The organism is candidate division KSB1 bacterium (genome assembly GCA_034506395.1).
Classification (GTDB): Bacteria; Zhuqueibacterota; Zhuqueibacteria; order Thermofontimicrobiales; family Thermofontimicrobiaceae; genus Thermofontimicrobium.
Genome location: JAPDPQ010000005.1, coordinates 1 through 115,343 on the forward strand (window position 1 = coordinate 1; position 115,343 = coordinate 115,343).

Consider the following 115,343-nt stretch of genomic DNA (forward strand, 5'->3'; position numbering starts at 1 on the left):
CATAAACAAAACCATTCTTCGTGCCAAAGAACACCGCACCATCTTTTTCCATTGGCATCGAAGGGGCAATATCATAGCCATAGTTACATGATGTTGCCCAAATCAACCGCGGAACTTCGGAGTGCGATGAAAAAGCCAGCAATGTATCCTCCATGCAACGGGCATAAATCCTTTCACCATCTTGCGAGATGCCAATGGACTCACGTACCTTATGCATGCCAGTTCGCCAGATCGTCTCTCCGGAGTTGACATTTATTGCCGTAATAAATCGATCTGGGGCAACGATAAAGACTTTCCCCTCGGCAGCCACAGGCCAGCAGGCGGCTGGCGAATATAATCGTCCTGGATTGCCATTGCACCACTTCCATGCCAGTGAACCATCGCGGCGATTCAAAGCGTACAAGTAAGTGTCCCAAGCACCAAAAATCACTTTATCCTGATAAATTAGCGGCCGCGTTTCAACAAACCCAATCACGCCAGAGAATTCCCAAAGGAGCCCTCCATTATCCAAATCAATGGCGCGAAAGTGACCATCGCTCGACCCAATGTAAACCATATCATTATAGATTTGCGGCGCCGCGACAATTGGTGCTCCAGTAGGAAATTGCCACAGCAATCGACCATTTTTTGCATTCAAACAATAGATAGCTCCGTCTGTGCCTGCAAAAATTACCCGTTCTTGGTCTGCCGCTGGTGAAGATAATATACTCCCTTTTACCCGAAGATCCCACAACTTTTTTCCATTTCGGATCGATAATCCATAAATCATGCCCGCACGGTTACCGACAATTACTTTGTCTTCCCAGACGCATGGGGAAGCAGTGATACTATATCCCGTGTCGACCAACCATCTGATTTTAACTATTGGATAATTTTGATTGATTGAGAAATCTGGACGATTGAATTTATCTGGATTGGAATCCATTTTGGATCGCTGAAGGGATAATTTATGCCAAGGATCAATTACGAAGCATGGCACATTGGGCATGGAGTTATTTGGAGGCTGATTCTCATTTGAGATCAAATTTGGCGCGGCGAATCGCTCGCAAAAAAACATACTGTCATTTCTCACGGTAACGATGTTGTATCCTCCAAAAGGACGATTGCCTTGCAGAGCCGAACGGCCCATGACGCCAGAGATACCTTCCAAATCATAAATTTTATTTCGATGACCATGTCCAAAAAGAATAGCTTTAGTTTGATAATTTCGCACCCGATCGAGGAATTCATACCAGTTATCCACAGATGTGTCAATCGGATAATGGGTAACAAAAATAAGTGGCTGCCATGGATTCGGCAAATTGACCAATAGCGAATCCAGCCAGCGCAGGTCTTCTGGCGAAAAATGACCATCGCCCATGCGCATCAGTGGTCCCTGATGCATGCCAATGAAACGGTAGCCCTTATACTCAAACTGAAATTTATCGTCTCCCCAAATTTCACTGAACTTCGTGCATCCCGATTCTGACCATTTCGTGTCGTGATTGCCTGGAATGATGTAATAAGGCTTATTGAGACTGTCCAAAATGGTTTTAGCTAATTCTAGCTCGCGATTGCTACCCATCTCCGTAATATCGCCGGACAAAATAACGAATTCGATGTCATCGATGCCGTTCATGTCCCGAACCGCTGCGCGCAAATCTTCAGCGCCAGTTGATGATCCCACATGCGTATCGCTTAACCAAGCAAAACAAATTGAGCTATTCTGCGGCAATAAAGCAGAAGGGTAGCAAAAGAGGAAGACAAGACAAAGGAAAATCACGCTACAATATTTCATTTTGATTTTTTAATAGGTTTCTGTAAGGCGCTAATGGGCGGAAACAACCCAACGGATTTTTCCTCACGGATGATAAAACCACCTCAGATCTCCCCATCTGTGGTCGTCCTATCATCCGTGGGGAATTTCATCAAAATCACAAAAACAATTCTGTGACCTTTCACTTCTCTGACCAAAATTCATCATCCGCGGGAACTTCTCCCTTGAACCCCAATTGATTCTACCCCACAGATTATAAAACCACCGCAGATTTCCTATCCGTGGTAGTCCTATCATCCGCGGGGAATTTCATCAAAATCACAAAAACAATTCTGTGACCTTTCACTTCTCTGACCAAAATTCATCATCCGCGAGAACATCTCCCTTGAACCCCAATTGATTCTACCCCACAGATCAAAAAACCACCACGGATCGTCTTATCCGCGGCTGTCCTATCATCCGCGGGGAATTTCATCAAAATCACAAAAGCAATTCTACGACCTTCTATTTCTGTATCCAACAGATTAAAACTGCCCCACAGAAGATAAAACCACCTCAGATATTTCTATCTGTGGTCGTTTTATCATCCGCGCGGAATTTGCGGTCAGCTTGAAGTATTCGAGCGACCAGTGGAGCAAAAACATCAGCGCAACAGTAGCATTCGCTTCGTTTCATTAAAAGATCCAGCGATAATTTTATAGAGATAAATTCCGCTGGCTACATCTTTGCCTCGATCGTCCTTACCATCCCAAATAACCCGATAGGATCCGACTAACTGTTTTGAATCAACGAGCAACCGAACGCGCTGGCCGAGTAGATCAAAAATCTCAAGCCGCACTGGTTGGGCTTCTCCTGAAATTTGATATTCGATGGTCGTTTCCGAATTGAAGGGATTGGGGTAATTCTGCAACAGGGTAAATTGTCGCGGCAATTGGATGTATGGTTCGTCAACTGAAACCGCGACTTTTTTCACGATTCTCAAATCATCAAAATAGAGCGTGCCAACAGTTGGACTGCCGGGATTATAAGTGAATTGAAGGCTTTCCAATCGCAACGTTCCATCCAGATTGCCATCTCCCAGCCATGTTCCTGTGCCGTCCTTGCTCATATCCCAGGAGACCAACTTCCAGCCAAGCCAGTCTATGGTGATCCACGGACTCACTTCGTGATTGGCCGCTGCCAGATTGGGATATTTATCATCCACGCAGAATCGGAATTGATTGCCACTGCCATCACCAAACACATAAGCTTGCAAAATATAGTCGCTATTGAACAACACGGTTTTAGCTGGAGCGCTATCGGCAATATAAAGTCGAATGAGCCACGAGCTGACATTCACATCCCAGCCATAGTTAACTTGCAGCGAAGTGGTGCTCTGGGTTAATAGATTGACAATGACCTTATTCTCTCCGCGACTGGTCTTTTCCGTTAAAATGCCAGCAGTACTTCCACTCTGCTGCGGAGCCCACCAATTCACCATCAGGTTCGACTCAAAATTATCGATAGACGTGACGCTAAAATCGGCATCGATTGTCCTGAAGCTATAGGATTTAGCCGAGGTAACTGTATTTCCCCAGGCGTCAGAGAAACCAGGAGCAATCCGAGTAACATACACTTCGTTAGGAAATAACTTTTGCGCTGGGAAAAAGCAGAACACACTTTGATTATTGATCACATAATGCTGAAGCTGGCCAGACACGTACGTATGGTCCTGAAAGCGCTCCAGCCGAATCTTATCGGAAGAAATCGAGGACGAATCGATCACTTCATCATAGGTGATATTGACAATCGGCCAGCGCTCCACGTTATTTGAGCTCGAAGGAGGATAAATTGAAACGATCTTAGGCGGCGACATATCTGGAGGGCCGGTTCGAAATTGCAACACAAAATCATCTCCGCCAATGCCATCTTTATTGCCATCAAATAAATGACCATAAAAATCCGTCGCATTCCCAGAGATGGTGATTGAGTAATCGAAAAGAAATCGAAGGCTATCTGGTCGAAAGATCAGCTTTCGATCGTCATTTTGCCAAATGAATTTTCCAGTGGCTGGAGGGTCGATCAAGAAGCTTGCTTCCACCTTAGCGCGATTCATCTTGCGACTGAAATTGAAAATGATGTCGTTCCAAGCTGGGACATTGATCGCGCCATTAGCCGGTGTGGTCGAGACCAGGTAAGGCGGCTTTTTGGAAATCAATTTCACATCCTTGAATGTGAAAAACGTGTCGACAGGCGTCACGGTCAGCGTATCGCTGTAATAGCCCTCCGCCTCGATGATCATCTCCAATGCACCAGCAGATAAATCCTCCAAATAATAAAATCCATTATGAAGCTGATCCGGATCATTGCTATATTTGTAAAAAAGCGATTGGTATGAATCGGTCACATACGTTTTTCCATCAATTGTAACCCGAGCGCCGTTGATTGGGACGCCAGTTTCATTGTCCGTTATGATACCTGTGACAATCCGCTCCGCTGGCCTAGGGATGTCATGAAATTTGAGGATCGACCAATAGAAAGTTTTCGCTTCGAGCTTTTTCCATTCGGCATTCATATTCAACTGATTCTGCCGCGGATTGGTATGAAAACCAGCTTCGCTCAACTCAGAGGGCATATTGCTCATGCGATTCACATGCAAATAGGGTCCAGGCCAACTCGGAGAGCAAGCGCCAGTATAAGCATAAAAGGTACAATCTCCTATTGAACCGCGGGTATTGGTGCGCATGCCTTGGGTTAAGAGAACCACCATAATATCAGCCATGGCCTTGCCGCCATTCGGGACTTTCTCGGCTTTGTTGTAATATTGGCCCCACAATAGCAAGGTGCTGTTGTACTCTGGGCTACCTGCATCGCTGTGGATGGAATGAAACCAAGCTGCACCCACGCTGTTGGCATAATCGGTTCGCTGGCTTAACGACACAATCTGCTGATCATTTGTACGAGAAATATAAACAGTATCGATATCAGTGGTCTCCAGTAGCATCTCGCGCAATGCCAGCCCAACCCCCAAGTTCTTTTCCGCCTCAGAATAATTATAAATTCCCATGTTCTCTTTCTGGCTATGACCAGGATCGAGAAAAATATTCCAGCCCGCCAAACCAGTTACCTGGCTAAAGCATGGACCACTCAAAAACAAAATGACTAATACAGCTTTTATAAAAAATCTCATATTTTTTCCTTTCGAAATTAGCTCATTACCCGCGCTCCAGCTTCCTCATCCTCACAAAGCTGCTCCATTGATCATTGATAACTGGTTACTGCTCACAAATCGCTTTTTATTGATCAATCCTTAGTCAGTTCTACCACATAAATCGCCCCCTCATTCAGCACATCGAAAACGATCTTTTTTCCATCAGGGGACCAATGCGGATTCATCTCCAATTTGTCTTCTGGAAATACCAATCTACTTTTACCAGTTCCATCTGTTTTTATGATATAAAGATCAGAGGAGAGGTAACGGTATCCGTCGTCATTGGTGACCATGTAAATCAGATGTTGGCTATCAGGCGACCATTGAGGACGATGCCCACGGCCGAGATCGTTGAGGTCGGTTCCATCGATCCTCATGACATACATATTCCCCCCCATGATTTCGAATGCCACGCGGGACCGATCGGGGGAGAGGGACAGGTTAATGCAACGCTCCCCTTTGATCGGCTCATAAACTTGGTAATCCTTGGCAGCAGGATTGCCGATCGCGATTTGATCATCCTTTAAAAATGCAGAAACTGCCGGGATAGCGCTTTTTTGTAGTGCTGTTGCTCGCTTGCCCGAATCATACACTTCTAACTTGCCTCGCCCATACATATAAATCTTTTCATCCCCAGCGCCCCAGTGCGGTAAACCAGGCATTAGCGTGCGAAAATTGGTGATAAAGCGCGATTCACCACGCTCCAGATCAAACACCTTAACGGCATTGAATCGATACCACTTCTCAAATTTTGCCACCCGGGTGACGATGGCCTTCGAGTCCGAAGACCACTCAAATCCAAAGCCAGCAGCGGGTTCATCTGATATTTCTTTTGCCCCACTGCCATCGGCATTCATGATCCATAACCCTTGATAGTTGGAAGTAGTAAAGGCAATTTTTGTCCCATCAGGGGAAAACACTGGATGCATGAAATAGAGCCCATCTCCCCCAATAAGTTTGATAGGATTTCCAGCCTTCCACGGCTGAGCTGAGGCTGGCAAATTAAGAATGATGCTCAAAATTAGCAGCAATAGTATTTGTCGCATAAATTAGCTCCATTGATTGAATGAATAGAGTCATCAAGTTGACTTAATGACGTTTGGTTGAGCAACGGATTAATCCCAACGGATGATAAAACCACCATACATCTCTCTATCCGCGGCTGTTCTATCATCCGGGGGAATTCCATCAAAATCTCAAAAGCAATTTTGTGACCCTTAACTTCTGTGACCAGATATCATCATCTGCAGGTACATCTCTCTTGCCCCCAATGAATCAAAACAACCCCTCGGATGATAAAACCATCACGGATTTTCTTATCCCCGGCGGTTTTATTATCCGAAGATAAAGCAAGCTAAAATTCATCAAAATTCCATGATCTTTTATCCTTATAGGCAGATCACTAACAACTGGAAACTCGGTGAACAAAAAAAATCATTAACCACAAAAATCGAACAACCATTGAAATATGAATTCAATTAATTATTCAAAGAAACCTGTTTCTTAATCTCAATGGTTGCTTCCCACTCGGATGATAAAACCATCACCGATCTTTCTATCCGCGATCGTCCTATCATCCGCGAGGAATCTCATCAAAATCCCAAAAGCAATTCTGTAACTCTTCATTTCTGTCACCAAAATCATCATCCGCGATTGTCCTATCATCCGTGGGGAATTCCATCAAAATCTCAAAAGCAATTCTGTAACCCTTCATTTCTGTCACCAAAATCATCATCCGCGATTGTCCTATCATCCGTGGGGAATTCCATCAAAATCTCAAAAGCAATTCTGTAACCCTTCATTTCTGTGACCAAAAATTATTTCTCTACAAAAGCAGATCAATCGCCTATTTGACGACCATCAATTTTTTCACCGAGGAAAATTCCCCGGTGCTCAATTGATAAAGATAAATCCCCGATGCCAGATTATTCGCATCCCAGTTTACGGAATAGATTCCAGGCGGAAGGCTTTCATCTACCAGTTTAGCGATCTCTTGGCCCAATACATTCAAAATCCGCAATTGCACTTTTGTCTCCTTTGGTATGGCATAACGGATCGTAGTATTGGCATTGAACGGATTGGGATAATTTTGCTCCAAACAAAACGAGTTTGGCTTTTGAAATCCACCATCTGAAATAGAGGAAGTTGGAGTCGCCAATGAAAACTTGATCGCATCTGCACGCAGCACCGCATTAGGATTGGTATTTTTCCCAGTGTCTATCACCCTGACTTCGATTTTATAATTTGCAGGAAGATGATATCTCCCTAATAGCACCCAAGATCCGCTGCCCTGGTTCTGGTTAATGATGATGGAATCGACAATCACATTCTGGATTCTCAACACATAAGCTGCATGATTGGACGCGTTGACCGTGGTCGGGACAATCTCAAAAATATCATAATAGCCTGACCTGCTCACCTGAGTTTGAAACGACGCCCAGGCGAGCGGAGTCTGATTGAGCCAGGCATAGCGACTCGACGGTCCATACGCTTGAGCCACACTGGTAGCCCATTTGCCAAATTCACGATAACTCGACGAGTCATCATTATCAACGACTATAAAAAAGGATTCTACTTTGGCCGTCACCACTACAGACAAAAAGGGTTGATGCGGATCATCACTATGAATGACCAGCGTATCGATCACTTTGCCAGTATTTCTTGAATAAAATCGCAACGGCAGAGAGACAGAACTCATCCTAGCCACTTCAACAGGAAATGTTGCGCTTGTTGTCACGAAGTGATGTTTCGAAATACAATCTAAAATGGTCAAACTTTGATAGCCACGATTGGTGATCTTTAGATTCCAGTTGAATGGGACATCTTGGCTCAAAGCTCCCAAATTGATAAAATTTTGATCAACTGCCAGGTCCCGTTCCCGAACCAGGGCTGAAAATTTCGCCACATCGGCGGCCACGACTTTGCCCGGCTGTTGGCTGCCAACTGCCACCAACTCCAGATAATTATGTACACCCTCCTCAAGATAAGCTGTAGCCACATAAACCCAGTCCATATAGGTCAGCGGCTGATTGAACAAAATAGTATCGACTGGTTGATCATTGGCGTAGATTCGATATATCAGACGATTGGCGGGATTTTCAATTTTGGGAACCTGAACGAAAATGTTATAGAAGCCAGATTGAGGGATATCGGGAATCCATTGGACGCGAACCGTGTCATTTGCTGTCACCGTGACAATTTGCGCATCCGAACCCCACGCGCAATTCGATGACGGGCCCCAATTGCCAGATGCCATCACAAAGCCGCGATCCCGATTGTCCACAAAAATATCATCGGGCAAATATTGGATAAATTTCATCGACTGGTTTCCAACCGTATCGCACACTGCCACGCCCACTTTGGCCAGCAGATTCTTCGCTACTGGCTCGATGGTCTGCCACTGATTCTGCCCAATCCTCTGGCAAGGCATGATGAAATAGCGTTCATAAATATCCTTGGCAGCGACAAACGGCTGCTGCTGAAAAATCGGTTCATCAGTGGTAATAACGAACGCAACATCGTTCCCAAGCGGTCGTTCCTCAATTGTTAGCTTTGGGGCTTCCTGATCAGCGGTCTTCAGCCAACGCTGCATCGCTTCGATGGCTGTGCAATAATAAAATTTGACATCAGGATAAATGCCGGCCAAATGGTGAGCGACGCTATCGATCTTTTGGATATTGGTCAGGAAATCGGTCTCTGGCAGATGGCCCCAGATACAAGCTACTTGATCGATACCCGCATGGGCCTGTTTGAAAATCTCATGCAGATATCCCCGAGAGCGCGTAGTGCTCAAATGCGCTGAACGAACATTCCAGCCGCGACAGCTTCCCGGTCGCTGATAGTTTTCAGGAGACGGATGAAACGGGATCCACTCCGCTGGCGCCTGGGACCAATCGTAATTATTATCCAGCGGCTCAGTGACATCGACGCCATGCACGGGATAATCATTGTGCATACTGTATGGCAGCAACTGATCGAGATAATTCTGCCAATCGTTATCCATAAAATGCCAGCCACTCCGGAAGGAGACCGGGAACACCTTTTCTTCCAGCAGCAACTGGCAAAGGGTACAATCAAAATCATCTTTGCATTCGACAAACGTCCGCGTCTGGTTCCAGTACCAGATGCCATCGTTATTGTAATCGGTCCAACCAAAGGTATGATAGTGCAGTGACAGCTCGTCCCCGAGCTGGTGCACGGCATGGCCATGATACTTTTGCATCAGATACATGGTCATGATATTAGGGATTGGGACATTGCGATTGGTAGCATATCGAAAAATATTGCCGGCCATCATCCACCAGGTCATTTTGAGCGGCTTGCCATCAGAATCGACCATGCGCGCCCGGAAGGATGGATCCATCACCTGATAGGCATTTCGCGCTGGATTGGTATACAGGTCGAGGCTATAAGTGCAATGATAGTTCGAGACGCTCATCCCGTCCCAGATGGCAGTATCGGAGCCAAGGACGAGATAGACTTTGCCAGCAGCCCAACAAAGTTCAGAGAGCAACAATAACACAGCCAAGCCAAAAAAAACGAATGGAATAACGATTTTTTTCATGATAAGACGATAGCTCTTGAATTTAAGCTTGATGATCGATCAAGTGAATTACCATTTTCGGTGTCAATCGGCAACACATAAGTAGTGGTTTGTGCTTGACTCTCTTTCATGAGGATTGAAAGTTCACAGGAGCCGGCAATTGCACCATAATCAAAAGCCGTTGGGAAAACCTCCTCCCAACGGCTTTTTCTTTTGGAAACGATGCTGCAAAACAACTACTTCACAAGTGTCATTGATTTTGTCATCAACTGGCCATCGACCTTTAATCGATAGAAATAGGTACCAGTTGGTAGCCCAGTGGCATCAAAGGGAATATCGTATCGACCTTCTTCCATATTCTGGCTGACCAGCGTCTTGACCTCGCGGCCATTAATATCATATATCTTAAGTTCAACAAAGCCTCGCTTAGCCAGCGTGAACGGAATGGTTGTAGTCGGATTGAATGGGTTAGGATAGTTCTGCAACAGACTGTAATTTCGAACTACTTCACCGTTTTCAACCCTAATAACGCCAGTGTAAGGATTAGCGTTCTTCCATTTCTTTACTAAGCCACCATCGAAGTCATTGGTTAGTGCATACCAGACACCACCTTCTTCCCAGAAAATGACGCCGCGTGGTGAATAAAAAGTCCCACCATCTGCTGGAACATTTGCATCAAATTTACCTTTGCTCTTTCCGATGCTATCGACAATGGCCCAGCCTTTTTTCGGATCTAAGGCGTACCAGCCGGTAAAATCATTCGCACCGACATCCCAATAGGTTCCAACCCACATCATGCCCCAGGGATCCCAATCCAGGCACTGGCCCCACATGACCTTGTCAGGAGTTGTGCCAAAGGTATCCACTGGTGCGTACGTGCCATCAGGACCATCATCGCTGTGCCAATGGACAACGCCATTTCGGCCAGAGTATATCTTGCCAAAATAAACATCTTTGCCATCCTTGCTGACAAGCACGCTTCGCTGCAATCCCAGGTTGGTATCAGCCACAAAAGAATATAGCTGCAGATCCTTATCGAAGATGTAGGCAGGGTTGCCACTCGCAACATGAGCAAGATATACATAGCCATTTTCATCGGCTGCGCCTTCAGTAAGAGAGGCAGCTGGTTTTGGTTTCACCTTGCCAGTGACCTCAGCACTAAAAGTAGCTGGATCGAGCGTCTGGTAATTGATCCGCCACATTTCATCATAGGCCGAATGAAATATATTGCCCTCATTGTCAAGCGCATCCCCTCGACAGCCATTATACAACGTATCAATCTGCCCAGTGGCATGCTTTAAAAAGCGAACTTTGGCATACACAGAGCCATCTTGATTATAAACCCAAATCGGTTTAATTCGTATAGGAGTACCATCTGGTTTAAAAATGGTATCGGTATAAGCATATGATCCAACCCAAATCTTGCCATCGCCTGTTTTTACAATCCCATGAGGTTGTGCGATTGTTGCAAAATCGCCAACGTATTCCCATTGCGCCAGCGCTAAGCTTGAGACCATTAATAGCGCTACAACTGTGTAGAAAACTTTTTTCATTTCATTCCTCCAAAATTTGTGTTGATAAAAAAACTCAATCCATCCAATTAATAAAACCATTTAAAACCGGAGATTTTTGGTTTCTCCGTGCTGACAATACATCTCGGTATCTGCATGACTTTTGGTTCTCATTTTTGACAGACCGATTCAAATTGACCAATGGGATTCATGAAAATCCGAACGGAGCAAAGACGGCTTGTCAAAAATGATTGAGCCATCAAGTTGCAGATCTCGAAATCATGTTTGCTACGCTATTTTGTTGCTATCACCTCCTTCATCTCTTAACTCCGCACACCATTATTATCATGGTCGCCCGTAATACGGCGCTCCTTCTTTAAGCATATTGATTTTGATCACTCTTCGTTTCTTGGCATCATCGCTGCGCCTCGCGACATACAGGAACTGCTTGGAACCCCAGGAGAGCGAATTGCTGCTCGGCTCCAATACGCCGGGGTAAAGCGGCTCGAATTTACCATCAGGATAAATTGCGACAATGGCGGCTGCCGCATTGGTGCCCACATACATCACCCCATCTGCACCAAAAGTAATAGATAAGATTTCAGCATTTGCTTCAAAATGGCTCGACCAATCGAAATAGAGCTCATTCGGCCCCAGTTTATTGTCAGCCAATAACCGGTTGCGCCAGATCATTTGCTTGTTCGCAACCTTGTCCAGCCCGCCGACATAGACATAACCATTGAACACGCGGACCGCTTTGATGTAGGTGCTTGGATAAAGCGCTGCGCTGAAGCTGGTGCCATTGGTTTGAATGGCAAACAGGCTGTCGCCATTGCCCCCGGCATAGATCACGCCATTGGGAGAGAAATCGAGATCATAAATGGCGCCTTTGGCTGTGAGCCATTGGGCGGCATTCCCTCCCCCAGCAGGGACTTTATAAAGGTTTCGCGTGTTTCGGGCAATGTAGAGCGCACCGTCTGGGCCAAACTTCATCCCCGAAAACAGCGGAAAAGTGGCGGAACCATAATCCACTTTGGTTTCATCAGGCGCTATTTTCACGATCTTCCGAGAAGCCAGCGCCACATATACGTTTTCATTTTTGTCGCATTCCACCAACAATGGCTCATCAAAATCCCCAAAGCCGCCGTACTCGCCAACACCACGGACTAATTTGTAAGGCACTTGATTACTGAATGAAATGGCACCCATCACAGCGACCTTGATGGTTGTGGCATCAGCCACAAAGTTGGGGCTTTGAACAACCAGTTGCGTCTCGCTCGCTTCAAGTACTGGCGTCTTGGTCTTGCCAAAATAGACAAAATTATGCTCCTTCACCGGTGAAAAATGCTGCCCGAGAATCTTGATCGTCACAATTCCTGCTAAGGCGCTATCAGCAGGTTCCACCGCCGTGATCACCGGATCCGGATTATAGCTACTATTGGGATTATAGAGACTGGCGGGCTTCTCTATATCACATCCCAGGGCAATCAACCCGACCAGCAACAGCAATCCCATTCCCTTCAATTTATCCATTTATGACTCCTCACGCTTGATAATTCTATTAACTGCTTCAAATCGTAAAATCCAAGCTCTTCACGGAACGGAACAAGGAAGCAATTTCAGTTTTTATGAATTAAAAGATTCCTCGCTGCGCTCGGAATGACTATTTTCTTTCATTTCACAATTGTCATCAGGTATAGACCACTGATAACTGATCACTGATAACTGATTACTGATTGCTGAAAACTGATCATAGACTAACGGATAATTACAAACTTCCGAAACGCACTCTCACCCTTTTTGTACAACAACTGTTTAGTTTCAGGGTCATAATAATCTTCAGTCACTTCAAAATGGGCAATATAAACGCCACTGACGACAACCTGACGGGACGAGGTCACCGAATTCCATGTTTCATCACCGCTGCCATTGGTGTGCTCGATGGTTTGGATCAGATCGCCGCGCTCGGTAAAGATGCGAATGATGCATCGGGCGGGAATGTCCAAAAATGTGATCTTATCAGGCTCGCCCAGATATTGCAGCCCTCGTGCCTTGATGTTGTAAGGGTTCGGCACTACGCGGATATCTTTCAGCGAGGTACCAGCTTTTCTGCGCAAATAGGCTGGTTCAGTCGTTCGAGTATAGAAGCGACCGCTGTGAAGCTTACCTGGGGGGTTGGCCTCCCCGGTGGTGTTGTTTCGCCCATCATTGACCGCGACCAGATAATAATAATAAGAGAATCCACGGGCTGCCTGGGTATCGTCGTATTGATTGGTTCCTGGCGGCAAACTGGCAATTTTCTCAAACACCGTATCCGGCCGGCTGACGGCGCGATATACCTCGTATCCCGCAAATCCAGGCTCGGACTCAGATTCGCTCAATGTCCATGATAAACGAATGCGATCGCCACCTGATTCCACGTTGAACACCGCAGGTGGCAATGGTGGCTGAGGAATATTATAATTGAGATCGAAATTCCGTTTGGCCCGGCCAAAGGTCAACATGATAGAATCTTTTCCTGTGTAGACCCAGGCATTTTTATACACATTGCGATCCGTCGTGGTACTGCCATCGGGCAAAGTATAAGGCGCATTCTGCTGCAACCAGTTGCGCCCGACCAGTTCGCACATGGGACGACTGAGCCCGTTGATGCCCTCGGCCTCCACAATGCGGACGCTCTGGCCCGGCTCCAGATCAAAGGGACCATAACAGATCCAAACGTTCGTGCCACCACCATCATTATGCACGGTAAACGGATCTGGATTGGTGGCCATATAGGCTTCGTCCATGCGATTGGTGCCGCCCAGTCCATTATAAGGCTTGCCGCTGAGCATCTCATAAAGCTGAATCATCTTGGGCATATCCGAGGGTTGCAAATTGCCCAGGCTGGGATAGGTGTCCCCCGCATGCCAGCCAAGCACAGCCGGCTGATTAGGATCGTCGCTCTTATCAGTCGCGCTTTTGTCCACATGCAAAATAGCCGTCCCAGCAAACTGAGGAGCGGTTAATCGCCCCGGAGCTGTTAACATTGGCGCACCGATATTGTCATAAGTATTTACTGCAGATTGTCCAGCCCAGCTAAAACCGCAGCGGATCCATTGTACAATTGGGTTCGCCTCCGTGATCTTTTCGCCGACATGCAGCGGATAATCCTCACCGCGCTTGGTAACCCAGCTATGCTTGCCCCATACCTGGCCGTCGCCGATCCGCTCCCCTCCTTCACGACAGACACTATAACGCTGTCCCCAGCCGATCCGGACGCCTTTCAACGGTCGGTTCAATTCGATCTCGTCATCGTAATCAGTATTGCCAGTGTTGGTCAATGTGTATTCGCAGATGAAATAGTTATCGTGATACTGCTGGCTGAAGAACATGATCTTTCTCGTGAACGTGAGTCCGAGAGATGTGTTGATCACATTCAAAATGACCCGATCCGCCACGATGTTGGGATCTATTTCATCCACATCACCAAGATACGGGGCAGTGAGATTGTTCCCGTCCACATAAACCAGCGGAGGTGGAAACTTGGCGATCTGCTTCAGCACCATTGGGAACAACGACAAATCCACGTGGTCAAGAATGATCGTGATGCCATAAGCTTCCCAAAATTGGCCCTTTTCATCCGTGAAATCCTTGGCCGCGATCCAAGCGCGTTTGATTACGGCGTTGTCCTGCTTCGGGTAATCGGCTGGCCAAATCAGGCCTTCGTAATAGACGTTGTTCCAGGCTCGCTCGCGACCATAGGCAGAAAAATAATTTTGCAGCGAGCCAATCCGCACATACCTTCGCTCTGTGCCAGCCACCTGGCCCGCAGCATCGGGCAACTCGATGGCAATCTGAGAGATCAACACTACCAAAATAATCGTTAGCCATTTGATGTTCATTTTCATCTCTTATTCCTATTTTTCAATGATAAATTTCTTGAGTCCACATCTAAAATGCCGAGAGCCCCTTCAATTGTCTTCAGTGTTCGGATAATGGCTCTTTACCACATTGCTGCTGTTGGAACCCTTCAATCGCAATGCCATAGGATGTCGATTGAAGCTAAAAACTGAATTTTAACCCAAATTTGATGTCCCGGGGATTCAGGAACGTGAAATAGGTCAAATTCGGCATGTCGATATACGCCTTGGTGTCCAAAATTCGCTTCAAATCGGCTTCGGTTTTGGTTGGATCACTGGGATCATACCGTTCATATTTCACCCCAGGTTTCCGATATTCGCCAATACGATCGTGCCCATGTTCTGGCCCCTCTTCCCAGGAGAAATGCAGCGATTCCATATAATCGAGATAATCGTAATTGTTGGCAAAGCCAGCATAATTGAGGAATTTGAAATTGAATAGATTGGTCACATCCAGATAGAGCTGAAATTCATAGCGATCGATTCGAACCGATTTGGTGAGCCGCATGTCGACATTATAGGTGTCTTTCCATCGGACATTATCAACGACCCCAGGAATATTATGGGGATTATAGGTGGCGTATGCCCCTGCGCGCCAATTCGCCAGCAGGTTTAGGTTCCAGTTGCCCAGCCATTTGTGGCCTAACCAAACTGGACCGAAATCACTAGGCGTGTGAATATCGATGTTAAATCGCGCATACGGCTGGGGCCGGGGTTTAGATTGATATGGGTTATTGCGCAGATAATCCCGCTGTTTATTCGGGTCCTCATAGTATCGCTGCAGCCCGAAATAGCCCGATGTCGCCACATCATAAGTGTAGTTGACAAAGCCAGTGAGCCAGCGGCCAGCGGTTTTGCTGAGCGTCAGCTCGAAGCCACGGATATCTTCGTAATTGTTATTGGTCGCCTTGCTGTATTGAACCGAAGCATTGATATTTTCATAATAAACCCAGCCAGGCTGATTAGTGATGTCTTTATAATATGCCGCCAGATTGAGCAGGAACAGGTCGAACAAATTTTGGCTGTAGCCCAGTTCGTAGGCCACGGTTTTCTCGAGCACCATATCGGGATTGCCGATCGTAGTGACCAGACCGTTATATTCGCGCTGCAACCTGAAACGATACGTGGACGACGGCTCTTGAGTGAAATGGCCATAGTTGAAATAGAGCTTGGAATTCACTGTGATGGGATGAGATATGCCCAGTCTGGGGCTGAGATGCCAGGTGGCCTTCGCTTTCGTGGTCGGGATATCGGTCTCAATTCGCTTTCCGAAACCTTCTTTGAAATACTTGTCATAATCGGACAATTGATATACAACACCATTGGGATCAGAATAGTCCAGTCGTAATCCCAGATTGGCGATGAATCCCTCAAACTCCAATTTGTCCTGCACGAAAGCACCAATGCGATACGGGAACCGATGATATACCTGAGTGCGATTCCATGTGGTCATCCCAGGATTCTCGGTATAGGATTTGATATTGAGATCATCGTAGACGATCTCGAAGCCGGTCTTGAGCTGGTTCACGCGATTCAATTGGCTGGTGAAACTGGCCTGAAGTTTGGTAGTGGTATTAATGCTTTTATCGCGGCCTAGGTTCATCCAGCCACCCATGATCATGCCGTCAATTCCCGTAACGCCATAGCCCCAATAGCCATAGGGCGCCTCATCCACAAAATAGCCGGGAACTGGTTCGTATTTTTTAGTCGTATCCCGGAGCGCCATTTGAAAGGTTTTGTAGCGATTGATATTGTGCTGAAAGTTGATCTCATAGAAAGTTTTTGGGCTAAGCGTATGGGTCAGCTTAAAGCCGAACATACTGCGATAAATGTCGCTGGGACTGTAGTATCCGGGCATATATAGTTTGGCGTCGCCGCTGCTGCTTTCAATGAGATCGGCGATTTCGCTGTTGTACCGAAGTACCCGACCTGTTGGGGTTGTCGTCCAGTCATACGGTGAAACGGAGAACACCTCGCTGTACACCCCGGTCAAAATGAGCTTGAGCGTTGGGTTGATATCCGAGGTGAGCTTGAGCTGGGTTGAATTATCGATATAGCTGTCCCTGGACAGCGGATAGATGAACATTTCCCGCTCCTGGAAATGGGACATGAAAAAGCGAAGATCGCCCAGCCTTTTGCCAATGATCGGCACTGGACCACCAAGGCTGCCATCGATGACGTAATCGGGCTTCACAATATCGCCGCGCCGACGATGCTGCCATTCCCATAATTTTTTAGCGCCTTCTGGAGTGAGATCGTTTTTGGGATCGTTATCGCGCACTGTGGCATCGGATACAGCGATCCAACCCTCGAAAATCGGATATTGTCGCTGAGTATAAGCGTCCCAGGCGCCATTGGTGGTCCCAGTCCAGCAAACTTCAGGATCCATATATGGCCGGGTGAAATAGGTGTATGGATCGTAAATGGAAGGGCCGAAGTGTTTCTTTGCTGGTGGTCGATATTGCGCCGTGATCGCCCCATTATAGCGAACCCGGTCCCCTTCTTTCGTGACCACATTGATCACCCCAGAGCGGATGTTGCCGTATTCAGCATTGAAACCGCCGGTCTGGATTTTCATCTCCTGAATCGCATTGAGGCTGAAAGCGGTGACGGGCACATTGGCGCGCTCATCGTTGAGCGAGAGCCCATCGACCAAAAAGCCGGTCTGTCGCGCCGCGCCGCCCCGAATGATCGGTCCCTCGCTCCCTTGCTCGATACCCGCTTGAAGCACCAACACCCCATCCACATGCTTGACCGGCAGGGTCTCAATTTTCTTGAAATCGATGTGAATTTCGCTGGCCGAAACATCCTTCACCACCATGGGGCGTTCTGCTACCACCACGACTTCGCCCATTTCCAAAGCCTGGGGCCGCATGCTGAAATTCACCGTCGTCGTCAAATCGATCTTCACGATCACGTTCTGTGTGGTCACAGTAGCATAGCCTATCATCGCGGCCTTTAAAGTGTATGTCCCTGGTGGCACATTCAAAATCACATAATTGCCCTTGAGATCGGTGGCCGAGCCCATTGTGGTGCCTTCGATGACAACATTTACTCCAGGCAATCCACCCCCGGTCTCCGCATCGATAATCTGCCCCGCGATTTTACCGGTAATGCCAGCGAACGCCACCGAGCTCATCATGATCATATATAAGCTGATAACGATTAGTGCTTTTTTCACGGTATCTGCTCCCAAATTTGTAATGATAAATTCCGTTCCCCCTGCCGCATATCCCCCTTTCGAACTCTCAGCCGATGATGCTCGCCCCTTCATCTGTATCTTGCTATGCCATATCGCTCACCAAATCACTTTGGTCATCCCTGGCTGAGTTGTCTTTTTATTAAGCTCTATTCGCTGCACCTAATTTCATAAGAATCTTAATCTGTCCCAGATCGCCGTTTTTGTATATTGCCTGAATGGACCTTCCTTCGCTGTTTTGAGCCGCAAAAAGGAAAATTCTAATTAGCAAACCAATTTCCGTTTTTCAGAACATGCAATAAACTGGCTTCACAAAATTTCTTTACCCAAAACAATCATCACCCGGATTATCATCTTATTTTGGCGAATTGGTCGATCAGTCTTACCCAAATTACAAATTACAGCTGCCATGCTTAATGAAAATTTTGATGATTGATCCATGCCCTTTCCATTCAGCCCAGTGGACAGATCCAATCAGATGCCGGCGAATGGGATGATATCTCATTAAGGCGCACCATATTTCTGCATGAACAGCTTGATGATCCGCTTGCGGGCGGGATTAAGCTCATCCCGTCGGTTGACATAAAGATACTGTTTTGATCCCCAGGCCATCGCATAACTGGATGGTTCGATCACCCCTGGATATAATGGTTCAAAGCTGCCATCGGGATGAACCACCAGAATGGCCAGAGCGGCATTGGTGCCAATGTAAAGGTCACCATCGGCAGCAAAGACCAGGGATTGGACCTCTGAAACGGGGTCGACTTTGGTGCTCCAATCGAAGTAGACCTCGCGCTCACCCAATTGATCGTCAGAGATGATCCTATTGCGCCACACGTATTGTTTATTGGTGGTTTTATCTACGCCACCGCAATAGACATAGCCATTGAAAACCTGAATCGCCTTAATATAGATCGATGGATAAGAGGCAACCGCAGCACCAGAGCCATCCGGCTTGATCCGATAGAGATCGTTGTTGTCGCCCCCGGCGTACATCATACCGCTGGGTGAAAAATCGAAATCCCAAATTTTCCCTGGTGCATCGATCCATTTCACCGATGTGCCGCCAGTGGCCAATGGGATCCGATAGAGCGCAGTGGTTAACCGAGATAAATATAGATAACCATCTGGTCCGACCCGCATGGCTTGAGCCTTGAGAAAGCTTGTGGTACCAAAATCATTGCGGACACCATCCGGGGTGATTTTCACCACTTTTCGAGTGGTCAACGATACGTAAAGATTTTCATTTTGATCGCAGGCGATCCCATAGGCATCATCATATTGACCAATGTCACTGTATTCCCATACAGCCTGTTTCAATTTGTATTTCATCACATTGCTGAACAGAAACGCCCCGCGCACAGCGATTTTAATCTTGATGGAATCTGAAGGAGTGTTGGGACTCTTCAATACCAGTTTCGTCTCACTGGCCGAGGTGATCGGCACCTTAGTCTTGTTAAAGAACACCAGATTCTCATCGATAACTGGAGAGAAATTGGCACCGAGGATCTGAATATCACCAATCCCAGCCAATGCACTATCTGCTGGGACGATAGCGGTGATGACTGGAGCAGGGTTTCCCGTTACATTTGGATCGAACAGGCTCGGCGGAACATCTGCCTCGCATCCAATCATCACCAGCATCAATGTGAGCGTGATTCCTATTAGGGAAGCTGAGCTTAATTTATTCATCGGTTCGCTCCTTTGCAAATATATTTTCGAATATTCTCAGTTTTCTATTAAAGTGACAATCGGAATGAGACCCGTTGGACATTATCGAACACGCCGAACGGAGTATATGAATAATCCAGGGCGATCATCCGATCGCCGAATTTTTTCTGCACGCCAAAGCCAGCGCTAAGATCCTCTTCGTCGCGATTGTACATATAACCAAGTCGCAGCGCCAGCATGTTCATCATCATATATTCAGCCCCGAAGTTCAACTGCTCGGAATAGTCGCGAGGATGAATCGCGTCGATAGAGACAAGCAGCGAATGTGGTGCGTTTGGCTCCATGAACAGGTCGAACACATTCATCGAGATGCCCATTTTGAAAGTCAGCGGCAACTGGAACCCTTCAGATTCAAATTTCACTTCCTGGGAGAAGTTGCGCACCGTCATGCCAAACACCAGGCTTTTGAACCCAGTTCGATAAATGGTACCGAAATCGATGGAGAAAGTGCTCAAATCATTATTGACGGTTTTCGTGATCCCTTCACTCACCTCTCCCACTGGCACCACGCTGCTGCCCAGCTTTTGGCTGACGTAACGGATGTGGCCGCCAACCGAGAAACGATCGGTCAACGCCTTACCATAGCCGATGCCAAAAGCGAAAGCAGAAGGGCTGAACGTTCCGGTATCGATGAAACCTTTTTCTGTAGTCGGATCCACCCGAGTGCCCAGGAACTCGCCGTAATCGACCGACATCACGGTGAACCCGAAGGTGCCATATTTACCATAAGCTGGATTCAAGGCAATGCTGGCCGAATAATGGACCATATCAGCGAACCATTTATTCTGATTCACGGAGAGATCTAAAAACGTGTTCATCAATGGGAGATTGGCTGGATTATGGAACAGCGAGAGCGAGTTGCCTGGCACCGTGGTGAACGCTTCGCCCATGGCGGCGGCACGAGCTTCAGTTGCCACACTGAGAAATTGAAAACCGGTTTGAGCCAATTTTTTATCCGCGCTGAAGCTCTGGGTTTGATATAATCCCACCGCCAGCATAACGATCAAGCAAATGAGCAAGTTTTGTTTCATTGTATCATGTCTCCTAAAATGTTTTAACATTCTTCTGGTTATCGAATGATCACAAATTTGCGAATGGCACTATCACCCTTTTTGAACAACAATTCGCCAGTCTGCGAATCATAGTAATCCTCGGTCACTTCGAAGTGGGCGATGTAAACTCCACTGACGACCACCTGCCGGGAAGAGGTTATCGAGTTCCATTCCGCGTCGCCGCTACCGTCGGTATGCTCGATCGTGTAGATCAGGTCGCCTCGTTCGGTGAAAATCTTAATCGTGCAGAACGGCGGAATGTCCAGAAACATGATTCGATCCGGGCCGCTGATCCCATATTGCAGATCCCGAGCTTTGATGTTGTATGGATTTGGAACGACACGGATCGCTTCCAGATTTTGTCCAGATTGTCGTTTCAATTTTGCTGGGGTATTAGTTCTGGTGTAGAACATGCTGCTTTGAAGTGGGCCGCCCGGATTCGCTGGGGTATTATTGGTAGTACCATCGCTAAATGAAACGATGTAATAGTAATAATCGAAGCCCCGCTGGGCGGTCTTGTCAGCAAATTCATTCACAATCTGCGGATGATCGGTGCCTTTCCCACAAGCAAAAATCTCCTGATAAGTCGTATCTGCTTTATGAATGGCGCGATAGATGCGATACCCGGCAAAACCTGGGAACGATTCGGCATTATTCGACCACGATAGCATAATGCGATCGCCACCAGAATTCACTTCGAATAGATCTGGCGGTGGCGGCGGCAATGGGATCTGGTAATTCAAATTATAGTTCATTATAGCCCGCTGGAATGTCTTGTATAATGAATCTCTGCCAGTGTAAACCCAGGCGTTCTTGTATTCATCTTTATTGTTTGTCGTTGAACCATTCGGCAGCTTGAATGGGCCCTGTCCTGCCAGCCATCTGGCACCGATGGTGTAGCAGGAATCGCGACATAAGCCCGAGATTCCCTCCGCGATCACCAGATGGATGCTATCACCAGGTTCCAGAGTATATGGGCCGAATCCAAGGCAATGCGAGAATCCGCCTGGTGTATTGCCCCAAACATCGGCAAAACCATCGCCGACAGCGTCAGCGTGCATGATCGGAGGATGCCCAGCCGTCATCGCCGCATATTCCTCCGCCATCTTTGCAGGATTGAACTGGTCATTGCCAGAGGTGATGGGAACATCTGAACCAAGGAACTGCGTGGTAGTGGGCTGATTTGGATCGTGAGATTTATCTTTTGCGGATTTATCAGCATGAAGCACCAGGTTGCCCACATACTGGGCGGCACCTAAATGACCATCGCCGCCAGCCTTCCCATTGGGTCCACCCACACAATCGAACGATGCCTTGGAATGCCGGCCAGTCCATGAGAATTCACTCAAATAAGGCGTACCAGAGAGCGGATCATAGACCAGCATGGTATCGTTCATGGTACAATGGCCCCAAGCAGAGGATTGCGGCAAATAGTAATAGCCATAAGGCCCGGTCTCCCGAGCTGCGGTATAGCGATACTGAAAGAAGAACACGACGTCATTGAGCGTCTGCTGATAAACGGTACCCTTGTTGTCGATAATCCCTGTGTTCTTGAATACGTAATCGGTGATAAAGTAATTGTCATGATATTGCTGGCTAAAGGCATAGACTTTCCGATATTCCGTAATCCCGATCGAAAAATTAACCACATTATAAAGAATTCGATCAGTTACAAGATTGGGATCCACTTCATCGACAAAATCCATATAATCCAAGAAGCCAGCAGGAATGCCGTCCACATAAACTCGAGGCCGATCGTAACGGCCAAGCAATTTGAAAATAACGGGAATCGATTCATTCTTTTCGTCGCTCACGCGAGGCCCAACATGGACGACCTTATAGTCGAAGGTTTTATTGACCAGAGGATCGTAATAATTTTTAGCTCCGATCCAAAGCGCCTTGGCAGCCTTGCAATCCTGCCAATTGAATTGAGCTGGCCAACGCAGTCCGTCCTGCTGGTCGGAGACCAGATGTCGACGTCCCACCTCAACTTCGCAGCCCATGCTGGAGAACCAATCATGCAACATGCCTACTGCCAGCCATTTGGTTTCATCGGCAAACACCATGGTGCTGATGCAACATATCACAAGCAGCAGGATCGAAATTCGGGTGAATTTATTCCTTTGCGTCATACTGCTTCCTCTAATTTAATTGTTTGACTGAACCCATCGATTGAGCGACCTGGTCGGCAAACATCACCGACCAGGTCTTTTCAAATTTAAAAATTGAAATTCACATTAATACCGAAGAAAACACTTCTCGGATTGAGAAAGGTGAACGAGGTTTGGTTCGGCATATCGATGTAAGCTTTGTCTTCCAGAATTTTATTCAACCGCTTTTTCTCAACCTCTTGCCAACTGTCGTTCTGATACTGCACATAGGTTTTGGTTGCCGCATCATAGTAGATCACCCGCGGATTGGGATTGCGTAACTGCGTGTAATCGGCCACCCATTCCATCGGTTGGTATTCCACCCCAGTTTTTCGATAATCGCCAGGCCGATCGTTGCCAGGGATGTTGCCATATCCCAACCTATCGGCAATTTTTGCTGGGAGATGCAGCGATTGCATATAGTAGTTTCGATCATAAACATTCACAAACGACAACCGCGAGAAATGCTTCAGGTTGAAAACATTATAGACATCCATAAACAACTTCACTTCAAAGCGATTGAATAGGAAACTCTTGGACAATTTGAGGTCAACATTATAGGTGGAGGTCCAGCGAACGTTATATTGAATTCCTGGCACACTATTGGGATTCCACGTATCCCACAGCCCGCCGGTCCAGTTACCTAACAATAGCAGATGCCAGTCGCTCCATGGCCGAATTCCCATGACCTCTCCGCCAAGATCGGTCGGGGTATGGAAATCCAGATAGGCTTTGAACCGCGGTCGCGGACGCGGCTTGGATTGCTGCGGGTTCTTTCTTAAATAATCTCGCTGATCAGCTGGGTTCTCGTAGTTCTCCCTGACACCAAAATACCCAGATGTCCCAACCCGATATTCATAATTGAGATCTCCATAGAACCATCGGCCCGTGGATTTGTAAATGTCCACCTCAAAGCCGCGAATATCTTCGTAATTGTTGTTGGTGAGCTTATAGTAATTGACTTTGCCATCGAAGCTAATGTAACGAACCCAGGCCTCCTGATCCGTGATGTCCTTATAATAGGCGGATAAATGGAACAGGTAGTCTTTTAAAATGGCATGATCGTATCCTAATTCATAGGAGACGGTCTTGGCCAAAGGAATCGTGGGGTCGCCGAAATAATCGATTTGGCCAGTGAGCGCGCGTTGGTTGCGATAGTAGAGCTCCGAGGTCGGCATTTGACGATAGTGGCCATAGTTAAAATATAATTTTGAATTCACCGTAATCGGGTGCGAAATGGCCAAGCGCGGGCTCACCGTAAAACGACCCTTAACGTTTTTGGTCTTATAGCGCGCTTCGTCTTCTGGCACGAATTTGCTGGAGAAATAACCGCGCTCGTACGGTGTCACATCATACCACTTGCCATTCGGGTTGCTATATTCCATGATCAATCCCAACGAGGAGATGAAGCCTCCCACTTCGATTTTGTCCTGAACATAAAACGATCCACGATACGGATTCTGCTTGATAATTGTCCAGGTATTTCCTTCAGGCAAATACTTATTGATCTGCCCAAAACTCATATCAAATTGGTCATAGACGAACTCAATTCCAGTCTTCAACTGGTTCTTGCTATCGATCTGGCTCACCAGGTCGGCTCGGCCGGTCCAGGTAGCAAATTTACTGGAGTCCCGAGACACGCTGATAGGGCCACCCATGATAAAAATTCCATCCATTCCGAAAATCGGAACCTCGCTGAACCCATACGGTCGCTCATCCTCAAAGTAACCTGGGAAGACCTCGTATTTCTTGGTGAGATCGCGATAGCGTCCCGGACCAGTATGATACCTCTTGCCGATGCGCTTCATCTGCACCTCGTAAAACGTATTTGGGCTGAGCGTATGGGTGAACTTGGCGGAAACTGTATTATAGAAACGAGAAGTTGGCGACCAATAGATATTGGTATAGATTCGGGTTGGTGTTGTAAAACTTCCAGTGATCATCTGTTCAGCGATATCCTCAGGAGTTTCCATGTAACTGGTCCCACCGGAGAACGAAGAAGAAACTGCATACGTCTCGCCATACAAACCCAGTAGTGACAATTTCATGTCTGGCCGCAGGTCCGAATTCAATTTCAGCATCCAGCTCTTATTGGTCAGCGCTTTGCGCGACAATTCGATCATATACATGTTCTGCTCTTGTCGGAACGATGTATAGAACCGCAAGTTGCCCAACGCTTTGCCGATGAATGGCACGGGCCCACCAAACCCTCCATCAACGTTATAATCCGGGTCTTTAATATCCCCCTGCTTACGATGTTCATATATGAAAATGCGCTGAGCTGCTTCAGGAGTCAGGTCATTGGTGGGATCATCATCCTGAAGCGTTCGTTCGGCCACCGCATTCCAGCCACTGAACTCAGGATATTGTCGCTGGGTGTAGAGATCCCAGTTGCCATTTTTCGTGCCGGTCCAACATACATCCGGGTCCAAATAAGGCCGTAGCCAGTAGAAATTAGGATCGTACGGCGACATGCCAAAATATTTTGGTGATGGTGGATGATATTTGTAGGTAATGGTTCCGCTATAGCGGTCACTGCTCCCCTCTCGAGTGACCACGTTGACGACACCTGAACGGACATTTTGATACTCGGCGTTAAAACCACCAGTCTGCACCGAGATCTCTTGAACAGCGCTCAGCGGTACTGCCGTCATTGGCCTGCTGTCACGTTCATCGCGAAGCACGATGCCATCGACCATAAAGATCGCTTGAGTGGCCCCGCTCCCTCGAATGCTTAAATCCTTCGTAATACCAGCTTGAAGTCCCATCACTTCATTGACGCTGGTCACTGGCAAAGCGGCGATTTGATCGGTACTGATATTTTTCTTGCTGGCAGCCACGTCCTTCTCAACCACAGGACGTTCCGCTACCACCGTAACCACCTCTCCCATCAGCACTTCAGATTTCATTGGAAAATCAACCGTGGTGGTTTGATCAATAAACACGCGCACGTCGGTCTTGTTCAGTGCGGCATAACCGATCATGGTGGCTGTGAGCGTGTAGGTACCAGGGGGCACATTTAAGATAACATATTTCCCAGCAGCATCAGATGCCGCACCCATAGTAGTACCTTTTACCACAATGTTGACGCCTGGCAACGGCAAATTGGTATCAGCGTCAATGACAACGCCAGCAATCTTGCCGGTCACGCCAGCCAGCCCAATTTGAGCTGAGAGCAACATCGTCATCATTAAAAAGACAAACAGTCGCTTCATAACTGGTTCTCCCATGCAAAATCTCCTAAATAGTTGATGATGATTTTCGGTTAGAGAATTGAAATGCATTCCATTGCATCGATAGCCAATTATCGCATGCAATGCAGAGAAATGAGGGTTAGAAACAAAGCTTGTAAGAGATTTTTTGTAGTTACGAATGAACATATTTAAACTTCAGGTTGCCATCCACCAGATTCATGCCGCTAAAATATAAACCATTTTTAAATTCATGTCAAGCGATTTTTGATGGATTTTAATTTGACACTCGTTGTTGATATTGTCCATGCTCCGAAGACCAATCTCTACTTGCCCGCAATATCCGTTTCATCAATCACTCAAATTGCAGAAGATCAAATGATACAGGGACTGATCGAATCCGAATCAGTACTCTAGTCTGTGATTGCTTTTCTTGACTGATGATCGATTCATCCCATTTTTGTCTTTCATCGGCGTTTTCATCGCGCGGCCAGCGATGGCTCGATCGCGCTCTCGTTATGCCAGATTTCAATCGAGCCTCAAACCCATTGCGACAAGCGATTATTATGAATGCAGGCGTTTAGCTGAACAACGCCCAGCACGCTTATAAAGAGAAATGGGCGGACAGGCGATGGACCGCATTGAAAGCGCCGAACGGCGTGTATGCATAATCCACAGCTAAGCGATAATTTTTGAGCGCCTGTTGAAACCCAATTCCAGTGGTGAACCCATATTCATCATTCGGAGCGGAATAGCCAGCACGGATCGAAAATGTCTTGAACACCAGATACTCCAATCCCACATTGATCTGTTCTGGATAATCTCTCGGATGCGTGGCATCGACGCTAAACAACAAGGAACTATACTCCTTGCTCATGAACGGATAAATATCCAGCAGATCCATGGCTGCGCCGATTCGGAAAATTAGGGGCAATTGAAAGCTTTCATCCTCATATCGGACCTCTTTAGAGAAATTTCGGATACACATGCCGATATTCAAACTACGAAAGCCGGTTTTATAAAGCACCCCGAAGTCGAAAGCCGCCACTGAAGCGGAATAGCTTTTTCGAGTATAATTTGCATCTGAAGCAGCACCAACCAGGCCCACGATGCTGCTCCCCATATTCTGGAACACATATTTGACATTGCCGCCCACAGAAAATTTGCTGGAGAGGGCCTTAGAATAGCCGATGCCAAACGCCAGGGCTGTTGGACTGAAACTTCCAGTTTCAACGTACCCCAATTCATTGGCCGCGTTATCATCACGAATGGTTCCAATCATATCCCCATAATCTACGGATAAAATCGTGAACCCAATGACGCCATAGCGACCGCTCCAAGGACTAAACGCCGCGCTGCCATAAAAATACTTGATGTCCGCAATCCAGTCGACTTTGCCAAAAGAGATATCGGCGAAATGGGGCATCTCTGCCATAGCCGATGGGTTCAAGAACATCGCTGTCGAATATCCTTCTACCGCGGTCACTGCATCTGCCATCCCGCTAATCCTGGCATCTGTCGTAACATTAAGGAACTTCATGCCAGTCTGCGCTAACTTTTGAACTTTTTGACCATGCCCTGGCACAGTCAGCCAGATCACCATGGCCCAAATCATCGCTATGCAAATGCTGATTTTTTTCATAATCGTACCCATTTGGCTTCTTCATTATTCATTTTTTATCGGATGATTAAAAACTTCACAATCTGGCTTTTGCCAGTTTTGTGATCGGTCACCACGGCAATGTAGACACCACTGACCACAATCTGCTGGTAATCGGTCGTGCAGAACCAATAAGCATCCCCACTACCATCAGTATGCTCGATGGTCTTGATCAATTCACCAGTTTCAGTGTATATTTTTATCGTGCATTCCCCAGGGATATTATAAAATGCGAGCTTGTCCCCTTCTCCTGGGAATAGCAACCGGTTGGGATCTGCTGAGATATTATACGGATTCGGCACCACGCGAATTTGGCTCAGTGCTTCGCCAGGTGGACGTTTCAAATTAGTTGGATCATAGGTCTGCGTGTAATAGCGGCTGCTGCGCAGGACGCTCTTTGGGATGTTCAATGCTGGATCTGCTGGGATCTCATCCCCCACTGTCACAATGTAATAGAAATAAGACACCCCGCGCTCCAGATTGGTATCGTTGAAACTGCGTTCATTAGGGCCAGCTTGATAGATCAACTGATAAGTGCTGTCATATTGACCCTTGGCGCGATAGATCTCGAACCCTTTGCGACCGGGTTCATTCTCTTCATACACTTCCCACGATAACATAATTCGATCGCCGCCACCATTGACCATGAATGTCTTGGGCGGTTTTGGCGGTTGCTGAATATTGTAGCCAGACTGATAATTGGCGATCGCACGCCGAAAAGTTTGGAACAGCGAATCCCGACCACTGAGCACCCATTCATTCTTGGTTTTTGCACTGATCTTTCCTTGCTTAAATTGCTTGCCAATCTCGATGCACATCTCGCGGCTCAGCCCAGCAGCAGCCTCGGCCCATACGATGTGGATGCTCTCGCCCGGACGCAATGTATAGGGACCATAGCCATTGCAGGCCGAAAATCCCCCTGGTGTACCCAAAGCCGGATCTCCCTTCGGCTCAGCAAAATTGCCCGATGGTTCCACTTTCCATGCATGCCGGGGCGACATGTGTCCCTTGGACATCCAGCCATATTCTGATTCCATTCGAGCAATATTATATGGATCATTCTGAGAAGTGTTGGGCGCATCAGACGACTCGTAGGTGGTCGTGGATGGCTGATTGAAATCATCGGTGGGATCAGTGGCCGAACGATCGGCGTGGAGCGTCACGACGCCGATGAACTGCGCTGCACCCAGCCGACCCACGGTATCGGCGGCGCTGATGTAGCCAGCCGAACCGGCTGGATTCCAAATCGGTGCTCCGATGTTATCATATAGCGTAAACGGCGGATATTTGCCGTGCCAACCGAACTGGGCGCGAAAATTTTCATTGGGAGGATCTGGCATCACGCCGTCCCCACGCGCATCCAGCATCAAGTTGATCCCCCACCCCGTGGCGTTGCCGATCAAATAGCGGGTCTCGCGACACACTGCCCAACGAAATTGAAAGAAGAAATAAACATCCTCCAGCGTTTGATTGGGCAGTTCGATCTCAGGATCTCCATCCACATTCCCAGTATTAGTAAACACATAGTCGCAAATAATATAATTGTCGTGGTAGGGATGGCTGAATTGCATGATCTTTCGGGTCATGGTGATGCCAAGCTGACAATTGGTGACATTGATGATCATCCGATCGGGTTTCATGGTTTCGTCGATGCCATCATTCTCGACGCGCTTCTCGTAACTCGTCACCAAATCAACCATTACTTTGGGCGGTTCAAACCGGCTGTACATTTCAAATTTAATAGGGAAAAATTCATTGGCACCAGTCACTCTCGGCCCAACGTGAACCACCTTATAAGGATAAAACACGCCTTTCTCATCCGTGAAATTCTTAGCACCAATCCACAACGCCTTAGCAGCCTGCATATCCTGATACCGATAGATCGCCTCCCATTGCATCCCACATTGTTGAACCTTGAGATTGCCATGCTCTATTTCAGAGCCAATCTCAGAGTACCAGTTGTGAAGCGAGCCGACCGACATCCACTTCACAGCGAATTGGGCCAGCGAGGCGCTCGTTATGAGCAGCGTTATTAACAAACCAACAATAAGGCCCAAACTGGCAATTTTGATCTTGAAGTTAGTTCTTCTCATAGCTTCCTCAATTTTGATGATTGATCCGATCTCGTTAAAACTCACTCAATCTCCAATGACAGGAACGGTTCGAATGCGAGAATATATTCGTCTTCCGATTCTCATAATTGAGATTAACCGCTCCGCCATTTGCATGATAAAAATTACCCATGAAATAAGGAGAATCTTATTTCACTCGCTCTGTGCTCCTGTCCAAGCTGTATCAAAAACAATTGGTCACGACAATGAAACATCACTTTTCGATAATGCCCAAGTTGATGAACTTTGCTCGGCGAATCGCACGCTCCCCTTTCAACTACTTGATATCGAACGAAACGCGAATCCCCCAGAAAATATCTCGAGGATCTAAAAATGTGAAAAATTGCTGGTTCGGCATGTCGATATAGGCCTTGGTCTTAAGGATGCGTTTTTGCCGTTCCTTATCAGGATCGTTTGGATCATAAGGTTCATAAGGAACTGTTCGATAATCACCGGGACGATCGTTTCCTGGGATATTCCCATAACCCAATTCGTCGCCGATCTTAGCTGGCAGATGAAGCGATTTCATGTAGGCGATATAATCTTGTGAATCGACAAAACCGTAATTGGTCATGTATTTTAGATTGAATACATTGGACACATCGACGAATAATTGAATGTCAGCGCTCCCGATGCGGAAATTACGGCTGAATTTCATATTCACATTATAATAATCGCGCCATTGCACATTGTTTTCGATACCTGGAATAGACCCTCCTCCAGTCCAGGTAAAATGACGCCCAGCTCGCCAGGTAGCCAAGATATTGAGTCGCCAATCAGCCAGCGGGTAAAAGCCCATGAATTTCGGACCGAACTCTTGCGGCATGAAGAGATCCAGATCTGCACGCGCATAGGGCTGAGGCACTGGTTTCTCTTGATAACTGCGCCACGTCTCGGATTCGATCCGTCTCATCTCAGCAGGGTTATTAGAGTAAATAGCGAACCCAAAATTGCCGCTGGTGATAACTTCGTAAGTATAATTGATAAATCCTTGCACCCAATCGCCGCGGTTCTTGCGCAGCGTTAACTCAAATCCTCGGGTATCCTGATAGTTGAAAGGCTTGCTCACGGAGTAGTTCACCGTGCCATCATCCCGCTGATATGTCACGGCGCGGGGCTGAAGCGATGAATCTCGATAATACCCAGCTAACCGCAACAGGAATTGCTTGAACAAATTATGTTCATATCCCAGCTCATAAGCAACCGTTTTGGGCAGTGGATTATTGGGGTTAGCGATCCGCATCACATATTTCGTAGCCGTTTCTCTTCTTAACAAGTAGAGATTTTCTGGAGTGGGAAGCTGCCGAAAATGCCCGTAATTGAAATAAAGTTTGCTATCGATGGTGATCGGAAAGGCAATTCCCAATCGGGGACTCAGGTTCACGATCCGCTTGGTAGGTTTTTTATCCAATAACGTGTCGATGCCCATTGAATATTTGGCAGAAAATGCTCGATCCCAAGGATCGTCGTAAGCATACCATTCGCCTCCAGCATGAGAATAATCCATTCGCAAACCGACATTGGCAATCATCCCCTCGAACTCTAATTTGTCTTGCACATATAGCGCAGCACGAACTGGGAAGGTGTGCCATTTGGATTGCGACCGCCCGCTGGGAAGGAAAATATCAACTGAGGCATAATTGACATAATTATCTGTATACACGAACTCAAATCCACCCTTAATGTTGTTGTAACGATTCACCTGGCTGGTGATATCAAAACGAGTGGAATAGACCGTGACGCGGCTGCTATCGCGTGAATTGCTCATGCCAACGCCCATGCGCAATCCCACGATCCCAGTGCTAGGTGCCGGTTGATAGCCGAATGGCGCTTCATCGACATAATAATTATCGCCAAATTTATAGATTCGAGAAGTATCCCGCGGCGTCCCAGGATTGGTATCGTATCTCGATTGAAAGCGCTGCATGGTCAACTCGTAAAAGGTATTCGGGGACAGGACATGAGTCAGTTTCGCGCCGATACTGTTGCGCGTCACAGTTGAAGGACACCAGTAATCAGTCCCGTACATACGACCATCGATATATTTTGGCCCATTGCTCAGCGCACTTGCGATGCTCCAAGAATCGCTAAAAATCCCTGGCTCACCGGAATTGTTGTCATTAGTACCGGACTGTTGCCCAAGCAGACCATCAATCGTCAATTTCATGCCATGTCGAATATCGGAAGTGATTTTCAACTGGCCACTATAATCGCGATAGGCATCACGCGAAAGCGGGACGATATACATATTTTGGGAATTGCGATATGAAGCAAAGAACCTTAAATTACCCAATTGATCGGAAATAAATGGAACTGGTCCTCCAAAACTCATGTCGATGTCATAATCTGGTTTCGTAATATCCAGTTTCCTGCGATGCTCCCAGAGGAATACTTGCTGAGCGGCTGAGGGCGTCAGGTCATTGTTCGGATCGTCATCTTTCAGCGTCTTCTCAGAGACTGCATTCCAGCCCTCGAATTCCACATACTGTTTCTGAGTATATTCGTCCCATGCGCCGTTTTTCGTACCAGTCCAACACACCGCATCATCGACATAAGGTCGGATCCAATAGGATTCTCTGGAGGAGGGGGAGTGACCGAAATGCTTTTTCGCTGGCGGGCTGTAACGGGTGATCATCCCAAAATGGTAGCGATCTTTTTTTCCTTCTTTCGTCACCACATTAATCAGACCAGCGCGGATGTTCCCGTATTCCGCATTGAAACCGCCGGTCTGGATCTGAATTTCATCGATGGCGGTATAGCTTACTGCAGTATAAGGTTGATTATTACGTTCATCCCGCAAGGTGAATCCGTTCACCATGAAAGCCGTTTGATCAATACTTCCGCCGCGAATTTCTAACCCACGAACACCAGCTTCCAGTGCCACGACGCTGGCAACACTGACAACTGGCAGCGACTGAATCTCTCGGGCGTTGAGGTTGGCCTGGCTAGCCGAAACATCTTTTTGCACCACTGGGCGCTCAGCTACCACCTGAATCTCTTCGCCCATTATCACCTGAGGTTTCATTTTGAAATCCACTGTAGTCGTCAAATCGATATTCACCCGAACTTGCGCAACCGTGACACTGCTATACCCCATCATGCTGGCTTTGAGCGTATAGATCCCAGGAGGAATATTGAGGATCACATAGTACCCATTTACACCTGACGCAGCTCCCATTGTCGTGCCTTCGATAACCACATTGGCACCAGGTAACGGCGCTCCGTTCTCTGCATCACTGACGACTCCAGCTATTTTGCCCGTGGTTCCAGCATAAATTGCTGTCACGCCAAAAACAAAAACAAGGGCAACAACAAGAATTGATCTTCTCATACTTGCGTTCTCCCTGATTGATTGTGGTGAAAAATAATGAAGCAATTATTCTTTGGCTGAAAAGTAGCAAAAACTTTGAAGTGATTAAGGCAAATATCAAGAAAGTTAGAAAGGAAAGTATAATAATTCATGCGCTGAAGCATTTCGATATCTGATTTTATGAGGTCATTAATATCATTTTTTTTCAGCCAAATGAATATATAAAATTAAATCCAAAATGTCAATTAAAAAATTTTAATTTTGCGTTGAGTTAGGACAGGGCCTGAACAAATCTAAATCGCGGTGCATTCCCGAAATTCAATTCATATTTTGACCTGACACTTATTCATTTTCCCTTCTCAATTTGCTCAAGCCCAATGGGATGGATTGTTCCCATGTTCCCAAGATAAAAAATTGAAAAATTGGTCGTCATCTCGATTGCCAAATCATGCTTCGATGAGCTGGATGCTTTGAACTGCTTAACTTGGAGGAGTCAATTTTTAAATTTGAAATAGTGAAAGTTAATAGATCCTATTCAATGACCTTTCTCCGCGACTTGTTTGGATAAAAATCGCTTGCAATTGAAGCGGAAAATCGCTATATTGATTTTGATAATAGTTATCATTATCGAAAACAAAGTGGAGTTTTGCTATGCGCACCGAATTAGCGATGCGATATCAGCAATTTATTCAGACGAACCGCCTAAAATCGTCCCGAAGACGTGATCTGATCTTCGAAAATATCCTTCAAACCAGCGATCATTTCACGGTGGATCAGATTTATCAGCAAATGCTTGCCATCGACCCAGGGATCGGTATCGCAACAGTCTACCGAACCATCAGACTGTTGGTTGATTGCGGTATTCTCATGGAGCATACTTTTGGCGAAAAGCGCGGGTTCTTTGAGGTAGTGGTTTCAGATCGCGAACATCATGATCATTTGATCTGCACGCACTGCGGTCGCATTTTCGAGTTCCAAAGTGCCACCATCGAAATGGATCAACAACGAGTTGCTCAGCAATATCAATTCAAAATTGAAAGCCATAAATTAGAAATATATGGGATCTGCCACCAATGTCAGCAACAACTGATCAGCAAAAATCGAATGCAAACCGATCATTGAATTCGACCAAAGCTATGCGGGTCGATTACCATAAAAACGTTATCCTTTTAATTGGGAATCCAAATGTCGGAAAAACTTCGATCTTCAATCAATTGGCACGCAAGTATGCTATCACGGCGAACTATCCATTTACGACCGTTGATCTGAATATCGATGCCATAAAACTCTCTGGCAAGGAGTTTGAGCTAATCGATGGTGCCGGCATTTATCGGCTCGATCATCCCTCTGAAGAAGGACAGCTTACGCGCGATGTGATTTTCAATTATCATCCAGAAATTTTGCTCCAGGTAATTGAAGCCGCCAAATTAGAATCATCATTGCTTTTAACTGCTCAACTGATAGAATTGGATATCCCCCTGGTCATTATTTTGAACATGATTGATGAAACAGCAAAACAGCGGATCCGAATCCAAACGCGCGTGCTTTCGGAATTGTTGGGGGTACCAGTGATTGAAACGATCGCAATTGAGGGCAAAGGAATTGATGCGATCAAAAAAGCTATTACAACATTAGGGTCTCGGCCGCATCGGCCCAGTTACCCGCAGTTAGTTCAACAATTTTACCAAGAGATTTCATCGCTGTTTCCGGCTAAACACAAGCCACCTCGAGCCATCATGATGCTGCTGGCACTGGAAGATCCCTTCGCTCTAAAGTGGATCGAAGAAAACTATGGTGCTGAACTGGCAACAAAAGTCAAAGCGCAGCACGCTCGATTTCTCGATCAGCACATGGTGAATCTATCCATCATCATCCTTAATGCTCAGCACCTCTGGATCCAAAACATCATCCAGCGAACCGTCTCTCACAAAAAGCAATTGACACAATTTGGCATTCAAAAATTTGGCGAGATTTCCAGGCACCCACTCTATGGGTGGTTGATTGTTGCCCTGGCCATCGCGTTGATCTATTTTATCGTAGGGAAATTCGGCGCAGTTTTTTTGGTCGATATATTGGATTATTATTTATTCGCCCCACTTGTATCCTGGTTAGAAACGGTTATCCCCTCCGGGATCATTGCCAGATTTTTCATCGGCAACTATGGGATCCTGACCACGGGGTTGTTCAATGCCATTGGCACGGTTTTGCCGATTATTACCTTGTTCTTCTTGCTGCTCAATTTATTAGAAGACGTAGGCTATCTCACAAATCTGGTTATTCTGACAAATCGGCTTTTTAAGAAATTTGGCCTGAGCGGCAAATCAATTTTGCCCATTGTCTTGGGTTTTGGATGTAAAACCATGGCGACGCTCTCCACTCGCATTTTGGATTCAAAAAAAGAGAAATATATCGCCATTTTCTTAATCGGTCTGGCGATCCCTTGTTCCAGCCAAATGAGCGTCAATATCGCAGTTCTTGCGACACAGCCCATCTTCGCCTTCATTATCGTCATGCTGGTTCTTTTATTTGTGGAAATCTTTGCAGGCCTGGTGCTCAATCGCATTGTACCGGAGCAGCAACCGCAGGATTTTTTATTGGAGATCCCGCCAATTCGCCTTCCAGACCTCAGACAGTTGCTGCGCAAAACCTATTACCGAACCAGTTGGTTTGTCAAAGAAGCGGTTCCACTTTTTATGTTCGGCGCATTGATCCTATTTGTACTGCACGAGACTGGGGGAATCAACTTATTGGAGTGGGGATTGCGCCCCGTTGTCGTCAACTGGCTAAATTTGCCCATTCAGTTTTCGGAAGCTCTGGTCATGAGCCTTGCTCGATCCGAGGCGGGCGCCGTGTTGATCTTGAACATGGTTCAGCGCGGCGAGCTCACTACCATTCAAATTATCGTCGCTGTGATCGTCATTACGCTCTTTGTGCCCTGCATTTCCAATGTCATGGCGATGATCAAAGAATTGAGATGGAAGCCTGCCCTGTTCATGGTCATGATCATTACCATCGCTGCTTTCGTGATTGGGGGGATGGTCAATCTCGTGCTGAGATGGTGATTCCAAAACGGAAATCAATTAATGCAAAGAGAGCAATTCTTTCAAACAGAGATTCGGCATGCGCAAAATTAGCTGACGACAAATATATCGATCCAATTCAAGCCGTATTTATTCATTATCGTTCACTGGCTCTATTAAAAATTCAGGAGTCCATAAAATGGGAGCAAAACGAAGACATCAGCATTACCCGGGTCGCTGGCGACGACAACACCGCCGTAAAACATTGGATGAATATCTTGAAATCCTCTGGTACATGCAGGAGCGCCACGGCACCAATCTCAAGAAATTTATGATCCATGAGGAATTTGACTGGCAACCAGGGGTAGCGGAAGAATTACAATCGATGGGATATATTGAACAAAGCGAAACGGAATTGAAATTCACTCCAGCAGGGTATGAAAAAGCCAGGCAATTGGTCCGTTCTCATCGATTGGCTGAACGATTGCTCACCGACGTGTTGAATATGAAATTGGATCATGCTGAGACCAGTGCCTGCGAGTTTGAGCATATCATCGTCCCCGAGATTGTCGATGGGATTTGCACATTATTAGGCCACCCGAAGATTTGTCCCCATGGGCTACCCATTCCAGAAGGCAATTGCTGTCGCGAAGCAAAGCGCTCTATTGAGTCAGCGACCAAAAATCTAAACCAGCTCCAGGTGGGTCAGCAGGCTCGGATCGCCTACATTAACACGCGATCGAATTCCCGCATGCATCAATTGACGCAACTGGGCATTCGACCTGGTGCTATCATCTGGATCCATCAAAAATATCCAGCACTGGTGATACGAACCGATCACACTCAGATCGCTTTGGATGAAGAGATCGCTAATGACATTCTCGTTTGGGAGCTCCAATCAGGATCAGTCGCAACAAAGGATCCAGCGTCTGAAGGCTAATTGTGATTTGATGTTACCAGCCATGAAAGCAAATTAGGGCGCTCACGATAGTTCACTCATCACTGGAAGATGATTTTACAAATTGATGACAAAAGCGGAATTTTTTCGAACGAATGATTCGGATGGCGTTCCAGGTCGGATCACGAAGCGTGAAAATTACTTTGGCTTTCTGCTGATATTTAATTGGATACAACTCTAACTACCAAATTCAGATCGATCATTGCTACTTCAAATAGGGCGGCAATTTCTTTAAAATGGTTTCTGTGTGAATCAAACTTGAAGATGGCTGAATTCGCAGGCATGAGAGCAATTCTGTGGCAAGGACTCGAATAAACGGCTGTCAGTAGATTTGGATATCCGAACCAGATCCCCATCTGGAATGCCGTTGCTCATTCAGGGACAAACAAAAAAGGCAACCTTTTGGGTTGCCCTAATCTGTCTATTTTTGACTTGCAACTATTCTTCGGCTTCCACTTCTTCTTTCGTTTCGGCTTTTTTCTCAGTAGCGGACTCCTTTTCAGCTTTTTTCTTTTCCTTCTTTTCTTTACGAACCGACTCAAAATCGACGAGCTCGACGTAAGCGAGCTCGGCGCCATCGCCCGAGCGTCGTCCCAGTTTGACAATGCGGGTATAGCCTCCATTTCGGGTGGCATATACTGGAGCGATGTCGGTAAATAGCTCTTTGACCACATGTTGGTCGCGGACAATTCTCAGGACTAACCGGCGAGCATGCAGCGTACCTTTTTTGGCAAAACCAATGAGCCGTTCGGCCAAAGGACGTAGCGCTTTGGCTTTCGCTGTGGTTGTGCGAATCTTCTTATGCGTAAAGAGTTGGGTTACCAGGTTCGCTAACATCGCCCGTCGATGGCTGGCCGGTCGGCCCAATTGGCTAAACGATTTTCGATGTCTCATGATCTCGTTATCCTCGATTGCATCAATAATTTTCGGTTTTCAAATACTTATCCACATCCATTCCAAAATGCAGGCCCTTCTCTTCCAGAATCTTAGTCAATTCTGATAACGACTTTCTTCCAAAATTTCGGAACTTCAACATTTCCTGCTCATCGCGTCTTACCAGGTCACCAATGGTCTTGATATTTGCCGCTAAAAGACAATTGTGCGATCGGACCGACAGTTCTAATTCATCAACACTCATCTTCAGCAACTTCCGAATGCGCAGCACTTCCTCATCGATCTCTGGGCTTTCTTCCTGCTCTGGTTCGATATCGAAATTAATAAATAGTTGGATATGATCTTTTAATATCTTGCCAGCATAGGTCAGCGCATCGTCCGGAGTGATACTGCCATCGGTTTCAATTTCGAGGATCAACCGCTCATAATCGACCTTCTGGCCAACGCGGGTATTTTCCACTTTGTAACCCACTTTCTTTACTGGAGAGAAAATGGCATCGATCGGGATAGTGCCAATGGGCTGATCGGGCAATTTGTTTTCTTCAGCGGAAACATATCCCTTCCCTCTGCCAATTTTCAATTCGACCCGAAAATGCGCGTCCTCGTTCAATGTGGCTAGATGAAGATCTGGATTCAAAATCTCAAAATCTGTGGTGCCGTTCATGATGTCTCGCGCTTTGAACTCCATTGGCCCCTTCAAATCGAGCGTCACTTTGTCCGGTCGTTTATTGAGCAGCTTAATTCGAACCTGTTTCAGGTTTAAAATGATCTCTGCCACATCCTCCACTACCCCAGGGATGGTGGAGAACTCATGCAGCACATTCTCAAACCGAACCGATGTGATTGCTGCCCCTGGCAATGATGACAGCAACACCCGCCGCAGGGCATTACCAATGGTTACACCAAACCCTCGTTCTAACGGCTGCACTGTAAATTTGCCGTAGGTATTGGTGTACGTTGCTTCATCTAACTCAATGCTCTCTGGCATTTTTAAAGTTGGCAAATTCATCAATCAAACTCCTCATGGATTGATGGTTTATCATATTACTTGGAATACAATTCAACAATTAAGGATTCGTTGATCGGCTCGGGTAGCTCAGCTCGAGCCGGAACGTTTACGAAAGTGCCGGTGAGATTAGCCTTGTCCAGGAGCAACCAGGGATATTGGCGATCATCTTTGATTTTGCGCAATGAGCTATGAATGAGCGCCATCTTCTTGCTTTTGTCCCGAACTTTGACCACGTCACCAGCTTTCAATAAATATGAGGGGGTATCGACAATTTGATCGTTCACTAAAAAATGTCTATGTCTGACCAGCAATCGTGCGCTCTTCCGCGATGGTGCAAATCCAAGACGAAATATCACATTATCCAGACGCCGCTCTAAGAATTGCAATAGCGTTTCGCCAGTAATTCCTTTCATCCGTTCTGCGGCCTCAAAGTAGTTTTTGAACTGGCGTTCCAGGATACCGTAAATGCGACGCACTTTCTGTTTTTCGCGAAGCTGTAAGCCATATTCACTTTGTTTGAACCGGCGTGTGCGCCCATGCTGACCTGGTGCATACCCTTTGCGCTCGAATGGGCATTTATTGGTATTACATTTAATCCCCTTCAAAAACAACTTTTGGCCTTCTCGGCGGCACAATTTGCAGTCAGGACCACTATATCTTGCCATTTATATAAAACCTCCATATCGCATTTCATTCAAATCTGATTGTTAAACCCGACGTCGTTTCGGCGGACGGCAGCCATTATGAGGGATCGGTGTCACATCTTTGATCGCAGTGATCTGCAATCCAGCCGCTTGAATGGAGCGCACCGCTGCCTCTCGTCCAGCTCCGGGTCCCTTCACGAGAACTTCCACTTTTCGTAATCCCAGTTCTAATGCTTCCTTTGCCGCCGTCTCGGCTGCTAATTGAGCCGCAAAGGGCGTGCTTTTTCTGGAACCTTTGTATCCGACACGACCAGCAGATGCCCATGAAATCACATTACCATAATTATCGGTTAGCGATACAATTGTATTGTTGAATGTCGATTTGATATGGGCTACGCCTGTCGCTTCAACTTTTTCGCGCTTCTTGGTCCGTTTCGGTTTTGATTTCGCCAAAGTTTGCCTCCTCAATCATTATCTGCTTCACACCGAATCTTGGTGGTTCGTTAGCTGCTTTTTGCTTTTGCTTTCTTCGCACCGATCACGGTTCTGCGCCTTCCCGTCCGGGTCCGCGCGTTGGTATGCGTCCTCTGTCCACGAACCGGCAAGCCGCGTCGATGCCGAATGCCTCGATAGCAGCCAATATCCATCAATCGCTTAATATTCATGGCGATCTCAGTGCGCAATGCGCCCTCAACTTTGTAATCGCCTAACACATTTCGGATTCTACCGATCTCCTCATTGGTCAAATCCTTCACTCGCGTATCAGGATTCACCTGAGCTTTCTCAATGACCTCACGGGACAACGTTCGACCAATGCCGAAAATATAAGTCAATGCGGTTTCCAACCGCTTCTCTTTGGGAAGATCGACCCCTGCGATTCGAGCCAAAATTACCTCCTACAAATATAAGTTTGATCCTTATCCCTGTCGCTGCTTATGACGTGGATTCTTGCAAATGACTCTGAGTCTGCCCTTGCGCTTGATAATCTTGCACCCCTCACATATTTTTTTCACTGAAGATCGTACTTTCATGGCCTCTCCAAGCTAATTTATCATTTATAACGATAGGTAATGCGCCCCCGCGTCAGATCATAAGGCGACAGCTCTACCGTCACTTTATCGCCAGGCAAGATCTTGATGAAATGCATTCGCATCTTGCCTGAAATATGTGCTAATACTTGATGTCCATTTTCCAATTCAACCTTGAATGATGCATTGGGAAGAGTTTCAATAATCGTTCCGTCAACTTTTATTGGTTCTTCCTTTGGCATAACAATGCTCCGCTTTGGTTACAACAGGCCATCAGTTAGAACATCCGCCCCATTTTCTGTAATTGCAATCGTATGTTCAAAATGGGCTGATGGCAAACCGTCCACAGTGCGAACGGTCCATTTATCATGCTCATCAAATTCGACCTCATAGCCACCCATATTCACCATTGGTTCGATAGCCAAGGTCATCCCTGGCTTTAACCGCGGCCCTCGATTCGGAGGACCATAATTCGGAATTTGGGGGTCTTCATGGAGCTTTCTTCCAACCCCATGACCCACCAGATCACGCACCACGGAAAATCCCGCTTGTTCCACATGCGATTGGATTGTGTGCGATATATCAGATAGACGCCGTCCGCTTTGAGCAACCTCGATCCCTTTGTACAACGCTTCGCGCGTGACTCGCAGCAATCGTTGGGTCTTTTCTGGGACCTCTCCGATTACGAACGTCTTCGCCCCATCTCCGAAATAATTTTGATATTCTACCCCGATGTCGATGCTGACAATTTGACCTGGCTTCAACTTTCGCTGCTTTGGCACCCCATGAACCACTTCAGCATCAATTGAGATACAAACGCTAGCTGGAAATCCGCGATACCCCTTGAATGCTGGGCGCGCTCCGCGCGATCGAATATATTGCTCGACCAGACGATCAATCTCAAGCGTGGTGATTTCTGGGCGAATAAATTGTTCAATATAATGAAATGTATCGACAACGATGCGACAGCTATTTCTGATCAGCTCTATTTCTCTGGGACTCTTAATAATAATCATCGAAACTTGACATCCAGGAACGATCGAATCCGATTTTGAATTTGCTCCACACTCCCATTGGCTGGAAATATTTTCAGCCGATCGCTCTTTTGATAATATTCTTTCAGTGGTTTTGTCTTTTGTTGATATACCGCCAACCGAGTTTTCACTGTTTCAGGGGTATCATCTGGCCGTTGGATAATTGCCCCTCCACAGATCGGACATTTATTGTCAGCGGGCGGCGGATTACTGATCAAATTAAAATCTTTTCCGCATCCCTGGCAAATCCGTCGACTTGACAACCGCTTCACAATCTCAGCTTCCGCCAATTCTAATTCGATCACCGCATCAATCGGTTTTTTAATCTGGGCGAGATAATGATCGAGCGCTTCGGCTTGCGGCACGGTTCTCGGATAACCATCGAGAATAAAGCCTCGAGCACAATCCGAGCTTCCCAGCCGCTCTTTGATTAATCCAATCATCACCTCATCGGGCACCAATTGTCCCTGATCCATATAACCCTTAGCGCTTAAGCCCAGTGGCGTCCCTTGGGATACAGCTTCGCGCAACATATCCCCGGTGGAGATATTAGGAATCTGATAATATGAACTTAATAATTTTCCCTGAGTTCCTTTGCCAACGCCAGGAGCACCTAACATCACCAACTGCATGATTGTCCTTTCAAAAGCACCCCTTCATGAGCCGATCTGTCATCCGATCGTTATCAACCAATTGATACGCAAGTATCTCAAAAACTATTCCGATCTCATCCCTTTGAGCCTTAAAATCGCCTTCGGCCTCTGATTCTTCCGCCTTTCAAAAAGCCATCATAGTGCCGCATCAGCAAATGAGATTCGATCTGTTGCAAGGTGTCCAGGGCGACGCCTACGATAATCAATAACGAAGTCCCCCCAAAGAACGATGCGAAATAATATGAGACATTAATGAATTTGGTGATGAAATATGGGAAAATCGCCACCAAAGCCAAAAAGATCGATCCTGGTAACGTGATCCGAGTCAGGATATTATCAATGAATTCGGCTGTTTTTTTCCCAGGTCGAACTCCGGGGATGAAACCGCCGGACTTTTTCATGTTATCAGCGACATCCACTGGATTGAAGGCAATCGCCGTATAAAAATATGTGAAGAACACGATCAGCGCACCATAGATGATCCAGTAAAGCACTGAGGTATAATCGAAATAGCCAGCTAACGTCTCGATGAATTCATTCTGACGAAATAACGTTTTGATCGTTCCTGGGATAAACATGATCGATTGGGCAAAGATGATCGGCATCACTCCCGCCGTATTGACTCGCAAAGGAATATGGGTGCTCTGGCCCCCATATACCTTTCTGCCGATGACGCGCTTGGCATATTGGACTGGGATTTTGCGGGTGCCCTGTGTGAGCAGCACGACAGCCGCTACAGTTGCGATCATCAGCGCCCATAAAAAGATTTCAGTGATGGGGCTGCGGATCTTTTCAAATACTTGCTGCAGTTCTGTGATGATCGCATTAGGAAACCGCGCCACAATTCCCACAAAAATGATCAAAGATATACCATTGCCAATGCCGCGTTCGGTGATCTGCTCGCCCAGCCACATAATCAGCACACAACCGCTAGCCATGGTGATCATGGTGAAGATCCGAAACATCATGCCTGGGTTCGGCACGATGGGGGTCGCCATTGCCGGATTGCTAATACTCTCAAGGAACACCGCCAAACCGTACGCCTGAAGCGAAGCGATGAGCACCGTCCCGTAGCGTGTGTATTGGGTGATCTTTTTCCGCCCCTCCTCACCCTCTTTCTGCAATTTCTGAAAATAAGGGATTACCGCCCCCAACAATTGCAGGATAATTGACGATGAAATATAGGGCATAATACCCAATGCAAACACGGTGGCCTGCAACAGCGCTCCTCCAGCAAACATATCGTAGAGGTTGAAAATGCTGCTCTCCTGAGAAAAATAATCGAACAAAGCTTTACCGTTGATTCCTGGGACTGGAATATGACCACCAATGCGATAAACGATCAAAATCAGAATAGTAAAAATAATTCGCTTTTTCAGATCTGGGATTTTGAATATGCTTTGGACAGTTTTCAACATAATAGGTCAACCCTTCCTTGAGCCGCTGTGATCTTATCCCTGGCTGATTGGCTGAATGCATGAGCGCTAACTTCCAGTTGTCGCGTCACCTCACCGTCTCCCAGGATTTTCACCGGCACATGCCGCTTGCTGATCAATCCCCGCTCATAAAGCACTTGGGGGTTGATAACGGTTACCTCACTCAACCGTTCCAGGTCCTTCAAATTCACGATCTGAAATTCTTTTTTAAAACGATTATGGAAACCTCGTTTTGGTAGCCGGCGCTGAAGCGGAGTCTGCCCACCTTCAAAGCCTAATTTGCTTTTGAAACCAGACCTCGAACGCGCACCTTTTTCACCACGGCCAGAGGTACTGCCATGTCCCGAACCTTCACCTCGCCCCACACGCTTCCGCTTCTTGCGAGAGCCAGGTGCATAAGTTAAACTCCCTAAATTCATATCATCCTCAACAGCTTTATCTTCAGTCCCCCAAAAATTGACTTGCTGATTATTCGATCTCTTCCACCTCAACTAGATGACTTACTTTTTTAATCATCCCGCGAATTTGTGGCGTATCTCGATGCTCGACCGTTTGATGCATTCGGCGCAATCCTAACGTTCGCACCGTGATCTTCTGCTTCTCGCTATAATCAATAGGACTGCGTTTCAAAGTGATTCTCAATTTTTTGATCTTTTCGCTGCTCATTTCGTTTCTCAATTTTGCTGCTGGTTATCATCCCAAATTTTCACGATAATGGTTTAGTGAACACCTCTTTGTAGCTCACACCCTTTTTCTTAGCCACCTGTTGAACATCCAGCAATTCATTCAGTGCTTTCATTGTCGCTTTTACGACATTATGCGGATTGGACGAGCCAAGGGATTTGGTAAGGATGTTTTTGATGCCCGCCGCGTCCAGTACCGCTCGAACCGCTCCACCAGCGATCACACCAGTTCCTGGGGACGCCGGCTTCAGAAATACTTTAGCGGCACCGAATTTGGCTGTAATGGCATGAGGAATCGTCCCATTGATCACTGGAACTCGAACCAGATTTTTCTTCGCGTTATCGGTTCCTTTGGTGATTGCGTCAGTTACTTCGTTCGCCTTGCCAAGACCAATCCCCACGTGGCCATTACCGTCACCAACCACAACAATGGCATTAAAACTAAACCGTCGCCCCCCTTTGACCACTTTGGCAACCCGATTCACTTGAACCACGCGTTCTTTGAGATCCAGTTCTCCAGGACTGATGCGTTCTACTCTTTTCACAATTGCTCTCTCCACGTTTTTCGTTAGAACTTCAAACCACCTTTGCGGGCAGCATCGGCCACTGCCTTCACTCGACCATGATAGATATAGCCATTGCGATCAAACACCACCTTATCCACATTGAGCGCCAATGCCTTTTTCGCAATACCAGCTCCCACTACTTCTGCTTGCTTTAATTTGGTCTTGGCCTGCTCGACCTCTGGCAACAGCTCTTTGGTTAAGGTTGAAACCCCTGTTAGCGTGCGCTGATTCACATCATCCACTAATTGCGCATAGGTATGCTTCAGACTCTTATAGACCACCAGTCGCGGCCGTTCTGGAGTGCCGAACACCCGCTTTCTAATATGCTGCTTCTTGCGCAATCGAGCATAGTCGTGTTGTTTTCTGCTTAATCTCATAATTTCATCGTATGGTTTAATTAGGTCCAATCAACTAATATTTATGCGTACGAATCTTTAGCCTGCGGTCTTGCCCGCTTTGCGAGCAATATATTCATTCTCGTATTTGATCCCTTTGCCCTTATAAGGCTCTGGTGGCCGGAACGATCGTATTTTGGCCGCCACCTGCCCCACCAATTGCTTATCGATCCCACTCACGATAATTGCCGTGGGGCTCTCCAATTTGATGGTTATCCCCTCTGGAGGCTTGAACAAAATCGGATGCGAATATCCCAGATAGAGCATCAATGCTTTATTTTTAAGCTCCGCTCGATAGCCAACGCCAACAATCTCCAGCTTCCGAGAAAATCCCTTTTCCAATCCCATCACCATGTTCTGGATCAATGAACGGTAAAGACCGTGCAGCGCTCGGTGAAATTTGCTATCGCTTGGTCGTTGCACTCGGATCAGTTTCTCCTCTGGCTGATATTCCACGGTGATCGCCGGATGAATTGTCTGTTGCAGCGATTGATTTCCCTTAGAAATCGTAATGACCTGATCAGCTATCGTTATGCCGATGCCGGGAGGAACCGCTATCGGCTTTCTACCAACTCGTGACAATTTTTAAACTCCTTCGCTTTATAGTCCTACCAGATATAACACAACACCTCTCCGCCAACACCAAATTGGCGTGCTTCTCGATCGGTAACCACGCCCTTTGACGTAGAAAGAATCGCTATTCCCAAATTATTCATAACTCGAGGAATCTCTGTCGCCCCAACATATTGACGTAGGCCTGGCTTGCTCACCCGCTGCAATTTGGTGATCGCGCTCGTCTCAGCTTCATCGTATTTCAAATATATCCGAATGATGCCCTGCTTCCCATCATCGATCTTGATGTAGTTTTGAATATAGCGGTATTCCAGCAAGATTCGAGTGATCTCCTCTTTGATGCGCGAATAAGGAATATCCACCTTCGCATGTTTAGCTTTAATTGCATTTCGAATTCGCGTCAAATAATCCGCAATCGGATCAGTCATCGACATGAGTTGTCTCTCCATTACCTAAAATTTCATCTAATTGCATTTACCAACTTGCTTTCACCACGCCAGGGATCTGCCCTTGTAGGGCTAATTCTCGAAAACAAATGCGACACAGGCCAAACTTTCGATAGTAGCCACGAGGTCGCCCGCAGCGTGAGCAGCGATTATGTTGTCTCACTTTGAATTTCGGTTGCTTCTTGGCTTTAACGATCAGTGCTTTTCGTGCCAAAGTTGTTATCTCCTCAATTTATCCAAATTATAGGCGATTGACCAATTCACTTCTACGCTTTGCCCTTTTTAGCGAAAGGCACCCCCAGGGCAGATAGTAACTCATATCCCTCTTCATCTGTCTTCGCAGTTGTAACAATTGTGATATTCATGCCGCGAATTTTATCGATCTTGTCGTAATTGATCTCTGGAAACACGATCTGTTCTTTCAATCCTAATGAAAAATTTCCCCTGCCATCCATGGAACGATCGGAAAAACCGCGGAAATCGCGCACGCGCGGAACCGCAATGTTGAGAAGTCGATCAAGAAACTCGTACATTCGCCAACCGCGCAATGTCACAAAACAGCCAATGGGCACCCCAGCACGAAGCTTAAAATTCGAAATGGACTTCTTCGCTTTCGAAATCACAGGTCGCTGCCCTGCAATTTGCATCAGTTCTTCCACTGCAGTGTCCAACAGCTTGCTGTTTTCAATCGCCTCCCCTACCCCCATGTTAATGACAATCTTTTCTAGCTTCGGCACCTGCATCACATTTTTGTAGTTGAACTTTTTTTGCAGCGCCGGGACAATCTCTTCTCGATATTTTTTTAGCAATCTTGGAAAATAATCCATCTTTTTCCCTATTCAGCTTTAATATTCTTTATTTGGATACCTTGGTGACAATCATCTCACCACACTTCTTGCAATAGCGCACACGGCTCGTGCGGCCTTTGGTGGTATCGACCACCGGCTTCATCCCTGTCGTGGTTAACTTATTGCACTTCGGGCAGATCACCATCGCGTTGGAAGCATGGATCGGTGCTTCCCGTTCCACAATTCCTCCCTGGGGCAATTTCTGACTCGGTCGCATATGACGCTTAATAAAGTTGACCCCTTCCACAATGATGCGATTCTTATCTGGGAATACCTTCAGCACCCGTCCTTGCTTACCGCGATCATCGCCGGTGATTATTTGTACCATGTCATCTTTTTTAATATGCATGACTTATCCAACCCTAATTTTGATTATAACACTTCTGGTGCTAACGAAATTATCTTCATGAATTGCTGATCTCGCAACTCTCTGGCAACCGGCCCAAAGATACGCGTACCCTTCGGCTCACTTTGCTCATTGATTAAAACCGCCGCATTCTCATCGAAGCGAATATAGCTGCCATCCTTTCGCCCAACTTCCTTTTTGGTACGAACTACAACAGCTTTGCTGATATCTCCCTTCTTTACAGAGCCTCCCGGGATGGCAGATTTTACCGTTACTACGATCACATCGCCAACACTGGCATATTTCCGTTTGCTTCCACCCAGTATCCGAATGCACATCACCTTTTTTGCGCCAGTATTATCCGCCACATTCAATCTTGTATATTCCTGTATCATCGCTACCTATTGCTCCTCCGCTAAACTAAATCGCTTCTGGATCATTCACTATTTTGCGCGTTCAATAATTTCAACTAGCCGCCACCGTTTGCGACGGCTTAGCGGACGAGTCTCCATTATTTTGACCAGATCGCCCACGTGGCTTTCATTGTTCTCATCATGGGCCATAAACTTGCTGCTTTTTTTAATAAATTTGCCATAGATGGGTTGACGAACATTCCGTTCGACAATGATCACGCGACTTTTGTTCATTTTATCGCTCAGAACTCGTCCGATCTTTATTTTGCGCTGGTTCCGCACTGTTGTCATAGCTAATTATACTCCACATTATTCATTACTTTGTGCCACCGGGGTCCTGATCCCCAATTCGATCTCGCGCAACACCGTCTTCAGCCGCGCAATATCACGCCGCACCGTGCGAATCCGCAACGGATTATCAAGCTGATGGGTAGCGTGTTGAAATTTCAAGTTCTGCAGTTCTTCCTGAGCATCTTCCAAGCGCTGTCGGATCTCTGCCTCAGGCAATTGGGCAATCTCATCTATCTTCATCGTTTACACTCCAAAATCAGATCGTGACACAAATTTGGTCTTAATCGGCAATTTATGAGCTGCCAGTCGAATGGCTTCTTGCGCCACATCGCGACTGACGCCTTCAATTTCAAATAGAATCCGGCCTGGCTTTACCACGGCTACCCAGAACTCGGGAGCACCCTTGCCCTTTCCCATTCGGGTTTCCGCTGGTTTTTTGGTCACTGGTTTGTCCGGGAAAATGCGAATCCATACCCGACCGCCTCGTTTGATATGACGGGTAATTGCAATACGAGCGGCCTCGATCTGGCGACTCGTGATCCAAGCCGGTTCCAATGCTTTTAAGCCATATTCTCCGAATTCGACTGTGGCGCCACGATAGGCCTTGCCCCGTCGTCTTCCGCGTTGTTGTTTTCGATATTTCGTCCGCTTTGGCATTAACATGACTGGTATTCTCCACAAAAAAGCTGCTTTCTATTCATTGCGCCTCATGGCGCCAGCAGACCTCACCGATTGATCCTTCACCATCCTTTGATCGCTATTAGCCTTCTGGGGTGAATTTCTCCCCTTTGCAAATCCATACCTTCACACCGATGACACCATAGGTGGTTTTTGCAATCGTCGATGCATAATCGATATCCGATCGAAGCGTGTGCAATGGGATCCGGCCCTCTTTATATTGCTCCGTCCTGGCCATTTCAGCACCTCCAAGCCGTCCAGCACAGCGGATTTTCACCCCCTCAGCTCCCATCCGGCGCGCCGACATGATCGCCTTTTTCATAGCGCGCCGAAAGCCGATCTTGGATTCAATTTGATTCGCCACATTGCGAGCCACCAGATACGCATCCAGTTCTGGTCGCTTGATCTCTTCGATATTGAGCTGGATCTCTTTTCCAGTGACTTTCTGCAATTCCACTTTCAATTTGTCGACTTCAGCCCCCTTGCGGCCAATCACGATCCCAGGACGCGCCGTGTGGATCGTCAATGTGATCTTTTTGGCAGTCCGCTCAATCTCGATCCGTGACACACCGGCATGTTCCAAGCGCGCACGAACATATTTTCGAATGGTTAGATCTTCTGTCAGCTTTTCATCGAAATTGCGCTCATCGAACCAGTTGGACTCCCAGGTCCGATTGATCCCCAATCTCAAACCGATCGGATTAACTTTCTGTCCCAAACGTTCCTCCTCATTCAAACTTACTTTTCCACTTCGGCCACTTTAACAGTGATGTGGCTGGTGCGTTTGCGAATTCTCACTGCTCGCCCCATCGAGGCAGCCCGGAACCGTCTTAAAGTAATTCCCTCATCAACACGCAATTCTTTGATATATAATGTATCGGGATCCACTTTCGAACTGCCTTCCACATTCAGCATGTTAGCAACCGCCGAGCGTAATGCTTTCTCGAGCGGTTCGGTGGCCGCTTTCCGCGTAAAATGCAAAATGTTAATGGCTTCCCCTACATTCTTGCCCCGAATCAGCTCAGCGACCCGCCGAATCTTTCGAGGGGACATCCTCACAAATCTCGCCACTGCTTTCGCTTCCATTCCATTACTCCATTTGCGCCATTAAGGCCCTTTAGCTTCCTTTGCTTTCGTTTGCTCTATTTTACCTTTGTTTTCTTATCCGATTTGCCTGCGTGCCCGCGAAACGTCCGTGTCAATGCAAATTCGCCCAACCGATGCCCCACCATATTCTCGGTGATAAATATCGGGATAAATTTGTTCCCATTGTGGACCGCGATGGTATGGCCGACAAAATCTGGGGTAATCGTACTCGCGCGAGCCCAGGTTTTGATCACACGTTTCTGGTTGGACTGGTTCAGCAATTGGATCTTTTTCAGCAGTTTGACGTCCACATACGGACCTTTTTTGACTGATCTTGCCATAATTCTGCAACCTATTTTCTTCGCTTAATGATTAAGGAATCTGAATTCTTTCGTTTGCGTGTCTTTTTCCCTTTGGATAGCAGTCCCCATGGTGAACAAGGATGTCGACCACCTGATGACTTCCCCTCACCGCCTCCCATCGGATGATCCACCGGATTCATTGCCACGCCGCGAACCTTGGGCCGAAAACCCAACCAACGCGTCCTACCAGCTTTGCCAATTGAAATGTTCTCATGCTCGACATTGCTCACTTGTCCAAGGGTTGCTCGACAGTCTAATAACACCATCCGAACCTCGCCCGACGGCAATTTGATCTGAGCGTATCGTTGCTCTTTGGCGATGAGTTGGGCATAGCTACCTGCACTTCGAGCCAACTGGCCCCCCTTACCGATTTTCATTTCAATATTATGGATCAGCGAGCCCAGCGGAATATTCCGCAACGGTAAATGATTTCCAACATGAATCTCCGCCCGGTCCGAGGCGATGACCGTGTCATTCACGTTCAAACCTACGGGACATAGAATATAACGTTTTTCCCCATCTGCATAGGTCAACAGAGCAATCCGAGCTGTGCGATTGGGATCATATTCAATGGCCGTAACTCTGGCTGGAATGTCTATCTTATCCCGCTTAAAATCAATGATCCGATATGCCCGTTTGTGACCACCACCTCTATGGCGACAGGTAATCCGGCCCATATTGTTGCGGCCCCCAGTCTTCTTCAATGGCACCAAAAGCGCGCGTTCCGGCTCGGTCTTCGTGATCTCTTCAAAAGTCGATACGGTCTTGAACCGCAATGTCGGGGTTATTGGTTTAAACGATTTAATACCCATGTTCTCTCTCCACTACCATGCCATCTCACCATCTCGTGCTACGCGGCTTCAAAGAAATTAATTGAATCCCCTTCTCGAAGCGTGACTATCGCTTTTTTCCAATCGGAACGCTTGCCACGAGTAATGCCGCGTCGCGTATTCATCTGCTTTGCCTTACCTTTGACATTGATGATGCGAACATTTTCCACAGTCACATCAAAACGGCGCTGCACCGCTTGTTTTACCATGATCTTGTTTGCATTCCGAGCCACTTTAAAGGCATATTTGCGATCCGTCTCCTGAAGCTTCAGGATCTTTTCTGTCAGGATCGGTTTAATCAGTATCTCGCTAGTTTTCATCATGCGGCACAAACCTCTGCAATTTTTTCAAGCGCGTTCTGCTGAATTAACAAAATCTCGCAATTTAAAATATCATACGTTGATGCATCCGTGGCTGGTCGAATGAATAAATTAGGAATATTGCGACCTGCTCGAACCAGCATGGGATCATACTCAGTAGTCAATAACAGCACCTTTTTATCCGCAATGTTCAGACTCTTGAGAATCTGATACATTTCTTTAGTCTTCGGCTGAGTTAGCTTGAAATCCTCAACCACCATCACTGCATTGCTTTTAGCCTTATAAGTATAGGCAGAACCCCGTGCCAAACGCTTCATCTCTTTAGTGATCTTCATCTTGGGCTCGCGAGGTTGCGGACCAAACACCCGACCGCCGCCAACCCACAATGGCGACCGGATCGTACCAGCGCGGGCTGTTCCTCTCCCTTTCTGCCGCCAGGGTTTGCGTCCTCCGCCTCGTACCAGCGCTCGGTTGCGACTTGCGGCTGTCCCTTGATGTCGATTCGTCATCTGCGTCCGAACCGCTTGATAGATCAAATGATCGTTCGGCTCAACATCAAAGACTTCATCTGGAAGTTCCACTGGCTTTCCCGTGGATGCACCATCTGTTTTAAATACTTCTAATTCCATATCCATTCCATTTAGCTCATCATCTTTTCACTAGGCTTGCTGCTTCTTGATAAACACAAAATTTTGATTGCGACCTGGGACGGCACCTTTCACCATTAGCAAATTCTTTTCAACATCCACCTTAATCACCTTAAGGTTTCGAACGGTCACTTGCTCATTGCCCATGCGTCCCGCCATTCGCAACCCCTTATACACGCGAGAAGGATACGATGACTGGCCTAATGAGCCCGGCGCGCGATGTCGATCGCTTTGACCATGGGTTTTGGGGCCTCCGCGGAAATGATGCCGTTTCACTGCGCCCATAAACCCCTTGCCTTTCGAGATCCCAGTAACCGAGACCAGATCTCCAACGGAAAAGAGACTAACCCTCAGCTCGTCACCCAACTTCAAATTGTTCATTCCATCAAAATTACGAAACTCCTTCAAAATTCGAAGCGGTCTAACGTTGGCCCGCTTAAAGTGTCCCATAAGCGGACGCGTAATCAACTTCTCGCGCACTGGTTCGAAACCTAATTGCACCGCATCATAACCGTGCTTTTCGCGCGTGCGCAGGTCGGTAACATAACAGGGACCAGCCTCCAGCACCGTGACGACCACATTCTGTCCACTGTCATCAAAATACCGTGTCATTCCGATTTTTTTGCCGATTAGACTACTCATGATTGTTCTTCATTTCATTAAATGGGTTATCATTTTGCTCATTGTTGCTATCTAACAAAACCATAATGGAGCGATATTGGCTTCGCTCTAGCGTTGTGAGGCTGGCATCATACTTTGATCTCAACATCCACTCCTGCCGGTAGTTCTAATTTCATCAATGCATCCACCGTTTTGGGATTTGAGTTTAAAATATCAATCAACCGCTTATGAATCCTCGTCTCAAATTGCTCGCGGGACTTTTTATCTACATGGGGCGAGCGCAATACCGTGTAAACTGTGCGTTTTGTCGGTAAAGGGATCGGTCCCGAGATATGAGCCCCAGTTTGTTTGGCCGTCTTGATGATTTTATCGGCCGATTTGTCAATCAGACGATGGTCATAAGCTTTCAATTTGATTCGTATTTTTTGTCCAGCCATGTTATGCTCCACTACTCACGTTGCATTTTAAAATGTCAGCCGCCATGCTTAATGACTATTCGATAATTTTGGTTACGACGCCAGCGCCGACGGTGCGACCACCCTCGCGAATCGCAAACCGCAAACCCTCTTCCATCGCGATCGGTGTGATCAACTCCACATCCATGTTCACATTATCCCCAGGCATCACCATCTCCACCCCCTCGGGCAACCGAATCGTCCCCGTCACATCCGTCGTCCGAAAATAAAACTGCGGCCGATACCCATTGAAAAACGGCGTGTGCCGACCCCCCTCCTCCTTGCTCAACACATACACCTCCCCCTTGAACTTCGTATGCGGCGTGATACTCCCAGGCGCCGCAATCACCTGCCCCCGCTGCAACTCATCCTTATCCACTCCCCGCAACAACACCCCTATGTTATCTCCCGCCTGTCCCTCATCCAATAACTTCCGAAACATCTCCACCCCCGTGCACACCGTCTTCCGCCTCACTCCCAATCCCACGATCTCCACCTCATCCCCTACCTTGATCCGTCCTCGCTCCACTCGACCTGTCCCTACCGTCCCTCGCCCCGTAATACTAAACACATCCTCCACCGGCATCAAAAACGGCTTGTCCACCGCCCGCACCGGCGTCGGAATATAATTGTCCACCGCCTCCATCAACTCCAATATCGGCTTCACCTTCTCCGGATCATCCGGATGCTCCAACGCCTGCAACGCACTCCCCTTGATCACTGGAATCTCATCCCCTGGAAACTCATACTGACTCAGTAACTCCCGAACCTCTAACTCCACCAACTCCAATAACTCCGGATCATCCACCTGGTCCACCTTGTTCAAAAATACCACCAAATACGGCACATTCACCTGCCGCGCCAACAACACATGCTCCCGCGTCTGCGGCATCGGCCCATCCGCCGCCGATACCACCAATATCGCCCCATCCATCTGCGCCGCCCCAGTAATCATGTTCTTCACATAATCCGCATGACCCGGACAATCCACATGCGCATAATGCCGCTTCGCCGTCTCATACTCCGCATGATGCACATTGATCGTCAAACCCCGCGCCTTCTCCTCCGGCGCATTGTCGATCTCCTCATACGTCTTCGCCTTCGCTAAACCCTGTCGCGCTAACGTGTGCGTAATCGCCGCCACCAACGTCGTCTTCCCATGATCCACATGCCCTATCGTCCCTATATTCACATGCGGCTTCGTCCGCTGAAACTTCTCCTTCGCCATGACTCAATCCTCCGCGAAAAGTTCTTAGATTCTAATTCGATTCTAATTTATCTATTTGGAGCCCACGATCAGGATTGAACTGATGACCTCATCCTTACCAAGGATGTGCTCTACCAACTGAGCTACGTGGGCTTAAGTTTCATAAATTCTCAAAACTCACCTTCATCCAGAATCACCCAAGGGATCGCGATTCTTTCCCAAGAAAAAATCATTTTAAAAGTTGTGTAGAAATGCACTTTAGCCGTTTGAGTGGTGAATGGAGGAGGCTGTTCCGCAATATTTGCTTCGGTTCATCTCAGACGCTTTAAACCCCTCATCATTAGCTTTATGACATGGTCGATCATCTAACACAAAATGACTGATAATATTCATTAATGCGATAGATTTTTTCGCTCCGATTATCTCTGAAACGAAGTTCTTCCCCTTCTAAACCAGCCACACCACACTTACTCCCCCTTCTTTCCATCAAGTTGTAAAAAAAAACAACTGAAGCCTTAAGCTAATAATGAGGGGTTTATCATACGGAGCGGGAAACGGGATTCGAACCCGCGACCCTCAGCTTGGAAGGCTGATGCTCTAGCCAACTGAGCTATTCCCGCAATACAACTTGTGTTGACTTTCTTTGGGTTTGCTATCCTTAGCTTCTGTCAAACTAACAAAACAAAAATAAAAACCAAAAAGTGGTGGGAAGGGGAGGATTCGAACCTCCGAAGGCAGAGCCGACAGATTTACAGTCTGTTCCCTTTGACCGCTCGGGAACCTTCCCAGTTGATTTTAATTCCTCGTGCAGAGGAATTTTATTCTGAAAAACATTAATTCTGAGTGTAGAAACAGTGATCGATCAAATTCCTAGTGCCTAAATCTCGTATCGTTTCAACAATAATTCGATTGCGATCTTCAATTAATAAACTAACAACCAGCAATGAATTGATCACTCAGAGCCACCAGCAGGAATCGAACCCGCGACATCCTCATTACAAGTGAGGTGCTCTACCTACTGAGCTATGGTGGCAATAAAATATTGTCATACCCAAAATGGGCATAATTCCCGAAACTAAAATCCCTAATATAATATTTTATTCTTAAAAGTCAAGATTTTTTTTTAAAATTTTTCTCTAGTTTTTTATGTGTGTTATAAGCAATCTTAACACAATGTGCACTCTCTTGTTATGTCAGCCTTGAACTCCGTCTAATAAATTGTTCTTGATTATCATATTTTAATTGATTAAATTTATAAATAAATTGAATCGTTCAAAATTACGTAACATATAACAATTTTCATGTAAACAATGTTCCCCTTTCTACTATTTTTTAGTCCAAGGAGAACTCCCATGCCTGAACCGATCGAAAAAGTCATCCAATTTCTCGTTTGTCCTCAAAATGATTTTATCGGTAAAATAGCAAAAGCGGCAAAACGACCAAATAAGTTGCATATCGGTTATAAGGGTGCATTGAAATTGAGAGGCGATGCTACCCGAGGAGAGCCAGATTTTTTCATTGAAACTGTAAAACGGTTTTTTGATGATGAGATCGATGGCAATGAGAAAATTTACATCGTCATCGATGAAGACTGGCATCCATTTAGTTGTCCTGAGTTTAAAACGTTCGATAGCCATTGCGTAAAGGGATCAGAAGGGGCGAAACTCCCTGGTGAATTGGAACAATTTCGGCGTCATCCACGCACCCGCGTGATTCGCGCCAATTCAATTAATGTGGCTAGCGCTCCACAATATGGGAAAATTATCAACGAAATCTGCGGGGACACAAGGCCCTCAAACATCCGCATCGGCGTATTCGGTGTATGGACGCATATTAAGGTTGAATATCTCCTGTTCAACCTTCATACTGTTCCCCCAAAATTCTATTTCAGCCAGATGGCAGTCTGCGAACCGCTCTGCGCTAGCCCCAATCGCGACTCCCATAATACGGCAATTAAGAAATTCAAAAACGACTTCAAGATCCAGGTTTTTGAAAATATTGATCAATATTGCGCGGAATGGTTAGGCCTGAATCCTGAAAAATTTGCGATCAAGCTGGATAGACATCAGGAACCAGATGACGAGAGTAAAACTGAACAGTGATCTGCTTCAGTAAAAATTGAAACAGGTGTCGAATAACTCAACTGGCAATTCTAGTTCTTCGCTAAATTGACGGAGAATATTATGAGCCATACACTGTTAGATAGCCAAGATGCTAAAGCTATGCTGCTTCGAGGCGAGCCGTTGCAGCATTTCATTATTCCATCATTAGATATTTCGAGACAAACTTTCGATCAAAACATTACTATCATCGATTGTATCATCGATCAATTCGATGCCAGCCATTGTATCTTCAGAGGTAAAGTTGACTGCACCAAGACTCAGTTTGGGAAACGAAGTGCTCAGCATTCGGAATCCAATCTCTCAAATGCAACCCCAGTTGGCGAAGATATCAAATTTTGTCACAGTTTTTTTGATCAGGATGCTATTTTTGATTGTTGCGAATTTTATTTTCCAGCAGATTTCTCTCAAGTTAATTTTAGCCATGGAGCTCAATTCAACGGCACACAATTCCACCAAGAGGTAAACTTTTTTGCTGCAACTTTAGAAAACCTTCCATCTTTCGAAGCAGCGCGGTTTCATCAAGAAGCTAATTTTTCTAGTGTGCATTTCGGCCAGGAGGCAATTTTTCGATCGTCCACTTTCTTTGATCAGAGTGACTTCATAAATGCCCAATTTCAGAACGCTGAATTCGAAAATGCAACATTTAGAAACCAAGCCAATTTTGAAAATGCCAATTTCAATGGCTGGGCGGATTTTTCTGAGGGAAATTTTGCTGGCGAAGCCAATTTCATTTATGCTAATTTTGAAAACGGGGCTGATTTCAGTAATGCTAAATTCGAACATACGGCTAAATTTGAAAAAGCCAATTTTAAAGAAGACTGCTATTTCAATGAAACTGAATTTCAAAGCTTGGCCGATTTTGACACCGCAGTCTTCCACAAAGGCGCTGATTTCAGAAGATGCCATTTCCTCGATCATGCAGAATTCCGAAGTGCCCAGATCAATGACGGATGTTTCGCTGATCTTCTTTGTGAAAAACCGATAAACCTGGCGAAGATTTCCGCCACTAAGATCGACTTTCAAGGCGCCCAGTTTAGAAATGATGTCACTTTTTCTGATAGCACAGTGCAACAATCTGCCAATTTCAGCGGTGCAAGATGTGAAAAATTGGTCTGTTTCGATCATGCCGCGCTCACAAAATCGTCTTTTACTCAGGTCCAATTCAGTGACCACTGCTCGTTTCAAGAGGCTAAATTTGCTGTCGATGCAAAATTCCACAACGCCACATTCAACACCGCGGATTTTTCGAGGGCGGTCTTTCTTGGACCGGTCCACTTTGATGAAACCAAATTTGGTCATACGGTGCTTTTTCGTCATGCGAAATTTGATCAAGGTGAAATCTGTTTCAAATGTGTGACCTTTTTGGAGCGGGCGGATTTCACTGGTGCCGAGTTCAATGACGTGATTTGCCTTCAGGATGTGATCGCAGAATCCATCGTAATAACATGGGAACAGGTCGCTGGCAAAATGGTCACGCATCGGCTGAAAAAATACGATGAGGCTACCAGGGTCTATGGACTCCTAAAAAATATTTTTGAGCGACAAAATCGTTATGAAGATATGGATCAGGCTTATCGATTGTTCAAAAGGATGGAACGCAAGGCCAGGGCGAAGCGAGGCGGTCATATATGGGAACAGATCAAACGGTTTTTTAATTTTTTGATTCTCGATCTCGGTTCTGGCTATGGCACTCGTCCCATGAATATTGCAATCACCACATTGATCATTATTCTCCTTTTTGGAGGTATCTACTATCTTGGAAGTGATCAAATTATGGTTGCAGGAAATCCGCTTTCGTTATCCAGTCCCATAGAACGACTGGTCTTCTGCCTTTATTTTAGTGCGGTTTCGTTTGTTACATTGGGCGCTGAGAATTTGTCTCCCAATTACTACTCTTGGCTCAAATATGTCGTAACGTTCCAGGCGTTTCTTGGGTTCTTTTTGATGACGTTGTTTGTGGCCACTTTCACGCGCAAAGTCATCCGATAACAAAATCGCCTCCTCAGTGGTACTGAAGAGGCGATTGGCATAAAATATCTTTATTAATTTTCAACTCAAGATAGCCTTCTGCTCCAGATCGTTTTATCAGGTTGGTCTTTTAGTTCAATGCCGAGCTTGGCCAGCTCATCACGGATGTGATCGGCCAATTTCCAGATTTTTTCAGCCCGCAATTTGTTTCTCACTTGAATCAATAATTCAATCAACTGATCCTCCTTCATCGAGATTTTCTTGGCCTCTCGAAATGAAAGGATCCCTAAAAAGCTATCGAACTCAATAAAGATATTCCTGATCTTTTTCAGCGCGAGAAGATCTGCTGGGTTGGGTGAAAAATTTGATAAGATCAGATTCGCTTCTCGAACCAGGTCGAAAAGCTTTGCCATAGCACCAGCGGTATTAAAATCGTCATCCATTTCATTGATGAAACCGGTTTTAATTTCATCAATGGCCTGAGCTAAGAACGCAGTTGTGGAGCTTTCATCAAGAACTTGATCAGCCAGCGCAGCATCGATCCGATCTAAAGTGGAAACGATCCGATCCAGCGCATTTTGCGCCTCTCGGATCCGTTCTTCGCTGAAATTAATGGGACTCCGGTAATGTTTCAGCAAGAAGAACATCCGAATCACTGCTGGGTGATAGCGCTCGAGAATTTCGCGAGCAGTAAAAAAATTGCCCAGCGACTTGGACATCTTTTCTCCTTCGATATTGAGAAAGCCATTATGCATCCAATATTTCACCCATGGCTTACCAGTGGCCCCTTCACTCTGGGCAATTTCGTTTTCGTGATGAGGGAACACGAGATCTACGCCTCCAGCATGGATATCGAATGATTCTCCAAGATATTTGGTGGACATAACGGAACATTCGATATGCCAGCCAGGACGGCCCTTTCCCCAGGGACTCTCCCAATACGGCTCTCCTGGCTTAGCCGCCTTCCACAATGCGAAATCCAATGGATTTTTCTTGCGCGGATCCACCTCGATTCGCGCGCCAGATTCTAATTCTTCGATCTTTTTGCCCGATAGTTTTCCATAGCCAGCAAATTTTTCAACCGAATAATAGACATCTCCATTGACCTGGTACGCCATGCCGTTTTGGATCAATTTTTCTATCAGGGCAATGATGTCTGGAATATGCTCTGTCGCTCGCGGATAGGCGTCGGCTGGTTGGATGCCCAATCGCCTCGCGTCCTCAAAAAAGGCAGCCGCATATTTTTCTGCCACCTCCATGGCTGATATTTTTTCTTCATTCGCTCGTTTGATGATTTTGTCGTCAATGTCAGTCAAATTGGTGACAAAGGTCACCTCGAATCCTCGAAACTTCAAATAGCGCCGAAATACATCAAACAGGATGAACGGCCGCGCATTGCCGATATGAAAATAATCGTATACGGTCGGACCGCACATGTACATGCGCACTTTGCCGGGCTCAAGTGGCTCAAGCAGTTCTTTCTGTCGGGAGAGCGTATTATAAATTTTTATCGCCATAGTTAATCCAAGAATTTTTGGGTCATGTGTTTGGTCATTTTACCTGATTCGTCGAATTGCCCCGCTCATCCAGTTGATCTTGAAACTAAAACAGCTTTCTTTCGAATCGGTGTAATTTAAAAGCGTGGTCTCTTTGGCTGCTATTTCAGTTAACGATGATATTTTTTAACACGCTTGTCTGAATCAAGGTTCTAATCGCATCAAGATGATGCTTTCGCAAACCGTTTTCTCGCGTTTGGGAGTCCATCAAACAAGATTCAGCATTCTCTTGCAACCTATGGAAAATTTCACCATCGATGGATATTTAACAGCGCACTACATCGTCTGCTGGTTTTTAGCAATTTTCGCCCAGGTATCGCGCAGCGTAACGGTTCGATTAAATACCAATTTGTCATTGGTCGAATCTGGATCGACGCAGAAATAGCCGAGCCGCTCGAATTGGAACCGTTCCCCTGGTTTAGCGCTCGCCAAGCTTGGTTCTAAGTAGCAAGAGGTGAGACGCTCAAGCGATCTTGGGTTCAAATTGGCAGTGAAATCCTGACCATCTTCGACCTCCTCGGGATCCTCCTTGATGAAGAGATGATCGTACAGGCGAACCTCGGCTGGAATCGCATGTTTCGCAGAAACCCAATGGAGCGTAGCTTTCACCTTGCGCTGATCTGGAGTCCAACCGCCACGGCTTTCTGGGTCATAGCTACAATGCAATTCGACGATCTCCCCAGTCTGGGGATGCTTCACGACGTCGGTGCATTTGATATAATAAGCATAGCGCAAGCGTACCTCTCGCCCTGGGGAAAGTCGGAAAAATTGTTTGGGCGGATTTTCCATAAAATCGTCTTGCTCGATATAGAGCACTTTCGAAAACGGCACCTTCCTCATTCCCATATCTGGGTCTTCGGGATTGTTCATAGCATCGAGCAATTCGACTTTGTCCTCTGGATAGTTGTCAATAATCACTTTAAGCGGACGCAAAACAGCCATAACGCGGGGTGCGCGCTTGTTCAAATCTTCGCGCAGACAATGCTCCAGCAAATTGATGTCCACCACACTATTGGCTTTAGCGACGCCGATCCGCTCGGCAAAATCGCGGATCGCTTCTGGTGTATAACCGCGTCGCCGTAATCCAGAAATTGTAGGCATACGCGGATCGTCCCATCCTGAAACATGGCCTTCTTGGACCAATCGAAGCAGTTTCCGCTTGCTCATCACGGTATAGTTGAGATTGAGCCGGGCAAATTCGATCTGCTGAGGACGATAAATGCCCAATTCGATCAGAAACCAATCGTACAAAGGACGATGATCCTCGAACTCCAGCGTGCAAATGGAATGCGTGATCCCTTCGATGGAATCTTCGATGCCATGAGCCCAGTCATACGTCGGATAGATACACCATTTGTCGCCGGTGCGATGATGTGAAGCATGAATGATGCGATACATTACTGGGTCGCGCATATTGAGATTTGGGGAAGCCATATCGATTTTCGCTCGAAGGGTGCGGGAACCGTCTGGGAACTCCCCTGCGCGCATCCGTTGGAACAGATCGAGATTCTCCTCGACAGAGCGATTGCGATAGGGACTCTCGATTCCTGGCTGGGTTAAAGTGCCTCGATATTCACGGATCTGGTCCGGGGTCAAATCACAGACATAGGCCTTGCCTTTCTTGATCAATTGAATGGCATACTCGTACATCTGTTCGAAGTAATCGGATGCGTAATATAACCGATCCTGCCAATCGAACCCCAGCCAGCGCACATCTCGAATGATGGCTTCGATATATTCGACATCCTCCTTGCTGGGATTGGTATCATCGAAGCGCAAATTGCATAACCCCCCAAATTTTTCTGCCAAGCCAAAATTCAAACAAATCGATTTTGCGTGTCCAATATGAAGATACCCGTTCGGCTCTGGGGGAAAACGCGTGTGCACTCGTCCGCCGTATTTATTGGTCTCTAAGTCTTGTTGAATAATTTGTTCAATGAAATTCGTCACAGTTGGTCTTTTTTTCGGTTCGGTCATAGCATGACATCCTTCTTACATTTTAGGTGAAACCGGGTAGTTTACAGTTTAATCATCTATATTCATCTCAGGGTAACTCATGGAACATAAGAGATGAGACGATTTGAGCATTGATGATGTCAGAGGATTTTGATCGCCGCTGAGCGAGAAATCAATTCGCGAGGGCATTTTTAATAAATCGGAGACATTTTTCCTTGCCAAGGATCTCGGCAATATGCGGCAATTCTGGCCCATGCATTTTGCCGGTCAATGCAATGCGAATCGGGACCCAGAGGTCTCTTCCCATAATGCCCGTCTCATTTTGAACCGTCTTCATCATTTTGCGAAAGATATTGGCATCCAATTCCTCAATGGTATCCAATTCCCGCAGGAACGACCAAAAAATCTTTCTGGCACTGTCCTTTCGAATTACCGCCCGCGCCTCTGAGTCATCGATCACCACAGCATTTTGATAGAATATCGCTGCCTGCTGAATCACTTGCTCCATATAATCCAAGTAATTTTGCAGTACCGCCATCATTTTTTTGGTCGACTCAAAATCGCCAATCGGATATTTCGCCCGTTTTAGGAAAGGAATCGCCAGTTCGGTCAGTCGGTCGAGGTCGAGCTGCCGAATGTAATATCCATTCATCCAGTTCAACTTTTCGATATTAAATACCGCCGCAGCTTTGGAGATGCGCTTAAAATCGAACTCGTCGATCAATTGCTGGATCGAGAGAATTTCCTCGCCAGAAACGGATGACCAGCTTAACAAGCTCAGGAAATTGATGATGACCTCTGGCAAATAGCCTTTGCTGCGATAATAATCGATCGAGGTCGCACCATGGCGTTTCGAAAGGCGCGTTTTGTCTGGACCGAGGATCATCGGAATGTGCGCCAGCTTCGGAACGGTAAATCCCAGCGCATCATAAATGACAAGCTGTTTGGGCGTATTCGAGACATGATCATCGCCGCGAATAATATGAGTTATTTCCATCAAGCCATCGTCAACCACAGCAGCAAAGTTGTAAGTTGGAATCCCCTCACTGCGCATAATCACGAAATCGCCGATGTTGCTGCCATCGAACGATAAATGTCCTTTGATCAGATCATCGAACTCGATGGGTCCAGGAGGAACAATAAATCGAATGGCTGGTTTTCGGCCTTCGGCCAGATAGGCACGACGTTGCTCTTCGGTCAGATGCAGGCATTTTTGGTTGTATTTGATGGTCTCGCCTCGGGCCAAACTTTCTTTTCGCATCTCCTCAAGTTCTTCGGGAGTGCAAAAACAGTAATAGGCCTTGCCTGCGGCGATCAGCTTCTGAGCGTATTCCTGATAGATTGGCAGACGCTGCGATTGTCGATAATAGTGATGCGGACCTCCGACCTCTGGCCCTTCATCCCAGTGCAATCCAAGCCAACGTAAATCCTCGCAAATCTGCTGGGTATATTTATCGGCCGATCGTTCCAGATCGGTATCTTCAATCCTCAAAATGAATTTGCCATGCGTATTTTTAGCGAATAACCAGTTGAGAATGGCAGTTCGAACATTGCCAATATGAAGATGTCCTGTCGGACTTGGTGCAAATCTCACTCTTGTTTCCATACAACAATCGGTTTCTGTTCTGGATTCTAATTTTTCAGGATTAAACAGACCGCATGAGCAGCGATTCCCTCTTCTCGTCCGATCGCGCCGAGACCTTCGGCCGTGGTAGCCTTGATCGAAATTTGGTCCAGCCCAATCTGTAACACGTGCGCAAGATTGGCCTTCATGGTCGGCGCGATGGGGCTGATCGCGGGATGCTCTGCTATAACGGTCACATCGATATTGATAATTTCATAATGAGCGTCTCGCAACAGTTCGTCAATCCGTTGCAATAATTGCAAACTTGAGCTATCGCGAAAACGATCATCCGTAGGGGGAAAATAATGCCCGATATCCATCAACCCCGCAGCTCCCAACAATGCATCCCCAATAGCATGACATACCACATCCGCGTCAGAATGACCGATTAACCCCTTGGGATATGGAATATGAACGCCCCCGAGGATCAGTTTTCTCCCAGGGATGAGACGATGGACATCGTAGCCAGTTCCAATTTTCATCTGCGATGGCCGGATTTGATCCTTTAATAACAGTCCTGCTATTTCAAGATCCTCTGGAGTTGTAATTTTAAAGTTCTTGCGACTTCCCATGACAACAAAAATGGGCCTGCCCAGCAATTCCACCAATGCCGAATCATCAGTCGAAATAATCCCTCGCTGATAAGCATGATAATAGGCAGCGACGATGACATCCCGGTGAAATACCTGTGGAGTCTGAATCAGCCACGCAGACTCGCGGGATATGGTCTGTTGGATTTGAAAGTCAGAGACTATTTTAATGCTGTCATAGGCGGGAACTGCCACCACAGCCGCGCCAGTCTCCCGTCCTTTGGCAATCACTTCCTCAAGAAGGTCTAATGAGAGCAGCGGACGAACGGCATCATGAATGACCACGATTTCATCACGGTCGTCAATCGATTGCAATGCTTGATGTATAGAATCCTGTCGCGTGATGCCGCCAGAGAGAACTTGAAGGCTCTTGCTGATCGGCCAGCGATTCAGAATATTGTCTTGAACCAACGAAGTCCAGCGTTCTGGAACTACGAGAATAATACGATCAATAAATTGACAATGGCAAAATTTTTCTAAGGTATAAACTAGGATTGGTTTGCCATTGATTTCAGAGAACTGCTTTGGTACCGAGCCGCCCATCCTGATTCCCGATCCTGCGGCTGCAATGATCGCACAAACACCCACCACTATTCACCTAAAGAATCAACATTGCGTCGCCGTAACTATAAAAACGCCATTTTTCCTGAATCGCTTTTTGATAAGCTTTGAAAATAAAATCGCGACCGGCAAAGGCTGAGACCAACATCAATAACGTTGAACATGGCAGATGAAAATTGGTGACCAATCGATCAACAATCTTAATCTCATAGGGCGGATAGATAAATTTATCGGTCCAGCCTTTAGCTGGTTTGACCAGATTTTCTGAAGTTACAACTGACTCCAACACCCGTACGGTGCTGGTACCAACAGCAACCACATACTTGCCCTGCTTAATTGTCTGATTAATGGTATTCGCGGCTTCCTCTGAAATTTCATAATATTCCGAATCCATTTTATGACGGCTCAAATCTTCTACTACGACGGGTCGAAAGCTTCCCAAGCCCAGATGCAGCACAACGAACACCAATTTCACACCTTTTTTCTGGATTTTCTCGAGCAATTTTTCAGTAAAATGCAACCCCGCTGTCGGCGCCGCTACTGCGCCGCGCACCTTCGCATAAACCGTTTGATATCGTTCCTTATCAATTTCTTCCGAGTCGCGCTTGATATATGGAGGCAATGGTGATTTCCCCAACCGTTCGACATGATCATAAAAATCGCCCCGATAATTGAATCGGACTACCCTGCCACCAGATACCGTATTATCGATCACATCACAATAAAAATCCTTAGCAATGGTGAGCCGATTCCCAACACGAACTTTCCGAGCAGGTTTCACCAATACTTCCCAGAGGTTGTTTTCCAATTCTCGGAGCAGGAAAATTTCTACTTGGGCATCGGTCTTGTCCTTTGTGGCCATGAGTCGCGCTGGGAATACCTTGGTCTCGTTCAATACAAGACAATCCCCCGGATTTAAGTAATCGATGATATCAGAGAACACTTTCGTTTCAATTGTCTCAGTTTTTCGATCTAAAACCATCAAGCGAGATTGATCTCGTTTTTCAGCAGGATATTGGGCGATCAGTTCCTCAGGCAAATCGTACTTGAAATCAGAAAGCTTCATGTTTTGGCTCCTCATAATAGTTTTTGTTGGCGGGGTGATTTTAAAGCCAAATTGAAATGCCGATAGGCTTGTTCTGTCGCCACGCGGCCTCTCGGCGTCCGATGCAAAAAGCCCTGTTGAACCAAAAAAGGCTCATAAACTTCCTCAAGCGTGTCACTTTCTTCTCCAACAGCCAATGCTAAGGTATTGATCCCTACCGGCCCCCCATTAAATTTCTCAATAATGGTCATCAGAATCCGCTTGTCCATTTCATCGAGCCCCCTGGCGTCCACATCCAATTGATGCAGCGATTCGATGGCCAACTGGAGCGTAATTTTGCCATCCCCGGTCACCTGGGCGAAATCACGAATGCGCCGCAATAAGCGATTCGCAATCCGGGGCGTTCCCCGAGAGCGACGGGCGATCTCCATCGCAGCCTCCGGGTCTATTTCAATCCCCAATATGCGCGCAGAACGATGAATGATCAAAGTCAATTCATCAGGGGTATAATAATCCAGGCGACTGACCACTCCGAACCTGGCGCGCAAAGGCGAGGTCAACAGCCCGGCACGGGTCGTCGCGCCGACCAACGTGAACCGCGGCAGAGTCAATTGGATGGTCCGCGCATTAGGCCCTTTATCAATGATGATATCTAATTTAAAATCCTCCAACGCAGGATAGAGATATTCTTCGATTGTATGGTTCAGCCGATGAATCTCGTCAATAAACAAGACATCTCGATCTTCAAGATTGGTCAAAATCCCGGCCAAATCCCCAGGCTTTTCTAGCGCTGGACCTGAAGTCATAGTCAAATGGGATTTTAATTCATTGGCAATGATATAAGCCAAAGTCGTTTTACCCAGCCCGGGCGGTCCATAAAACAGGACATGATCCAGCGCCTCCCCACGACCTTTGGCGGCCTCAATGAACACGCGTAAATTCCTCTTCAGCTTCTCCTGTCCAATAAAATCCTTAAATGCCAGCGGGCGAATGGTTCGATCGAACTCATATTCGTCATCCAATCGATTGGGAGTGGTAGGACTTGTTCGTCGGTTGCGAATCATATTTTTCAATTAACTCGTATTGAAGATCGCCAAAGGTGTCTGATCCAAGATCTCATACCAGATTCAATGGAGGACTGAATCAAAAGCGGCGTTAAAGTGCCGTCTTCCAAAAAAATGGATGAAAGTCGATTTTGATTTTTGATTTGTCGCAACATAGCGCACTGCAATTCCAATGATTAGATCGACCGCAGCGCCCGCTTGATCAGGTCTTCCAGAGTGATCTCCGATGAACTTTCAGCCATTGCCTTCTGGATCGCTAATTGCACCTGATTCTTGGTAAATCCGAGCGACAATAATGCTGCTGCTGCCTGGTCCATCTTGCGCGATTGTTCATCCTCAACAGAGCTCGACGGCCTTAGCGCTTGAACCCCGCTGGTTGGCCGAGCAATTTTATCCTTTAAATCTAAAATCAATCGCTGTGCCGTCTTTCTGCCCACACCAGACAGCGATGTCAGAGCCTCAAGGTTCTCTTCCACGATATACTGCTGCAAATGATCGACTGAAACGCCAGAGAGAATTGCCTGGGCCTTGCGCGGCCCGATGCCTGGCGTGGAAATAAGCTGAAGAAACAGCTCACGCTCTTCCATCGAGCTGAACCCATACAATTGCAACATATCTTCGCGAACATGCAAATACGTCAACACCTTCGCTCGATCTCCCACAGCGCCGAGTCGTTCATAACAGGAGAGGGTAATGTTCACTAAATAGCCGACCCCGTTTATCGCTATCGTCAATTTTGTGGGCGTTTTTGTGACGATTATCCCTTCTAAAAAATCAATCATCAATGTTCAAAATTGAACTTTTATCTTGCTCAAAACCTATCACTGCGAACTTTGGTCATGTCAGATCATTTACATCAAATTCGAACTCCTTCGCTCCGCTTTTATCGAATGATCGAACATAAAGTTCCTCTTTTCATTTTCAGCAGTAGCTGAAGATTGAGATCTGAATTTGAACTTGCTGGAATTGAGAACCTTTTATTGAGGTAGCGACCCTATTTTTTCTCTATGCAACTATCTCCAGATCGATTCTCTCGAACGCGGTCATAAGAAGCGGCAATTTGAGATCAAAATCGAATTCTCATCATCCTTCTCTCTTGCCCCTAGTCATTCCAAAAGATTACGACATCGTTGGCTGTGACAATAGGCTACGGCCATCGCATCTGTGACATCGAAAATTTTCGGCGTCACTGCCAGATTCAGCAATCGAACCATCATTTGTTGAACCTGATATTTTGATGCATTGCCATTGCCGGTCACAGCTTGCTTAATCTCGCGCGGGGAATATTCAGCTGTTGGGAGATGATGATTCGCGGCTGCTAACAATACCACACCACGAACATGGCTCATTTTCAGGGCGACTTTGACATTCTGCCCATAAAAAATTTGTTCCAGCGCCATGACATCGATCGAATGACGTCCAATCACCTGGCAAAGTTCATCGTAAATGCTTTTTAAGCGCAACTCGAACGTGGCTGAGCGAGAAGTTTCAATTCGTCCGTACTGCAAAATTGTGATTGATCGCGATTCGGCTTGCAAAACGGCATAGCCAGTAGTTTGTAGCGCTGGATCAACACCCAAAATGATCATTCTGGTGCATAAGATTTAATTTTCCTCAAGCTGACGCATCACTTCCGTATCAATGTCAAAGTTGGAATAAATATTATTGACATCATCATGTTCTTCCAATTCGTCCATCAGTTTCAACAATTGTTCTGCGTCTTTGCCGTCCACTTTCACGGTGTTTTTGGGATGCATGGTTAGTTCGGCTGAGTCATATTCGATATTGTGAGCCTTAAGAGCCGCCTTGACACTTTCAAACGCGCTCGGCTGAGTGACAATCTCAAAGACGTCGTCATCGCGCTTCATATCATCGGCACCGGACTCCAAAACCAATTCCAAAAGCTCGTCCTCGGAAACTTTACTGGCATCAACTTGAATGACTCCCTTTTTCTCGAATAGCCATGACACGCAGCCAGTTTCTCCCAAATTGCCGTTATGTCGCGATAAGATGTGCCGAATATCTGCTACGGTCCGGTTTTTATTGTCGGTTAACACTTCAATCATCAATGCCGTCCCGCCAGGGCCATAGCCCTCATAGGTCACTGGCTCATATACCACGCCAGGCAACTCTCCAGTTCCCCGCTTGATCGCCCGTTCAATGTTAGCAGCTGGCATGTTAGCAGCTTTGGCAGCCAAAATCGCTGTGCGAAGCGCCGGATTGGCCGATTCATCACCACCGCCAGTCCGAGCCGCGATCGTGATGTCTTTGATCAATCGTGTAAAAATGCGTCCCTTTTGAGCATCCGTCTTCGCTTTCTTGCGCTTGATGGTGCTCCACTTTGAATGTCCTGACATCGAATCTCTCCTAATCTATTTTTTTAACCCGCAAATTTAATAAATTTTTTACTCAAATCCAAATAAAAAATTATTGATGCGCCGCAGTCTCACTCGGTTTGACCCATTATTCGGTCGATTTCGGTTTGATTTTCGTCCGAACTACCCACGCATCATCAAACCCCTTCTCTACCGCCAATTGCTGCAATCGATCGGCTTCCTGACGCGTGGGACAATTCCCGACTCGAACCTTGTAATACGGACTGTCATAAATCAAGTAAACCTCCTCATTGGGAAACTTGAGAAGGGCCGATCGATAGATCTCTTTTGCTCGCTCCTCATCAGATAACGCACAGATTTGCACCCGATAACCCGTTACACTTTCACCTCTAAGCGGCTCTGCATCACTTTTTAACAGCTCTTCCTGAATTTTGTCCGATTTCGATTCGATCGAGATCGTCTTTGTGGTCTGCAAATCTTCATCATCTAAGATCAGCGGATCAAAAAATTCATTGACAATTCCGATGCTCTTATCTTCCTCTGAGGTCGGTTGTGCGCTTTGGGTTAGACTTCTTGGACCGCTGCAGGCCATCACGATTATGAGCATACTCCCCACGACAAATAAGCCGATCGACTGTTTCATTTTAGTTCACTCCTCTTTTGAAAAATCACTCATGTTTGATCTCTATGTCAATCGTTCGCTGATTTCTTGCATAGCTGACTGCCACTGATTCTACTTATTAATTTTGTTAACAGATCTTTCAAATTAGTCCAATTTTTGATATCAAATATATTGAAATCTCTATTGATTGTCAATAGAAATTATTCTCCTTACGCCTCTTATCAGATGGATTTGGAGGCATCGTGAACAATTGTTGTTTAATAACCACGAGGAACGCTCTTGCTGGACATCTGGCTTCGATCGGTTGATTTCGAACATCCTAGGTTTCAAATTGAAATCCGCTTTCAAATTTGAAATGTTTTCTCCATTTTTGTATCAAGCTGATCAAAAACAGCATAGTTCCAGCTTGTTATTCAAAAGTGAACTCCAGCACTATTCATTTTTTTAGAGCGGAATTTCATCGCTTATTGTGCCTTAAAATTGATAGCTTTACCTTTGCTCATTTTTTCTCTTTACAACGATTTCATCAATGATCTCTCGCCATCATGGAATAATAATTGCAAAACTTGGCTCATTAATTCGGATAACTCAATAAGAAACTCCTAATCGAGGTTCAATTGGGATACTTGAATGCAATTGTACTGGAATATGCTATTCATCCAAGAAAATTCATTTTGTTCCAACGAGTTTCAATGAATTTCAAATCATGATGATGAACTGGCAATTTTGAGTCGTGAGCAAAAAAATTCGCGGGTGTGCAATGTTTTGAAATTGCACTATTGTCTCAATCTCGTGTTCTTCAGAGTTCTCAGATTGAATTTGAGTTGACTTGACCGGATATTGTTTTATCATCAACCAGCGTTGGGGGCGCAAATGTTCACAGCGGAGATGCGACGAAAAGTTAGAATGATTGCTCTTTTTCTAGGGATCTTTTGGTTTCAATCCCTAATGCTTCCATCTAAAAATTTTGGACAGGCCAAAACACCGAACCAAGCATCAATCGATGAGAAAACACATTACCAACAAATACTTGAGCAGTTGAAAAAAGTGGATTATGCTGCGCGGTGTGCACAAAATGCCGTGAGTACTTTCGGTGATTCCGCTTTTTTGCCAGAGCTTTTGTTCCAGTTGTCTGAATGGGAAATTCAGCGCGAGCGGTTGACCTATGAACTGGCCATGATCAAGTACAATATCCAACTGGCCCGATTCGATAGTGGCAAGACGAAAATAGAACCGGTCGAGCCGCAGCTCCGATTTAGCAAGCCACTGGCGATCAACCGACAGATCATCGAAAATTATCCTGATAGTCCGGTAATCAATCGCGTCCTCTATCGCACGGGTTTGTGCCTATTTGAAATCGGCAAGAAGGATAGCGCCAAGGCGATCTTCCTCCAATTGATTCAAAACAATCCTGATTCAACTTATTTGAGTGATGTATTATTTCGTCTGGGTGAATGTTATTTTGATGAAGGCCAGTATGAGCAAGCCATAACGATGTACCAGCAAATCCTTAAGGACTGGAAAAGCCAATTTTATCCGTTAGCCATGTACAAGATCGGCTGGTGTCACTATCGATTAAATCGCTACTCGGATGCTATCTCTACCTTTTATTATTTACTAAGCGACATCAAGATTCTTGAAGAAATCAACTCTGAACTGCTGGGGAAAACGCCAGCCCAGTTGAAGGATGAAGTGATGGAATATATCACCATCAGCTTTAGCGATTTCGGTGGTGCGCAGTCCTTACTGGATTTTATTGAAAGCATGGGCGGTTCGGCCTATACGCCATATTTGTTACATAAGCTCAGCGATATTTATATCAAGCGAGATTTTTTTGAAGAAGCTATTACAGCGATCAAACTGTTGCAGCTTAAATTTCCCAGCTACGAAAAATTACCAGAGACCTTTCTATCGCTTTTTCAATGCTATGAATCTCTGAAAGAGATGGATCGCGCTTATTATTTGCATGATGAACTCATTCAAAAATGTGGCCCAAAGAGCAAATGGGCACAAGCACACGCAACAGAAGGAGACAAAAAGCTGTTCCAATCGGTATTAACCGAAATTGATTTTAAAATTGCCACCCCGCTTATCACCGCTGCGGATAGCCTATTGGCACTCAAGAATTATAAGCAAGGTGCCGAGAAATATGCCTACTTTCTAAAACGTTTTAAAACCGACCAACGCGCCGATCATGCCGCTTATTGTTTGGCTGAATGTTATTATCATATGTCCCAATTTGTGCCAGCAGCAAATTTCTACAAGGCGGTCGTGCTAAATTTTCCAAAGAGTGAACTTCGAGAAGATGCTGCCTACAATCATATTGTCTGCTACGATCAGCTTCTGGAATTGAACCATGTAGCTTTAGATGACAGCTCTATCAATTTGAAAACCAATAAGCCGCTCCAGAATTTGGTATTGGCCTGCAATAATTTTCTCAAATGGGTCCCCAACTCGAATAAGGTACCTGAAATTTGTTTGAAATTGGCAGAGATCTTTTATCGTCAAAAAGCCTATCCAGTGGCCGAGAAATATGCCACCCAGGCCTTTGCCACAATTACCAAAAAAAAGGTCGGGTTAGAACATAGGACTAAAGCCATAAATCTGCTCGCTCAGATTAATTTTAAGCAGGGTAAGTTTAAAAATACTGAGTTACTCACCAAGCTTCTGATTAAAGAGAATCCCGATTCGACAGATTTGATAGATCGCTGCAATAAGATGTTAGCCTCGGTTTCTTTCAAAATTGGTGAAAAATTGAAATCAACCGGCAAAAGCGATCTAGCGGCCATACAGTTTGAACGCGCAGCATTGCGATCCACAGATCCAAACATTGCGCAGGCATCTTTATTTGAAGCCGCGATTCAATTTGAGCAAGCAAATCAACTGAATAAAGCCGTGCTGAAATTTGAAGACTTTTATCAAAGATATCCGAAGTCAGAATATGCCAAACAAGCGTTATATCGGGCCGCCTTATTGCGGGATAAATTGGGCCAATATCAGCTCAGTGCCAGAAATTATCTCAATTTGCATGAACTGACACCAGGAACACCAGAGGGAATTGCTGCGCTATTCAATGCAGGCTTGGCTTACGAGAAAGCCAAGGATTGGACTTCCATGGCAGAGACTTTCAAAAAATTTGTCGCGCTTTATCCGAACAACAACGACAATATTCTTGAAGCGATTTTCAAGACGGCCTTCGCCTATGAACAAAAGAATATGATCCAATTAGCCAATTCAGAATATCAGCGACTGATCAATAAATTTAATGCGATGAAAGAGGCTGGGCAACCAGCAGATGACCAACTCGCAGCCCAGGCCACCTTCCGCTTAGCAGAAATGAAACATGACCAATTCGCTGCCATCAAGTTAACACCCCCTTTTCAATCCAGCTTAAAGCGAAAGCAGACTGCCTTTGCTGAACTCATGAAAGCCTATGTCGAAGTTGCAAAATTTAACATAGCAGAGTGGACCACTGCCGCTTTTTATAAGCTCGGTTTGTCGTATGAGGAATTCTGTCAAGACATCCTTGAATCCCCCGCTCCTCCAGAACTTAAGGGCCCAGATTTGGCAGCTTACCAAGAGTCGCTTCACCAGCAACTGGTGGTTCCCCTACAACAGGAGGCGCTACGATATTACGAGACGAACCAGAAATTGGCCTCTGAAAATAATATTCGTAACGAATGGATCGACAAGACCCGCGCCAGAATTCTTTTTTTAACCAAAAAACTGGCAAGTAACAGCAGCGCGTTGTCTCTGACCCAACCGGTAAAAGACACTGCCGCAGAACTTAAACCACGAGCTGAGCAGGCACAGAAAAAATTATAGCTAAATGTGGGTGTGGTAAGCCAGTTTTAATTGACCGATAAGGTTTAAAACCGATTCTAAAAGCGAATTATCAATTGATTCTTCTTTGCGCTGTATCTCGAGCTACTAATCGCATCGATCTGCCGTTCACCATGCTTCAGCAAGAATAAACTCGAGCATTTCCTTTGGATCAAGAAACATCAATTGTCTCGTTTTCCAATCAAATTTCGAAATTCTGTTTTCTGCAGATAATCAAACAAATTTTGTGCTTGGCAAACCGAGCTTTCCTTGAGCATCATCGCTCACCATCTTGGACTCATTTTTTCCATTGGCCCAAGCAAGATGGAAATATCCGCTTGTTGAGACTCCCGTGGATGCAGCGGCAGTCTCGTGGAATTCTCCCAACTGGAAACTAAAAATTAGTTAGTCGACGAGCGACGACTGCAGTTATAGCGAATTGATAGAGGAGAGAAGCTTAAACCATAGTGCGCTCTACGATTTCAATGATGTCCAATGCATTGATCTTCTCGGTCATCCCTTTATCTTTTAAGCCGTCAGTAAACATGGTAAGGCAATAAGGACATGCGGTGGCAACGATTTCAGCCTCGGACTGCAATATTTCATCGGTGCGAATATTATTGATCCTTTGGCCAATTGATTCTTCCAGCCACATTCTCCCGCCGCCAGCGCCACAGCAAAAACTGCGCTGATGATTGCGCTTTAATTCAATAATGGGGGCATTCGTTGTCGCCGCCAGTACTGATCTTGGGCCACGATAGATGTCGGAATATCGGCCAAGATAACAAGAATCATGATATGTAATTTTAGCTCCATCCCTTGGCTGGAGCTGAAGCTGACCTGACTGGATTAATTGTTCTAAAAATTCAGTTGCATGAAAAACTTCATACCTCCCGTTAAATTGTGGGTATTCATATTTCAGCGTATTATAACCATGCGGGCAGAATGTGATAATTTTTTTCACTCCAAACCGATTAAAGGTTTCGATATTCATTTGCATCAAGGTTTGCGCCAGATATTCATTGCCCAGCCGGCGAGCGGTTTCCCCGCAACATCTCTCTTCTACTCCTAAGATCCCTACATCTACTTTTGCTTTTGCAAGGATTTTGGCGAATGATACGGACACTTTCTTGATGCGATCATCATACGATCCAGCACAGCCCACAAACCACAGATATTCGGCCTGTTCCCCCTGATCGATTCTTTTCACAGGCAAGCCAGCCGCCCAATCGGCTCGCGACGCAAAGCCAATATTCCAGGGATTAAAATTATTCTCCATCCCTTTGAACGTCGCAGTGAGTTCGGTTGGAAAGTCGCTCTCCATGAGCACCCGATCGCGACGAAGCTCGACAATTTTATCAACATGTTCGATAAAAACTGGACAGGCCTCTATACACGCGCGACAGGTGGTGCAGGCCCAAATTTCATCAGCCGCAACCGCAGAACCTACCAGCGGAGGATTATTTTCCAAAGTTTGACCAGAAAGCAGTTTTCTCCCATCTTCGTTTAGCTTTGCCAGCAGGTCGAGAACGATCTTTTTGGGAGAGAGTGGCTTGCCGCTCAAATATGCTGGGCATTGATCCTGACATCTTCCGCACCGAGTGCACGCGTCCAGGTCCAATAAATGCTTCCAACTGAAGTCGGTAATCTTACCCGCTCCAAAGCTCTCTGCCTTGTCAAGATCCATAAATGGCAACGCCCCTTTGGGAGTCAATGACCGAAAATAAATATTTGCCGCAGAAGTAAAAATATGGATGAGCTTCGAGAATGGAATGTAGGCAATAAAGGCGAACGCAGTGACGAGATGAACCCACCAAAGCAAGCGATGCCAGGCTGTGGCGTTTTCTGGGGAAAATAATTTTGCAGCTCTCCATCCCACAACTGACCAAACTTCCCATTCGGGATTGGTTGCGGCAATTCGAGCGCCCTCCACAAGAAAGCCGACGACCAAAATAAATAATAGCCCGACCAAAATGACGGCATCGTCACGCAAATTATTCAACCGTTTGGGGCGCTGAATGTATCGCCGAACCAATGCCAGCAGTACTCCGATGATTGCCACCAGCCCAGCAATATCTAACACCAGCGAAAAAATCTTATAGAAATTTCCCTTCAAAAAAGATGATTGCCGAAGAATCAGGCCCCAGATATCATAATCGAAACTCACCACGACAGTTCCGATAAAGAGAAGAACGAAGCCGATGAAAATACATACGTGGATCAATCCTGGGTATTTTTCTTTAACGATCCGCCATTGCAACATTGCAAATAAGAGGGCGTCTTTGATGCGCTGACCGTTGTTCCCGAAGCGTTCGTTATCTGGCTTGCCCAATCGCCAATAGCGGATTCGACGATAAAACCCATATCCGAAAAGAGCGAGCGCTATTATCATCAACGGATAGATGAGCCAGTGAGCCGCAACATTCCAAAAAACCTCACGAGTAGCGACATCCGTAGCGGGCATAGTATTCTCCTTTCGCTTGGTTTCAAGTACATTTCAACGAAAGTGGACAGTCCACCGCATGATCCACTCTGGGCACTGATCATCGAGGCAAGGCAAAAAGCTTCAGATCCATCCAAAAATCGAATCATGGATGACTTTTTATTTTTCAATAATCTTCTTGAACTCCTCCGTTAATCTCGGTACCACTTCGAACAAATCGCCGACGATGCCATAATCCGCCCGTTGAAAGATCGGCGCCTCAGGGTCTTTGTTGATCGCAACGATGCATTTGGAGGAGGACATACCAGCCAGATGCTGGATGGCGCCTGAGATGCCGCAGGCGATATAGAGATTGGGCGATACTGTTTTGCCGGTTTGCCCCACCTGGTCCGAGTGAGGCCGCCAGCCTGCATCCACAGCCGAACGAGAGGCGCCAACGGCAGCGCCCAAAACAGCAGCCAATTCTTCCAATATCTTGAAATTCTCTGGCCCTTTCATCCCGCGCCCACCTGATACGATGATATTCGCCTCGGTCAATTCGACTTTTCCACCTTCTCCTGAAACAAATTCCTTGACAACAGCTCTCAAATCGCCAGCCGATATTGGAACATTAAGCGGTTCAATCGTAGCTGTTTTTGAGGCATCGGGCGACAAGGCTGGGAAATTATTGGGTCGCAACGAAACGATTTGCGGCTTTGCCAGCAATTCATGTTCAGCTAACACTTTGCCCGCATACATGGGCCGAATCGCCCGCAACTTGCCATTTTCCAATCGCAATTTCACGCAATCGGTGGCTAATCCCACACCCAAATGAGCCGCCAAACGGGGTCCCAAATCTTTGCCGAACGTGGATGCGGGCAATAGGATGATTTCAGGATCAACTTTTTTAACTGCTTCGAGAATGGTCTTTGTATAGCCTTCAGATGAATAATTTTTGAAAATCTCATTATCCCCCATTAATACCTTATTTGCGCCATAGTGCGCCAATTGCTGACTCAAGCCTTCAATCCCAGAGCCGAGAAGAACCGCCACCAATTCAGTTCCGAGTTGATCCGCTAATCGGCGACCTTCACTCACCACTTCATAGGTTGCCTTTCGAAAGATCCCGTTTCTTTGTTCTGCAATTGCCATGACCGGTTTAGCCATTGAAACCTCCAGAGATTTATCTCAACATGTTTTATTTTCGATTATGATTTTGCTTTGCTAAAATCATTGACCGCAAACTGCGCCAATTCGCCGCTCGATGGTCCTCGGCAATTTTGAAATTAGCAAAATTGGCTTGCTTCGCGAAATTAGAAGTCGAAGGGATGATATTCATGGTCAAATCGCCTTTGCCTCTTCCCTCAACAATCTTACCAATTCAGGCACGGCGTCGACACCCTGCCCCACAATCTTGCCGCCTTTCCTCGTGGGCGGATATTCAATATTCACGATCTGAATTTTTGGGGGATCAATAGAGACTTGTTTCTCTTGGATGATTTTCTTTTTAGCCATCATGATGCCGCGGAGCGCGGGATAGCGCGGTTCATTTAATCCCTTTTCAGCCGTAAACAATGCGGGCAGCGTCGTTTCGACGATCTCCATTCCACCCTCTATTTCCCGTTTTACGGTCGCTTTGCCGTTTTCCAATTTCAATTCCGAAATATAGGTGACACATGGAATGTTCAGCAGCTCAGCCACCATAGGGCCGACCTGCAAATTATCATCATCTACCCCCTGCTTGCCTGCCAAAATAAGATCATAGGGCATGTCTTTGATCACAGCAGCCAAGGCCTTGGACGTTGCTAGCGAATCCAGTGCTTGATCGGTTTTGATCAAAACTGCCTCATCTGCGCCCATCGCCAACGCATTGCGCAAGGCTGATGTCGTTCGCTCTGGACCGACACTGATCACAGTCACGGTGGTATTGCCCTGCTTCTCTTTGATGCGGAGCGCTTCTTCAACCGCATATTCATCGTAGGGATTTAAAATCCAATTGATATCTGTCGGATCAATTGATTTCTTATCAGCACCGATTTTAATTCTGGTCTCGGTATCCGGAACTTGTTTGATGCAGACTATAATGTTCATGAAACCTCCTTCAGCTTGGATTAAATGAAGCTAACGCATTTATCGTACGCATGAGAATCGTAGAATTTTTTGCTGCTACGTGTATATCCCTGTGTTCTTTAATAAAATTTACAACCGTCCCATTATAATCCGATCCCTGCTGGACACGGCTTCCTGGTCTGGGGACAATCGCATCCCCGATTGATCTATTTTTATATCTTCGCAGCAAATGGATTGAGTCTTGTTTCTGTTCAACGATTTCATCAACGTTCAGCGGGATTCGCCTCTGGCTAATCCCTAAATGATGACCGAACGAAAACTGACCTCTCTGTCATTTCGACCGCAAGGAGAAATCTCTAAATTTACTATTTGAGGAAAACACAATTTCCTCTCTTCGTTCGATATGACATCATTGCTACAAATTCAATAGCCTTCGTTCAGGCACTAAATGGTGTGCAAAAGCCTCTCAGTAAGCCTGTACCCAAGACTCAACTTCCCGAACAGCCACTCGAAATACCGGATTTGGATGTTTCTCAACTGGTAGCCAATCACGAATCAGTTTTGGTGCACATTCAATACGATCGAGATCAGCCAGAACCAAAAATGGCGTTAACCTGGCTGCGAAATTGAATCCTTTCATCGCTTTTTTTAAATAACCAGACCCGCCGCGCGTGAAGCATTTTCCAAATGACAAGTTCAGTTGAGTTAAAATTTTTTTTTAATCAGTTTCGTGAAGAGGATCTTTAAAGGCGAGATTGAAAACGGGACGCTCGCTCATTTAAAAATCTCCAATTGGCTGATGTTTTCAGGTACGGTATATGATAAACCGCCTCTCTGATGCTCAATCCACCTACTAATAGCGCAACTATTTCCTCAAAAGATGAAGCTAATTGCACCTAAGTGCCTTCAGCACTAGGTATCAACAAAAGCACTTCATCGGCGCCGATCCCCTTGTCTGAGAGCAGATCCGAACTATGCGTGCTGAGGATAACCTGTCGTTGCTTTTGTCTCAGCAATCGGTAAATCGAAGCTGGTAATTTTTTCACTATTTCCGGGTGCAAAGATAATTCAGGCTCTTCTAACAGTAAAAGTGAATCACTTTCTAAAAGCACCCAGAATAATCCAATTAACCGCAAAGTGCCATCGGAAAATTGATCTTCGCATTGTCGTGCGCCACTCATGCGCCAACCCTCATCAATCGCCTCCAGATGCGGTACACTGCCATCATTTGAGTCTATCACATGAATGAGCTCCTTCAATTGGGGCACTGCCATTCTAAAGGCTTCTTCAATTTTCTTTAACCTGGCTCGTCCCGTTTTCTCATTCGCTTTGGAAACGCGTTCAAAAAAGCTTCGTCCAAACGGGTCGCCAGGGATGTCTGGACCGCTAAACGCTCTGGGAAATCTCAGCAATTGTGGGATCAAATGAAGATACAGAACCGAATCAAAAAATCTGGCAATCTCTCTATATTCTGATCTATTCTAAATGGTTTTGCGTTAAACGCAATGGATCTTTTTGATCGATCTCATCAGGTCGGTCCAATATTTGTTCTCCATCTCGCCAAACCCGCTCGTATGAGAGATAAGGTTGTCGATAGCCAGGGACCTCTTGTATAATTCCGATGCGGTATCATCAAGATGGAGGTTGATCGACTCTGTTGCTGATCTGGATTTCCAATTCAATATTGGGTGCCTCTGCGCTGCAAGACACCGAATTTTTGAGAATCCGCCCCGATCGCTCACTGCCTTTTGTAATCCTCCACCCGGTTTGGCAATCTCTCTTAACAAATCGGAAAACGTCCAGAAAATTGGAGTTGCCTGAAACGTTGGGACCAGCCAAAAAAACGCGTTCTCCCAGTGGGACAGCAACGGATTGAAAATTGCGCCAATTTTTTAAAAAGAGGCGTGAGACGATCATGATCCGAGCTTATGCATTTCTTGGCTTTTTTAGTTTAACGTGAAATTCTAAAATGAAAAGCGTTATGCAAAAATTGCCCCACGAAACACACGAAGTGGCACGAAAACTATTCTTTGAGACCAGTCTTTCGTTTTTCTTCGTGGGCTAAAATTTTTTTAAAGCCATTTAAGTTCATTTTAAGAATTTAGATTTAATATAAAACGCCGCAATCATAAAGTCAATCACTTTTTCAAATCGCTAGATTTTTTCGATCTCGCCACTGCGATATTCATCAACGATTGCTGGGGGGAAAATTCCACGCTGTAATAAGACCATCTGGGGTCGCGCCTGCTTCCAGGTGATCACCTCGCACATTTTGCCCCCATAGATCGGCCGAGTTGCCAGCAAAGATCGCTCGGCAGTATCGATTTCAAGCTGGATGCACCCGCTTACTAATCCCGTAGAGATTCGTTGAGCTAATCGAGGAAAAAAATCTTTTGTGATGTCGGATAAAGCAGCTATAAAAATTTCGGGATCAGCTTTCTGGATCAAAGCGGCGATCTGGTCGCAGTAAAGCTCAGTTTCATAGTGCTCGAAACGCTTATCACTAGCCAAAAATACCTTGTTCGCTCCCGCATAAATCAGCTTATTAGCTAGACTTTCATCCTCGGAATCAAGCAAAATCGCCGCAATCCCTGTGCCCAGCGCATCAGCTAATTCCCTTGCTTTGGCCATGGCTTCTAAGGAACCGGAAGCGATGCCTGAATCATCGGTTTCAACAAATACAAAAATTCCTGTCGTGGACACGGCACCAGACTCTGGGGCTGCTCCCCAAAAATCATATCCTGATTCGGCTTCTCTGGTATTCATCATATCACCTCAATTCAAAACAAAATCACTTTTTTAAAATTGATGATAGAAATCCCTCAGAAAATTTTTTCGAGTTACTTCGGTGGCGTTCGTTTCATCCGCAAGGTACTTCTGAAGAGCCACTTGAGGCAGTTCTATCATCTGGAAGAAATTTCATTTTTCAAAGCCATCAGTGGCTCTTTTATGATCTGTGGGGAAACTATTTTTAAAAACCATATCAGATCTCTCATGCATTGCGGGCTGAAGAAAAGCAGATCGGCAAATTAAGCTTCGACTAAATATTGACTATAAACCCGAGTCAATGCAGCCGAGTCTCCAATTTCATGAGCAGTAAATCCAAGATCATTGGCATTCCAGACAACGATCGTCTTCTTATAGGCCTTCATAATCATCATGGCAGTGGGGATTTTCGGCTGGCAGATCGCTTGCTCCACGGTTATCAATGCTGGCAAATTTATTGTTCGTTCAATGGGATTACCTTTGATCATCGAACTCACGACGATTGCAGTCCCCTGAATCGAAAGCGATAAGACAGAGGTTGCCTGCCGCAGATTTAGTATTTCTGCAACCCGTGGTCCGATTTGTCCGCTAAAACCAACTTCAGATTTTGCCCCGCAAAGGATCAAATCAAACGGTCCAAGGCGGGAGATAGCACGGCTCAAAACAACGGCACTGATATAGGGATCATTACCTTCAAATTGTGGATCGGTCAATTGATAACAGTTGTCAACCCCTATGGCGTATGCCTCCCGCAAAATCTCACTATCTTCTGCACGGCAAAGCGATATGGCATTCACCGATCCCCCGTGCGACTGCTTCAGATCAACCGCCACTTGCAATGCAGTTCGATCCCAAGGATTCATCACCCTTTTGCCAGTTTCAAACACTTGTCCCTGGCCGCGACTCACTTTTATTTTGCTCAAATCGGGAATCGGTTTGATGAGAATGATGATATTCATAATGATCCTCTTTATGACTTATTTCAAACTGAAACTACTGGTGTGATGGATTGATTTTTCATGATCGCGCCTCCAATGCATCAGTTTAGCGCTCCGATCATAATTATTTCAAAATGACTTTTTCAATGATTAATATGAGCCTTTTTTTAATAGATTATTGGCTATGATCAAGCGCTGGATCTCATTCGTGCCCTCGAAGATACGGTTGATTCTTGCATCGCGATAGAACAATTCCAGCGGATACTCTTTCATATATCCAAGACCGCCGTGGATCTGAATGGCGCGATCAGCAATACGATCCGCAGCTTCGGAACAAAATGCTTTGCATATGGCGGCTTCCTGAGTGAACTTCATGCCCTGATCGCACATCCAGGCAGCGCGATAGATCATGCTCTCCATCGCATAAATTTCCATCGCCGAATCGGCTAACATCCACTGAATGGCTTGATTCTCTGCAATAGGCTTACCGAACTGCTTGCGCTCCGTTGCGTGCTTGATACATAATTGCAGAACCTCTTTGGATGCGCCCAAGCAACCAGCCGCCAATCCCAACCTGCCCCGATCCAGTGCTTTCATGGCCGTCCGAAAACCAGCGCCAAATTGTCCCACTACGTTTTCGGCTGGTACTCGCATATCCTCAAAAAATAATTGGGAGGTCTTCGTGCCCCGAATCCCCATTTTATCCTCCTCGCGTCCCACTTTGTAGCCTGGAAAATCCTTTTCGACAATAAAAGCTGTAACGCCACCGTGTGCCCCAAGCGCTTTATCGGTCACCGCAAATACGATGATAATATCTGCGATGCTGCCATTGGTAATGTAAATTTTTTGGCCATTGATGACAAAATCATTTCCATCGCGAACTGCTGTTGTCTCGATCGCTGCAGCGTCAGAACCAGCGTTTGGTTCGGTAAGGGCAAATGCCGCTATTTTCTCGCCAGAACAGAGCGCTGGCAAATATTTCCGCTTTTGTTCCTCTGTTCCATCGAGATAAATTGACATCGCGCCAATACTGGCATGAGCGCCCATCAGTGTCGTGATCGAAGCGCTGCCCCGAGATATCTCTTCTGCAAAAATACAATAGCCCAATTCACCTGCGCCAGCTCCTCCATATTCTTCCGGAAATGCCAAACCAAAAAAACCCAATTCTCTCATCTTCTGCATGAAATCAGCAGGTATCTCGCCCTCTTCATCGATCTTTCTGGCAATCGGTTTGAGCTCCTGATCCACAAACTTGCGGATCATCTGTCGCAACATCTCTAATTCTTCGGGAAATTTGAAATCCATGGTGATCACGCTCCTTCTTTTATTCTTTAGTTGTTGCTACTTAATCAGATTTAAAACTAGCATCCCCCCTAAATCCCCCTCCAAAGGGAGACTTTCTGTTGTTCCCCCCTTTGAAGGGGGGACAGGGGGGATGTTTGCAGTTTCCAAAGCAGCTTTTTCATGAATCTGGCTAGGTAGTATTATATTCGGCTCTAAAACGCTTGTTGCTATTCTGATCCGCAAACAGGCGGAGGACTATCTTTTAAGTCATTGATCATATCAATTCGCTCTAAAAAGTATCCACGACCTCCCTCCGCTGCGCTCCCAGCATGTGTGAAAATGAAATCTCCATAGTGAAAAACCTCATTCCGATCCGCCAAAGCGCAGAGAGGAATCGATGCAAAACATTGCCTCGCTTGAAGTCAGAGATTCCTCATTCCGCTTCGCTCCATTCGGAACGACAGCAAACTTTTTATTTTTTACACACGCTGTCCGATCGGAATAACAACCTTCATATTTTTGGTGCAAATTCATTTTATAAATTACAATCCAATCCGCCACACCTGAACTTCTTTGCCAGCAATGCTCGAATCGAATTCCAGTACCGAATTTTTCGATTTCAATTGAAGCTTTTGATTGGTGATAATCTCATGCAGATCCAACATTCCATCTTTCTTTACCTTCAAACGGACATGAAGTTGTTCCCGCTGTTCACCATGATTCAAGATAAAAAGTAATTGGCCATCCCTGTTCTCCTGCAACCGCACCTCGATCGGGTTATCGGGCTGACCATCGTGCGACGTGGTCACGGGCCGAACGATCCCTGCCCAATCCAGCAGATTCTTTAAAAAATGATTGTTGCTCTGATCCGCAATTGGATGATTGGCCAGGCCCAAAAACGAACCGATCAGGATCGTTTCGCCTTTGCCAAATCGGGAAGCAATGATGCCAGGCGTCCCGTCGTCGAGTGTGGCTAGAATTTGGTCTTGGCGACCTTTGAGCAGTTCCAGTGACTCAGCAAAATAAGCGCCCTTGAGTGTGTCGCCACTGGACAAACCTTTCAAAACAGGATGGACATTGTTCGCCACCACCAATTTTGCCCGCTCGGCCATTTTCACCTGGGATTCGATGGCGCCGAACACTTCATGCAGCCCCATGCCAGGAATAACATCGGCGGCAAAGCCCCGCTCATCGTTCCAGGCCAGACGGGCTTCGGCCACGACATGACCGCCATCGCTCACGAACTTTTTCAGCCCATCGGCCGCTTTCTGACTGAACATCAGCGGATAGGGGACGATAATCAATTGGTACTGGGAAACATCACCTGTTTCCAGATTTCTACGATGAATAAAATCGACAGGAATGTTGTGCTCGACAAAAAATCGGTAATAGCCAATGAGCGAATTTTGATGCCCATCGAAATCGCCCCGCTGCTCGCCGCCGACCATCTGCGCCAGCGGATTATAGACGATGGCGATCTGAGCAGGAATGGGTTTGGATTCGAGCAAGAGCTGTTGATTCTGATGGATGATGCGGGCGATTTCTCCTGCCCGTTGCGCCCGCTCGGTGAGGCTGCCATCGAGATTGATCAAGCCATAACCGCCCGATTCATAGCCCGAGGACATGGGATAATAAGCGTAAATATTGATCGCTTTCGCCCCTTTGGCCACAACCGACCACATCCAGAGGCGATGATCTTCGGGGGTAATTGGATTCCCAATTTGCAGCCCGATGGTCCCTTTGCCCGCCTGCAATTCACCCACATAAAAACCGCCGTTCTTCAAGTTGGCGCTACGGGAAAAATCCACGGCCACCTGAAACTTCCACAACTCCCAATGGCGAGCGGGATGATTGTGCTTGGGATACAGCGATGTGCCGTAAAAATCCACCTGTTCGGCCATGAGAAAATCATCGGTTGCGCCATAGCCGTTGAACGGCGAATAGAAGATCGACGGCACCGCAGCATGAGATGTGATCACGTGAGTTTTGTCCGCCCGACGCACCGCCTCGTAGCGCATCCGCAGATCGCCCGCCAATTTTTCATAGATAAAATTCTTCCAGTCGATAAAATCGGTGTAGCTCAAAATCGTGCCGAAGCGGGGCGGATGCACCTCGTCCCAGCTCTCGAAATTGCGATACCAGGCCTGGTTCAAATTGGCCAGCGTCCCGTATTTCTGCCGCAGCCAGTCTCGAAATTTGGCCTGGGTATGGGGGCAAAAGCAGAATTGCACATTGGGCACATAATTGATGTAGGCCCAGTTGACGATATGCGGCTCGCTCCACAGGTCCCAGCCATGAAAATTGGGATATTGCACTGCAACTTTGGCCGTCTCGGTATAAAAATTGAGCACCGCCTCTCGCACGCCTGCATGATCGGTGCAAAATCCTGGCGCTGCCTGGGAATGGACTTTGTCGCCGCTTTGCGTTTCAAATAATCCATCGGGGAATTTTTTGCCCACCCAATCGGGCGCCGAATCCACGTACATTTGAATGATGACTCTCAGCCCGACTTCCTGGGCTAATTCGCACAGCAGCTTAAGATTTTCGAAATGATATTCGCCAGGCCGAGGCTCGCAATGCGCCCATTCCACCCATGTTCTAACGGTATTGAAGCCGAGCGATTTGATCTGCTGCAAATCTTTCTTCCATTCGGCTCGGGAATTGGGGGTAATGGTCGATAACATCGGCGCACGGGCTTTGCCGCCGCTGTACCAGACGGAGACGGGGAAGAAGTCGGGCTGCTTGAGACGAGTTTTTTCTTGGCCCATAGCATGAACGACAAGCAATATAACTATCAAAGAGAGTAACGTTAATTTTTCGATCATAATTTCGTTTAATCCTTCTTTGTTTTCAATTACCTAGCGAATAAATAAAGCCAATTGGGGGGTCCTGATTCCATCGCTCCAAGCGATGGAATCAGGACCCTCGGCTTTCTCTTTTTTTCCTTTAATATGAACTATTCGGAATTTCCGAATCGTTGATTTTTGAAGTCTTTTTTATCTTCAAATTTTATCAAAGCGACGCTTCCCGAATAGCTCAGCCATATCGGAATCATATTTAACTCTACTTCATCTCATTCTTCTTAGAAAGGAATAAGTTGTCGAACAATTTATGCTGTTCGATGAACTCGTAAGAATCCCTTACAGGTTGAGTGTTCTGGTGCTTTCCCTTGATTTTCGTTTGCCAGCCCTCTGTCTGATAAATGATAATCTGAGAGCTGTTTTTAATGGGAAGATTTTTTGCCATTGCCAATCAAACTGATTCCATCGCTCCAAGCGATGGAATCAGTACTATCCTATAATTTGTACCCAACACTCAATTCAACCGTCCGCAACCTCGTATTGCTGTCCAATGGATAAATCTCATCAGTATCATAAACCGAATGATGAAATCCCAACTGCCAGAGCCAATGGCCTCGCTGCAATTCAAGGTGATAACTCATCGCTGCATAACCGAACAGCGGTGCTGGATCCATCATGATATAACTGAAATCCCAATCATCGACATTATCTTCCTCTCTGATGAAATGAAATTTGGTATTGTCATGCAACTCAATAGCGAGGGAGGGGCCAATGGCCAGATTTAAGGACGCATTCCGATGGGATAGCAACTTAAAATTCAGCAGGAGTGAAATATCAAAATAACCGACGCAGAAATTGATATCATGGGTCTCCACTTTTTTATATCCGATCATGCTGTAAAGAATCTTTTGATTGGGCAGCCGAAATTGCCGTGATTGGTAAATAAAATCACCCTGCAACCCGAAGCGTCGGCCCAGTGTAAAGTAGTCACTCAGGCCAACCGCATAACCTGGCTTGATTGCTGCAGCGTCATGATTGGGGAAAACCACATTCCCACCCGCCTTCAAATACCAGCGATTGGGACGATCGTTCACGTCTTTCATCTTTAACAGGATTTCATAATTGACAAACGGGCCAGCAAATGCTCCGATCAATCCGCCTTTGATTCGATTGACCAGGCGTTGCTCTTCGTCGGTTGTCGAAATTGCGCTCCCGATCAAATAGCCAGCAAATGAGCCCAAAATGATCCCCAGTGGAACATTTAAAATTTTCTCAAAGGTACTCAATCCTTGTTGATCGGCACTGGCAGAAGCAAAGGTTATTGAGGGTTGCACGGATAGATTTTTATTTAAGGGAGGATACTTGAGCGATGAGATCAAATCAATCCTGTGGAGGGTATTTCTTTGTGTCTGGCAATCTGCTCCTCCCCACAAAGCGAAGGCAATAAAAATCAGGGCAAATAAAATTTTAATCTTTTTCATCTGAGTTGGCCTCCGCAAATTTTCTATCAATCAATTTCTGCAAAATTGAAATTTTTCGTCATTCCGAACGGATCCGTCCGCCAATTGGCGGACGCAGGAGTGAGGAATCTGTATTTCTCATGCAATCGATTGATTAACCAGATTCCTCTCCGCCGACTGGTAATTGGCGTCAACTTCAGAGAACAATGTCATTCTAAGCGATCTGTCCGCCAGTAGACCGAAGGAGAGCGAAGAATCTCTTGTGATTAAACGAAAGTAGTTGCATCTATTGAAGGGATTCTTCGTCGCTTCGCTCCTCAGAATGACAGTGCCTCATTATGTATTTGCTTAAATTGAAATCTATGGCCGACTGGCAGATCTGGATGATGGGTAACCTCACCTAGATATATTATCAATCATAAATCATCAGCTTAATAATCCTTGCTCACAGGCGATTTCATATTCGACAGCCCCACTTCTCCAATGACGTCACGATAGGTCACGAGACGAATATTTTTCGCCTTTAAAGCTTTCCGAAATTTCTTCGAGCACAGCGCCTTCCATTCCGCCTGACGATGCTGGCTCATCTGCGGCAGGCCGCCTGGGTTCAGATCCACCAGCGCATTCATCTCGGGCGAGGTCATGCCGATGTGAAATACCGCCAGATGCTTTGTCCCTGGCTCCAGCCGTTTCACGATGGCGACCAGACTGTCGGTTTTGTGCGGCGGCGCCACGCTGTAGATGCTTTTCATGTCCACTTCGCCGAAATAGCGGGAGATGCCCAGGCCGTATTCCTGAGCCAATCGTTCCACCAGTGCCCGCAACTCAGGTGTGTCCACGGCAGTACCCATGTGGTAATCCACATAATCGATCTTCAGGCCAGACTGCAACGCCCGCTGAATCTGAGCCCGTAGCTCCATTTCGACTTCCTCGATTTTGGGATTGTTATCAAAAAATGCCTTTCGGGACGGGAAAAAATAACCGCAGCTATCCACCAGGCTGGGCACGCCGCCTTTGCCGAGGATCGGTCCCCAGCGATAATTTTTCCATTCCGCATTCAGCGTGAGATGAACACCCACCGAAATTTCGGGATGCCCTTTCAAAATATCCACCGCCTCTTGATACCAGGGGCAGACAAACATCACCGAGGCGGAAAACGGCAGGCCCGCTTCGATCACCTGCTGCGCCGCCATGTTGACGGTATGGCACATGCCGATATCGTCGCAGCGGATCATCAATGTGACCTGCTCTTTTGATTTTTCATCGGTTTCAGCAGCAATGGTACTATCATTGATGAACAACTGGATGACCGAAATCATCAGCAGCAAAATAGCTATTTTCATCGAATTTCTCTCCTAAACTTTTATCCGAAAAAATGATTTTATTTTCCCCTAATCGATCCAATAGCAATTCCGCCGAACGCAACTGGCAAACCATCTTTAGGCAATGGGCTCGAACAATATAAAATGGCTGGACAGCATCAAATGCATTTCAGTTCGACTAAAGGATTTTATTCACCTTCAAATTTTTGCCTCCGAATGAGCTAAGCCACACGTATTCGAACAAATTCAGACGCAGATTCTTAGAGCAATTTTGCGCAGTTTGCTATTTCGGTTTCACTGGCTTCAGCAACAGGTCCTGAAAATCGAAACTGAAATCCGTTGCAGGGGAAACGGCCCGCATCTTGGCCTGCTCAATTGAGCCATCGGGATTGAGCGCAAAGGTGACAAAGGCATCGGCTCGGAGTTCGGGATTGCGCCAGCGGACGATAAAGGTGTCATATTGCCAATGCTCCAGATCGCCCACCAGATCAGGCGTGTGCGAGAAGCGCATGACCAATCTGTCCTGTTCCAAAGCAATCGATATCTCACCGTACCAGGCATCGGCATAATTGCCAGCGTAGCGAGTGAGCGGCAGCGATGGCCTGGAGGTGGAATCCCGAGCCGCCATAATTTTTTGCTCTCGGGCCGCCATTGTCGAATCCGCTTTGAATTTAATTTTGCGATAGGCCGCCAACCAATCAAACGGCTGCGCCCCCATGAACTGATCCAGGATATGGTGGACAAGCGTGTTAAAGGCATAACCAGATTCTTGATTGGTCAACACCGCCACGCCGAGTTTCAATTCAGGAATCATTGCCACCCGAGAGACGTAGCCAGGCAGTCCACCCGTATGGGAAACCAGCTTATAGCCCCGATAATCTCGCAGGCTAAATCCCAGGGCATAGCCATTGAAATTCGCCCGCAGCGGCGCCAACTCGGCTGGCGGATCGGCAATGGGAATGGGCGTGACGAAGCCCCAGAGCTGCCGCATGGTCGCTGGCGGAAACAGCCGTTCGCCATTCTGCAGGCGACCCGAATCTAACTGCACGATCATCCAGCGGGCCATGTCCTCGGCATTGGATAGGATCCCGCCTGCGGGATTGACATTATCGCTGACGAATGGCACGACAGGCCGCACCCTTCCCTCGATCTCAGCATGTGGGATGGCGACATTCGGTGCTTCGTTGAAAGCTGAAATTCTGGTCTTACTATTGACCATACCGACTGGCCCCAGAATTCGCTGGGCGACAAAGTCTTCCCAGGTTTGACCCGAGACCGCTTCGATCACTTCACCAGCCACGCTGTACAGCACATTATCGTAGGCATAGGCGCTGCGGAAACTTTTCACCAGCGGGATATGGCGCAATCGGCGCACGATTTCTTTGCGATCATAGGTTGTGGCAGGCCACCAGAGAAGATCGCCTGCACCAAGGCCCAAACCGCTCCGATGAACCAGCAAATCACGGATGGTCAGCTCCCGAGTGACATACGGATCGGCGAGTTGAAACCACGGCAGATAATTGATCACTGGCGCATCCCATTCCAGCTTGCCCTCGTGGACCAGGATCGCCAGTGCAGTGGCGGTAAACGCTTTGGTGTTGGATGCAATGCCGAACAACGTCTGGGCATTCACAGGAGTTGGTTCGCCCAGCTTACGCAGGCCGTAGCCCTTGGACACCAGCACTATGCCGTCTTTCACAATAGCTAATCCCAGCCCAGGGACCTTAAACTCCTGCATCACGCTGGTAACATAGTTATCGAGCTTTGATAAATTTTTGGGCAATTTCGGTTGGGCAGATGTTGAAGTGATCAAAATAAGAATCAAAAGAAGCGAGAGTGCTTTTCGCATTGAAGATCTCCTTAAATTTGTCGCCCTATTATTGGGCGCAATGTTGTGACCACGTGGCACTTTGAAATGTTTCCGAATGGCAAAACAAATATTGACCACAGAACTGGAACTCCCACAGAAATCATCCGTGGCTGTTCTACCATCCATGGGGAGATTTTTTGGTCTCAGAACCGTCCGCCAGTTGGCGAGACGGTCCGCCTGCTGGCGGATCGAAAGGTCTCAGAAATAATTCTCAAGTCAAATAGATTTGGACCACGGAAATGGAACAACCACGGAAAAAATTTTTCAAATTAACATCTGCGTTAGTTTTACCATCCGTGGGGAAACCAATTTGGCCTCAAAATTGAAAGGCCACAGAACTATTGACCACGGAAATGGAACAACCACAAAAATCATTTTTCAGGTTAAAATCCGTGAATGTCCTACCATCCGTGGGGAAATTTTTTGGTCTCAGAATTGAAAGGCCACAGAACTATTGACCACGGAAATGGAACAACCACAAAAATCATTTTTCAAATCAAATTCCGTGGTGGTTCTACCATCCGTGGGGAAGCCAAGCTCAATAAGTCACGCCCACGGAAAAAATATGCACGCCATGGAATACCCCGAAATCCTGATAGGCGTAATCGAAACGGAAGCGGTTATTCAGCAGCTTCTGTTTTACCCCCACACCAAGCGTCAGGCCTCGCTCATCGTAATTGCCCATATAGCCCGAACGCAGAATCAGTAACTGCTGATATTCGAACTCCGCCCCAAATTTGAATTTCTCACGGAAATCCCGAGCATGACGGGTCTCGAGACCCACCAGCAGCGAATAATCTTTTTCCTCAGGCATAAAAAACGAGATCGGATCGATGGTCAAACTAAAGCTCACGGCAAACGGCAACGGGAATTTCTCTTCCTCGTATCTGATCTCTCGAGAAAAATTTTGGATGGCAGCGCCGAAGCGGATGTTGTGAAAAAGAAAATCATAAATGGCGCCGATGTCGATGGCTGGCTCGCCATGAACATACGATTTTTCGCCGATCTGTAGGTTTGGATCATCCACGTCCTTGCCTGCCAGGGCGATCCAGGCGCTGCCCAGGTCCTGTCGGGCATATTTGACCCGAACGCCATAGGAAAAGCGATCGCTCACCCGCTGGCTGAACGAGAGCCCCAGCGCCAGACTCTGAGGTGAAAACGTCTCAGTATCGATGAATCCCTGCTCGTTGTTCGCCCGTCGTGTGCCGTAAAACTCGCCGTAATCCATGATCAGAAAATCCAGGGCCAGGATGCCGAACCGACCGATGGCGTAGGCTGCAGCGAAGGAACTGTTGTTGATATCAGCAATGCCTTTGGTGTAATTGATGCACAAATCAAGTTTCCCATCCAGCCAGCCGAGACCAGCGGGATTCCAGAACACCGTATTGGCATTACGAATCGTCACCAGGCCCAATCCGCCACGGCCGATGGCCTCCGCCGAGATCGGATTCTCAAGGAATCGAAATCCCACCTGGCCTTTTTTGACCTGACCAGTAGTAGCTTGTGTCGCAAAGAGTATCACTGCGACAATAGCAATTAGTTTTTTATATGGCATGAGCGTCTCCTTCGTTAAACTGCAAACAACAACTCTCAAATCTCAAATAAATCCCGAATTCCAATTTCCAAACAAATTCCAAATCTCAACTTCAATACTCAAGACAAAGCGATTAGAGTTTGATGCTTTGAAATTGGAATTTTCTATGATCTATCGAATCAAAATAAATTTGACAAACTGCTCAGGCAATTTTTCCCCAGCCAAATTTTCCGCCTCGGTCACCGCCAAAATGTAAATACCACTGACCACGTATTGATTGGTATCGGTACGCTGATTCCAGACCTCCTGGTCCGTGCCGAAATGATCCATGCTGGAAATCTTGTCGCCAGTTTCGGTGTACACAGTCAATTTGCATTTATAGGGCAGATTGGCGAACAGAATTTGTGACTCGGCACCAGGAAATCCCAAACCGCCCGCCTTGATGGTGGCGGGATTGGGCACCACTCGCACCCGATCGCTCACCTCCAATCCCGCTTTGAACGGAATCGCAGGCAGACCCGAGCGATTGACATAGCGGGAGCTTTCCAATCGCAGCCCTGGATAGAGCGGATCATTGTTCCCTGTGCCATCGTCCACTGCTGTAACGGCATAATAATAGCTCACGCCTCGAACCACATCCCGATCGATGTACTGCGTCTGGGTGCGGTCTGTGGTTTCGTAAATCAGCTCCCATTTATCGCCGCTGTAATTATCCAGCGGATCGTTCACGAACGCCGCCCCTTTCTTTCGGTAGATGCGCCAGGCATACCAATCATCTGCGCCCGTATCGGGATCTTTGAAATACGAAGCATCGGGATAAGACCATTCGATCAGCACCCGATCGGCATCGCTGGTAATTTTGACATCGGGCGGAGGCGGCGGATCGGGGACGTTCAGACCATTGTGCCAGGCCCAATACGCTCGATCCATCACTTTCGCCAGAGAATCCACGCCCGTCAGCACCCAGCGATTCTTCTCCTGATCATCGATTTCTTTATTGAACCAGGCCTTGCCGATGGAATCGGCCACCTCCCAGGAAATCGAACCCACGCCGATGGCATAAGCCACCACAATGGAGTCATAAATCCCAGCCTGGCTGTTTTTGCTCAGCTCGTACGGCCCAACAGTAATGAAGCGCATCGGGCCCTTTTCGGCTCGAGTGTCCCAGCCCTGGGTGATGATGTCCTTGGGAAATTTGCCCCGATTGTCATGGCCGATGTAGGTATCCCGCAAGCCAAAATCCCGCCGACTCCACAAATCCTTCACGATCCCCGCATGGGGCATCGAATACGGCTGGGTCGGATCGTCACTGAGATCTTTAGCGGACTTCGAAGCATATAGGAGCGCATAACCAGGGATCTGCGGCGAGATCAAATGTCCCGTCTTGCGATCGGGATCGCCTGTGTCGTCGGTGCTGCCGTTGGGATAGGCTGTGGCTCCTGGGTATTTTGTATCCCAATAATAAGCCACTTTCAGGCTATCCCGTGCTTTTCCCGTCACCAGGTTCGATTTCATGGCAAACCAGCTATCCAGATCGTCCTCGCCTTCATAAGCAAATGAGCGCAGCACCTCATATTCGCCCGCCTTGGATGGGCCGAAGCTGAAAGCGATGGGCCACCACAAACGAATGGTCTGATCTGGGAAGAAATCGTTGGGATTGGGATTTTCGATGGGACGTTTCGTTTCGCCTGTGAATTTATAGGTTGCTTTCCAAATGATATAATCTTGATGGAATGGATTACTAAACGCATAAACCTCTACATGGGTGCGAATGCCCCAATAGGGCAAAATATCCTCCCAGATGGCGCAGATGTCCGCTTTCAAATTGGGATCGGTCTGCCAGCGATATTCACGGCTCTGGGGGATGCCGTCCACCGTGACGTACGGCGGTCGATACCGCCGAATCTCCCAGGAGAAATCGTTTTTTCCATTGCTGACGAACGGCGTGGGAATGATCTTACGATTGCCCCGCTCGTCAATGCAACCATTATCGTCCAGGCAAATGGGGTTGAAGATCTGGTACAGCATCTGGGAGTGCCACTGATCCTGGGGATAGTACCAGATCTCCGTGTTTTGCGGCCCCGTGCCAGTCAGCATCCAGCTATACTGCGTGGTGAATTGGCCTTCGCCATTGAGCTTTTTTAGATCGAGCTTGATGGCATTGACATCGATGAATAGCGGCGGGCCGTTGAAATCCTTCTGGCCATACAGTGAATTAAAGAAGATGAGGCTAAAAAACATTAACCCGAATATGAACGGCATCATTCGCTTGAGCATTTTTAACTCCTTTGAAAAAATCTGTTGATTTTTTGGTCTCAGAAATAATTCCCAAAGCAAATAGATATGGACCACGAAAATGGAACAACCACAAAAATTATTTTTCAAGTCAAAATCCGTGGTGGTTCTACCATCCGTGGGGCTAACCAATTTGGCCTCAGAATCGAAAGGCCACAGAAATATTGACCACGGAAATGGAACAACCACGAAAAAAATCTTTCAAATTAACATCTGCGCTAGTTCTACCATCCGTGGGGCTAACCCATTTGGTCTCGGAATTGAAAGGACACAGAAATATTGACCACGAAAATGGAACAACCACGGAAATTATTTTTCAAATTAACATCCGTGTTAGTTCTACCATCCGTGGGGGAGATCTACCTCACCAAAACCATTTTATCCGCCTTTAAGAACGACGGGGCGGTCAATTGATAGACATAGATTCCCGATGGCAAATCCTTGGCTTCGAAAGTCATCTCTTGCCAGCCCTGTTCCTGTGGTTCATCAGCCAGGATGGCAACTCGTTCCCCCAACAGATTAAGTACTTCCAACCGAATATTTGCTGCCTGCGGCACATAATAGCGAATGGTGGTACGGCTATTGAATGGATTGGGATAGTTTTGAGCCAAGACAAAGGAATTGGGAAGCTCGACTTCGGGCTGGCCCGCCGACGTATCCACCTGCAACACGCTGCCGATGGTCTCCAACAATGGCTGGCTATTTCCCATATCGTCCTGACTCAATTCCCAGATGATGACCCCGCCTAATTTTTTCAGCCGAACATATTCACATTTAAGCCGCACCGAAACCGTGTCGTCAAAACTCAGGACTTTGGTCCGATTCGGGTTGGTGAGATAGGGCACCTGGGATAGATTATCCCAATGATAGGTCCATCCCGCTGCGATCAAAGGGATGATTTCGGAATACCGCCGATCGACGCAGCCCGTGCTCAGTCCGTACAATTGGCTGGCGGTGAATTCTTTGCCATAAAATGGGATACCAAGAAAAATCTTTTCAGGAGGCAGGCCACGGGATAGCAGGTATTGAATCCCTCGATCCACCGAGCCCTCGGGTTCATTGGCTGGGGCAAAGAGCGGCGAATTGTGCCCCGCATGATTGGTCCAGGAGCCGTGAAAGTCGTAGGTCATTCCGCCGATCCAATCGGTATAATTTTTCAAACTAGCGAAATCGAACCATTTGCCCGACCAATCGCTCACGGGAACCGCCATGGTCAACAGCATATTTGGTTGTGCAGCATCGAACGCTGTCCGCAATTCCTGCATCAGCCGATTGAGATTGATGCGGTCAGCCTCAGACTGGGGGAACTCCCAATCGATGTCGGCGCCATCGTAGCCGTTGTTCAGACAGAAATTTTTAACGTTTTCCACGAACCTGGCTCGGGCCGACGCATTGGCTGCCATGGGCGGAAAACCATCGCAGTTGCCCCAGCCGCCAATAGACACGATGATCTTCTTCCCTGCCTGATGCGTCCTGGCTACCAATTGCGGATAGATGAAATTATCGTACATCGCCAGACTGCCATCGGCCTTGGGCCAGATAAAGGCATGGGCGATATGCGTCAAATGTTTAAACGCCACCTTTTCGGCTGGGAATATCCCCCGTTGCCAGGCGGTGTAATAGCCGACGACTTTCGGGGCTGGTGTTATCTTACAAGCCAACAATGATAAAAATAGCATCAGCAGAGTTAATCTGAATGGTCGTTTTTCGATGATCATTTATAATCTTTCTATCTAAAAATTTAAAAATTCAATCGCAACCCCAACAACACCCTTCTCGGATTCAAAAACAACGGCGCCGTAAACCAGCCGATATCGATGTGATCCTTTTTCCATTCGCCTAACTTATCATTGCCATGCTGGTCACCGCTCTCAAAAGGCAGATGCAGTGAATTTTTGTAGCGATCGAATTGGGCGCTGCTCATATTGGCGAACGACAGTCGTTTCTGATTGAGCAAATTCTGGATCGTCACCACAAATTCCAAATTGATATTGGCGAATCGGAACAGCTTGGATGCCCGCATATCCACATTGGAGTAATCCACGATTTCGATCTTCTTCTGTTGCTCCTCGGGCTCCTGGGGATTGATGATCTGCTTGCCGCCATCCCGCCATTCGAAGAACAAATTGCATAGCAGGCCGCCGAACGGCTTCGTGCCAAACAGCCCTGGCCCCCACTCCTTCGGTGTATGCAGATTCAGGTTGAAATTGGCCTTTGGCAACGGCTCGGTGATGATTAAATTGGCCCAGCGCAGTTCTTCATTGGCACGAAGCCGATTTTCGAACACATTGGCCAGACCGCTGCGGCCGCTGCTTTGCAGCATATATTCGTAATTGCCCCAGAACGTAAAGAATCGCCCCATGTTTTTCTCCAGCCGCAGCTCGATCCCTCGAATGTCTCGATAGGCATCGGGGAAATATTTGTTCACCTCCATCTCTTCATAATAATCGATGTAGCTGCGGCTCAGCGGCTCGTCCTTCACATCTTTGTAATAGAAGGTCACATTAACCAAAAAACTTGATAGGAAGCTCTGCTCATAGCCGAATTCGTAGGCGATGGTCTTGGCCATGGCCAACTCGGGCGTGGGCACAATGACACTGCCCGATGAGATCGATTGGTTATAAAGAAAATTGATATTCGGCCGCTGGTAGAAATGGCCATAATTGAAATAAAGCTTGCTGCTCACCGTGATGGGGAACGCCACGCCCAATCGAGGCGACAGGCGGAACTGGGTCTTGTTTTCGCCGACGGGCCAGCCAGGCGGCTGATCCAGCATGTCCCGAAATTCCACCCATTTCTCCCAGGAACCAAATCGGCCAGGCAGATACTGATAAGTGATGTTGTAAAAATTCGTATAGTCGATATCCAGCGGATGCTTCACGATATAGGATTTTTTATTGGGATTGAAATAATCGGCTCGCAACCCGACATTGGCGATCATGCCCTGGAACTCCAGCTTGTCCTGCAAATATAGACCAATCTCTATTGGATTGACTTTATAATATTGCCAGGTATCGGGCGTCCAGCTTTGCTCGGATTGCAGCCAGGTGCCCGAGTTGACCGATAGATAGTTGTACCTAATATTGAAGCCCGTTTCGATCTGGTGATGCCGTCCCCATTGGGTAGTCAGATCGCCTTTGAGATTGGCCACCCAGGAATACGAAGTGTCTGCTGCCTGCAATCCGCCGTAGAGCCAGAAGAAGTTGGTGATGTCCGTAAGCCAATTGGTGGAGGCATTAGGTGCGCCCATCTTGGGCACGTTGAGCACCCGAAACGAATCCACGTAGGTCCAGGCGCTGGCTTTGGTAGTATCCAGCCCGAAGGGAATTATCTCATGATCAGCATAGCTGAATTGAAAATCGATATTGTAGAAAGTTCGGGGCGTGATGGTGTGAGTAAATTTAGCACCAGCAATGATGAAACGTTGGTCGTAGTTTTGCAATCGGCTTTTGTTGAACATCTGAATAAAGCCTTCGGAGCCGCCCAAAAGTCGTGCCTGTTGTGCCACAGAAGCGGCCGTGCTGCTGAGGAAATTGAAGCGGCTGGAATTGTCGATCAATGCCCCGCCAAACGTGGAGGGTCTACCTGCCGTGACGGTGTTGACTGCCGCATACATCCCATTCAGCGACAGTTTCATATTTCCGCCGAAGCGGGAAGTTAGCTTTAGTTGGCTGTTCCAATCGACATAATTGTTCCGTGGCCCGATGGGGAAGGCAAATTGCGTGTCCTCATATTTGCCAGCCAATAAAAAGGTGGTATTCTTCAGCCAGCTTGCCAGAAATGGGACTGGTCCAGTAATAGTGCCTTCCAAAAAAACATCGGGCTTATTGGCAAATTCGTATTGCGGATGCTGTAAGAGCCACAGCTTCCGTTTCTGCTCGGGCGTCAACTTGGTGTTTTTCGGTAAGCCAATCGCTTCGTAATTCTGCCGCCCCTCGGTGGCTCGCTTCCAGCCTCGGAAATAGCGCAGCTCCGCAGGCACTGTGGTGTCGCCATACGTCCCCTTCCAGGCATAGCCAGTTTCCGATGTATCGGCATAGATGCGGTAGATCAGCGATTCATCGCTCCAGGGATTGACCCCGAAAAATTTCGGCTGATTGGCAGGCGTGTAATCCATTTTAAGCGATACGGTGTACTTATCGGTGGAACCCTCTTTGGTCACCACATTCACCAACCCCGAGCGAAATCCGCCATATTTGGCCTCGAAGCCGCCCGTCAACACCTGCAGCTCTTCCACCGAGGTGGAATTCAGCGACAAATAAGAATTTTCCGATCTTGGGTCCCGCAGCGAAATATCATCCACCCGAACGTCGGTCTCCCGAATGGCGCCACCTCGAATGCTCAGGCCATGCCCATCGTTGCCTGCCACCAGTTCCACTCCTTTGATCTTATTCACGAACTCATCCACTCGCAACACAGGCGCCTCGATGATGCGGTCGCTCAAAATGATCTCCTGCGTGCCCGAGACATCGGCTTTGATCACCTCTCGCTCGGCCACCACCTGCAGCGCCTCCATCTCCAACACCGTGGACTCCAGGGCAAAATCAACGGTGGTAGTTCGGTCAAGATTCACTCGCACCTGCTGCACCACCAGCGAGCTATAGCCCATCATGGTCGCTCGAAGATTATAGGTGCCTGGCGGCACATTAAGGATGACGAAATAGCCATCCGCATCGGCGGCCGCTCCCAGCCTGGCCTCGAGCTTGATCGCTTTGCCCGCCTGCCAGATGCTTTCGATCATCACATTGGCGCCAGGCAGCGGTTCTCGATTGGCCTTGTCAAAAATTCTGCCTGTAATTTTGCCATTGGCGCCATACAGATCCATAACAAGACAGCAAACCAATATAGTCAAAAGAGCGGCTTCAACGAAGCGACGAGCCGAATTCAGTTGTTTCATTTGCATCATGGCATTTTGCTCCTTTGAAATGAAAATATCCTCTTGGATCAATTCAAATTGATCTATTCAATCCATTCAGTTTTGTATGTGTCAAAATTCTAAGAGAAAAAAGGTCTTGCTGAAAGAAATTCCAGATAGAAACACAGTGGCAGAAGAGGTATGTCAGGTTTGTTTTCATGACGAATTCATGTTTAGACGTGTGGTCGCCTGAGATGTAGTCCACTTCCAAAGTGGAATACATCTTAGTCATCTTAATATAACTCAAACTTATCAGTTTGTCAAGCAACTTCTTTTGTTACTAAAAATTTTTTTCTTGAAAAGGGGGGTTGATTTGCGTATATTAGCGCCCTCGCATCAGCCAGGTGGACGAAAATGAAGGCTGACCGATTCATGGGAATTCAAATGAAGGGATCGACCATGCATGTAATGGCGCTGGACCTCGGCGGCACCAAACTGGCCGCTGCGCTTTTTGATGAATCAGGAACCATGACCCACCATCAGGTGCAGCCCCTGGAGAAACGACAGGGCAAAGCAGTCGGAGGGCTAATCACTGACCAGATCGAGCAATTGTTGACAAAGGCTACCTCGCAGCATATCGAAATCAACGCTATCGGAATTTCTATCCCTGGTATTTATTATTCAAAAACAGGAGAGGTCTGGGCACCCAACATTCCTGGCTGGACCGAGTATCCCTTGCTCGACCAGATCAAGGCGATGCTACAGATGAAGTCTATCCAGGTCAAGATCGATAGCGATCGAGCTTGTTATATTTTGGGCGAGACCTGGCAAGGCGCTGCCCGAGGCTGTCAGAACGCCATTTTTCTGGCAATCGGCACGGGCATCGGGGCGGGCATTCTGGTGGACGGACAAATCTTGCGTGGCCATGGCGACATTGCAGGCGCTGTCGGTTGGATGGCGCTGGATCGCTCGTTTCAAGAGGGCTATCGCAATTGCGGCTGTTTCGAATATCACGCCTCGGGCGAGGGCCTAGTCAGGGTTGCTCGATCACTAATCACCGAGGACAAAGACTATTCTGGTCTCCTGCGGCAGAAATCTATCGACCAGATCACCTCCCACGACATTTTCGCCGCTTACCAGCAATCCGATCCGATAGCCACAGCGGTTCTGAGCGAGGCGATCGCCTATTGGGGCATGGCCGTGGCCAATCTGGTGAGCATCTTCAACCCTGAAAAAATTATATTCGGCGGTGGCGTGTTCGGTCCTGCCGCCCAGTTTTTGGATCAGATCAAGCACGAGGCTGAACGCTGGGCCCAGCCGATCAGCATGAAGCAGGTCTCCCTCGAAGTTTCCACTTTGGGCGGCGACGCTGGCCTGATTGGGGCGGGACGATTGGCATTAATGGCGTTGGACAAGCACTTTTGATCTATTTCATTAATTGACCTATTGCAAAATTCCAACAGCAAGCTGTCATGCCTGCGCATGCAGGCATCTCTTTATTCGATTTAATTAAGGATCAGTTTACGAGGAGATTCCTGCATTCGCAGGAATGACATATCCGAACCAAATTTGGCAACAGAAACCAATTTGCAACAGGCTCCTGGAAAGTCCAAATATTTTAGAATCGCCCTGTCATGCCTGCGTATGCAGGCATCTTTTAAATTTCAGACCAAAAGGAAAAAAGGGACTCCTGCATCCGCAGGAGTGACAATAGCTCTATCAATAATGGTCATTAAATAAGGCTGTCATGCCTGCGCATGCAGGCATCTTTCTCTGACTGACCAGAACGAGGAGATATTAATATAGAAATCGGCTATTAGGCAAAATTATTAAATGACTGATCAAGGGTTTCTATTTCCAATTGATAGCAGTAAGCCAACGGATTTCATTTTTGATCCTAATCTGTGGTCGTTCTATCATCCGTGGGGCAATTAATCTGGCCTCTGATGAAAGGACACGGAAATAAAAAAGATCTTGACCACGGAAGTGGAACAACCACAAAAAGCATTCTAAATAAAAGGACAATCCGTGGCTGTTCTATCATCTGTGGGGCAACTAATTTGGCCTCAGAATTGAAAGGCCACAGAAATATTGACCACGGAAGTGGAACAACCACAGAAAACAATCTAAAAAAAACAATCTGTGGTTGTCTTATCATCGGTGGGGCAATTTAATCTGGTCTCAGAATTGAAAAAGATCTTGACCACGGAAATGGAACAACCACAGAAAGCTATTTTAAAGTGCCATCCGTGGTCGTTCTACCATCCGTGGGGATAAATTTCCGTTGGAAATTCTGAAGGAGAAAAATAATGTATCACCGCAAACTTGTCTTCGCTAGTGCCTGTCTTGGTATGCTAATGTTCGGAATTGTCTTCACCACCCTGGGTTCAGCGCTACCTGCCATTATCGAGGCCTCCCCATTCATCACCAAAGCGATGGCTGGCTCGCTGATGGTCTTTCTATCAGCGGGGATTCTGGCTGGCTCCGTGGTATTTGGCCCCACCGTGGATCGTTATGGTTATAAAAATTTATTCATCATCTGCACGGCCCTTATTGGCCTGGGCCTGGTGGGGATCGCCTATTCGCTCACGGCCTGGTGGCTGCGGCTCTCGTTGCTGGTGATCGGCTTTGGCGGTGGAGTGCTGAACGGTGCGACCAATGCTTTAGTGGCCGATATCGCCGAAACAGGCAAGAGCGCAGGCCTAAGCTTATTGGGCGTCTTCTTTGGCATCGGCGCCATTGGCGTGCCCTTTCTCTTGGGCATGTTGCTCCATCTGGCCTCCTATCGAACCATCCTCGCTGCGGTGGGCGCACTCATGTTGTTGCCGATGATTTATTATATCGAGATTCGTTTCCCATCGCCCAAGCAGGCCCAGGGCTTCCCCATCCGTCAGGCGACGAAATTGGTGAGAGAAGGAACTTTGTGGCTCTTCGGCTTCATCCTGTTTTTGCAGAGCGGCATGGAGTTTACCGTGGGCAATTGGACAGCGCTATTTTTAAAAGAAGAATTGACCATCGTCGCCAGTCGGGCAGCATTGTTGTTTTCCGTTTATTGGCTTGGCCTCACCCTGGCAAGATTTGTACTGGGCTACCTGCTCAAAAAGATCTCCCCAGCCGTCGTCCAATACTGCAGCCTGGGCATCGCCTTCATCGGCGCTCTGGTGATGATATTTTCTCACCAATTAGAATTTTCCATATTCGGGCTGACGTTGGTCGGATTGGGCTTTGCCGCTTGCTATCCCATCATGCTCGGCTATGTGGGAGAACGCTACGCCCATCTTTCAGGCACGGCGTTCAGCATGGTGCTGGTCATCGCTTTATTGGGCGGCACCTTGTTCCCGTATCTCACGGGCGCCTTCGGCCAATGGTTCGGCTTGCGCTATTCATTCAGCATTATCCCGATCAGCTTATTGGCGAGTGCTGTTCTGTTTACCATTGTTCTCAATCGAATGCATCGAAATTCAACCAGTATTTAAATCTCTAAAATGAACTCAAAAATTTTAAAAAAGTTCTTGCCCGCTGAAGACATGAAATAACACGAAAATTCACGCTCAAAGGATATCTTCATCAGTGCCTATCTTATTCTGCTGCGGAATTTTGCACTAAATTTTCATGTTAGAATTTTAGTTGGAATTAAATCATATCAAAAATTGAGGAAAAAATTATGCTGGCATCAATCTGGTTAAGCAATGCAAAGGCAGTGATGGATCGAATTGCCGAAACGCAAATGGAAAATATCAAACAAGCGGCTGAATGGATGGCGGATTCCATCGCCATTGGTCGCTGGGTGCACACCTTTGGCTGCGGCCACGCCACCTTGCCTGTGGAAGAAATGTATCCCCGCATCGGTGGCTTTGTCGGCTTTCATCCGATGATCGAACTGCCGCTCACCTTTTTCACGCATATCGTCGGCGAAATGGGAATTCACCAGTTCTTATTTTTAGAGCGAGCCGAAGGCTTTGGCAAAGAGATCATGAAAAGCTATAATTTCGATCCACGGGATACCATGTGGCTGTTCTCTCATTCGGGCATCAACAACGTCAATATCGACATTGCCCTGGAGGCGAAAAACATCGGTATGAAAGTCGTGGTCGCTGGTTCGGCCAATGCGTTTAAGGACAAACAGACCCGCCATTCATCTGGCAAAAAATTGTTCGAAGTGGCTGATATTGTCATCGACACCTGCGTGCCCTCAGAGGACGCCTCCGTACCGCTCAAAAACCATTTCGATAAAGTCGGCCCAGTTTCCACCATCGCTTTCGTCACCGTGGTCTGGATGACCATCACCACCGTGGCCGAAATTCTGGCCGATCGAGGCGTCAAATTATTCATTCATCCCTCCCACAACTTGCCAGGGGATACCACTGCGAGGGAGCGACTGGACAATGCGCTGCGGGAATATAAGAGGCGGATCACTGGTGTTTGAACAGGATCTTTTTGTATTGATGACGGCAAAAATAAATAAAATGCGAGTCTTTCGCCAACTGATAGCTGAGGCTGGTTAAATAAAATAGCTTTGTGACACAGAGATCAGGGTGGAACAGAAAGTTCATTAAGAAAAAAATCCATTTTGCTTGCTCCCTGACCTCTGTGATTGCTTTGTGAACTCTGTGATTAGAACAATTTCTTTGAGGAATGATCAGTCGATTTTAGAAGAGAATTAAATCGCTGGGCGCTGAGCGAATCTGCGTTACTGTAAACCGAATCCTTCATCCTTTTTCAAAGGCAATGGGAGGCCGATCTCAAGCCCTGGTTCGCCAGAAGATTCTTCGTTGCCCCAAAAATTAAAATCCAATGTTGGAAAAGCGATAAAACCGAAGAACATGGTTGTCCTAGGGTAGACTTTTAGCTTATCGTCCCCCTTGCCAAACAACAGTCCAAATCCGATTCCGACCGTGATAGGTGAGTCTTCAGAAAACGATCGTCCTACCTGAGCATCCAGATAAATAAATCTTCTGGGAATTTGTTCAGAGCGTTCAAATGCTTTCGTTCCAAAAGTCAAATTCACATAGCTGACATGATCAAGATTTGCCATTCCAATACTGATTTTGGGCCCCATGGTAAAGCCGCGATTGGAGTCCCAACCGATTTTGATCCCGGGACAGATATAGGGCATCAGTTCGGATGCACCAATTTTATTAGAAAAAAAAACACAAGCTAACCATATTACTGCCATCGCTCGCAATGGCAACCGGAATGATCTCATGATGGACCTCCCATGGTTTGCCAAATGCAAAATATTTTTTGAAACATTCAAGGCCACACAATAATTTCAATGGGCACTGAATTATTTGTCGCTAAATTTTGGCTGTCGTTTCTGAATAAATGCCGATACGCCTTCTCGCATATCCGCGGTCTCGCAGATTTGGCCGAATAATTTTGCCTCATATTTTAATCCGTCTTCCAATTTCATTTCATATCCGGTCTTGATTGCATCGATGGCTTTGGCAACCGCAATGGCACCTTTGGAGGTTATCTTTTTCGCTAATCCCACAGCCTGTTTGACCACGTCCATATTTGGCACCACTTTGTTGACCAGCCCGATCCGATATGCCTCTTGCGCAGAGATGCGATCCCCAGTCAAGATCAACTCCATAGCGCGAGCTTGATTCACTAAGCGCGCCAAGCGCTGGGTTCCTCCGAAACCGGGAATGATCCCCAAATTGATCTCCGGTTGCCCTAACTGGGCACGATCGCCGCAAACTCTCAAATGACAAGCCATAGCGAGTTCCAGTCCGCCGCCCAGGCACATGCCATTGATGGCAGCGATAAATGGTTTGGGCGAGCGATCAATTTTATTAATGATCCCCTGCCCTTTCAAGCAAATTTCCTCCCCCTGCTGGGCGTTTTGAATGGTGGCAATTTCATTGATATCTGCTCCAGCAATAAAAAACATCCCTGCCCCGGTGATAACGGCCGCTTTAATGTCCTTATTCGAAATCACCTCATCGATCGCTTGGTTCAACTCATCCATTGTTGGCGTATTCAGCGCATTGGCCGGCGGATGATCGATCACAATCGTCGCCACTCGATCTTCAACCGTCATTTTAATATTTTGCCATTCCATGATTTGCTCCTTTCACGAATTTAGATTTTCTATTTTCGATTTTACGAGCAGCATCTACTCTCTCCGTGAACTCCCTGAACACTGATCACTGATCACTGATCACTGATTACTGATTACTGACCACTGATTACTGACCACTGATTACTGATCATTGATTACCGAATTTACGCTAATGCGTGTAAAACCCCCTCCCTGTCTTTTCCCCTAACAATCCAGCGGCCACCATTCGCTTCAGCAAATGAGCTGGCCAAAATCGCATTCCCAGCTCGTCCTTGAATTTCTCCAGGCCTTCGAGCACCACATCGAGCCCGATTTTGTCGGCATATTTCAGAGGGCCGCCCAATTCTTGAGGAAAACCAGTGCCAGCCATCATCGCAATATCGATGTCCGTTGCCGAGGCGATTTTCTCCTGTAATACCAATACGGCTTCGTTGATCATGATATAGAGCAATCGTTCTGGTGAAAAAGTGGTCTTCTTCAATCCCTCCGCTTGTTGAATCTCCTTCACAATGGCTTGCAACTCTTTCTCCGAACCATCTGCATCATAGAAACCAGCCCCGGTTTTTTGACCCAATCGTCCTTTTTCAAACATCTTCTGGTTGAGACTGGCTACTGGCATCCTAGGACCGTACGCATTGTACATGATTTGAGCGACTTTATAGCAAACATCCAAGCCCAACATATCGGACAAAGTGAACGGCCCCATGGGCATCCCGAAATTAACCATGGCTTGATCAATTTCAGTGGCAGTGGCAGCACCTTCAGTCAGAGCGATCACTGCCTCTGTAATATAAGGCATAAGGAGGCGATTGACCAAAAAGCCGGGACATTCTTCCACGCGCACAGCCAGCTTGCGCAACGATTCAGCAAATGCCATCACATCCATCACCGTCTCTTCGGAGGTCTGCAAGCCAGGGATCACCTCTACCAGCTTCATCACGTGGGCTGGATTGAAGAAATGCATACCAATCACTTTCTCGGGCCGTTTGGTTGCCGCAGCAATTTCAGAGATAGAAAGCGCTGAGGTATTGGTCGCCAGAATCGTGCTTGGGGGACAGACTTCATCGAGTTCTCTGAAGACTTGTTTTTTGATCTTGATATCCTCTGGCACCGCCTCAATTACAATATCAACGTCGGAGAAATCGTCATAAGAGGTGGTTCCCGATGCCAAGACGATCTTGGGTTCAATTTCGCTGGCGGTCATCTTGCCCTTTTTCACCCGCGACTCGTAAATGGACCGAACCTTGTCAAGCGCTTTCTGCACCGCTTCTTGGTTAATATCTTTGATCACGACTGGAATGCCTGAAAACGTGATCACCTGGGCAATACTGCCGCCCATGGTACCACCGCCAACAACGGCTGCTTTATAAATATACATAATTGCCTCCTTCCAGATTCAATGTTCAATTTAAAGTCTCTCAAACTGAAAAGCAAAAATCGCTTCCTTCAGAGCCATTCGTTTGCCCTTTTGGGGGACGTGAAACGATGAGAGGATGACAAGGTCACGCTCTTTCGATCACAATTGCTCCCCCCATACCGCCACCGACACAGGCGGCTGCCACGCCGAATCGACCATTCCGATTCCTCAGAATATGTTGCAAAGTGACAACCATCCGAGCACCAGTGGCTCCCACGGGATGCCCCAGAGCAATGGCACCTCCATTGACATTAAATTTCTCATCAGGGATTTTAAGCTCCCTTTTGCTGGGAATTACCTGAGCGGCAAACGCCTCATTAATTTCGAAAAAGTCGATGTCCTCCATTTTTACTCCCGCCTTCTTCAGCGCTAGCGGCACAGCGTAGATCGGGCCCTCTCCCATAAAAGCGGGATTCAATGCCGCATAACCGTATCCCCGCACATAAAATTCTGGCGTGATCCCCAATTCTTTCGCCTTATCCTCGCTTAGCACGAACAGCGCCGCCGCTCCATCGCTGATCGGGCAGGAATTGCCCGGCGTAACCGTTCCGTTCTCTTTGAACACCGTGGGATATAGTGCTAACATTTGTTTGGTAAGCCCAATATTGATGCATTCGTCCTCAGCGAAAATTTCTGGCGCCACCTCTTTACCCGCCATTTTTTTCGGAATCTGCATCACTGCGATTTCGTCCTTAAATCGACCCTCTCGAGTTGCACGGAATGCTTTCTTGTGGCTCTGCAGCGCAAATTCATCCTGCTCCTCCCTTGTGATGCCGTATTTCTCAGCCACATTCTCCGCTGTTCGTCCCATGATCTGCCCGACAATCGGATCAGTGAGTCCCTCCCAGAGCGCATCGATCAATTCGCCATGACGCAAACGATAGCCAAAGCGGGCATTCCGAAGCAGATAAGCGGCATTGGACATGCTCTCAGTGCCTCCAACAAGGAAAACATCGCCGTCGCCTGCCTGAATGGCCTGATAGGCGGAAGTAATCGCCTGAATGCTGGAGACACAATTGCGCTGGACGGTATAGGCTGGGACATGCTCTGGAATCCCAGCCATGAGCGCTGCAACGCGGGCAATGTTGGGTGCATCCGAGCTCTGAATTATGCAGCCAGCGATCACATCATCTATAATCATCGGATCGATGCCCGCCCGCTTTATGGCTTCCTGAAAAACAAACTTCAACAGTTCCTGAGCCGTAATGTCACGCAAGGCTCCTCCAAAATTCCCTATCGGCGTTCGAACACCTCGGGTCAAAACGACTTTTTTCATCAGGACCTCCAGGTTTGGTGAATCTTAGGTAGGTTGGATTATTGAAATTTTCATGAGATAGTCTACCAATCTCTTTTCCTTAAGATCGGATAGCGTGCTGCAATGGGATATTTTTCTTCGGTCTCAGAACATTAATTGAATTCAAATAATCTGCAAAATCGGTGTCAAGCCGTCCGTTTGCTGGCGGATAACCATCTTTTAAGCCTCTAATTCCCAAGAGAAGAAAGATTCCTTTATCCCAAAAAGTGATTGGCATTCTCTCCAATTGTTCATCTTTCGTCAATAAAAATTGTTATCAACGGAGCAAAATATGAAAATTCTGTTTGGATGTGCATTACTTTAGCTGTCTCTCACCCCGCCAATATCTTAGCTTGCCCACGCCTGGTGCATCCGGGCTGCCGTCGAACGCCAGGCTAAATTGGGCTGGTTTGGGATCCAACAGCCAAGCATCTTTGTATTTGATCCTTGTCAAATTCACGGCTGTGTAGTTCAATTTTTTGCCTTCTTTCATTGCAAATAGAAAATCGCCATTTGTCTCAAAATCACCATAAGCAATGCGGCCTGATTCATAAGTGTATTTGGGCCTTCGCCAATCACGAATCATATCCATCCGCAGATCCTGTTTGGCGCCAATTGTGAATTGCCTATCGGCATCTTGAATTTCGATCGCCAGTGCGGCATTCTCCGGCTCAGTGTTTAGAACCTTGATATTATCCATCCATTGCTGTGGCGCTTCATTGGCAGGATGCGGAATCAGGACAGTAATAAAGCCGATGTGCTGTCCTAATTCAAAATGTTGGCCCGTCATCTGATAAATAGCGAGCTCATTCTGATAATATCTTTTTTCCGATTCGATTCCTTCTAAACGAAAATGCGTTTGAGGGAAAAGAATGAGGAGATGTTGATCGGCGGGGAGGGCTAATTTTCCCAGAGAATCATAAACCACATCGTACCAATGATTGCCCTGGGCAACAATCTTTCTGGTATGCCACACATTGGCGATTGTAAAAAATTCCTCCACCCTAGTTTTGAAAATATCGAACACCACGAACAGCTCTAGGGCTTTGACGTAAGTGATCACCCGATCCCACTCATATCCCAACTTATCGTCAATCACCCGGGTGCGACTATAATCGAACTCGGGCAAGGAGATAAAATCGATTTTTTGAGTCCGCACCTGTCGGTAAGAGCCAGCGTTGTGCAAGAAATCCAGCAATGGTTGGCCTGGCACTGCGTCACGCATCTGGTAGCGGTACTCACCCTCCTTCTGCCCCATCCAGATCTTTTCCTGGCGCACGCAGAGGCGATTATGGAAGTAATCTTGGCGATACGCTCCGAATGGACCACTGGGCATATAGTCTCGATACCCGCCATCATGAAGGAGAATCGCGCCATTGTTCATGAGCAGGACGATGCTGTTTTCATCGGCATGACCATGGGTCATTTTTTCCTCTTCCACAGGAATCGTATCGCGCAAATAGTCTCGAAAAATACGGCCGCCATCACCTTCGTCCCTATAATTCAATAACAGATAAGTGGAGTTCGCCTGCCAGCCATTTCGGAGCACGATTTTCTTGCCGACGATGTCGTCCATGACTTCCTCGCTCAACTCCGTTGGTGGCTCTGCCGCGAGATCGACGTCGCTGCCGAAGCGATAGCAATCCAACAACATGCATCCCAAGCTTGCGCTTTTAGCATTATCAAATTTTATAAATTTTTTGGCAATGATGCTTGCTGCCCACTTGAGATGAGAATCGCGATAGGCTCGGGCTGCGGCTTCGAAGAACACGAGGAAACGATCCCAATTGGAATGCCAATTGGCATCGCCAAAATCTGGGATCATGCCATCTGGACACATCAAGTGCAAAAAATATTGAGCATTGTAGTACATCTCTGGAGTGCGAAACAGTTCGTCCATCTTGCCCAATGCATCCGCGTAACCTAACAGCGAATAAAGCCAAACCGCATTGTACAGACTAGCATCCTCGATCTCCCAATTTCCCCAATTGTCCATACCGATCGATTTTTCCAGCATTCTCCAGATGGGAGCACGGGGATGATCTGGCATTGCTCGGATTGCCCAAGCAAGACATTCAGCTCGCAGGATGCCTCGATTCATCGCCCCCCATTCTTGAGTCCGCAAGATGAAATCCATGCTTTCAGCAATGATGGCTTCTATTGTTTTTTGTTCCGATGGAGATAGATATTTAAGCCGTTTCAAAGTTTCATAAGATCGGATATAGCGCATGGCTGTAAAGATATTGGGCAAGGCAGGTAGCCCATCTTCATAATCGGCACGCCGTTTGATCGCAGTTTCTGGATACTCTTTACGATAATCGCCATAGCTCAAGAGCACTTGTTTTGCCCGATCGGCGTAATCCTTTTTCCCTTCAGCCTCAAAAAGAAAAGCATAAATAGTTGCCATCTCAAGAAGGGCGCCAGGGGGAATGTAACCGAAGGCAGAATTGGGGTCCAGATTTTTTTTCCAAACTGAAATCAATGAATCATGATGTTGCCAGGTCCAATCGGCAGTGTTACGGGAGAATTCGAGGTAGTGGCGAAGTGGGATTGGCTCAACCGAAAATATTTCTGTACAAAACAAACACAGTAAGACGATTAGGCCGAATGCAAGTCTTCTCATTTATCTTCCTCCATCCGATTTGGATTTTTATCGCGGGTACAACCTGCTTGAGAATTGATCAATCAATGATGTCCTACAAAACGGCTGCTTGATTAGGGGTGTGGCGCTTAGAATCAACAAGTTTTTTGATGGGAAAAATCCACATCAGCGATGAACTGCATTTGCTCTCTGAACCGCGGTTTATGTTGCAATTCAATTAATGACCTGCGCTCGTCGGCTTAGCCAGAATCCCATAAATAAAAATGTCCCCCAGCGTTTGAGCAGATGTGGCGAGGCTATACCGTTTGTTTTTGGACAACACCCAGAAACCAGACAGCTCATCCAGCGCGCCAAACAGGATTCGTTTGGCGATCCCGGGAATAATATCAGGCCGAACCTCGCCGTTCTTCTGGCCTTGAATGATAATAGATGAGATGATGTTCAAATAGTCGTTTAGCTTGCTGCCCATATACTCTTTCATGAATTTATGGCTCTGGCGCAGCTCAATTTGCAATACTTCGGCCAATTCCTTATTGCTGGCAATGACCTCAAGATGAATTTGAATGAATTTTCTGATCTTGTTCTCAAAACCTTCTTCCTTGGCGACCTCCTCCTTCATGCGCCGAATGATTTTAACCATTTCTTCCTCGAAAAGGGAGATGAGTAAATCATCTTTGTTTTTGAAATAGAGATAAATCGTACCGTCAGCGACATTGGCTAGCTTGGCAATCTGGGCAATAGTGGATTTGTAGAAACCGTGCTGCGCAAAAATTTGTGTTGCTGCCTTAAGGATCCGTTCGCGCTTGTCATTGCTGTTCTGTTTCATCTAATTGATTTTCCCTTCATCATTCATTGGTTGTTTGTCTTATTTATAAGGTCGAAGAATCATTTAATCGGATTTGCTGAATGAGCATTCATTCACTAATTTACATTTTTTTCTTTCAATGTCAAGTAGTTTTTCTGTCGAAATTTCATTAGCTTATCTTTTTTTGCGGTGAAGAAAATATTCCTTGACATTTTAAAAATTTTATTTTATTATTAAAGGTTATGAATATAGATTTTTTTCAGTTAACAAATCAAATATGATCGGGCAGGGCTTTTATTAAAAAATGCCGATGTCGTTATCTGAAAAAATTTTTTAAAATTTTATGATGATCAGATCGTCAACGCTTGGCAGGAAATTGACGAGATCACGATCTTATTAGCAGTGGATAACCCATGAAATTGCTCATGGATTTTTTTTTAATAGGACATGTTATGGGAAGAAAACAATTTTCACTGATAATAATCTTTACCGCTCTCTTGGCCTTATGGGTCGCGGGATGTAGCTTGGACCACGGCCTTGAACCAATTCGGAGTGGCATACAGGGGACTATCAAATATATCGGGAAATGGCCGCAGAACACAGCTGAGGTCCGCATTGTTGCAGCGACCAAATTTCCGCCGACCGATATCAATGATCTTATCATTGGAGATATCCTCCCTATTGGTGGTGATTCCACCATTTACACTTTCTATCTTGCTCCAGGCGATTATTATGTTGGGTTGGTGTGGCGCGAGCGAAATGCGGCTTGGGGCATTCAAAGTATTTTTGGCATTTATACCGAACCAGGCAATGCTTTTGCACCAGCGTCAATTCATGTTCCCGATGACAGAACCATCGTCACTGGCAAGGACATCATTGCTGACTTCGCTTATGCAAGGAAAGCTACAAATAGCAGTATTTCAGGCACTATCAAATTTCTCGGCCAATGGCCTGCTGGATCCGAGAATTGCATGGTGATTGCGACAACCAAATTTCCCCCTGCGACACTCCTTGATTTAGCCTTTAGTGGTTTACAACCAGCCAATGTGGACTCGCTGAATTACTTCATTCCTGCCTCACCAGGTCTATATCGCGCCGTGGGGGTGGTCATAAAGAAAGTCAACCAACCATGGGCTCTAGAGAATGTGGTCGGCCTCCTTTTGAAAGACATCGTCGTCGCCACGGATAGCAGCCAAGTGACCAACGTGAATTTTGTGGTTTATTTCTAAAAATCGATGTTCATAAGTATTCACTTAAATTCGGTATATTAACATGAAAAATACGAAATTTCTCTTAATAATCATCAGCGCTATAACCTTCCCCATTCAATCGATTCTGGGGCAGCCCAGCAATACCTATGGGATATTGATCGGAAAAGTGATCGATTCAGCCACGGGTATCCCACTTCCTGGGGCCAATGTGATGTTGATGCAAACAGTAATGGGGGCATCCAGCGATTTAAATGGGAATTTTAAAGTCAATCGCATCCCCCCAGGCAAATATAACGTCAAAGCCACGATGATGGGCTATAAGAGTCAAACTGTTTCGGTAGACATCCCTGCGGGTCAAACCATTTCAATAGAGTTCCGATTAGAGGAGACAGTAATCGAAAGCCCTACGCTTGTAGTGACGGCCAGCAAAAAAGCCCAGAGCTTTCAGGATGTGCCCAATAGCGTATCGCTGATCTCCTTGAAAGATATTGAACGTCGCAATAAAACTTATCTCAATGAAGTGCTTGAGTATACTCCTGGCGTCTATATGATGGAAGGGGATGTGAATATTCGCGGTTCTTCTGGATTCAGCCTGGGAGCAGGCAGCCGTGTGCTATTTCTGGTCGATGGCATTCCGATGATGCCAGGTGATAGTGGGGATATCAAATGGGATTTGGTTCCACTCTCTCAAATCGACCGCGTCGAAATCGTTAAAGGAGCTGGGTCCGCGCTTTATGGCTCGCACGCCTTAGGGGGAGTCATCAATATTATCACCAAAGAACCAGCTCCAAAGCCAGCCACTACCTTTCAGTATTCTATTGGCATTTATGACAAACCATATTATCCCGAGTGGCGCTGGACCAACCGCCGGCTCAATTTCAATCAATTCGACATCACCCATTCTCAAAATTGGAACAAGGTGGCCTTGGTCGTCTCCGGCGGACGAAAAGAATCGACTGGCTACCAGCAAAATGGGTTTTACAACTATTATAATCTCTTGGGCAAACTGATCTATCGGCGAAACACTCACGCCACGTTGACTTTGCAGAGCAATTGGTCTACTGGTGACTACGGCGAGATTTTCCTCTGGCGCAATCAAAATGATGTTTATGAGATGCCAGTCCCTTCCATCGGCGATTGGGTGAACTCCAATAAATTCAGCCTTAATGGGGTCTATCGGGAATTGCTCAACTCAAAATTCACCTATAAAATTAGAACTTCATATTTCGCGAATGATTTTCAACATTATCACCATGACAACAATGACTTCTCCAAGGCAAAGAAATTAGGGGTTGAATTACAAGCCGATTATTTCGCTCATAAACATCATGCCCTGACCTTTGGGGTTGAGGGGATCTACGATTATACTCGTTCGCAAGTATGGGGCAATCATGATGCTTATACCCTTGCGGCTTATTTGCAGAATGAATGGCGGCCGCTCCGAACATTTTCATTGACGCTCGGCGGGAGATTGGACTATCATTATGTCGATACGGGTATTGAGGATACCCAATTTAATCCCAAAGTCGGCTTAAATTTTCGACCGATCGCAACCACAACCATCCGAGCCTCGCTGGGACGAGGATTTCGCGCCCCTACTCTGGCCGAAATGTTCACCGAAACATTTACGGCAGGGTTCAAAGTGATCCGCAACCCCTATCTTAAAGCAGAAACGGCCTGGTCTTATGAACTTGGGATTAATCAAATTCTTTCAAACAAAATGATGCTCGATTTGGCCCTGTTCCATAATGATTACAAGAATTTCATTGAACCCGAACCAGATATCTATCAAACCGTTCAATTCGTCAACGTGTCCAACGCCAGAATCCGAGGCTTCGAGATCACAGCACAGGGCGCGATTCTCGAACGGTGGCTGAGCTTTAATACCAGCTATACTTATATGGATCCAATTGACCGGGATACTAAACAGATCCTCGCCTATCGACCGCGCCATCTGTTTACCTCTGGCTTGACGCTGTCGCACTCCATCTTTGAAGCTGGAGTAGATTTCAGATATGTCAGTCGCCTCGAGCGGGTGAAAGTCTATCCGAATGATGATCGCGTTGCGCAAAAGGTTTGGGATGCTCGGATCGCAGCTAAGCTTTTGGGATTTAACCTGTCTTTTAACATCAACAATGTTTTTCAATATAATTACTGGCAGATCGAGCGCAACATCGGGCCACCGAGAAATTATGTTTTTACAGTCACACGGGAATTGTAAAGTTTTAAGCCATTATTGATCAGTTCTTAGTAGTTCGATATCTATAAGCATAAATGGCAATAGGAGTCGATGGAAGGATAGCTTCGAAGTAAT

The 115,343-nt window shown here is 46.7% G+C and carries 89 protein-coding genes, 4 tRNA genes and 1 pseudogene; 11 read left to right on the top strand and 83 right to left on the bottom strand.

Annotated features, from left to right (window positions below):
• The 16 genes from ONB37_04630 to ONB37_04705 all read right to left on the bottom strand — a co-directional run.
• On the bottom strand, window positions 1–1,666 hold a 1,666-nt coding region (locus ONB37_04630; protein MDZ7399435.1), incomplete at its 3' end, for a PQQ-binding-like beta-propeller repeat protein.
• Between the two features lie 733 nt (window positions 1,667–2,399).
• On the bottom strand, window positions 2,400–4,925 hold the full coding sequence (locus ONB37_04635; protein MDZ7399436.1) for an Ig-like domain-containing protein: 2,526 nt from the start codon (window positions 4,923–4,925) through the stop codon (window positions 2,400–2,402).
• A gap of 113 nt (window positions 4,926–5,038) precedes the next feature.
• A complete protein-coding gene (locus tag ONB37_04640; protein MDZ7399437.1) occupies window positions 5,039–5,992 on the bottom strand; it encodes a hypothetical protein in 954 nt (317 codons plus the stop codon).
• A 527-nt stretch (window positions 5,993–6,519) separates the two neighbouring features.
• Complete coding sequence (locus ONB37_04645) at window positions 6,520–6,681, bottom strand: hypothetical protein (protein MDZ7399438.1); 162 nt, start codon at window positions 6,679–6,681, stop codon at window positions 6,520–6,522.
• Between the two features lie 111 nt (window positions 6,682–6,792).
• Window positions 6,793–9,510 (bottom strand): T9SS type A sorting domain-containing protein, encoded by a 2,718-nt coding sequence (locus ONB37_04650; protein ID MDZ7399439.1) that lies wholly within the window; start codon window positions 9,508–9,510, stop codon window positions 6,793–6,795.
• A gap of 215 nt (window positions 9,511–9,725) precedes the next feature.
• Window positions 9,726–11,042, bottom strand: a complete 1,317-nt coding sequence (locus ONB37_04655) for a T9SS type A sorting domain-containing protein (GenBank protein ID MDZ7399440.1) — start codon at window positions 11,040–11,042, stop codon at window positions 9,726–9,728.
• Window positions 11,043–11,345: 303 nt separating this feature from the next.
• Window positions 11,346–12,533 carry an IPT/TIG domain-containing protein gene (locus tag ONB37_04660; GenBank protein MDZ7399441.1) on the bottom strand — a complete coding sequence of 396 codons (1,188 nt, stop codon included), beginning with the start codon at window positions 12,531–12,533 and terminating at the stop codon, window positions 11,346–11,348.
• Between the two features lie 224 nt (window positions 12,534–12,757).
• On the bottom strand, window positions 12,758–14,884 hold the full coding sequence (locus ONB37_04665) for a fibronectin (GenBank protein MDZ7399442.1): 2,127 nt from the start codon (window positions 14,882–14,884) through the stop codon (window positions 12,758–12,760).
• A gap of 160 nt (window positions 14,885–15,044) precedes the next feature.
• Window positions 15,045–18,176 (bottom strand): TonB-dependent receptor, encoded by a 3,132-nt coding sequence (locus tag ONB37_04670; GenBank protein ID MDZ7399443.1) that lies wholly within the window; start codon window positions 18,174–18,176, stop codon window positions 15,045–15,047.
• Between the two features lie 429 nt (window positions 18,177–18,605).
• On the bottom strand, window positions 18,606–19,793 hold the full coding sequence (locus tag ONB37_04675; protein ID MDZ7399444.1) for an IPT/TIG domain-containing protein: 1,188 nt from the start codon (window positions 19,791–19,793) through the stop codon (window positions 18,606–18,608).
• A 47-nt stretch (window positions 19,794–19,840) separates the two neighbouring features.
• A complete protein-coding gene (locus tag ONB37_04680) occupies window positions 19,841–20,863 on the bottom strand; it encodes a PorV/PorQ family protein (GenBank protein MDZ7399445.1) in 1,023 nt (340 codons plus the stop codon).
• A 38-nt stretch (window positions 20,864–20,901) separates the two neighbouring features.
• Window positions 20,902–23,016 carry a fibronectin gene (locus ONB37_04685; GenBank protein ID MDZ7399446.1) on the bottom strand — a complete coding sequence of 705 codons (2,115 nt, stop codon included), beginning with the start codon at window positions 23,014–23,016 and terminating at the stop codon, window positions 20,902–20,904.
• Window positions 23,017–23,102: 86 nt separating this feature from the next.
• Window positions 23,103–26,249, bottom strand: coding sequence for a TonB-dependent receptor (locus ONB37_04690; protein MDZ7399447.1), 3,147 nt, complete (start codon window positions 26,247–26,249; stop codon window positions 23,103–23,105).
• Window positions 26,250–26,829: 580 nt separating this feature from the next.
• The gene (locus ONB37_04695) at window positions 26,830–27,867 is read right to left on the bottom strand and encodes a PorV/PorQ family protein (protein MDZ7399448.1); all 1,038 of its coding nucleotides are present in this window, start codon (window positions 27,865–27,867) and stop codon (window positions 26,830–26,832) included.
• Window positions 27,868–27,902: 35 nt separating this feature from the next.
• Entirely contained in the window at window positions 27,903–29,978 is a 2,076-nt protein-coding gene (locus tag ONB37_04700; protein ID MDZ7399449.1) for a hypothetical protein, read from the bottom strand.
• 295 nt (window positions 29,979–30,273) lie between these two features.
• The gene (locus ONB37_04705) at window positions 30,274–33,327 is read right to left on the bottom strand and encodes a TonB-dependent receptor (protein MDZ7399450.1); all 3,054 of its coding nucleotides are present in this window, start codon (window positions 33,325–33,327) and stop codon (window positions 30,274–30,276) included.
• Window positions 33,328–33,957: 630 nt separating this feature from the next.
• Here ONB37_04705 and ONB37_04710 point away from each other — a divergent pair.
• The 3 genes from ONB37_04710 (at window position 33,958) to ONB37_04720 (ending at window position 37,266) form a co-directional block, all read left to right on the top strand.
• Window positions 33,958–34,428, top strand: coding sequence for a transcriptional repressor (locus tag ONB37_04710; protein ID MDZ7399451.1), 471 nt, complete (start codon window positions 33,958–33,960; stop codon window positions 34,426–34,428).
• Window positions 34,380–36,368, top strand: a complete 1,989-nt coding sequence (gene feoB, locus ONB37_04715) for a ferrous iron transport protein B (protein ID MDZ7399452.1) — start codon at window positions 34,380–34,382, stop codon at window positions 36,366–36,368. Before ONB37_04710 ends, feoB begins: the two co-directional genes overlap by 49 nt.
• Before the next feature lie 157 nt (window positions 36,369–36,525).
• Window positions 36,526–37,266 carry a metal-dependent transcriptional regulator gene (locus ONB37_04720; GenBank protein ID MDZ7399453.1) on the top strand — a complete coding sequence of 247 codons (741 nt, stop codon included), beginning with the start codon at window positions 36,526–36,528 and terminating at the stop codon, window positions 37,264–37,266.
• 456 nt (window positions 37,267–37,722) lie between these two features.
• Here the strand turns inward: ONB37_04720 and rplQ are convergent, their stop codons facing one another.
• From rplQ to ONB37_04900, 36 genes are all read right to left on the bottom strand, one after another.
• On the bottom strand, window positions 37,723–38,178 hold the full coding sequence (gene rplQ, locus ONB37_04725; GenBank protein ID MDZ7399454.1) for a 50S ribosomal protein L17: 456 nt from the start codon (window positions 38,176–38,178) through the stop codon (window positions 37,723–37,725).
• A gap of 22 nt (window positions 38,179–38,200) precedes the next feature.
• Window positions 38,201–39,181: a DNA-directed RNA polymerase subunit alpha gene (locus tag ONB37_04730; GenBank protein ID MDZ7399455.1), complete on the bottom strand. Its 981-nt coding sequence runs from the start codon at window positions 39,179–39,181 to the stop codon at window positions 38,201–38,203.
• Between the two features lie 41 nt (window positions 39,182–39,222).
• The gene (rpsD, locus tag ONB37_04735) at window positions 39,223–39,852 is read right to left on the bottom strand and encodes a 30S ribosomal protein S4 (protein MDZ7399456.1); all 630 of its coding nucleotides are present in this window, start codon (window positions 39,850–39,852) and stop codon (window positions 39,223–39,225) included.
• Between the two features lie 42 nt (window positions 39,853–39,894).
• Window positions 39,895–40,284, bottom strand: coding sequence for a 30S ribosomal protein S11 (rpsK, locus tag ONB37_04740; protein ID MDZ7399457.1), 390 nt, complete (start codon window positions 40,282–40,284; stop codon window positions 39,895–39,897).
• Between the two features lie 50 nt (window positions 40,285–40,334).
• Window positions 40,335–40,718, bottom strand: coding sequence for a 30S ribosomal protein S13 (gene rpsM, locus ONB37_04745; GenBank protein MDZ7399458.1), 384 nt, complete (start codon window positions 40,716–40,718; stop codon window positions 40,335–40,337).
• Between the two features lie 30 nt (window positions 40,719–40,748).
• Complete coding sequence (rpmJ, locus tag ONB37_04750) at window positions 40,749–40,862, bottom strand: 50S ribosomal protein L36 (GenBank protein ID MDZ7399459.1); 114 nt, start codon at window positions 40,860–40,862, stop codon at window positions 40,749–40,751.
• A 20-nt stretch (window positions 40,863–40,882) separates the two neighbouring features.
• Entirely contained in the window at window positions 40,883–41,101 is a 219-nt protein-coding gene (gene infA / locus ONB37_04755; protein MDZ7399460.1) for a translation initiation factor IF-1, read from the bottom strand.
• Window positions 41,102–41,119: 18 nt separating this feature from the next.
• Window positions 41,120–41,875: a type I methionyl aminopeptidase gene (map, locus tag ONB37_04760; GenBank protein MDZ7399461.1), complete on the bottom strand. Its 756-nt coding sequence runs from the start codon at window positions 41,873–41,875 to the stop codon at window positions 41,120–41,122.
• Entirely contained in the window at window positions 41,872–42,525 is a 654-nt protein-coding gene (locus tag ONB37_04765; protein MDZ7399462.1) for an adenylate kinase, read from the bottom strand. The genes map and ONB37_04765 overlap by 4 nt, the downstream gene beginning before the upstream one ends.
• A 110-nt stretch (window positions 42,526–42,635) precedes the next feature.
• Window positions 42,636–43,964, bottom strand: a complete 1,329-nt coding sequence (secY, locus tag ONB37_04770; protein ID MDZ7399463.1) for a preprotein translocase subunit SecY — start codon at window positions 43,962–43,964, stop codon at window positions 42,636–42,638.
• Window positions 43,958–44,401 carry a 50S ribosomal protein L15 gene (rplO, locus tag ONB37_04775; protein ID MDZ7399464.1) on the bottom strand — a complete coding sequence of 148 codons (444 nt, stop codon included), beginning with the start codon at window positions 44,399–44,401 and terminating at the stop codon, window positions 43,958–43,960. The genes secY and rplO overlap by 7 nt, the downstream gene beginning before the upstream one ends.
• A 49-nt stretch (window positions 44,402–44,450) precedes the next feature.
• Complete coding sequence (rpmD, locus tag ONB37_04780; protein MDZ7399465.1) at window positions 44,451–44,648, bottom strand: 50S ribosomal protein L30; 198 nt, start codon at window positions 44,646–44,648, stop codon at window positions 44,451–44,453.
• A 40-nt stretch (window positions 44,649–44,688) separates the two neighbouring features.
• Window positions 44,689–45,213 carry a 30S ribosomal protein S5 gene (gene rpsE / locus ONB37_04785; protein ID MDZ7399466.1) on the bottom strand — a complete coding sequence of 175 codons (525 nt, stop codon included), beginning with the start codon at window positions 45,211–45,213 and terminating at the stop codon, window positions 44,689–44,691.
• A 20-nt stretch (window positions 45,214–45,233) separates the two neighbouring features.
• Complete coding sequence (gene rplR / locus ONB37_04790) at window positions 45,234–45,608, bottom strand: 50S ribosomal protein L18 (protein ID MDZ7399467.1); 375 nt, start codon at window positions 45,606–45,608, stop codon at window positions 45,234–45,236.
• 57 nt (window positions 45,609–45,665) lie between these two features.
• Window positions 45,666–46,208, bottom strand: a complete 543-nt coding sequence (gene rplF, locus ONB37_04795; protein MDZ7399468.1) for a 50S ribosomal protein L6 — start codon at window positions 46,206–46,208, stop codon at window positions 45,666–45,668.
• A 26-nt stretch (window positions 46,209–46,234) separates the two neighbouring features.
• Window positions 46,235–46,633: a 30S ribosomal protein S8 gene (gene rpsH, locus ONB37_04800; protein MDZ7399469.1), complete on the bottom strand. Its 399-nt coding sequence runs from the start codon at window positions 46,631–46,633 to the stop codon at window positions 46,235–46,237.
• Between the two features lie 40 nt (window positions 46,634–46,673).
• Complete coding sequence (locus ONB37_04805; GenBank protein MDZ7399470.1) at window positions 46,674–46,859, bottom strand: type Z 30S ribosomal protein S14; 186 nt, start codon at window positions 46,857–46,859, stop codon at window positions 46,674–46,676.
• A 52-nt stretch (window positions 46,860–46,911) separates the two neighbouring features.
• Complete coding sequence (gene rplE, locus ONB37_04810) at window positions 46,912–47,472, bottom strand: 50S ribosomal protein L5 (GenBank protein MDZ7399471.1); 561 nt, start codon at window positions 47,470–47,472, stop codon at window positions 46,912–46,914.
• 28 nt (window positions 47,473–47,500) lie between these two features.
• A complete protein-coding gene (rplX, locus tag ONB37_04815; GenBank protein MDZ7399472.1) occupies window positions 47,501–47,842 on the bottom strand; it encodes a 50S ribosomal protein L24 in 342 nt (113 codons plus the stop codon).
• 23 nt (window positions 47,843–47,865) lie between these two features.
• Window positions 47,866–48,234, bottom strand: coding sequence for a 50S ribosomal protein L14 (gene rplN, locus ONB37_04820; protein MDZ7399473.1), 369 nt, complete (start codon window positions 48,232–48,234; stop codon window positions 47,866–47,868).
• Between the two features lie 48 nt (window positions 48,235–48,282).
• A complete protein-coding gene (rpsQ, locus tag ONB37_04825) occupies window positions 48,283–48,543 on the bottom strand; it encodes a 30S ribosomal protein S17 (GenBank protein MDZ7399474.1) in 261 nt (86 codons plus the stop codon).
• Between the two features lie 18 nt (window positions 48,544–48,561).
• On the bottom strand, window positions 48,562–48,783 hold the full coding sequence (gene rpmC, locus ONB37_04830; protein MDZ7399475.1) for a 50S ribosomal protein L29: 222 nt from the start codon (window positions 48,781–48,783) through the stop codon (window positions 48,562–48,564).
• Between the two features lie 3 nt (window positions 48,784–48,786).
• The gene (gene rplP, locus ONB37_04835; protein MDZ7399476.1) at window positions 48,787–49,206 is read right to left on the bottom strand and encodes a 50S ribosomal protein L16; all 420 of its coding nucleotides are present in this window, start codon (window positions 49,204–49,206) and stop codon (window positions 48,787–48,789) included.
• Window positions 49,207–49,303: 97 nt separating this feature from the next.
• On the bottom strand, window positions 49,304–49,939 hold the full coding sequence (rpsC, locus tag ONB37_04840) for a 30S ribosomal protein S3 (protein MDZ7399477.1): 636 nt from the start codon (window positions 49,937–49,939) through the stop codon (window positions 49,304–49,306).
• A 20-nt stretch (window positions 49,940–49,959) separates the two neighbouring features.
• Window positions 49,960–50,307: a 50S ribosomal protein L22 gene (gene rplV, locus ONB37_04845; GenBank protein ID MDZ7399478.1), complete on the bottom strand. Its 348-nt coding sequence runs from the start codon at window positions 50,305–50,307 to the stop codon at window positions 49,960–49,962.
• Between the two features lie 56 nt (window positions 50,308–50,363).
• Window positions 50,364–50,648, bottom strand: a complete 285-nt coding sequence (gene rpsS, locus ONB37_04850; protein MDZ7399479.1) for a 30S ribosomal protein S19 — start codon at window positions 50,646–50,648, stop codon at window positions 50,364–50,366.
• Window positions 50,649–50,659: 11 nt separating this feature from the next.
• Window positions 50,660–51,481, bottom strand: coding sequence for a 50S ribosomal protein L2 (gene rplB, locus ONB37_04855; protein MDZ7399480.1), 822 nt, complete (start codon window positions 51,479–51,481; stop codon window positions 50,660–50,662).
• A gap of 38 nt (window positions 51,482–51,519) precedes the next feature.
• The gene (gene rplW, locus ONB37_04860) at window positions 51,520–51,822 is read right to left on the bottom strand and encodes a 50S ribosomal protein L23 (GenBank protein ID MDZ7399481.1); all 303 of its coding nucleotides are present in this window, start codon (window positions 51,820–51,822) and stop codon (window positions 51,520–51,522) included.
• Window positions 51,819–52,448 (bottom strand): 50S ribosomal protein L4, encoded by a 630-nt coding sequence (rplD, locus tag ONB37_04865; protein MDZ7399482.1) that lies wholly within the window; start codon window positions 52,446–52,448, stop codon window positions 51,819–51,821. The genes rplW and rplD overlap by 4 nt, the downstream gene beginning before the upstream one ends.
• Window positions 52,449–52,478: 30 nt before the next feature.
• Complete coding sequence (rplC, locus tag ONB37_04870) at window positions 52,479–53,108, bottom strand: 50S ribosomal protein L3 (protein ID MDZ7399483.1); 630 nt, start codon at window positions 53,106–53,108, stop codon at window positions 52,479–52,481.
• 107 nt (window positions 53,109–53,215) lie between these two features.
• A complete protein-coding gene (gene rpsJ / locus ONB37_04875) occupies window positions 53,216–53,524 on the bottom strand; it encodes a 30S ribosomal protein S10 (protein MDZ7399484.1) in 309 nt (102 codons plus the stop codon).
• Between the two features lie 55 nt (window positions 53,525–53,579).
• The gene (gene tuf, locus ONB37_04880; GenBank protein ID MDZ7399485.1) at window positions 53,580–54,770 is read right to left on the bottom strand and encodes an elongation factor Tu; all 1,191 of its coding nucleotides are present in this window, start codon (window positions 54,768–54,770) and stop codon (window positions 53,580–53,582) included.
• A gap of 56 nt (window positions 54,771–54,826) precedes the next feature.
• A tRNA-Thr gene (locus ONB37_04885) sits at window positions 54,827–54,902 on the bottom strand.
• 393 nt (window positions 54,903–55,295) lie between these two features.
• Window positions 55,296–55,369, bottom strand: a tRNA-Gly gene (locus ONB37_04890).
• Window positions 55,370–55,451: 82 nt separating this feature from the next.
• Window positions 55,452–55,536, bottom strand: a tRNA-Tyr gene (locus tag ONB37_04895).
• 173 nt (window positions 55,537–55,709) lie between these two features.
• Window positions 55,710–55,782, bottom strand: a tRNA-Thr gene (locus ONB37_04900).
• A gap of 319 nt (window positions 55,783–56,101) precedes the next feature.
• Between ONB37_04900 and ONB37_04905 the strand changes: the two genes are divergently transcribed.
• Entirely contained in the window at window positions 56,102–56,851 is a 750-nt protein-coding gene (locus tag ONB37_04905; protein MDZ7399486.1) for a hypothetical protein, read from the top strand.
• 81 nt (window positions 56,852–56,932) lie between these two features.
• On the top strand, window positions 56,933–58,861 hold the full coding sequence (locus ONB37_04910) for a pentapeptide repeat-containing protein (GenBank protein MDZ7399487.1): 1,929 nt from the start codon (window positions 56,933–56,935) through the stop codon (window positions 58,859–58,861).
• A gap of 65 nt (window positions 58,862–58,926) precedes the next feature.
• On the opposite strand, the gene cysS is transcribed toward ONB37_04910, so the two are convergent.
• The 10 genes from cysS to ONB37_04960 all read right to left on the bottom strand — a co-directional run bounded on the left by cysS (window position 58,927) and on the right by ONB37_04960 (window position 70,215).
• On the bottom strand, window positions 58,927–60,351 hold the full coding sequence (gene cysS, locus ONB37_04915) for a cysteine--tRNA ligase (protein MDZ7399488.1): 1,425 nt from the start codon (window positions 60,349–60,351) through the stop codon (window positions 58,927–58,929).
• Window positions 60,352–60,672: 321 nt separating this feature from the next.
• Window positions 60,673–62,373 (bottom strand): glutamine--tRNA ligase/YqeY domain fusion protein, encoded by a 1,701-nt coding sequence (locus tag ONB37_04920; GenBank protein ID MDZ7399489.1) that lies wholly within the window; start codon window positions 62,371–62,373, stop codon window positions 60,673–60,675.
• A 151-nt stretch (window positions 62,374–62,524) separates the two neighbouring features.
• Window positions 62,525–63,946, bottom strand: a complete 1,422-nt coding sequence (gltX, locus tag ONB37_04925) for a glutamate--tRNA ligase (protein ID MDZ7399490.1) — start codon at window positions 63,944–63,946, stop codon at window positions 62,525–62,527.
• A gap of 38 nt (window positions 63,947–63,984) precedes the next feature.
• The gene (ispD, locus tag ONB37_04930; protein MDZ7399491.1) at window positions 63,985–65,154 is read right to left on the bottom strand and encodes a 2-C-methyl-D-erythritol 4-phosphate cytidylyltransferase; all 1,170 of its coding nucleotides are present in this window, start codon (window positions 65,152–65,154) and stop codon (window positions 63,985–63,987) included.
• A 10-nt stretch (window positions 65,155–65,164) separates the two neighbouring features.
• Window positions 65,165–66,193 carry a tRNA preQ1(34) S-adenosylmethionine ribosyltransferase-isomerase QueA gene (queA, locus tag ONB37_04935; protein MDZ7399492.1) on the bottom strand — a complete coding sequence of 343 codons (1,029 nt, stop codon included), beginning with the start codon at window positions 66,191–66,193 and terminating at the stop codon, window positions 65,165–65,167.
• Window positions 66,194–66,204: 11 nt separating this feature from the next.
• The gene (ruvB, locus tag ONB37_04940; protein ID MDZ7399493.1) at window positions 66,205–67,236 is read right to left on the bottom strand and encodes a Holliday junction branch migration DNA helicase RuvB; all 1,032 of its coding nucleotides are present in this window, start codon (window positions 67,234–67,236) and stop codon (window positions 66,205–66,207) included.
• A 176-nt stretch (window positions 67,237–67,412) separates the two neighbouring features.
• Entirely contained in the window at window positions 67,413–68,018 is a 606-nt protein-coding gene (ruvA, locus tag ONB37_04945; protein ID MDZ7399494.1) for a Holliday junction branch migration protein RuvA, read from the bottom strand.
• Between the two features lie 324 nt (window positions 68,019–68,342).
• Window positions 68,343–68,825: a crossover junction endodeoxyribonuclease RuvC gene (gene ruvC / locus ONB37_04950; protein ID MDZ7399495.1), complete on the bottom strand. Its 483-nt coding sequence runs from the start codon at window positions 68,823–68,825 to the stop codon at window positions 68,343–68,345.
• A 15-nt stretch (window positions 68,826–68,840) separates the two neighbouring features.
• Window positions 68,841–69,593, bottom strand: a complete 753-nt coding sequence (locus tag ONB37_04955) for a YebC/PmpR family DNA-binding transcriptional regulator (protein MDZ7399496.1) — start codon at window positions 69,591–69,593, stop codon at window positions 68,841–68,843.
• Between the two features lie 106 nt (window positions 69,594–69,699).
• On the bottom strand, window positions 69,700–70,215 hold the full coding sequence (locus ONB37_04960) for an SPOR domain-containing protein (GenBank protein MDZ7399497.1): 516 nt from the start codon (window positions 70,213–70,215) through the stop codon (window positions 69,700–69,702).
• A gap of 1,026 nt (window positions 70,216–71,241) precedes the next feature.
• On the opposite strand from ONB37_04960, the gene ONB37_04965 reads away from it, so the two are divergent.
• Window positions 71,242–74,019, top strand: coding sequence for a tetratricopeptide repeat protein (locus tag ONB37_04965; protein MDZ7399498.1), 2,778 nt, complete (start codon window positions 71,242–71,244; stop codon window positions 74,017–74,019).
• Between the two features lie 454 nt (window positions 74,020–74,473).
• On the opposite strand, the gene ONB37_04970 is transcribed toward ONB37_04965, so the two are convergent.
• The 15 genes and pseudogenes from ONB37_04970 to ONB37_05040 all read right to left on the bottom strand — a co-directional run bounded on the left by ONB37_04970 (window position 74,474) and on the right by ONB37_05040 (window position 99,684).
• Window positions 74,474–76,480, bottom strand: a complete 2,007-nt coding sequence (locus ONB37_04970; GenBank protein MDZ7399499.1) for a heterodisulfide reductase-related iron-sulfur binding cluster — start codon at window positions 76,478–76,480, stop codon at window positions 74,474–74,476.
• 138 nt (window positions 76,481–76,618) lie between these two features.
• Window positions 76,619–77,605: an electron transfer flavoprotein subunit alpha/FixB family protein gene (locus ONB37_04975; protein ID MDZ7399500.1), complete on the bottom strand. Its 987-nt coding sequence runs from the start codon at window positions 77,603–77,605 to the stop codon at window positions 76,619–76,621.
• 174 nt (window positions 77,606–77,779) lie between these two features.
• On the bottom strand, window positions 77,780–78,529 hold the full coding sequence (locus ONB37_04980) for an electron transfer flavoprotein subunit beta/FixA family protein (protein MDZ7399501.1): 750 nt from the start codon (window positions 78,527–78,529) through the stop codon (window positions 77,780–77,782).
• Between the two features lie 753 nt (window positions 78,530–79,282).
• Window positions 79,283–80,425: pseudogene (locus ONB37_04985) on the bottom strand (ATP-binding protein).
• A 237-nt stretch (window positions 80,426–80,662) separates the two neighbouring features.
• On the bottom strand, window positions 80,663–81,277 hold the full coding sequence (locus tag ONB37_04990) for a hypothetical protein (GenBank protein ID MDZ7399502.1): 615 nt from the start codon (window positions 81,275–81,277) through the stop codon (window positions 80,663–80,665).
• A gap of 260 nt (window positions 81,278–81,537) precedes the next feature.
• Window positions 81,538–82,233 (bottom strand): hypothetical protein, encoded by a 696-nt coding sequence (locus ONB37_04995; protein MDZ7399503.1) that lies wholly within the window; start codon window positions 82,231–82,233, stop codon window positions 81,538–81,540.
• A gap of 129 nt (window positions 82,234–82,362) precedes the next feature.
• On the bottom strand, window positions 82,363–83,517 hold the full coding sequence (locus ONB37_05000) for an acyl-CoA dehydrogenase family protein (protein MDZ7399504.1): 1,155 nt from the start codon (window positions 83,515–83,517) through the stop codon (window positions 82,363–82,365).
• A gap of 521 nt (window positions 83,518–84,038) precedes the next feature.
• Window positions 84,039–86,321 carry a beta-galactosidase gene (locus ONB37_05005; protein ID MDZ7399505.1) on the bottom strand — a complete coding sequence of 761 codons (2,283 nt, stop codon included), beginning with the start codon at window positions 86,319–86,321 and terminating at the stop codon, window positions 84,039–84,041.
• Between the two features lie 470 nt (window positions 86,322–86,791).
• Complete coding sequence (locus ONB37_05010) at window positions 86,792–87,778, bottom strand: PorT family protein (GenBank protein MDZ7399506.1); 987 nt, start codon at window positions 87,776–87,778, stop codon at window positions 86,792–86,794.
• Between the two features lie 410 nt (window positions 87,779–88,188).
• The gene (locus ONB37_05015; GenBank protein MDZ7399507.1) at window positions 88,189–89,100 is read right to left on the bottom strand and encodes a ChbG/HpnK family deacetylase; all 912 of its coding nucleotides are present in this window, start codon (window positions 89,098–89,100) and stop codon (window positions 88,189–88,191) included.
• A gap of 262 nt (window positions 89,101–89,362) precedes the next feature.
• Window positions 89,363–90,928, bottom strand: a complete 1,566-nt coding sequence (locus tag ONB37_05020; GenBank protein MDZ7399508.1) for a serine hydrolase — start codon at window positions 90,926–90,928, stop codon at window positions 89,363–89,365.
• 559 nt (window positions 90,929–91,487) lie between these two features.
• Window positions 91,488–92,504 carry a PorV/PorQ family protein gene (locus ONB37_05025; GenBank protein ID MDZ7399509.1) on the bottom strand — a complete coding sequence of 339 codons (1,017 nt, stop codon included), beginning with the start codon at window positions 92,502–92,504 and terminating at the stop codon, window positions 91,488–91,490.
• Window positions 92,505–92,654: 150 nt separating this feature from the next.
• On the bottom strand, window positions 92,655–94,760 hold the full coding sequence (locus ONB37_05030) for a hypothetical protein (protein ID MDZ7399510.1): 2,106 nt from the start codon (window positions 94,758–94,760) through the stop codon (window positions 92,655–92,657).
• 377 nt (window positions 94,761–95,137) lie between these two features.
• A complete protein-coding gene (locus tag ONB37_05035; protein MDZ7399511.1) occupies window positions 95,138–96,496 on the bottom strand; it encodes a glycosyl hydrolase family 18 protein in 1,359 nt (452 codons plus the stop codon).
• 23 nt (window positions 96,497–96,519) lie between these two features.
• Entirely contained in the window at window positions 96,520–99,684 is a 3,165-nt protein-coding gene (locus ONB37_05040) for a TonB-dependent receptor (protein MDZ7399512.1), read from the bottom strand.
• A gap of 363 nt (window positions 99,685–100,047) precedes the next feature.
• On the opposite strand from ONB37_05040, the gene ONB37_05045 reads away from it, so the two are divergent.
• From ONB37_05045 to ONB37_05055, 3 genes are all read left to right on the top strand, one after another.
• Window positions 100,048–101,058, top strand: coding sequence for an ROK family protein (locus tag ONB37_05045; GenBank protein MDZ7399513.1), 1,011 nt, complete (start codon window positions 100,048–100,050; stop codon window positions 101,056–101,058).
• Window positions 101,059–101,942: 884 nt separating this feature from the next.
• Window positions 101,943–103,109 carry an MFS transporter gene (locus ONB37_05050; protein MDZ7399514.1) on the top strand — a complete coding sequence of 389 codons (1,167 nt, stop codon included), beginning with the start codon at window positions 101,943–101,945 and terminating at the stop codon, window positions 103,107–103,109.
• A gap of 188 nt (window positions 103,110–103,297) precedes the next feature.
• Entirely contained in the window at window positions 103,298–104,059 is a 762-nt protein-coding gene (locus tag ONB37_05055; protein MDZ7399515.1) for a sugar isomerase domain-containing protein, read from the top strand.
• 264 nt (window positions 104,060–104,323) lie between these two features.
• On the opposite strand, the gene ONB37_05060 is transcribed toward ONB37_05055, so the two are convergent.
• From ONB37_05060 to ONB37_05085, 6 genes are all read right to left on the bottom strand, one after another.
• The gene (locus tag ONB37_05060; protein MDZ7399516.1) at window positions 104,324–104,839 is read right to left on the bottom strand and encodes a hypothetical protein; all 516 of its coding nucleotides are present in this window, start codon (window positions 104,837–104,839) and stop codon (window positions 104,324–104,326) included.
• Window positions 104,840–104,920: 81 nt separating this feature from the next.
• A complete protein-coding gene (locus tag ONB37_05065; GenBank protein MDZ7399517.1) occupies window positions 104,921–105,700 on the bottom strand; it encodes an enoyl-CoA hydratase-related protein in 780 nt (259 codons plus the stop codon).
• Between the two features lie 169 nt (window positions 105,701–105,869).
• Window positions 105,870–107,078 (bottom strand): 3-hydroxyacyl-CoA dehydrogenase, encoded by a 1,209-nt coding sequence (locus ONB37_05070; GenBank protein MDZ7399518.1) that lies wholly within the window; start codon window positions 107,076–107,078, stop codon window positions 105,870–105,872.
• 124 nt (window positions 107,079–107,202) lie between these two features.
• The gene (locus ONB37_05075; protein MDZ7399519.1) at window positions 107,203–108,393 is read right to left on the bottom strand and encodes a thiolase family protein; all 1,191 of its coding nucleotides are present in this window, start codon (window positions 108,391–108,393) and stop codon (window positions 107,203–107,205) included.
• Between the two features lie 334 nt (window positions 108,394–108,727).
• Entirely contained in the window at window positions 108,728–111,034 is a 2,307-nt protein-coding gene (locus tag ONB37_05080; protein ID MDZ7399520.1) for a hypothetical protein, read from the bottom strand.
• Window positions 111,035–111,230: 196 nt separating this feature from the next.
• Entirely contained in the window at window positions 111,231–111,839 is a 609-nt protein-coding gene (locus tag ONB37_05085; protein ID MDZ7399521.1) for a TetR family transcriptional regulator, read from the bottom strand.
• A gap of 431 nt (window positions 111,840–112,270) precedes the next feature.
• Between ONB37_05085 and ONB37_05090 the strand changes: the two genes are divergently transcribed.
• Window positions 112,271–113,047 carry a hypothetical protein gene (locus ONB37_05090; protein ID MDZ7399522.1) on the top strand — a complete coding sequence of 259 codons (777 nt, stop codon included), beginning with the start codon at window positions 112,271–112,273 and terminating at the stop codon, window positions 113,045–113,047.
• 43 nt (window positions 113,048–113,090) lie between these two features.
• The gene (locus tag ONB37_05095; protein ID MDZ7399523.1) at window positions 113,091–115,250 is read left to right on the top strand and encodes a TonB-dependent receptor; all 2,160 of its coding nucleotides are present in this window, start codon (window positions 113,091–113,093) and stop codon (window positions 115,248–115,250) included.
• Window positions 115,251–115,343 lie beyond the last annotated feature (93 nt).

Coding starts and splice junctions, on each gene's coding strand:
- ONB37_04635 (MDZ7399436.1), bottom strand. CDS start 4,925: ATGAGATTTTTTATAAAAGCTGTATTAGTCATTTTGTTTTTGAGTGGT.
- ONB37_04640 (MDZ7399437.1), bottom strand. CDS start 5,992: ATGCGACAAATACTATTGCTGCTAATTTTGAGCATCATTCTTAATTTG.
- ONB37_04645 (MDZ7399438.1), bottom strand. CDS start 6,681: ATGATGATTTTGGTGACAGAAATGAAGGGTTACAGAATTGCTTTTGAG.
- ONB37_04650 (MDZ7399439.1), bottom strand. CDS start 9,510: ATGAAAAAAATCGTTATTCCATTCGTTTTTTTTGGCTTGGCTGTGTTA.
- ONB37_04655 (MDZ7399440.1), bottom strand. CDS start 11,042: ATGAAAAAAGTTTTCTACACAGTTGTAGCGCTATTAATGGTCTCAAGC.
- ONB37_04660 (MDZ7399441.1), bottom strand. CDS start 12,533: ATGGATAAATTGAAGGGAATGGGATTGCTGTTGCTGGTCGGGTTGATT.
- ONB37_04665 (MDZ7399442.1), bottom strand. CDS start 14,884: ATGAACATCAAATGGCTAACGATTATTTTGGTAGTGTTGATCTCTCAG.
- ONB37_04670 (MDZ7399443.1), bottom strand. CDS start 18,176: ATGAAGGGGCGAGCATCATCGGCTGAGAGTTCGAAAGGGGGATATGCG.
- ONB37_04675 (MDZ7399444.1), bottom strand. CDS start 19,793: ATGAATAAATTAAGCTCAGCTTCCCTAATAGGAATCACGCTCACATTG.
- ONB37_04680 (MDZ7399445.1), bottom strand. CDS start 20,863: ATGAAACAAAACTTGCTCATTTGCTTGATCGTTATGCTGGCGGTGGGA.
- ONB37_04685 (MDZ7399446.1), bottom strand. CDS start 23,016: ATGACGCAAAGGAATAAATTCACCCGAATTTCGATCCTGCTGCTTGTG.
- ONB37_04690 (MDZ7399447.1), bottom strand. CDS start 26,249: ATGAAGCGACTGTTTGTCTTTTTAATGATGACGATGTTGCTCTCAGCT.
- ONB37_04695 (MDZ7399448.1), bottom strand. CDS start 27,867: ATGAAAAAAATCAGCATTTGCATAGCGATGATTTGGGCCATGGTGATC.
- ONB37_04700 (MDZ7399449.1), bottom strand. CDS start 29,978: ATGAGAAGAACTAACTTCAAGATCAAAATTGCCAGTTTGGGCCTTATT.
- ONB37_04705 (MDZ7399450.1), bottom strand. CDS start 33,327: ATGAGAAGATCAATTCTTGTTGTTGCCCTTGTTTTTGTTTTTGGCGTG.
- ONB37_04710 (MDZ7399451.1), top strand. CDS start 33,958: ATGCGCACCGAATTAGCGATGCGATATCAGCAATTTATTCAGACGAAC.
- feoB (MDZ7399452.1), top strand. CDS start 34,380: ATGTCAGCAACAACTGATCAGCAAAAATCGAATGCAAACCGATCATTG.
- ONB37_04720 (MDZ7399453.1), top strand. CDS start 36,526: ATGGGAGCAAAACGAAGACATCAGCATTACCCGGGTCGCTGGCGACGA.
- rplQ (MDZ7399454.1), bottom strand. CDS start 38,178: ATGAGACATCGAAAATCGTTTAGCCAATTGGGCCGACCGGCCAGCCAT.
- rpsD (MDZ7399456.1), bottom strand. CDS start 39,852: ATGGCAAGATATAGTGGTCCTGACTGCAAATTGTGCCGCCGAGAAGGC.
- rpmJ (MDZ7399459.1), bottom strand. CDS start 40,862: ATGAAAGTACGATCTTCAGTGAAAAAAATATGTGAGGGGTGCAAGATT.
- infA (MDZ7399460.1), bottom strand. CDS start 41,101: ATGCCAAAGGAAGAACCAATAAAAGTTGACGGAACGATTATTGAAACT.
- map (MDZ7399461.1), bottom strand. CDS start 41,875: ATGATTATTATTAAGAGTCCCAGAGAAATAGAGCTGATCAGAAATAGC.
- ONB37_04765 (MDZ7399462.1), bottom strand. CDS start 42,525: ATGCAGTTGGTGATGTTAGGTGCTCCTGGCGTTGGCAAAGGAACTCAG.
- secY (MDZ7399463.1), bottom strand. CDS start 43,964: ATGTTGAAAACTGTCCAAAGCATATTCAAAATCCCAGATCTGAAAAAG.
- rplO (MDZ7399464.1), bottom strand. CDS start 44,401: ATGAATTTAGGGAGTTTAACTTATGCACCTGGCTCTCGCAAGAAGCGG.
- rpmD (MDZ7399465.1), bottom strand. CDS start 44,648: ATGAGCAGCGAAAAGATCAAAAAATTGAGAATCACTTTGAAACGCAGT.
- rplR (MDZ7399467.1), bottom strand. CDS start 45,608: ATGAGATTAAGCAGAAAACAACACGACTATGCTCGATTGCGCAAGAAG.
- rpsH (MDZ7399469.1), bottom strand. CDS start 46,633: ATGTCGATGACTGATCCGATTGCGGATTATTTGACGCGAATTCGAAAT.
- rplE (MDZ7399471.1), bottom strand. CDS start 47,472: ATGGATTATTTTCCAAGATTGCTAAAAAAATATCGAGAAGAGATTGTC.
- rplX (MDZ7399472.1), bottom strand. CDS start 47,842: ATGCATATTAAAAAAGATGACATGGTACAAATAATCACCGGCGATGAT.
- rplN (MDZ7399473.1), bottom strand. CDS start 48,234: ATGATACAGGAATATACAAGATTGAATGTGGCGGATAATACTGGCGCA.
- rpsQ (MDZ7399474.1), bottom strand. CDS start 48,543: ATGACAACAGTGCGGAACCAGCGCAAAATAAAGATCGGACGAGTTCTG.
- rpmC (MDZ7399475.1), bottom strand. CDS start 48,783: ATGAAGATAGATGAGATTGCCCAATTGCCTGAGGCAGAGATCCGACAG.
- rplP (MDZ7399476.1), bottom strand. CDS start 49,206: ATGTTAATGCCAAAGCGGACGAAATATCGAAAACAACAACGCGGAAGA.
- rplV (MDZ7399478.1), bottom strand. CDS start 50,307: ATGGAAGCGAAAGCAGTGGCGAGATTTGTGAGGATGTCCCCTCGAAAG.
- rpsS (MDZ7399479.1), bottom strand. CDS start 50,648: ATGGCAAGATCAGTCAAAAAAGGTCCGTATGTGGACGTCAAACTGCTG.
- rplB (MDZ7399480.1), bottom strand. CDS start 51,481: ATGGGTATTAAATCGTTTAAACCAATAACCCCGACATTGCGGTTCAAG.
- rplW (MDZ7399481.1), bottom strand. CDS start 51,822: ATGATGAAAACTAGCGAGATACTGATTAAACCGATCCTGACAGAAAAG.
- rplD (MDZ7399482.1), bottom strand. CDS start 52,448: ATGGAATTAGAAGTATTTAAAACAGATGGTGCATCCACGGGAAAGCCA.
- rplC (MDZ7399483.1), bottom strand. CDS start 53,108: ATGAGTAGTCTAATCGGCAAAAAAATCGGAATGACACGGTATTTTGAT.
- rpsJ (MDZ7399484.1), bottom strand. CDS start 53,524: ATGGCTGGACAAAAAATACGAATCAAATTGAAAGCTTATGACCATCGT.
- tuf (MDZ7399485.1), bottom strand. CDS start 54,770: ATGGCGAAGGAGAAGTTTCAGCGGACGAAGCCGCATGTGAATATAGGG.
- ONB37_04905 (MDZ7399486.1), top strand. CDS start 56,102: ATGCCTGAACCGATCGAAAAAGTCATCCAATTTCTCGTTTGTCCTCAA.
- ONB37_04910 (MDZ7399487.1), top strand. CDS start 56,933: ATGAGCCATACACTGTTAGATAGCCAAGATGCTAAAGCTATGCTGCTT.
- ONB37_04920 (MDZ7399489.1), bottom strand. CDS start 62,373: ATGACCGAACCGAAAAAAAGACCAACTGTGACGAATTTCATTGAACAA.
- queA (MDZ7399492.1), bottom strand. CDS start 66,193: ATGAAGCTTTCTGATTTCAAGTACGATTTGCCTGAGGAACTGATCGCC.
- ruvB (MDZ7399493.1), bottom strand. CDS start 67,236: ATGATTCGCAACCGACGAACAAGTCCTACCACTCCCAATCGATTGGAT.
- ruvA (MDZ7399494.1), bottom strand. CDS start 68,018: ATGATTGATTTTTTAGAAGGGATAATCGTCACAAAAACGCCCACAAAA.
- ruvC (MDZ7399495.1), bottom strand. CDS start 68,825: ATGATCATTTTGGGTGTTGATCCAGCGCTACAAACTACTGGCTATGCC.
- ONB37_04955 (MDZ7399496.1), bottom strand. CDS start 69,593: ATGTCAGGACATTCAAAGTGGAGCACCATCAAGCGCAAGAAAGCGAAG.
- ONB37_04960 (MDZ7399497.1), bottom strand. CDS start 70,215: ATGAAACAGTCGATCGGCTTATTTGTCGTGGGGAGTATGCTCATAATC.
- ONB37_04970 (MDZ7399499.1), bottom strand. CDS start 76,480: ATGCCCGCTACGGATGTCGCTACTCGTGAGGTTTTTTGGAATGTTGCG.
- ONB37_04975 (MDZ7399500.1), bottom strand. CDS start 77,605: ATGGCTAAACCGGTCATGGCAATTGCAGAACAAAGAAACGGGATCTTT.
- ONB37_04980 (MDZ7399501.1), bottom strand. CDS start 78,529: ATGAACATTATAGTCTGCATCAAACAAGTTCCGGATACCGAGACCAGA.
- ONB37_04990 (MDZ7399502.1), bottom strand. CDS start 81,277: ATGATGAATACCAGAGAAGCCGAATCAGGATATGATTTTTGGGGAGCA.
- ONB37_04995 (MDZ7399503.1), bottom strand. CDS start 82,233: ATGAATATCATCATTCTCATCAAACCGATTCCCGATTTGAGCAAAATA.
- ONB37_05000 (MDZ7399504.1), bottom strand. CDS start 83,517: ATGGATTTCAAATTTCCCGAAGAATTAGAGATGTTGCGACAGATGATC.
- ONB37_05005 (MDZ7399505.1), bottom strand. CDS start 86,321: ATGATCGAAAAATTAACGTTACTCTCTTTGATAGTTATATTGCTTGTC.
- ONB37_05010 (MDZ7399506.1), bottom strand. CDS start 87,778: ATGAAAAAGATTAAAATTTTATTTGCCCTGATTTTTATTGCCTTCGCT.
- ONB37_05015 (MDZ7399507.1), bottom strand. CDS start 89,100: ATGAAAATAGCTATTTTGCTGCTGATGATTTCGGTCATCCAGTTGTTC.
- ONB37_05020 (MDZ7399508.1), bottom strand. CDS start 90,928: ATGCGAAAAGCACTCTCGCTTCTTTTGATTCTTATTTTGATCACTTCA.
- ONB37_05025 (MDZ7399509.1), bottom strand. CDS start 92,504: ATGCCATATAAAAAACTAATTGCTATTGTCGCAGTGATACTCTTTGCG.
- ONB37_05030 (MDZ7399510.1), bottom strand. CDS start 94,760: ATGCTCAAGCGAATGATGCCGTTCATATTCGGGTTAATGTTTTTTAGC.
- ONB37_05035 (MDZ7399511.1), bottom strand. CDS start 96,496: ATGATCATCGAAAAACGACCATTCAGATTAACTCTGCTGATGCTATTT.
- ONB37_05040 (MDZ7399512.1), bottom strand. CDS start 99,684: ATGATGCAAATGAAACAACTGAATTCGGCTCGTCGCTTCGTTGAAGCC.
- ONB37_05045 (MDZ7399513.1), top strand. CDS start 100,048: ATGAAGGCTGACCGATTCATGGGAATTCAAATGAAGGGATCGACCATG.
- ONB37_05050 (MDZ7399514.1), top strand. CDS start 101,943: ATGTATCACCGCAAACTTGTCTTCGCTAGTGCCTGTCTTGGTATGCTA.
- ONB37_05055 (MDZ7399515.1), top strand. CDS start 103,298: ATGCTGGCATCAATCTGGTTAAGCAATGCAAAGGCAGTGATGGATCGA.
- ONB37_05060 (MDZ7399516.1), bottom strand. CDS start 104,839: ATGAGATCATTCCGGTTGCCATTGCGAGCGATGGCAGTAATATGGTTA.
- ONB37_05065 (MDZ7399517.1), bottom strand. CDS start 105,700: ATGGAATGGCAAAATATTAAAATGACGGTTGAAGATCGAGTGGCGACG.
- ONB37_05070 (MDZ7399518.1), bottom strand. CDS start 107,078: ATGTATATTTATAAAGCAGCCGTTGTTGGCGGTGGTACCATGGGCGGC.
- ONB37_05075 (MDZ7399519.1), bottom strand. CDS start 108,393: ATGAAAAAAGTCGTTTTGACCCGAGGTGTTCGAACGCCGATAGGGAAT.
- ONB37_05080 (MDZ7399520.1), bottom strand. CDS start 111,034: ATGAGAAGACTTGCATTCGGCCTAATCGTCTTACTGTGTTTGTTTTGT.
- ONB37_05085 (MDZ7399521.1), bottom strand. CDS start 111,839: ATGAAACAGAACAGCAATGACAAGCGCGAACGGATCCTTAAGGCAGCA.
- ONB37_05090 (MDZ7399522.1), top strand. CDS start 112,271: ATGGGAAGAAAACAATTTTCACTGATAATAATCTTTACCGCTCTCTTG.
- ONB37_05095 (MDZ7399523.1), top strand. CDS start 113,091: ATGAAAAATACGAAATTTCTCTTAATAATCATCAGCGCTATAACCTTC.